Source organism: Halobellus sp. Atlit-38R (genome assembly GCF_003665925.1).
GTDB lineage: Archaea > Halobacteriota > Halobacteria > Halobacteriales > Haloferacaceae > Haloquadratum > Haloquadratum inordinatus.
Window position 1 is genome coordinate 111,837 of record NZ_QXIJ01000001.1, and the last position, 111,580, is coordinate 223,416.

Sequence of the window (111,580 nt, forward strand, 5' to 3'; positions counted from 1 at the left end):
TGTGCTCGAACTGGCCCATCCCTTCGGAGTTCATCCGGAAGTACGCCTGCACGGGCATCTCGACTGTCACGTCCTCGGGGACGTAGACGAACGAGCCGCCGGACCAGACGGCGCCGTGGAGCGCGGCGAACTTGTTGTCGCTCGGGGGGACGCACTTCGTCATGAAGTACTCGCGGACGATGTCGGGGTGCTCCTGCACCGCCTTGTCCATATTCATGAAGATGACGCCCTTCTCCTCCCAGCGCTCCTGCATATTCTGGTAGACGACTTCGGACTCGTACTGGGCGCCGACGCCCGAGAGCGCGTTCTTCTCGGCCTCGGGGATGCCGAGTTTGTCGAAGGTGTCTTTGATTTCGTCTGGGAGTTCCGTCCAGTCGTCGACGCCCGCGCGGACGTCGACGTCGGGTCGGATGTACGGGACGATCTCTGCGATGTCGACTTCCGAGAGGTCCGGCTGGCCGGGCCAGTCGGTCGGCATCGGCATCTTCTGGAACTGCTTCAGCGCGCGGAGGCGCCGGTTCAGCATCCACTCGGGTTCGTCTTTGTCCTCGGAGATGACGCGGACCGTCTCTTCGGTCAGGCCCTTCTCGGTCTGGAACGCCGAGGACTCCTCCTTCTTGAAGTCGAATCGAGCCTCGGTGTCCGTCTCTTTGAGGTGATCTTGTTCGGAGCTCATGATTGTGTTTGGTTGATTAGATCTCTGTCCGTATCAGGCTGTTCCGTATACCTCGTCGCGAACCCAGTCGTACCCCTTGTCTTCGAGTTCTTCGGCAAGCGACGCGTCGCCGCTCTTGACGACCTTCCCGTCCAGCATAATGTGGACGTGGTCGGGCTCGACGTACTCGAGGATGCGCTGGTAGTGCGTGATCTGGAGCACGCCCGTGCCCTGCTCGTCGCGGAGGGCGTTGATTCCCGCCGAGACGTCCTGCAGGCGGTCGATGTCCAGCCCGGAGTCGATCTCGTCGAGGACGGCGATCGACGGTTCGAGGATCGCGGCCTGCAGCACCTCGTTCTGTTTCTTCTCACCGCCGGAGAAGCCGGCGTTGAGATAGCGCTGCATAAACTTCTCGTCCATATCCAGCAGCTCCATCTTCTCTTTGAGGAGCTGCTGGAACTCGGCGACGCCGACCTCGCCCTCGTCGGCGGGACCTTCCATCGGGGAGGTCTCGTAGCCGGCGTCTTCTTCTTCGCCCGCTGCTTCTTCGGCTTCGTCTTCGTCCTCGAAGAGTTCCTCGCGTTCCTCGAGTTTGGCGTTCAGTGCGGTCCGAAGGAAGTTCGTCATCGTGACGCCCTCGATCTCTGCGGGGTACTGGAAGCCGAGGAAGATACCGAGCGCCGCGCGCTCGTTCGGCTCCAGCTCGAGAAGATCCCACGTCAGTTTGTCCTCGGGGACGTCCTCGTCGACGTCGTTCTCGTCGAGATGGAGGAGGATCTCGCCGTCGGTGACCTCGTAGGCGGGATGTCCGGCGATGACCTTCGCCGTCGTCGACTTCCCGGACCCGTTCGGACCCATCATCGCGTGGATCTCGCCGGATTTGACCTCCAGGTCAACGCCACGAAGAATCTGTTCGCCGCCTTCCTCCGCCACGTTCGCGTGGAGGTTCTTGATTTCGAGTGTAGCCATCGTTGTTTCGTTGCCTCGTGTCCCTAAAGTGGGGTCTGGCACCCATAATGGTTACGCATTCCCCAGTACACAGTTTATTGTGGGGAAAATATATTTGCGTTTTGCGAAACCGAATGTGGGTACGTGAGGTTCCTGCCGGTCGCGTTTGCTGACGTGCGTCAGACGAAACTGCCGAGTCCGGTCTGCTCCTGCCCGGATTTCACCTCGTCCCACGACATTCCGAGCGCTTCGATGATCCGTGCGATCGGTCCCTTCAGCGTCTTTTCGAGCATCACGTCCCAGTCGACCTCGAACTCTTCGGGGAGTTGGTCGTCGTACTCGATACAGATGACGTCGGGATCGCGTTTGAACTCACCGTAGAGGACGTCCCGCTGCGGATCGAACCCTTCCTCGTTTTCCATCCGTCGGAACCACGAGGGATGGACTTTCTCCAGGTAGATCCGCTTCGGTTTCGAGCCGCGCCCGAAGTTCGTCCCCAGGAACTCGTTCGCGTACTTCGCGCCGCGGACCTGCGCGGTCGCGGTGTCGTAAGCGTCCAGCCGCTTGCCGATCCCGCCGGGGATACCGATCTCGTCGACGGGGATCTCGCCCGACTCGAAGTCGCTGATGATCTCGTGGAGGTAGTCGGCGATCTCGTCGGTCTCCTCCCCGTGGACGATCATCTCGATGACGCGCTTTTGCACCTCTTTGGTGATCGGCGCGATGTCCGAGCGCTTGTACTCGAAGCCCGTGATGTCGATGTCGTCGACGTCCTTCCCTTCCTTCCAGACGATGTGTCCCGCGTAGCGCTTTTTCTTTCCTGCTTGGAAGAACCGCCGATAGAGCTTCTCGAACTCGATCTGGAAGCGGTGTTCCTCGGCGTCGAGTTCCCGCGCTGCGAACTCGTCGTAGGAGTCGTTGATGTACTCCTCCAACTCGAAGGACTGCTCTATGGCTTCCTCCTTACTGACGCCGCCGCCGAGTTCCAGCATCACCGAGTCGGTGTCGCCATAGATGACTTCCTTGCCGAGTTCGTTCGCGGCCTCCGCCGTGTGTTCGATCACGTCACGACCCGTCGCAGTGACGGCAGCGCCCATCTCCTTGTCGTAGAGGCGGAACCGATCCCAGCCCAGGACGCCGTACAGCGAGTTCATAATGACCTTGACAGCCGCCTGCTGGCGGTCGTACTGCTCGTAGGCCGGCGTGTCGGGGTCGTTCTCGTTCCGCAGGGCCTTCTTCTCCTCGCGCTCTGCGAGGAGGTCGTCGATCATCTCGCGGATGATCCCGTCCGGTTCGCGCCGGAAGTACGTCCCGTTGGGAGCCTGGAACGTGTCGCCGTCGTAGCTTTCGGGGTCGACCTTCGTCTCCGGCGACGCGTTGATCGTCACCATACACATCGGATAGAGGCTCTTCAGGTCGAGCACGGTGACGTTCTCTTTGACGCCGGTGATCGGATCGAAGACGGCCCCGCCCTCGTAGTCCTCGGCGTCGGCTTGACCCTTCGAAGGCAGGGCGAAGCGGCCGTGCGCCTCGTGGAGAATGTAGATGTCGACGGTGTCGCCCGGCGTCGTCGCGTCTTCGAGCTTACAACCGACGAACGTCCGCACCTCGTCCCAGAAGGCGATGACGTCCTGTTTGCGGTCGATCTCGACGCAGAGTTCGACGTCGCGAACGTTGTACTCCAGCAGCCGCTCGGGCTCTTGCTCCCAGAGGTCGCCGATGTCGCCCGCGTAGCGCTCTTTCCCCACGTCGAGTTCGAGCTCGCCCACGGCGTCGAGCCGGTAGGACTCGAGTTCCGTGAACTGCGTGCGCTTGTAGGCGTACAGGAGGTCGAAGACGACGCGGCCTTTCACGTTCGGGCCGCCCCAGCCGCTGCGCCAGACCTCGCCGATGCGGGAGAACCGCGCGGGGTCGAGGTCGTATTCCGAGGTCGGATCGATGACCTCCATTCGATCGAGGAGGTACGGCATATCGAAGTCCTCGAAGTTCCAGCCGGTCAGCACGTCCGGGTCCGTTTCCTCGATGTACGTGATAAACGCGTCGAGCATCGCGTCCTCGCGCTCGAAGGATCGAACGTCGATGTCGGTGTCCTCGCGCAGCGGTTCGTACGCGTCGAGGTCGTCAGGAGAGTCGACGCCAGCGGCGGCCTCCGGAGCGTCGTAGAGCCACGCGACGTACTCGTCGCGTTCGGAGTCGTGGCTGGTGAGACAGACGATCGGCTCTTCGCCGTCCTCGGGAAAGCCCGAACGGTCGTCGACCTCGATGTCGAAGGTGTTCACGCGCAGCGGCGCTTCGACCTCGACGGATTCGATCTCGTCGTGCGGAATCTGGATCGCATCTGCCTTCCCGTCACTATCGTCGCCATCGTCGCCGAGACGTCGCTCGGGAACCCGGATACCGCTCTTGACGTCCTTGTCGATGAGCAGGCGGTTCGGGAAGAGGATGTCCGCCTCGTAGTGTTCGAACTCGTCGCGGACCTGGCCGACGTCCCGCGGCGTCCGGGTGCAGATCTTCGTCAGTTCCTCACCCCGGATACTCTCGTAGCCCTCCTCCGTTCGCGTGATGACGTCCCTGTCGAGTTTGTCGTCGTCGAGCGTCTCGGCCGGCGCGTAGAAGTACGGCTCGAACCCGAGCACGCGGACGTGTTCGGTCTCGCCGTCGGGCGTCCGACCGAAGACGTGCAGGACGGGATACTCCCGACGGCCGCTGCCCTCGACGGAGTAGTTGACCTGCGTCACCATCAGTTCGACCGTGCCGTCGGCGTCGGGAAAGCGGATGTCCTCGGCGTCGACGACTTCCGAGACGTGCTGTGTGCCGTTGCCGGCGACGGCCACCGCCTCTGCGTCCGGCCGGGCGTCGTCGGCGGTGTCGTCGCCACCGCCCCCCCAGTCGTCCGTAAGCCCTGCCTGTTCCATAGGGGCGCTTTCGGCATTCCCGAGTAAAAGCTTCGGCATTGTGTCCGTCGCGTGTACCCGGATTCCGCCACTCACATTCGCCGACGCCTCGTCTCCTCGCCGACCGCCCCTCGACCGATCATCCTTCCGCCGACCGTCTCGGCGGCTCGTCGGTTTCTCCGCGATGGGTTCTGGATCGGACGCAAGACATATAGTGTGTTACATCATACCACAGGCTACGATGGTCGACCCTGCAGACTCCGAGCGGACGGATCGGTCGCCAGCCGCGCCAGCGCGCCTGGGCGAAGCGAACGGACTCAACGACGTCGAGTCCTACGAGGTCGACGGCGGGATCGTGTTTTACGATCCGCAGAATCCGCTCGCGTGGGTCGAAGCGGCCCGGACGGTGACGCTCGCCGAGAACTGTTAGCCCGCTCGCCGCTCTCTTTCGGCGGAACGAACTGTTTTTGCGGCGTCCGCCCCTCGACTCGACCGTGCCGACGGATTTCGACGAGTGGCTCGAAGAACCGGACGAGCCCAACCCCGAAGACCGGTGGGGAGACCCCGAGAACGACCTCGTCTCCGTCCCATCGGTCGAGACGTCGGGGGACGAAGATGCCGCCGGCATCGACGTCGACGGCGACCTCGCGAAGTTCTTCTGGGCCACGGTCATCTACGCCAACGTCGCGCTCGCAGGCGTCAGCCTCGGCTTGTTGCTCATCGCGTTCCGCAGTCAGTGGACCTGGGGCGGCGGGGCCGTCGTCGTCGGCCTCTTCGCACTCTACCGGACGTACGACCTCTATCGGACGTACCAAGAGCACGTCGCAGACAGCGACGAGGGCGCGGCCGACGCAGATGCTGACGGGGCGGCAAATACAGATGCTGACGGGGAGACAGATGCAGAATCTGGCGGGACGGCAAACGCGGACGCCGATACCGCGGGCGCCGGTCCGGACGAACACCAGTGATCGTGTCCGCCAGCGCAACTGATAAGCGCCGCTCGGGCCAGGTCACGACTATGCAGACCGTCCGCGACGACGCCGGTGATCGGTATCTCTTGATCAAGCGCTCGGCCGAATCGAGTCGCGTGCGCGATCCGGAGACCGGCGAGGAACGGTACCTCCCCAACGACGCGTTGACCGTCGAGGACGACGCGCCACTTTCGGTCGCCGCTCGCGCCGTCCCCGAGGCGGTCCGACGCGTCGCCACGGCCGCACACGACGACCGCTCGCTCGGACTGCTCGTCGAACTCGCCGATTGCGGCCCGCTCTCGGTGGTCGAACTACTCGATTCCTACGACCTCTGTGAGTCGGATCTTCACGGCCTCCTCGGTGAGTTCCGCGCGGCAGGGCTCCTCACCGAGACGACTGTCTACGGCGAGCGCGGCTACGACGCCACCGAGACGACGCGCCGTGCGGTTGCGACGCTCCGGGGCGCGGAAGACGACGGAAACACCGAGTGATCGACAGTAACTGACAGTAATCGGCGTCATCGACGCGCGGCTCCGCCCGTCGATTCTGAACAGCAGAAAGAAGTCCGGAGAGAGGCCGCCGAATCAGGCGAACGCGCGGCTCGCGTCGCCGTCGGCGCTCGCGTCGGCCTGGATCTTCTCCCAGGCTTCGACGAAGTCGGCCATCGTGATCTCCGTCCGGTCGTCGCGGATGGCGAACATCCCGGCCTCCGTGCAGATTGCTTTGATGTCGGCACCCGAGGCCTCGCCGGTCAGTTCGGCCAGCCGGTCGAAGTCGACGTCGTCGGCGACGTTCATATCGCGCGTGTGGATCTGGAAGATGATCGCGCGACCCTCCTGGCCGGGCTTGGGGACTTCGATGAGGCGGTCGAAGCGACCGGGGCGGAGGATCGCCTCGTCGAGCATATCGAAGCGGTTCGTCGCCGCGATGATGCGGATGTCACCGCGCTCGTCGAACCCGTCCATCTCAGAGAGCAGTTGCATCATCGTCCGCTGGACCTCGGCGTCGCCGGAGGTCTTCGAGTCCGTCCGCTTTGAGGCGATCGCGTCGATCTCGTCGATGAAGAGGACCGCCGGCTCGTTCTCGCGGGCCACCTCGAAGAGGTCGCGAACGAGCTTTGCGCCCTCGCCGATGAATTTGTGGACGAGTTCGGAGCCAGCCATCTTGATGAACGTCGCGTCGGTCTGGTTGGCGACGGCCTTCGCGAGCATCGTCTTGCCGGTGCCCGGCGGACCGTACAGTAGCACGCCCGAGGGCGGCTGGATGCCGACCTTCTCGAACATCTCGGGTGATTCCAGCGGCATCTCGACGGTCTCGCGCACCTCCTGCATCTGCTCTTCGAGGCCACCGATGTCCTGGTAGGTGACGTCCGGGCTGTGGTCGACCTGCATCACCCGGGCGCGGACGTCGGTCTCGTTATCGAGACGCTTGACGACCGAGAGCGAGTTGTTGACGGCGACGCGCGCGTCGGGTTCGAGGTCGTCGCGCATCTCGTCTGTCACCTCGGTGAGCGCCTCCTGGTTGTTGCCGTGCTGTTTGATCACGACGCCGTCGTCGGTGATCTCTTGGACGGTGGCGACGAAAAGCGGCGACTGCTTGAGCTTCTTGTTCTCGTGCGTGAGCCGCTCGAGCTTCTGCTGGTACTTGTTGTTCTCGGCGTTCGCGTCCAGCAGCTTGTCCCGCATCTCCTCGTTTTGGGACTCGAGAATATCGAGGCGCTCTCTGAGCGCCTGGATCTTCTCCTGCTGCGACGCCGCCTCCTCGTCGTAGGGGAGCTCGACGTCGTCCACAGTGTCAGTCATCACCCTCCGTAGGATGTGGCTTCATAAGAGACTTCGGGTGAGCGAACCCGTACCATAGTCGGATCCGCCGCGCTGTCTCTCCGGAGACTTCCAGCGGAACCCGAATACACAGGAAGACCCCGTATTCGCTCATTCGCCGGTAACGGAGGAGCTGATGCGTCGAATCGGGGCAGAACGAGCTGTGTCCCTCGGACGAGATAATTAACAAGATGCATATTTTGATACAGTAAATATTATCAGTCTACATTCCCCAGTGAGAGATACGAATGAGCACCACCGAGGCACTCGCCCCTGAAGAAGAGTCGACCGACCGCTGGGACCCGGTCCGCGAGATGCCGCCGAGTGCGAAACTCGTCGCCAAGGTCCTCGATTACAACGACACGCTTACCCAGAGCCAACTCGCCGAGGAGACGCTGCTCCCGCCGCGGACCGTTCGCTACGCGCTCTCGCGACTCGAAGACGCCGACGTCGTCGACTCGCGCTTCTCGTTCACCGACGCCCGCAAGCGGCTGTACACGCTGAACCTCTGAGCGGTCTCCGGAACTTCAAGTAGCAACGCGGCGCCACCGACGCCGTGTCAGAACCGTCGCCCGAGTCTGTCCGACGTTCGCTCCGTGCGCTCACAGAAGGGTCCGCGCCCGCCCGACTGTCGCCCGCTGCGCCCGACCCTGGTTGTGACGCCGAAGCCCCCGAAATCGGACGTGTCGATGCGGAAGCCGTGGTCGCCGACACCGAAGAGGCCGAGGACGTAATCTCCGACGCAGAGAGTGCAGTCTCGTGTGCGTGCGCGGGCGCGAGATTCGTCGCTGCCGGTCGGCTGTCGGCGCTCGACGCCGCGGTCCGGACGGCGACGCGGTGTGACGCAGCCGAATTAGCACGCCGCGGACGAACCGCGAGCGCGGCGCTGCGACGATTCGAGACCGCCCTGAGAGGCCACGGTGACAGTCCTCGATCCGCCGGCGACGCCTCCGACGCTGACTGTCCGCTGTCGTCCGACGGCGACCACTTTCACTCCGCTCGCGGAACCGTTTTAGGACGCAGCGGTCAAGATCCGGGCAGATGACACGGGTGATCCACACCGGCGACACCCACCTCGGGTACCAGCAGTACCACTCCTCGGCGCGGCGCGAGGACTTCCTCGACGCGTTCGAGCAGGTGATCGACGACGCCGTCGAGATGGGCGTCGACGCCGTCGTCCACGCCGGCGATCTGTTCCACGACCGCCGCCCGGAACTTCGGGACCTCCTCGGAACGATTCGCATTCTCAGGCGACTCGACGACGCCGAGATTCCGTTTCTCGCGGTCGTCGGGAATCACGAGTCCACGCGCGGCGGCCAGTGGCTCGACCTCTTCGAGAACCTGGGCTTGGCGGAGCGACTCGGAGTGGCCCCGAGAGTCGTCGAGGACACCGCCTTCTACGGTCTCGACCACGTGCCCGAGTCGCGGCGGGCGGAAATCGATTACGACTTCGAACCACACGACGCCGCCTCCGCCGCGCTCGTGAGCCACGGGCTGTTCACGCCCTTCGCCCACGCCAACTGGGACACCGAGACGGTCCTCGATCGCTCGAACGTCGACTTCGACGTGGTCCTCCTCGGCGACAACCACGCGCCGGGGACCGAGACCGTCGACGACACGTGGGTCACCTACTGCGGATCGACCGAGCGCGCGAGCGCCGCCGAGGAGGACGCGCGCGGGTACAACCTCGTGACGTTCGACGACGCGGTCGACATCCGGCGGCGCACGCTCGATACCCGCCCGTTCGTCTTCGTCAGCGTGGAGTTGGCCGCGGGCGAGGGACCGGGGCGCGTTCGCGAGCAACTCCGTCAGCGCGAGGTCGCAGACGCGGTCGTCGTCGTGGAGGTGACCGGCGACGGCGAGCCCGTGACGCCCGCGGCGATCGAGGAGTCTCTCACGGAGCGCGGCGCGCTCATCGCGCGCGTCACCGACCGTCGCGAGCACGAGACCGACGCGGAGATCGACGTCTCCTTCGCCGACCCCGACGCCGCCGTCGACGAGCGCGTTCGCGACCTGGGACTCTCGACAGCCGCGCTCGACGTCGACGGGACGATCCGCGCGAGCAAGACGCCGGACTCGAACGTCCGCGACGCGGTGAAATCCCGCGTCATAGACCTTCTGGAGGACGGAGCGGACGCCGCGTTCGCTGCCGCTCCGCGAGGGGACGACGAATCTGGTGCAGAGAGCTCCGGAAGGGACGATGCTGGGACGACCGAGTCCGGTGTAGACGGCGGTTCCGAGACGGATGACGCCGATGTTACCGGTCCAACAGACGGCGCTGCCGACGCCACCGACGCGACGGACGGCGTTGACGACGTCGCCGCCGCGGACGCCGCCGGATCCGCGACTGGCGACGCCGCCGACGAGGCCACTCCGCCCGCGCTCGACGATTCTAGCGGCGAGACCGCTAGCGACGAGACCGACGAAGAGGCGACAGACGACGACTCGGAGGAGACTGCGACGCCGAGCGACACTCAAGTCACGATGGAGGACTTCTAGATGCGCTTCGAACGGATCAGACTCCAGAACTTCAAGCCCTACGCCGACGCCGACCTCGACCTCCGCGACGGCGTGACGGTGATTCACGGCCTGAACGGCAGCGGCAAGTCCTCGCTGCTCGAGGCGTGCTTCTTCGCGCTCTACGGCGCGCGCGCCCTCGACGAGACGCTCGACGACATCGTGACCACGGGCGAGGACGAGGCCGAGGTCACACTCCAGTTCGTCCACGAGGGAGACACCTACCGGATCGAACGTCGCCTGCGACGCTCCGGCGAGCGGATGCAGACGGCGACGTGTACGCTCGAAGGCCCCGACGTCGCGGTCGATGGGGCCACCGACGTCCGGGGGTTCGTCACCGACCTTCTCCGGATGGACGCCGAGGCGTTCGTCAACTGCGCGTACGTCCGCCAGGGCGAGGTGAACAAACTCATCAACGCGACGCCGAGTCAGCGACAGGACACCATCGACGACCTGCTGCAACTCGGCAAACTGGAGGAGTACCGCGAGCGCGCCGGCCAGGCACGCCTCGGCGTCGAAGACGTCCTCTCGGAGAAGCGCGGCGCGCTCTCGAAACTCGACTCCCAGATCGAGGCCAAAGAGGACGCGGGGCTGCACGAACGCCTGAACAGCCTCGAAACCGAACTCTCGGACGTCGATTCGGAGACCGAACGTTTCGAGGAGAACAAATCGCGCGCCGAAGACACCTACGAGGAGGCGACAGAGGTGCTCTCGGCCTACGAGGAGACGAAGCAGAAACTCGACAGTCTCGACGCCGACATCGAGGAACTGCGCGGGACGATTCAGGACGACGAGGCGACGCGCGAGGAGTTGCGGGACGAGATCGTCGACGCGCGCGAGCGGATCGACGCGCTCGAAGACGACCTCGATGCGGCGCTCGCAGAGACGGACCTCGACGCGGCCAGTTCCGGGCACGTCGATGCGGACGCCATCGACGCGCGCCGCGAGACGCTCGACGACGAGGAAGCGGACGTCCGCGAGGAACTGCAGGCAGCGCGCCAGCGCCAGACGATGCTGTCGAATCAGGCCGAGAAGTTACGAGAGCGCGCCGACGAGCTCGAAACGCGCGCAGGGGAAGTACGCGAGCGTGCTACCGACGCGGAATCGACCGCCGAGGAGGCCGCAGAACGCGCGGAGGAGCGCACTGCGGAACTCTCGACAGTCGACGACGAGATCGAGTCACTCCAGGCCCGTTTCGCGGAGGCGCCGATCGACGTGGGCGAGGCGGCGGCCCACCGCGAATCGCTGCAGGAGGATCTGCAAGCGGTCCGTGACGACCTCGCAGACGCCCGAGCGGAACTGGACTCCGTCCGCGATCGCCTCGAGGAGGCGCAGGAACTCCAGGCGGCGGGGAAGTGTCCTGAGTGCGGTCAGCCCGTCGAAGGGTCGCCCCACGTCGACGCCATCGGAGAGTACGAAGCACAGATCCAGACGCTCGAAACCGAGGTCGAAACGTTGCAGCAGCGACGCGAAGCCCTCGACGCGAAACTCGATACGGCCGAGTCGCTCGCGGACGCCGAAACGCGATTAGAGAATCTGCGCGAGAAGCGCTCGTTGATCGAAGACAGCATCGCGGACGCCGAAACGACGGCCGAGGACCGCCGAGCGGCGGCGGAGTCGCTCCGCGAGGAGGCCGCCGAACTCGAATCGCAGGCGGCCGAAAAACGCGAAGCGGCCGAGGGCCAGGCCGACGCGGCGGCCGACGCCGCCGAGCGCGTCTCGACGCTGGAGGGCGACCTCGATGGGATTGAGGCCGCGCGCGAGCGGCTCGACCGCGTCGAAGCGTTGCGCGCACAGATCGACGAGGTCGAGTCCCGGATCGATCGCCGCCGCGAGAAGCGGGAGTCGATCGCGGATCGAAACGACGAGCGACGGGCGTATCTCCAGGAGAAGCGGGACCGACGCGAGGAACTCGCCGACGCGGTCGACGAGTCACGAATCGAGGAGGCACGGACGAACAAGGCCGACGCCGAGGAGTACCTGTCGGACGTCGAAGTGAAGCTGACGGAACTGCGCGAGCGCCGCGACGAACTGCAGAACAGCATCGGGAGCGTGAAAGGCGAACTGTCGCAACTCGAATCGCTCCGGGAGGATCGCGAACAGATCGCCACGCGGGTCGACGATCTGGAGTCGCTCCACGAGGAGATCTCGACGCTCGAATCGACCTACAGCGACCTCCGCGCGGAACTTCGGCGGCGGAACGTCGAGACGCTCGAACGGATGCTCAACGAGACGTTCGACCTCGTCTACGGCAACGACGCCTACTCGCGCATCCGGCTCGACGACGAGTACGAACTGACGGTCTTCCAGAAGGACGGCACCGCGCTCGAACCCGAACAGCTCTCCGGGGGCGAGCGCGCGCTGTTCAATCTCTCGCTGCGGTGTGCGATCTACCGGCTGCTCGCGGAGGGGATCGAGGGGTCGGCCCCGATGCCGCCGCTCATCCTCGACGAGCCGACCGTGTTTCTCGACTCCGGGCACGTCTCCCGGTTGGTCGATCTCGTCGAGGAGATGCGGAACCTCGGCGTGAAGCAGATCTTGATCGTGAGCCACGACGACGAACTCGTCGCGGCCGCCGACGATCTGGTGACCGTCGAGAAAGATCCGACGAGCAACCGCTCGTCGGTCGACCGCGTCGAGGACGCGTCGCTTGCGGCGGTCACGTCGAGCGCGGACGACTGATCGGTGATCCGGTTTCGGCGTTCGACTGCACCGCCGGCGCTCGACTGCACTGATCGGAGTTATCTCCGCGCGAGCGTCGTGGGAAGCCGAATCACTCAACACCCGCGGCGACGACGCTCGCGTATGGGCACGCCGCTTTCCGACCGCGAGGAACAGGCCGCGGAGGTTCTCGACCGTCTCTACGAGGAGTACCCCGACTCTACGATCTCGCTGAACTACTCGAATCGGCTGGAACTTCTCGTCGCGGTCGTCCTCTCGGCGCAGTGCACCGACGAACGCGTCAACGACGTCACCGAGGAACTGTTCCAGATGTACCAAACACCCGAGGACTACGCCGAGGCCGACGAGGAACGGCTCGCCGAGGACATCTACGGCATCACGTTCCACAACAACAAGGCGGGCTATCTGAAATCCATCGGCGAGACGCTTCGCGACGAGCACGGCGGCGAGGTGCCCGACACGATGGCCGAACTCACAGAGCTCTCCGGGGTCGGCCGCAAGACGGCGAACGTGGTCCTCCAGCACGGTCACGACGTCGTCGAGGGGATCGTCGTCGACACCCACGTCCAGCGGATCTCCCGGCGGCTCGGCATCGCCGAGGAGGAGTCGCCGACGAAGATCGAACAGGAACTGATGGAACTGGTCCCCGAGTCCGACTGGCAGCAGTTCACGCACCTGTTCATCAGCCACGGTCGCGCGGTCTGTACGGCGCGGAACCCCGACTGCGACAACTGTGTGCTCGAAGACGTCTGTCCGTCCTCGAAACTCGACGGCGACGTCGACCTCGCGTCGGGCGAATCCTGGGCCTAGGCGCCGGGCAGCATTTCACCCGAGGACGTAGCGGCCGACGTACTGATACAGCCCCAAGAGCCACGCGAGAAACCAGAAGAGCACGTAGCCGAAGACGCCGACGCGGAGGCGCCCCCGCCACGCGCTCATATCCGGGTGGAGCTCGTTCAGGTCGACGTCTTGCGCCGGGTCGTCATATAGGTCGGCGTCTCGCTTCACCTGGAGGATGCGAACGATTCCGGTCAACGCGAACGCCAAGAGCGCGTACGCCTGGAGGCCCAAGATCGCGTGGAGCACAGTCACGCCGCCCAGTTGGTCCAGGAGTCGCGGCAGCATCCACGTGACGACGGGGATCGTGTTGAGGACGAGCCCGGGAAAGATGAACTTCAGGTGATAGACGAGTACGTCCCAGCTCACGACCTCGGCGTCGATCATAATCCACGCACCGTAGAGGTAGAACGGGAGGCTCGAGGTGACCATCAGCGCGGCGGCTGTCGCGATGGTCGAATCGGATACCATCGGTCCGAGTATGGACTCCCCGTGGGTAAAGTGTCCGACTCGTCGTCGGTGCACGGCGCGCGGTGGTAGTGTCTCGCACCGGGCTGCCTGCGAGAACCGTTACCCTAAGGAGTCTGCCGCTCCTACAGACAGGAAATGACGGAGTCTTCCGAGGAGTCGTACGCGGCAGACAGCCGTTCGGGCTCGGCCGCCGCCGAAGACTCGTCGGCCGCGCCGGACCCTGCAGCGGAAGCCGACGCGGCCGGCCAGTCGAGCACCGAGTCCGACGACCTCGAGGCGCTCCGAAAAGAGGTCGAAGAGACCTACGACTTCGACAACTTCGGCCCCGCGGATATGGCCGAGATGAGTCTCGAAGAGTGGGAAGCGGCGTTCGACCCCGACACGTGGATCGTCGGCGAAGAACTGCTCGACCGGGTCGAACAGGAACTGAAAGCCCGCGTCGCGATCCGTGAGATCTTTGCCATCGTCGAACGCGTCGAGGACCGCGTCGTCGCCTACTCCGACGAGGGCTACGCCATCGTCTACGCCGACGGGAGCGTCGAGGGCGAAGGCACCGTCCTCCGCGACGTCAAACCGACCGTCGCGCTCTGCTCGATGGAAGACTACGAGCTGATGGAGGCGCCCGAGGACGCGTCGCTCCCAGAGCCCACGGACGTCGTCGAAGGGAGCGGCGAGTTCGGAAACCTGATGCTACAGATCGTCGCGGGCGCGCAGATGCTAGTCGGGTTCGGACTCCTCGTCGCGTGGCTCGCGCTGCCGTCGCTCTCGACGGTCGTCGCCCCTATCGCCGCCATCGGATTTCTCGTGATCGGATTCTTCCTGTTTCTGGTGGTCGCGAACGCCCGGCTCTCGGATCGCTTCCGAACGGAGGAGTTCCGCAATCGCCTCCGCGCGCTCGACGCCGCTGGCGACGAGCGACTGGAGGAACTGTTGCACGACGAGGAGCCAGAGCGGGCGCGCAGTACCGACGAAGACGGAGCCGGGGCGGACGAAACCGGCGATAACGACGGGGAGAAAGCCCGGGATTTCGCCGGCTCGGCGGATTCAGACGACCGCGAAGACGGGGGTCCCACGGTCGAGACTCGGGGCGATCAGCAGTCCGTAGACGCCGGTACAGCCGACGAGGCTCGCGAATCGTAGCGTCTGCACTGAGGGGGGAGTCGGTGGGTTTAAGCGCATTCCATCCTCACCTTCGGCTTGTATGAAGAGGCGGGACTTTCTGCGAGCAGCGAGCGTCCCTGCTGCTGCCACGACGGCCTCTGCTACCGCCGGCCTCGGTGCCGCCCAGGAGACGACGGAGACGTCGGGCGGAACAGCGACCGGCACAGCAACCGGGACCAGTACTGGAACTGGGACGGCCACGGGGACTGCGAGCGGCTCAGGTGGAGGCGGCGGAAGCGGCGAGACCGTAACGGTAACTGTCGGCCCCGGCGGCTCGCTGGTGTTCGAGCCCGGGACGAGCGAACCGCTCCAGATCGCACCCGGGACGACTGTCGAGTTCGTCTGGGACTCCGACAACCACAACATCATCGTCGAGAGCCAGCCCGACGGCGCGAACTGGCAAGGACACGAGCCCCTCGAAAACACTGGCTTCACCTACACGCACACGTTCGACACGCTCGGCACGTACGAGTACTACTGTGAACCGCACCGAACGGCCGGGATGGTCGCCACGATCGAAGTCGTCGAGAACCCCAACGCGGGCGGCGGCGGTGGCGGCGAGAAGGAACTGCACGAGCTCGGCGTCCCGATCCACGCGCACTGGGTCGGTGCCGCCACGATACTCGGGATCCTCGTGACCGTGATCTTCACGTTCTACATCCTGAAATACGGTGAATCGGCCCACACGGGCACCGGGAGGAACTGACGATGTCATCCAGTGGGAGCACCTACGGCGACATCCACCGGTACGAGCCGGCCCGTGAGAGCACCGCAGCGGCGATCGCCATCGTCCTGCTCACGATCATCGAGGTCGTGTTCGTGTTCCTGTTCACGTATGGCCTCATCTCCGGATGGGGGCTGACCGACACTGGGAATATGTATCTCGGCGCCGTGTTGGCCGTCATCTTCATCGACCTGGCGTTCATACTTGCGATGTATCGCAAGGAGTTCCTGCCGGACGTCGTGATCGTCAAGAAACGACGTCGCAAGTGGGAGGACCTCTACATCCGCGAGGAAGACGTCGATGGCACGCCGTTCGCTGACGGCGCGTGGGATCACGTCAAACGCGCGGTTTACCCGTACTACAAGCGATAACAATGAGTCTCGAAAAGAAAGACGACTACGATCACAAAGGCTGGATGAAAGAGAAGGATCTGACTCCGATCGAGTCGACCTTCCTCACGACGCTCATCTGGCTGGACAAGCGGCTCCGCATCGTCGACTACCTGGAGCTCTTAGAGACCCTCTATTACCGGGTCAACCTCCAGATGCCGAAGAGTCACACCGAACAGTACAACCTCGACAACAAGTTCTGGTACTGGTACCCGCTGTACACGCTGGGGCTGTTCTCGACGTTAGCATACGTCGTCGCGGCCATCTCCGGCGCGCTCTTGGGGTTCTACTACAGCCCCTCCGCGGCCGCCGGGACCGAGGCCGCCGGGACCGTCGCCTACGAGAGTATCGCGTTCATTATGCGCGATCTCCAGTTCGGATTTATGCTCCGCTCGATCCACCGGTGGGCGGCGCAGGTGATGGTCGCAGCGGTGTTCCTGCATATGCTCCGCGTGTACTTCACCGGCGCGTACAAGGAACCCCGTGAGCTGAACTGGCTCATCGGCATCGTGCTGATCAGCCTGACGATGGTCTTCGGGTACACCGGCTACCTGCTCCCGTGGGACCAGCTCGCCTACTGGGCGGGACAGATCGGCGTCGAGATGGCGCTGTCGATCCCGCTCGTCGGCGAGTGGGCCGCACAGCTCCTCTTCGGCGGCTTCTCGTTGAGCCAAGCGACGCTACAGCGGATGTACATCCTCCACGTGTTCCTGCTCCCGTTCGTGGTGACGACTCTCATCGCGATCCACATCGGCATCGTCTGGGTGCAGGGCATCGCCGAACCCCACTAAACCAATGACCGACGAAGACACCAACACCGACGACGTTCGCACCGACGGCAGCGGCATCGTCGCGCCGGACGACGAGACGCCGACGTGGCGCGAGCGCAAAGAGCGCACGGAGGGCCTCTCGCGGCTCACCTACGAGTACTTCGAGCGCGCCCGCCGCGAAGACCAAGACCTGCGACAGGAGTCCGACTACGTCGAGCGCGACGTGCTCGCGTTCCCGACGTGGCCCCACGAGATCATCCGGAACCTCGCCATCGCGAGCTTCTTCGTGGGAATGCTGCTGTTCCTGTCTGCGACGCTGCCGCCGCACATCGGGTCGCCGGCGAATCCGTCCAGTACGCCCGCGATCATCCTGCCGGACTGGTATCTCTACTGGTCGTTCGGCCTCCTCAAGCTCGGTCCCCTGAACCCCGAGCTCTCGATCTTGGGCGGACAGAAACTGATGGCCGACCGGACGTACGGCGTCCTCGCGAACCTGGTCGTCGTCGGCATCGTCGCCATCGTCCCCTTCCTCAACAAGGGGAGCGCGCGCCGTCCCGTCGAGCAGCCCTTCTGGGCCGCCGTCGGCGTCGGCGGCGTCATCTTCGCGTTCACCATCAGCGTGTACTCCGCGAAGAACCTGATTCCGATGAACGTCGATCTGCTGTTCGATCTGACGTTCCTCCTGCCGATCGTCGGCGGGTTCGTCACGTGGGCGGTGCTGAAGACGATGCGCGAGGGGTACATGTACGACCTCAACCGCCGCTACTACCGGCTCCGCCCCCCGAAATAGCGGGCTCTGCGCGCCCGCCAAACGGCGCTCACCGTTCGGACTCTTGTTTCGTTTTTCTGTCGGACCACTCGTCTCTGGGCATCACTACGATCGCACACGGAAAGGCACATTTCGCTTCCCGCCGTAGTCCCGGTAATGACTGATGGAGACGCGACCGGTGCGAGCGCGGCCGAGGGGCCGGACGCGGCGTCGACCGGGAGCGGCAACCGTGAGGGCGGGCGCGGACGCGACGTCGTCGTCCCGATGCCGCTTTACAAGGTCGTGACTGTGTTCTCGACGCTCATCGCCGTCGTGAGTGTCGTGTTCGGATTTATGCTCCTCGACGCGGCGACGCTGAACGTGAGTTTTCTGGGGAACTTCGTCCGGAGCGTCCTCGCGTTCGTCGGGCTTCAGATCGCCGACGGCATCCTGAGTACGGTCTTCGCCGCCGTCGGCCTCGCGATCATCGCATTTGGCGCGGGAGTGTACATCATCGGGACGCGGTTCCGCGCCCGCGGAATGGGAAAGTATCAAGAGGACTCCGGCGAAGATTCGAACAACAATGGCTGACGAGTTCATCAAGGGGCTGGGCATCTTCACCGGCGCAGGGCTCGCGTGGATGGTCCTCGCGGGATGGTACCGAACCTCGAGCTTCGAGAGCAGTCAGCAACTGGTGGAACCGGTGTCGCTCAGCGACTCCGCGACGATGTTCGACACCCTCGGCGTGCTGCTGATGGACGTGTTCTTCTGGTTCGCAATCATCGGCGCTCTCACCTTCTGGGTGGGCATTCCGGCCGTCCGACAGGCCCGCGAAGCACTCGAAGAGCGCGTCCAGTAAACCAGTCGCGCTGCGATCCGGCGCGCGAGCGCCGACGTTTTGGGTCACGATCGGCCCGACGACAGACTACTATCCCGCGATAGGTCACGCCATCCTCGCGTCGGATTGGAAAAACTCTAATGAGTCCTGTACCCAAGGTCGGGTATGCAACCGCTACAGTTCCTCGTCCCGATCGACGCGCTGGAGGGGGTCGCACCCATCCTCCCAGTCGTCCTCGTCGGCCTGGTGCTCCTGAATTTCCTCACTCGCGCGATTCAGCACCGGAAGCACCACACGCAGGCTGACTCGGGCGACGGCGACGCGGAGATCAGCCGGTGGCTGCCGCACACCGCGACCACGCTGGCGCTGGTGCTGGTCTCGTTCCTCTTTATGGTCGTCGAGCCGCACGGCGGAATGGTGATGTCCGCGCTCGCACTCTCGGTGTTCGTCTCGGACTTCTTCGAGTACGAGGCCCGCCGGGTGGAGGCGCGCTCGAAGAGCAAGGAACTCGGACGTCCCACGACGGCCATCGGCTCTGCGGTGTTCGCGCTGCTGTACGCGAGCTATCAGGGCTTTTTCTACCTCATCGAACCGCTCTGGAACTCGATCATCTGAGTCGGGTCGTCCGTTTCGACGTCGTCGACGACCACCCGGAAAAGCCGCTCTCGTAGACGGCACTGACGTGCTTTTTTGAGTTCGCTTCCCCCTCGCCGTCCTACCCGTCACCGAGCGTTTGCGGACGAACGAGCGATATCTCCCGGCCGATGCTGACGTCGATCGGCGTGTAGGCTGGAACCGAACGCACGGATTCGTCGTCGAGAAGCAGCGAGACGGCCGCCTCGTCTCGTTCGACCGAGAACGATACCGGTGGGCGAAGCACCCACGAGTCGGCGTGCATCGCGTACGGTGAGATCGGAACAGTAATCAGCCCCGTTTCGGGCGCGAGCAGGGATCCACCGGCGTCGCGGGCGTAGCCCGCGCTGCCGAGCGGCGTGGCGATCACGACGCCGTCGGAGCGGACCGTATCCAGCCAGCCGTCGGGCGATCCCACGGCGTACTCGGAGATGCGCGCCGGTTCCGAGGTTAGCAGCGTCACGTCGGCAATGGCCGTCCCCGCCGCCTCGCCGTCGACCGCAACGTCCAGAATCGGATGTGATACAGTCTCGTATGTCCCGCGCAGGAAGGCCTCCGCGGCGACGTCGACGTTTCCGACCGGCACGTCGTACCGATCCGCGCCGACGTCGATCGGGAAGACGGGACAGTCGAGCGGACAGTCGGCGAGCGCGAGAAGGGCCGTCTCGCCGACGGCGAACACCGAATCCGCGTCGTCGGTGATCCGGCAGTCTCCTGCGGTCGGGTCCGCTCGCTCGGTTAGAATCCCCTCGGTGCCGGCGAGTGCCTCGACGACTGCGTCACCGGTCGAGCCGGGTTCGCTCACGACGACGGCCGTCTCGCTCACGGACCCGCCCCCGTCCGGTCTGGTTTCGTCGACTCCGGCTCGACTCCAAGCATACGCGCCGGTAAACCGCTGGGGAAAAAAGACCCAGCGGTTCGCTGCGGCGAGCGACGCTCCGGCGCTCCGGAGCGGGGGTCGGGCGTCGCGCCGCCGCTCGGTGGACGCATCACTCGCCGATTGCCTCGCGGATAGCGTCGAGGGACTCCTCGGGGAACTCGACGTGCGGGAGGAGTTTCGCGTCGTCGACGACGACGAGTCGCGTGTCGGTCGCTGCCGCCAACTCCCGGCCGCGCTTCAGCGGAGTGATGTCCGCCTCGCGCCCCCACAGGAGCGTCACGGGAGCGTCGACGCCCGCGAGCGTCTGTTCGAGGTCGAACTCGGCGTTGAGAAAGCCACTGACGAACGACGCGGGCGCGTAGCGGGCGTTCGGCTGGTGGGCTGTCCGCCACTCGTAGTCCATCCACGCATCGCTCACGCGATCCATATCGTAGTAGCCGTGATCCGCGTTGAAATACCGGATCGAGGGCTTCGACGTGAGAAGGTTGAACAGCGCCTCACCGACGACCGGCGCGCGGAGGAGTTCCCGCGCGGGGAGGTTGCGGTCGGGGCCGCCGCGTTCGGTGGGGCAGATGAGAACGACCGAGGCGAGATCTAGATCGTCTGCGACAGCCGTGAGATACGCCCCCGTCAGCGAGGAGGCGACGACCGCCGGGTTCTCGAAGGCGGCGACGAAGTCGCGGACAAACTCCTCGTAGAGCGTCGCGGAGTATCGAAGCGGCGGGCGCTCGGAGGTTCCGAACCCGGGCAGGTCGGGGGCGATCACGTGGTAGTCGGCCGCGAGTTCGTCGAATATCTCGCGGAACTCGCCGTTCGAACCAGCGGCGTTAACGCCGTGCAGTAAGACGAGGTCCGGATCGTCCGTGTCGCCCGCTTCGGCGTACCGGACGTCGATTCCGTTCCACTCGAACGTGCGGTGGTCACCGCCGAGTGCTGGCTCCAGCGGCGGGGCGCGCTGTCTCAGTGCGGCGTTTGCGAGGGCGACGGCTCCCGTCCCGGCGACGAGTGCGCCGGCGACCGATCTGAGCTTCATACCACAACGCACGACCGCGAGGGTAATCAGGCTGCTGGGGCAGCTGGTCCGCTTTGCTCGCTGTGCTGTTCACTCCGACGTTCTCGGTTCGTCGCGCTCGCGTCTCGCTTCGACGCAGTCGCGAAGCGGCCCGACGATCGACGCCGCGACGGCGTAGGGATCTGTCTCGCGTTCGTAGACGCGCTTTGCGAGCGCCCCGACGCCGCCGTGACGGCGGAGTTCCTCGTCGAGCAGTTCGTTCGCGTCGCTCCGCATCAGCCGACGGATCTCGTCCGCGTACCGGGCTCGGGCTTTCGTCTCTCGTTCGCCGGAGTCGCGGAGATGGTCGGCGTGGGCATCGAACGCGTCGATGAGTTCGTCGATGCCGTCGCCCGTCGTCGCGACAGTCTCGACGACCGGCGGTTCCCACACGTCGTCTGTGTCGTCGTCGAACGCGTCATTTTGGGTGTCGTCGGCCGTGTCTGCCCGTTCGTCCGTGGCGGTGTCCGTATGCCCGTCCGCGGCGCCCGCGTCCGCGCGCTCGTCGGCGTCCGCGTCGGCTCCAGCGGGTCCGGCGACTCCGTGGTGTCCGATCTCAGACGGTGGCCGTCCTTCGGTCGCGTCGCCCGCGGCGTCTCGCCGGTGGATCATCTCTTTTAGCTCCGCGACAGTCCGCTCGACGCCATCCATATCGGCCTTGTTGACGACGAAGACGTCGCCGATTTCGAGAATCCCGGCCTTCAGCATCTGGACGTCGTCGCCGCTGCCCGGTTGCACGAGCACGGCGACGGTGTCGGCCGTTCGGACGATGTCGACCTCACTCTGTCCGGCGCCGACGGTTTCGACGACGACGACGTCCTTCCCGAAGGCGTCGAGCGCCTTCACCGCGTCCGTCGTCGCGGTCGCGAGGCCGCCAAGCCGCCCGCGAGCGCTCATCGAGCGGAAGAACACGTCCATATCGCCGGCGGTCGACGCCATCCGGATGCGGTCCCCGAGGACCGAGCCCCCGGAGTACGGCGAGGAGGGGTCGACGGCGACGACGCCGACGGTGTCACCGCGTCGCCGGTAAGCCTCCGCCAGTTTGTCCACGAGCGTCGACTTCCCCGCGCCCGGGCTCCCGGTAATCCCGACGATGGCGGCCTCGCCGGTGTGTGGGTGCAACCGAGCGACGAGGTCGCGGTGGCCCGGGGCCTGATCCTCGATCAGGGTAATGACGCGCGCTAGCGCGCGGTGTTCGCCCGCGAGGAGCGACTCGACGAGGCGCTCGTTGCGTGCGGCCGTCCCCGGGTCGATGTCCTCGGGTCGGGTGGTCGTGTCGCGTCGGTCGGCGTCCGTTCCCTCCATCAGTCGCGTTGGGGAGCGTGCTCCCGGACGAAGTCGATCGTCTCTTGCATCGGTGTCCCCGGGCCGAAAATCGCCGCGACGCCCATCTCTCGAAGGCCCTCACGGTCTTCTTCGGGGATGATTCCTCCGACGATCAAGAGCGTGTCCGCGAAGGCGTTGTACTCCTCGAGGCCCTCGATTACTTTCGGGACGAGCGTGTTGTGTGCACCAGAGAGTATCGAGATTCCGAGCACGTCGACGTCCTCCTGGACGGCCGCCTGGACGATCTCCTCGGGAGCACGATGGAGCCCCGAGTAGACGACCTCGAAGCCGGCGTCTCTGAACGCACGGGCGATGACGTGTGCGCCCCGATCGTGGCCGTCGAGTCCCACCTTCGCGATCAGACACCGGATCGGCTGCTGTGTTTGTCCTCGCTCCGCGTCGGCGCTCATACTCGACCCTTCGAAGGCCGACCGTTTGGTTCTACCGCCGGTCGAACATCAGCTGACGCCGCCGGCGTCGCACCCCCGTCTGCTGATTGTGGTTATCGGATGTTCGCGCCGAGCCTCGCCGAACGGTCTGCCGCGATCGCTGCACCGTTACGACACTCACTATGAGCCGTCACTATGGACCTAACATCGGTATCTCGCCGTCGGCACCGACGTAGATCCCGTAGGAACACTCGTTTGTCCCCGGCGGAGACACGGGAATGACGCTGAGTGAAAACGTCCGGGGTGCCCCGTCCTCGACCGATCGCTCGACGGTGTCCGTGGTGACGTCTCCCGTCCTGAGAGCCGTCTGATACTGCTCGAACTCCGTATCGCTCTGGACGGCATTCAAGAGCGACTTGCCCGTTTCGGGTTCGCCGAACTGGCTGGCGTACGCGCAGTTCACCTCTTCGATTTGGACGACGCCGTCGCGACACTTGACGTAGATCGCCGGCACCGGGAGATCGCCGAAGAATGCGTGGAGTCGGTCCCGTTCCGTCCGGAGGGTCACTTCGCGCTCGATCCGTTCCAGCGCCTCCCGCGTGTAGCCCGCGAGGATCTCGACGAACTCTTTGTCTCGCTCGTCGAACGCCCCACACTCTTTCGACGCCATCTGGATGACCCCCTGTGTCCCGATCGGCACGCTCAGTACGGCGTGCAACCCGTCGTGTTCCGGAATGGCGTCGGGATCCGTCTGCATATCGTCGACGATTTCGGATTCGCCCGCGGCCAGCGTTCGCCCCGCGATGCCGTCCTCGATATTGCTCGGACTCGCTTCGGGTTCTGGAAGTACCGAGGCGCGCGGGACCAACCGGTCTCCCTCGGTGAGAAAGACGATCGAGTGATCGAACGCCAGCGCCTCGACCGCGGCTTCGATCGTTCGGTCGAGGACCGCCTCGATGGTCTCACACGCGGTGATATCTTCGGCATAGAGGCTCAGCGCCGTCAGTCGTGCATTCGACTCGCGAAGTTCGCTCTTGGATCGGTCCGACCAGACCTCGCCGCGCACGCGTTCGATTAGCTCCCCGTGATTCTCGTCAGTAAGAGCGCCGTCGACGACGCTGACGACTGGTGGATCGTAGACGACCGTGGGAATCGATTTGCCCGCGGCGAGTTTCCGAATTAGCGGTGGGTCAGCCCCGAGAATGACCACACAGTCGAGTGTCGGTCCGAGTTCCTCGACGTACTCGACAGCGGTCGCTGAACACCGTGACACGACGTCCGCTGGAAGCCGCCGATCCAGTTCTGCGATTACTTCTTCAGGGTTACAGTCGCAGTCGGCGTCGTAACCGTCCTCTTTGCCACCGTCCGCGTTGGGGGATCCCGTCGAGTCAGGGCGACCCGTGGACGGTCCAGTGGCGTCCGTTCTGCCATCAGAGCCAACCGGGCTAGCGCCCGTTTCTGACTTCGTGTCTCCCCCACCTCGATAGAACGTGTCTTCGTCGTCCGACCTGTCAGCACCGGGGCGACGATCGGTGTCTGATCCGCCGGCTGCCCCTCGGTCGTCCTCACTGACGGCGGAAGAAACGACGACGAGAACGCGCCCCCCAGCATGTTCTCTCGTCATACTGCGGGACTCGCCCGTCAGCCCATTAAGACGTTCGGTCTGTTGACTATTTTCTCGGATCAATCGACCGGGTCTAAGACACACAAAAGTGACTTCGACTCATCTAACGCGATTTTGAATCGGATCCAGAATCCGATCAGTATTCGTGTTCAAGCGTGTACACTGGTCGCTGAGTTTCTCATACGGATTGTCGTAACGGTGCAGCGATCACGCCAGACCGTTCGGCGAGCACCGATTCGGACTTTCGATACTCACTATCAGTGCACGTACTCGTTCAGGAACTCGACGATCGCGCCGTACGCGTCGATGCGGTTCTCCAGTTTCGTGATGCCGTGCCCCTCGTCCTCGAAGACGAGTTCGCGGACCGGGACGTGGTCGCTCGCGGCCTCGACGATCTGGTGGGCTTCCGAGACGGGCACCCGCGGGTCGTTCTCGCCGTGCAGTACGAACAGCGGCGCGCGGATGTCTTCGATAGTGTTGAGCGGCGAGATGGATTCGAGGAACTCCCGATCGTCTTCGAGGGATCCGTACTCGGCTTCGCGGAGCTTGCGCCGCCACTCACCGGTGTTTTCGAGGAACGTGACGAAGTTCGCGATGCCGACGATGTCGACGCCGGCGGCCCACAGGTCGGGATACTCCGTCATCGCGGCGAGGACCATAAATCCGCCGTAGGATCCGCCCATCGCGACGATTCGATCGGGATCGACTGCGGGGTGATCGTGGAGCCACTCCACGGCGGCTTCGACGTCGGCCACCGAGTCCATCCGGTCTTCGACGTCGTCGAGGTGACCGTAGGCCTTCCCGTAGCCCGCCGACCCGCGGACGTTCGGCTCGAAGACCGCATAGCCGTTCGCGAGGAAGTACTGCGTGACCGCGCTGAAGGAGGGTCGGCGCTGGGACTCGGGGCCGCCGTGGATGTCGACGATCACCGGTGTCTCGCCCGCGCCGGTGTCGGTCTCCGGCAGCGTGAAGAACGCCGGGATCTCCCGTCCGTCGAACGTCGGGTAGTGCACCAGTTCGGGCTCGACGAAGGAGTCCCGCGGGATGCCGGCGGTCGCCGCGCGCGTCCAGCGGTCGGTCGCTCCGGTCTCGGCGTCGACGACGTAGACGTTCGCGGGATCGCTGCGCCGCGTGACGGTGATCGCGAACCGATCGCCGGTCGAATCGAACGCGACGCCGCCCGCGACGCCCTGCGGGAGATCCGGCGTCGTCGGATCGGCAATCGTCGTCGGCCCCGCGAGTTCGCCGACTGTCAGTTCAGTGTAGCCGTCGACGTTCGTCGAGTAGACGATGCGCCCGGACTCGTCGTCGATCGCGACCCCGTCGATCTCCCAGTCGGTGTCCGCGGCGACGAGCGAGAACGCGCCGCTGTCGACGTCGACGCACCACAGATCGAGCGTGTCGCTGTCGCGGTCGGAGACGAGATAGACGCGTTCGCCGTCGGGCCCCCACTCGGCGCTCTGGAACCGGACGGTCCCGTCGTGAGGGGTCAGATGCGTCAACTCGCCGGTTTCGACGTCGAGCACGGAGACGTCCTGATCGAAGTTCGAGTACGCCTCCGAGACGATGAGCCGTGCGTCGTCCGGGGACCATCCGCCGACCGTCAGCCAGCCGTCGCCCTCGGCGAGGAGTTCGGCCTCGTCTCCGTCGGCGTCGCGGTCCTGCACGTAGACGTCGAACACCGACTCGTCGCGCCGGTTCGAGGCGAACGCGAAGCGCTCGCCGTCGTGGCTCCACCCGCCCCAGCGGTGCTTCGCGTCGGGGTGGGCCGTCAGGTTCGTGCTCTCGCCCGTGGGGAGATCGTACCGGAACAACTGCTGGCGCTCGTTGCCGCCCTCGTCCATCCCGAAGACGAACTCCTCGCGCTCGGGCGAGAACGACGCGAACGTTACCCGTTCGTCGAAGAAGGTCCGCTGCTCGGGCCAACCGCCGGGCGCTGCGACTGTCCACACCTGCGGGACGCCGGTCGTGTCCATCAGGAACGCGACGTGCTCGTCGTCGGGGGCCACCGACGCGCCGTAGGCGCTCCGAACGTTGAGATAGCGCTCGATGTCGTGGGGCATACGTCCCGATTCCGCTGCAGAAGACGAAAGCGTTCGGGTGGTGTCCCCGTGCCCCGAGCGGGCTATCGATCCACGTCTGCGAAGTCGTCGAGACTGGTCCGCTCGTCTGCGATCCAGCCCCGCGCCTTCGCGTAGGCAGTCGGGTTGTTCGGGACGCCCTCGGTGTTCAAAAGCGTCTCCGGGAATAGCTCGTAGGCGATGCCGACGAGTTGGTACTCCAGTTCGGCGAGATACGGGTAGGTGTCCGGATACGGGCCTTCGCTGCGGTCCCACGCGCGGACCCAGAAGTACACTGGGCGACGGAGGCGATGCGTCCCCGACTCGAAGAGCCGCCGTGCCCACGTCCGATACTTCTCCGTCGGAGCGTCGTGATTCGAGGCGTCGACGTCCTCACAGGCGTCGAGAACGGCCGCGCTCAGATCGCCGATGTGATACGCGTTCCCGTAGCCCCAACGCGCGAACTTCCCGCCCGTCTCGGAGACGTTCCGGAGGTTCGCGCTCAGTCCGTCGTCGGAGCGGCGGTACATTCCGGTCTTCCCGATGTAGTACGGACTCACCTGCGACTCCTCGATAGTGTACATCAGGTACACGAGACCGTCGTACTCGCCGCGGCGCGTCTCGTGGTCTTCTACGACGGTTTCGACGGCCTGCTTAAGCCGGGCGTTCATCGCCTCACTCCGCCGGAGCACGGGGCGACGCTTTCGTCGGCCGTACTCGGTTAGCTCGACCGCCAGGCCCGCGTCGTCGGTCGTCGCAAAGAGCGGCGTGGGGGTCGTCGCTGTCGACGTAGCGGTCGAGCCACGACTCCCAGAGCGTCCGTTTGGTCTCGCGCACGAACCGACCGGCTGCTGCTTAGATCATCCCTTCGGCTTTCAGCCCCTCGATGACGTCGTCGACGAGCGATTCGGCGTCGTCGTAGGGGAAGTCCTGATGCGAGCCGAGCTTCGCTGCCATCTCCATCGCGGTGAGCGTGACGTCGCCGGCCTCGAACTTCGTCCCCGGCCCATCCGGGAGCGCGGGGACGAGGTCCATCTGGCTGGTGATCGGGTAGTCGGCGCCACTGAACGCGTCCATAAACTGCTTTCGGAGTTCCGCCTCAACGTCTGCCATAGCCGAGACGTGCCACACAATCCGCAAAAGCGTTCCGGAACCACCACAAATCGGTTGAGAGTTTACCCACGGCCCGTAGCTTCTTGTCCTCCGGCTAGAAACTGCCGGACAATGTCGACCGGTGACTACGGCGTCGAGATGACTGACAGCGAGATTGCGACGTTTCTCACCCGGCGCGGACACGGCGTTCTCTCTTTCGGCGGCGACGTTCCCTACGGCCTCCCGATCTCCTTCGGCTACGACGTCATCGAGAACCGGTGCATCTTCCAGCTCGTCTTCCACGAGGGGAGCGAAAAGCAAGCCCGACTCGAGGAGTCGCCGACCGTCTCGCTCGTCACCTACGAGTGGACGGACCCCAGCGACTGGCGCAGCGTCCTCATCACGGGGACGCTCCACGCGATCGACGAGGACACGCCGGAAGCGATCGAGGCGTCGGAAATCTTCGCCGAGTACGCGTCGGTCGCGGGGCTGAGCGTGTTCGAGCAGGAGGCGCCCGCACTCCACCCCGAGTGGTACGAACTCGAAATCGAAGCGATGAACGGTCGACACTCGCCGCCGCTGGAGTGATCGGTCGCGTCGACGGCGTCGGTGCGGTCGAGATCCCGCCGGTTGGGTCCCGCCGGGTTCGGTTGCATCCCACCAGGTTCCGTGGCCACAGCAGCCTCGCTTCGAGGGACACCACCCCCGTTTCGACACACCGGCCCGCTCTCTCGACGAGACAAACCAAAGTATTCACTACAGCCGACTTCTAACGCCCGGGTATGACTGACGGCAACGCGGAGATGTCCCGTCGCGCCTTCCTCACGACCGCGGCCGGTACCGCCGCGGCCGCCGGTGCTGCCGGAACCGCCGCAGCACAGGAGGGCGGCGGTGGCGGCACGAAGACGGTTATGGTCGGCCCCGGCGGCTCGCTGGTGTTCGAGCCCGGGACGAACGAACCGCTCCAGATCACCCCCGGAACGACTGTCGAGTTCGTCTGGGACTCCGACAACCACAACATCGTCGTCGACAGCCAGCCCGAGGGCGCGAACTGGGAGGGCCACGAGCCGATCGAGAACACGGGATTCACCTACTCGCACACCTTCGAGACGCTCGGAGCCTACGAGTACTACTGCGTGCCTCACCAGAGCGCGGGAATGGTCGGAACCATCGAGGTCGTCGAGTCTATCTCGACGCCTGCATCCTCGAACGTCCCGACGGTTCCGGACTCCGCGAAGACGCTCGGCGTCGCGACGACGTTCGCGATGGTCGCGACACTCGGTCTCGCCTTCTTCTTCCTGAAGTACGGCGGCGACTACGAGATCGAAGACGAGTAATCGTCTTCGGCGGCCCCAGACCGTCGCAGCGCGCGGCCGTTTCGCTGGCCTGATAGCTGTTCGCTCGTCTCCAACCCGAACCGCCGCACTACCGCTCTCCGCGTGGCTCTCTACCTGCCCGCTCTCTCCGGTATCGCGCGCTTCAAAAGAACCCGTAGTCGTCGCGCTCGGTCTCGTAGCTCTGCTCGTAGGACTGCAATACGTCGGCGTGGTCGAAGTCGGCGAACGCCTCGTTGATCGACGCCCGCTCGTGGCCCGCGGCGGCGACGACCTCGTCGGCCAGTTCCTGCGGGTTGGTCACGCGGACGCCGCGCTCGCAGTTTTCGACTAGTTCGTGGGCGCTCGACCGGGCCTGATACTCCACGATGCCGACACAACCGGCGGCGAGCGCCCAGAGCAGTCCGCGCGGGAACGGCTCGACGGTTGCCGTCTGGGCGAACACGTGTGCGCCCTTCAGGATCGGGACGAACTCGGCGGGCGGGAGGTCACCCAGGAACTCCACGCGATCGTCGATCCGGAGTTCCGCGGCGGTCTGCTCTGCCGCGTCGCGTTCGGGTCCGTCACCGATAATGGCCGCACGCCAGTCCCGGTCGCGGAGTTCCGCGAGCGCGAGGAGGAACGACTCGACGTTCGCGTGTTCGTCCAAGTGGCGGGCGTACACGAGGTCCGCTCGGTTGTCGACGTCTGACTCGCGAACCAGGTCGACGTCGATGGATTCGGGAACGACCGTGACCGCGTCTTCGGGCGCGCCGTGCTCGCGAACGTCCGTCTTGACCATCCGCGACGGCGTCAGGAGGTGGTTCGCGCTCGTCGCCGCCTTGCCGAGCATCCGGGCCGAGTCGTCTCCGCGGGCGGCCCACCAGTCGACGACGACCGGGACCCGGAGAACGCGTGCAGCGGTCTTCGCGGCGACGACCTGCGACGGGGGGCTGTTCGTCGCGTGGATCACGTCCGGATCGGCCCGCCGGAGCGCAAAGGGGAGTTTCGAGGCGAAGGTGCGGGCCGAGGTCGTCTCGCTGACGGCGACGTACTCGACGTCGTTCTGCTCGAAGGCGTCTAGCTCGCCGTCCCACCACTGCGAACAGAGGAAGACGACGTCGTGACCGCGCGCCGCGAGGTGTTCGGCGACCCGTCGCGTTCGCCTCGTCGCGCCGTCGGACCGGCGCTGTTCGGGATACAACGAGACGAACGCGACGCGCATACCCGTGGATTTCGTCGGGGCGATAAAAATCCTCGACATTCGGCGGTCGGGGCCGGGACCCGACGAGTCGACGATCAGACGAAGATCAGGGCCGCGGCGGCGGCTTCGATGTACTCCCAACTGTAGACGTGGTTCAGCAAGAGGTACGTGACGACGCCGAGCGCGAGCGAGAGCAGCCACGCGCCCGCGGCGACCCGGCCGACGCGACGGTGCGGCGTCTCGGTGCGGAGTTCTGTCGGCGAGTGGGTCAGACCGAGCACGAGCGCGTACAGCACTACCGGCACCGAAATGATGGAGAGGATGATGTGGATCGCGAGCATCGCCAGGTAGGGGTAGTACGCGAACGCCGGCCCGACGAACTCCTTCGTGCCGCCGCCGCCGATCTTCGTGAGGTACATTACGAGGAACACGAGGATCAGGACGAACGAGGTCACCATCGCGGTCGCGTGCTTTTTCACCTCGTCGCGGCGGATCCACCGCCAGCCGGCGGCGATCACGACGACGTTTATCGCGTTCACGAGAGCGATCGCGTCCGAGAGCCGGTTCACCGCGCGCAGCGATAGTTCGGGGAAGACGCTCCCCGGGACGAGTCCGAGAAAGGTGCCGATGACGGCAGCGTATCCGACGACCGAGAGCACGGCAGTGACGGCCAACGGGTGCCGCCTCGCCGCGTTGTCGGCGCTCGAAGTTGCCATACCGTGGGGTGAGGACTCTGCCGTATTCCGTCTTCGGATCGAGGGCCGGTCGTGGACGCCGTGCGTGGGATGAGCGCGAGGATGGGGGCGCTCAGATGACGCCGGTGAACGTCGCGGCCTCGCGCGCGGCGGCCTCGCTGACGCCGTCGCCGAGGATCGTGTAGCGGTCGCGGATCGTGTGCGCAGTCGTCACCGCTTCCAAGAACGTCGCGTCGTCGATGCCGAGTTCGCCGGCGGTGGTCGGCGCGCCAACATCGTCGAGGGCGTCGCGGATGTCGGCCCACTCGCCGCGTTCGCCCGAGTGGAGGTACTCGGTGACGACGGCGGCGACGCCGACCTGGTGACCGTGGAGCGCACGACCGGGGACGAGTCGGTCGAGTTGGTGTGAAATGAGGTGCTCTGCGCCCGAGGCGGGCCGGGAGGATCCGGCGATCGACATCGCCACGCCCGAGGAGACGAGCGCTTTCGCGACCAGCCACGCCGACTCCTCGAACCCGGGTTTGATCGCGTCGGAGGACTCGACGAGCATCTCCGCGGTCATCTGTGAGAGCGCACCCGCGTACTCGCTGTACTCGACGTTCTTCAGCCGGTGTGCGAGCTTCCAGTCTTTCACCGCCGTGTAGTTCGAGACGATGTCTGCACAGCCGGCCGTCGTGAGTTCCCAGGGCGCTTCCGCGAGGATCTCCGTGTCGGCGACGACGGCGAGCGGCGGGTCGGCCGCGACCGAGTGCCGGGTGTCACCTTCCGGGATTGACGAGCGTCCGGAGACGATCCCGTCGTGGCTCGCCGCAGTCGGGACGGAGACGAACCCGCAGTCGAGCCGATCGGACGCCATCTTCGCGGTGTCGATCGGCTTGCCGCCGCCGAGGCCGACGAGATAGCCCGCGTCGGCCGCCTCGGCAGCGTCGATGACGTGCTCGACGGCCTCGAAGCTGGCCGTATCGACCGTGACGGTCGCCGGATCGTCGAACTGGGCGCGGACGCGGTCGCCGACCAGACTGTCCGGCGTCGAACTCGTCACGACCAGCGGGCGGCCCGAGAGATAGAGTTCCGCCAGCGCGTCTGAGAGGTCGTCGAGGACGCCGTGACCGACGAGGACGTTTCGCGGAAGTTTGATCCACGTCGTCTTCTCGAACATACGTACCGTACCTGGCGGGGCCGTTAGAATATACTGGTTCGTAGAGCAGTTACTGGTTCGTGGAGTAGTTGCGTTTATATCGCCTCCATCGCGGCGGCGACGCCACGCCTGACCGCTCCGGCGACCCCGCTCACTCGGATCTCGACCGTCTCGACACCGAGCAGTTCGGAGAGTAGCCCCGGTCGAGCTCCGGCGCCAGAAACCGCCACGGTCCGGTCGCGGACACGGAACTCGACGGTGAGGTCACTCCGAGAAAGCAGTTCGCTGAGCCGCTTCTCAGACCCGCCGGGAAGCCGTCGGAACGCCTGCACGGCACCGAATAGTGAGGGGAACATCACGAACACTCGTTCGCCGATCGATCGCACGTCCGCCCGCGTCCCAGCGACCTCGATTGTCAGATCTGCGTCCACCGAAAGCGGCGTGAACCGCTCGTCTACGTGGGAATCACTCACGCTCTCTGGTCGTGATTCGGACGGTGCCGTCGACGCGCCACGTGGCGTGCTCTGCGTCCGGCCCCGTCCCGCTGGGCACTTCGACCGACATATCCTCGAATTCGTACGTGATCTCGGCGCCCCGTCCAGTCAGTCGGTCGTAGAGGCCGATGGCGAGTTCTGGCCACGTCGTCGTTTCGTCAACGCGCTCTTCGGGCGGCTGTGACATAATAGATGATTCTGTTTCTGAGTATACATACCTTATGCCCGATCTGGACCGAATGCGATAGTGGCGGTCGCACGTCTTCCCTCATCCGACTGCACGCGCCTCGCGCCCGTTCACGACAGCGCGGCGATGCTCTGCGCTAAGAACAGGACGCCGAACCCGGCGAGGACGACGGCGCTGACGCCGGCGACGATCGGGGCGAAGGCCTCGACGCGGCGCTCCGCGCTGACGAGCGCGGCCGGGAAGCCGGTGACCCACACGACGATTCCGCCGAAGAAGCCCGCGACCAGTGCCGGCGACCCGGTGTTGACGACCAGGATGCCGGCGAGCGAGGAGCCGACGTACGGCGTCTGTGCGAGCACGTCGAGCGTGCCCGGCTGGAGCAGCCCGACCCCGATCGTGAGCCAAAAGAGGATCTGATAGGGGTTGGTGAGCGCGAGGACGAACGCCTTGCGGAACCCGGTCCCGATGCGCGGGTCGGAGTCGTCCGTGGCGCCGCCGCCGGCCCGGAACGACGATTGGATGTCGCTGGCTGCGCCGTAGGCGAAGTACAGCATCAGGACGCCGCCGACGCCGACCATCCCCGCGCGAAGGAGCGGGAACTGCTCGACGAACGCGACGACGCCGAGCGCCGCGAGGACGAAGAAGATCGCGTCGGCGCTCATCGCGCCGAGACCCGCTTTGAAGCCGGCGAGCCAGCCCCGCACGACGCTCTCCTCGGCGATAATTGCGTTCATCGGTCCGGGCGGCGCAGCGAGGGCAACCCCGAAGACGATACCGGCCGAGAGGGTTGCAACGAGACTCGTCATCGTCCCATCTCACGAGTGGTATCGAGAAAAAAGATCCGAAGGCGCGGCCGTCGTCGCGTCCGACCGCAGTGCATCGAGTGCGACAGGCCAGTCACACGGGTCCGCCCAGTTACACGAGCCCGGTCGCGGCGGCGGTCACCGTCCCGATGAACGTCTCCCAGACGGAGAAGCCGGTGACGATCGAGAGGACCGTATCCAGCCCGAAGAAGGCGAACAGGATCGCGGAGCCGAAGTGGGCCTTGCGCATATTGAACTTGTGCGCGAACGTGTGGAACAGATACGCGTTCGCGAGGCTGATCGGAATGATCGCGAGCATCTCGCCGGCCCAGATCGCCGAGGTCGCGCCGTACTGGACGGCCAGCCCGATCGTTATCAACTGCGTCTTGTCGCCGAACTCGCCGGTGACCATCATCACGAAGATGGGGAGGAACCCGCCGAAGGAACCGGCGTACCGATCGAGCGGGCGCGGGAGATCGAGGTCTGCCAACTCTGCGAAGCCCCCATCGGTGACGCTCGTCCCGTCGAGGTCGGAGCCGCCGGCGGCCTCCGGAGCCGAACGGTACAGGAGGACCGCGAACGTCAAAAACAGCGCCGCCGTCACTGCATCGAGGACGACCGGCGGCAGGGCTGACTGAAGTGCCCGCCCGAAGAGGATCTCGATTGCGGTCCAGCCGGCGAACGCCGACCCTGCGGCGGCCACGACGATCCGCGGGTCGTACCGGGTCGAGAGCCCCGCGATGATGAACTGCACCTTCTCTCCGGGGAGGACGGCCAACTGAGCGACGAACGCGACGATCAGGATTTCGAGGTAGGTACTCACGCGTCGCTCACCTCAGCTGAACCGCCGGCTGGCGCCGCATCGGTCGCAGGACGAACGTAGATCGCTTCGGCCACTGATTCTGGGAGGCTCTGTTCGGCGTCCGATCCGGTTCGGACCGTGACCATTCCGAAGGGGGCGACGTCGACAACTTCGAGCGTCGTCCCGGGTGTGATCCCCGCGTCAGCAAGATATTCGAGTTCGTCGCGGTCGCGGTCGCTGACGCGCGAGACGACGACGCGGTCGTCGACCTCGTGGGCCGTCAGGGGCGTCGCCTCGTCGTCTTCGAGCGGGGCGAGATCAGCGGACGGAATCGGATCGCCGTGCGGGTCGACGACGGGATCGTCGAGCGCCTCCGCGACGCGGCGCTCGAACTCTTCGCTGATGTGGTGTTCCAGCGCGTCGGCCTCGTCGTGGACCTCGCTCCAGGAGTAATCAAGATGCTCTGCGAGGTACGCTTCGAGGAGGCGGTGATGGCGGAGAATCTCCAGTGCGACCGTCTCTCCTTCGGGGGTGAGTTCGGCTCCTTTGTACTTCTCGCGCGTCACGAGCCCACGGTCTTCGAGATTCCCGAGCATACTCGTCACCGTCGCCGGGGTCTTCTCGAGGGCGTCTGCGACCGCAGAGGTGGAGACGGGCGGCCCGGATCGAGCCTGAATCTGGTAGATCGTTTTGAGATAGTCTTCCATCACGTCGCTCAACATACGACATTTTAGACTAGTCAAAATTAATAATCTGTCGGTCCAAACGATGCTGCGTGACCGTTCTAACTCAGATTCCTTTTCCCATCAAATGGCTCCGGAGCACGTCTGCGGTCTTGGTTCCGGATTCCGTGTTGACGACGACGACGTGGTCGTCGGGGCCGAACACGCCATCGGCAGCGAGTTCGCCGGCCGCCGCGACCGCGACTCCGCCGGCGGCACCGACCTCTAATCCTGCCTTCTGAGCGGCCACGACAGCGCTTTCGAGGCTGTTCTCGTCGTCGACGGCCACGAATCCGCCGCCGGTCTCCGCGACGGCGTCGAGCGCCGGCTCCGCACAGTTCGGCTCGGGAATCTCCAGTTCGCCGACGATGGTGTCCGGCGACTCCCAGGGTTCGATCGTGTCGGCACCGCGATCGTGCGCGGCGACGAGCGGCGCACAGCCGGCGGGCTGGGCCGCGTACACCGGCGGCACGTCGTCGGTCATCCCGACCTCGCGGAGTTCGCGGAAGCCCTTCACGACGCCCGCGACGACCTCACCCGTCCCCGCCGGAAGGACGACGGCGTCCGGAAGCGTCCAGTCTAACGACTCCGCGATCTCGAAGGCGACCGTCTTGATACCGTCGTGTCGGTGCGGATTGTCGAACTCCTGCAGCGTGTACCACTCCGACTGCAACTGTTCGTGGAGTGCGGCCTCCGCGTCGGGGTAGCGACCGCCCGCGACTCGCATCTCCCCGCCGTGGACGTTCACCATCGCCTTGTTCGAGAACGGCGCGCGGGAGGGGACGAACGCGTACGAGCGGATGTCGGCCATTCCGGCGTAGGACGCCGCCGACTGCCCCGCGTTCCCCGGCGTCGCGAGCGCAACGAGGTCCGCGTCGGCTTCGCGCGCCGCCGTCACCGCCGGCGCCAGCCCCCGGTCGAGAACCGTTCCGGTCGGGTTGCGGCTCTCGTCTTTGATCGAGAGTTCGCCGAGACCGACTTCCCCGGCCAGCGTCGGCGCGGCGACGAGCGGCGTGCCGCCCTCGTCGGCCGTGACGGGCGATTCGAACGCGAGCAGGTCGCTGTAGCGCCACATCGACCGCGGTGCGTCCGCGAGCGCCTCGTCAGACCACTCGACGGCGTCGTAGTCGTACGCGGCTTCGAGCCGTGCGCCGGCGTCGCTCTCGCCCGTCGCAGTCGCGTCGTAGCGCTCGTCGGTCGCCGTACAGACTAGGCCGCAGAACGCCTCGCTCGTTTGCATACCTGGAGTTACGATCCGACGAACAAATCCCTATTCACTTCTCTCCGGGACTCACTCGCAGTCTCTTTGTGTCCCGCGATCGAACCGACGCGTATGAACGGAGCTTCCGTCGTCGTCGCCGGCGCAGGGCTGGCCGGGCTCGTCGCCGCCCGTCGACTCGCCGCCGCAGGCGCAGATGTGACAGTGCTGGAGCGCCGATCGACCGTCGGTGGCCGCGTCCGGACGGAGACGAGAGACGGATTCACGCTCGACCGCGGATTTCAGGTGCTCTTCACCGCGTATCCGGCCGTCCGGCGGGAACTCGATCTGGCGGCGCTCGACCTCCGGTACTTCACGCCCGGCGCAGTCATCGCCCGGCCCGGATCACGCTCCGTCCTCTCGGACCCGCTGCGCGACCTTCGATCCGCGCCGGCGTCGATCCGCAACGACGAGGTGACGTTCACCGACAAGGTTCGGACGCTGTTCCTTCGGCAGCACGTCGACACGCGGACGGAGTCCGAGATCTTCAGGAGCGCCGACCGATCGATCCGCTCGTACCTCCGCGAGTGGGGGTTTTCGGACGACTACGTCGACAACTTCGTCGCTCCCTTCTATGGCGGAATTACGCTCGATCGGTCCCTGTCGACCTCGAAACGCGTCTTCGAGTACACGTTCAAGGCGCTCTCGGACGGCCGCATCGCCGTTCCGGCCGCCGGAATGGCCGCGATTCCGGAGCAGTTGGCAGCGCGAGCGCGAAGCACGGGCGCGTCGATCCGTCTCTCAGAACGCGTCGAATCGGTGACGGACCACGGCGACGGCGTCACCGTCGAGACCGACGCCGAAACGATCGACGCCGACGCACTCGTCGTCGCGACCGACCCCAAGGAAGCGAACCGCCTCACGGACGTCGCGGAGATCCCGACTGACGCTCGCGGGTGCGTGACTCAGCACTACCGGCTTCCGGAGGACGTCGCGCCGACGACGCGGCGCAAGCTCCTGCTCAATGCCGGCGATCCGTCGCCGAATACGGTCGTGCCGATGTCCGAGGTCGCGCCGGAGTATGCACCCGACGACGAGGCGCTGCTCAACGCCACGTTCCTCGGCGACGCCGCGCTCGACCGCGACGCCGGAGCCCTCGCCGACGAGACGCGCCTGACTCTGGAATCGTGGTACCCCGACCGCGACTTCGCGGACCTCGACCCCGTCCGCACCCACCGGATCGAGTTCGCGCAGTTCGATCAACCGCCGGGCGTACACGAGACGCTCCCGGATCACCGCGCGCCGGGCGGTCGGACGTATCTGGCCGGTGACTACACCGCATGGTCCTCCATTCAGGGCGCGATGCGAAGTGGTCGCGAAGTGGCCAGAGCGGTCGAGTGGGACTTCTGACTCCCGATCCGTGAGGGGCGCCGTACAGCCTCAGAGCAGTCGCCGAAACGACGCGAGCGGCGGAAACGTGAGGGCTTCCTCGCTCCCGTCGTCGTAGAGGATCGGTCGGACGTCGCCGAGGTTGCGGACGAGTGGTGACTGGAGGTCGGATCCGCGGGCATCGTTGATCTCGACGCCCGCAGCGAGTCGCGAGAACGCGGGCAGCATCAACACGTCCGCGCCCTCGTAGGCTGCCGGCGCGTCGAGAAAACACGGTTGCCGCTGCCCTTCGATGTCGATCGCCGGGTGGTCGTGTCCGATCACGTACTGCTCGGCGTCGGGCGATGGCTCCTCGTGACCGTGACAGACTACGGTTCGCGGGTCCGCTGCGACGACGTAGGCGTCACGGGCGTCGTCGCGGACGGCGTCCAACATCGGGTCGTGATTCCCGCGAACGAACACGGGATCGCTTCCAGCCTCGCGGCACGCCGCTGCGAGTTCGGCGACCGTCTCACGACTCCGCTCCGAGACCGTCTCGAACCGGTGGAGCACGTCGCCGGCGAACACCACAGTTGTCGGCTCTGTGCGGGCAAGCAGCGCGCCGAGTCGGTCGAGCAGGTCGCGACGCTCACCGAGCGGAAACGCGACGTCTGACGCTTCGTTCCGCCCGACGTGGAGGTCGGCGACGATGAGCGCGTCCGCGGTCGGCAGGAAGACGCTCCGCGGGAGAAACTGGAAGCCGTCCACGGTCGATGTACGGACGCGGCGGTGATATCGGTGACGCCAGTGGGAGCACGCACCGACGATGGCAGTGAGAGCACGCGTCGATGGCGATAGCGTGACTACGGAGCCGTGCTCGGCGGCTTGGGCGCCCCGCTCGTCGGGTTCCGGTGGGATTTTTCTCGGCGGCCTGCAAGGACGCCAGTATGAGCGGAGCCCTCGAAGACAAGCGGACTGCGACGCGGTTTCGCATCCTCGTCGAAATCGCGGACCGGCAACCGGCGGTGAGCCAGGGCGAGATCGCCGAGGCCGTCGGCGTGACGAGCCAGGCCGTCAGCGAGTACATCCGAGAACTCGTCGACGACGGCTACGTCGAGAAGGAGGCGCGGTCGCGGTACCGCGTGACGAAAGAGGGCGTCGACTGGCTGTTCCAGGAGGCCAAAGGGCTCCAGCGATTCGCCGAGCACGTCACCGACGACGTGCTCGAAAGCGTCCAGGAGGATGCCGCCATCGCCACGGCGACGATCGAGACCGGCGACACGGTGACGCTGTCGCTCCGCGACGGACTGCTGCACGCCTCGCCGGGCGATTCCGGTCCCGCGACCGGCGTCGCGACGACGAGCGCCGACCCCGGCGAGGACGTGAGCGTCACTGGCTTCGAGGGCGTCATCGAGATCGAGCCGGGCGAAGTCACCGTCGTTCAGGTTCCGTCGGCGCGCTCCGGCGGCAGCCGAGCGGTGTCGCCGGACGAACTGGCGGAGATCTGCGCCGATGCGGCCGTCGTCGTCGCGGCCGGGGTCGAAGCGGTCGTCGCGCTTCGAGCCGCCGAGGTCGACGTCGAAACGTCGTTCGCTGCCGGCGAAGTCGCCGCAGCAGCGGCCGCCCGCGGTGTCGACAGCGTCGTCGTGGCTACGGCGGACAACGTGGGGCGCGTGACGGACGCACTTCGAGACAGCGACGTCCTGTACGAGGTAACCGAAGCCGGACGTGACGAGGCGACGCCGGCGGCCGACGAGCCGAACGGGGCGAGCGACAGCGACGGGGCGGACTGATAGGGGTCATCGTCACTGTTCGGAGATTCTCGCCGACCGTCCGGCGAGAAATCTATGCGGACGTACGATAACCCCTATAACACCGAGCGACGCCTCTCGATGCAGGCGAACAGGTGGCACGGGACTGCCCGTCTCCGAATCACACGGCTCGGTGTACCACGCAACCGCGGAACGCGCCGTGGCGAGGGCTACATTACGCGCGGTCTGGCCGCGGCTCCGTATATAAAACCTCGCGGCAGACCGGGCCTTCGGCGGCACTGGGACTGTCTCTTCGTGAGACAGTAGTTTACTCGCTCGCGTGTTCTCGTGCCGTGGCGTACGCTTCTTGGAGTTGCTTGAACTCCGCCTGTGAGCCGCCGTGATCCGGATGGACGGACTTCACGCGGTCGCGGTAGGCGGTCCTGACGGCCTCGGGACTGGCACCTCGAGAGAGGTCCAGGTAGTCGAACGCCTCCGAGACCGGATCCGCTCTGGCGTTCGAGCGAGGGCCGTGGGTGAACGTGGGGACGTCGAACGGGAGTCGACGGCCGAGGGCGTGGACCGGCATCTCGTGCTCACAGAGGACCGTGTAGGTCCCTGCGCGTTCGAGTCTGAAGTACGCCTGCGCGTCGAAGGTGATCGCGACGTCCCGGCGCGGCAAGTAGAACTCGATCGTTTCGCCGCGGACGACGTGGTCCTCGGCGAACGGCTCGGAAATCTCGCGGAGATACTCGCGAATCTCCACGCGTCGGCGTGTCGAGCCATCGATTCGGTGGCTGGCGGGCGCCGGCTCGTCCGGAAAGAGGCGTCCGCCTACGACGAACACGCCCGCGGCGACGACGGAGGCGATACCGCCCCCGAGGAGGCCGAAGACGAGCCACGGCGGCAACAACGAGACCCACTCCGGAAGCACGTATAGACACAGGGCGCCGTGCCTAAAGAATTTCTCGCCCGGAGTCGTAGTCCAGAGCCGAAGAGCGAGCGCGCCACGCATCCTCACCTATTATATATTAAAAATTCGCTTCCGAGTACGTTTTATTCGGCGTCTCACGCTTCGGAAAGTACTTTAGTGATATCTGCGGACTTGCACACGCTAATGGCTGTAGCTTGGCTGGACGACGTGCGATCCGCCGACATCGAGAGCGTCGGCGGAAAGGCGGCTTCGCTGGGCGAACTCACCGGGGCAGGGCTGCCTGTTCCCTCGGGGTTCGTCGTGACCGCCGGGACATACCGTGAATTCATCGAGGACGCAGGCATCGACGAGGAGCTGTTTTCGGCTGTCGACGTCGATCACGAAGACACCGAGGCGCTTCGTGAGGCGCACGAACGCGCTCACGAACTTATTATGAACACCCCCGTCCCCGACGACGTTCGGGAGGGAATCCTCGCTGCGTACCAAGACCTCGGCGACGGCGAACGCTTCGTCGCCGTCCGCTCGTCTGCAACCGCCGAGGACCTGCCGGACGCGTCTTTCGCCGGCCAACAGGAGACCTTCCTGAACGTCCAGGAGGACGCACTGGTCGAGCGTGTCAAGGAGTGCTGGGCGTCGCTGTTCTCCCAGCGAGCGATCTACTACCGGAACCGACAGGGCTTCCCGCACGACCAGGTCGACATCGCCGTCGTCGTACAGGAGATGGTCGACGCCGAGAAGTCCGGCGTGCTGTTCACGTCGCACCCCTCGACGGGCGAGCCGCAGATCATCATCGAGGCCGCGTGGGGACTCGGCGAAGCGGTCGTCTCCGGGTCTGTCTCGCCGGACAACTACGTCATCGACCGGGACACTGCCGAAGTCGAGACCATCACCGTCGCCGACAAGAAGATGATGATGGTCAAAGACGAGGAGACCGGCGAGACCATCGAGACGGAGGTCCCCGACGAAAAGCGGAGCGCACGCGTGCTCTCCGACGAGGAGATCGAAGAACTCGTTGCGCTCGGTGAGCGCGTCGAGGACCACTACGGGACGCCGCAGGACGTCGAGTGGGCGATCCACGAGGGCGAGGTGTACATGCTCCAGTCGCGGCCGATCACGACCATCTCCGACGACGAGGAATCCGCCGAGGCGGCCGCCGGCGCGAACGGCGGACAGGTCCAGGCAGGCGACACCTCCCAGTCCGGCGACGTCCTCTTCCGCGGACTCGGATCGAGCCCCGGCATCGCCTCCGGCGAGGCCCGGATCGTCACGAAACTCGACCACCTCGACCAGGTCGGCGAGGGCGACATCATCGTGACCGAGATGACGATGCCTGATATGGTGCCCGCGATGAAGCGCGCGTCGGGTATCGTCACCGACGAGGGCGGGATGACCTCCCACGCTGCGATCGTCTCGCGCGAACTCGGGGTCCCCGCAGTCGTCGGTGCCGGTTCGGCCACCCGGCAACTGGAAGACGGCCAGCCGATCACGATCGACGGCGACAAGGGCACAGTTAGTGAGGGAGCCGAACCCAAGCAAGAGACGCCCGAACCGATCGAGGAGGCGCGCCCGAAGACGCCCGTGAAGCCGATGACGGCGACCGAAGTGAAGGTCAACGTTTCGATCCCCGAAGCTGCAGAGCGCGCCGCCGCGACGGGTGCCGACGGGGTCGGACTCCTCCGCATCGAGCATATGGTGCTCTCGCTCGGCAAGACACCCACGAAGTACATCGCCGACAATGGCGAACGGGCGTACGTCGACGAACTCGTCGACGGCATCCGGACCGCCGCGGAGGCATTCTATCCGCGTCCCGTCCGCGTGCGCACGCTCGACGCGCCGACCGACGAGTTCCGCCAGCTGGAGGGCGGCGACGACGAGCCACACGAGCACAACCCGATGCTCGGATACCGCGGCATCCGCCGCTCGCTCGACAACCCGGATCTGTTCAAGCACGAGCTGGAGGCGTTCCGGCGGATCTTCGAGATGGGCTACGACAACGTCGAGGTGATGTTCCCGCTCGTCAACGACGCAGAGGACGTATTCCGTGCGCGGAATCTGATGGAACAGGCCGGCATCGACCCCACGAAGCGCGAGTGGGGTGTGATGATCGAGACGCCGGCGGCCGCGCTCGAAGTCGAGTCGATGGCCGAAACCGGTATGGACTTCGTCTCCTTCGGGACGAACGACCTCACGCAGTACACGCTCGCAGTCGACCGCAACAACGAGCGCGTCGCCGACCGCTTCGACGAACTCCATCCGGCAGTTCTGAAGCTCATCGGCGACACCATCGAAACGTGCCGGGACCTCGACGTCCGCACGAGTATCTGCGGGCAGGCCGGCTCGAAGCCGCAGATGGTCCAGTTCCTCGTCGAGAAGGGCGTCTCGTCGGTCTCGGCGAACATCGACGCCGTTCGCGATGTCCAGCACGAGGTCAAGCGGGTCGAACAGCGCCTCCTGCTCGATTCCGTTCGCTGATCTCCGGTGCGCCCTGGTCTGATCACTAAACGGAACCACTAAACGCGGCCGGGAAGTAAGAGGCGCTATGCAGCGGGCGGCCCCGCAGGAGTTCGACCGCGTGCTCTCGTCGATGTGCACGGAGCCACATCCCGCCGCGCGGGACGCGGCGGAGCGATTTCTCGCGACGAACCCGGGGGATCCGGCGACGTACGCCGAAGTCGCCGACCTCGAATCGCGCGCGGTGGCCGGACTCGGGCGGCTCGCCGGCCTCGACGACGCAGCTACAGCCCCTTCGTCGTCACGAACGGGTGCCGGCCGGCCAGCGGCCGACGCCCCGTATGGATACATCACGAGCGGCGGGACCGAGGCGAACATCCAGGCGGTCCGCTCCGCTCGGAACCGTCGGGACGTCGAGCACCCGAACGTCGTCGTCCCCGAGAGCGCGCACTTTTCGTTTCCCAAGGCTGCCGACGTCCTCGACGTGGAACTCCGTTCGGTCCCGACGAACGACGCCCACCGCGTCGACCTCGAAGGCGTGCGGGCCGCCGTCGACGACCAGACGGTGTTAGTGCTCGGCGTCGCCGGAACCACTGAGTACGGCCGTGTCGACCCGATTCCGGAACTCACCAGGATCGCTCACGACGCCGGCGCGTACTGTCACGTCGACGCCGCGTGGGGTGGCTTTCTGCTCCCCTTCACCGACTACGAGTGGAGCTTCGCGCACGCGCCGATCGACTCGCTGACGATCGACCCTCACAAGTGCGGGCGTGCGGTCATCCCCGCCGGCGGCCTCCTGTTCCGCGAGCGCGCAGGCCTGGACGCGCTCGCGGTGGACACGCCGTATCTGGAGTCGACCTCGCAGGCGTCGCTCACGGGAACGCGGAGCGGGGCCGGCGTCGCGGGCGCGGTCGCCGCGATGGACGCGCTGTGGCCCGACGGCTACCGCCGCGAGTACGAGCGCGCCGACCGCCTCGCGCGGTGGCTGGCGACCGAACTCCGAGAGCGCGGCTACGACGTCGCCGACGTGGCGCTCCCGATCGTCGTCGCCGACGTCGACGCCCCGACGTTCGAGCGGATCCGTGACCGCGGCTGGCGGCTCTCCCGCACCGGCTCGGGGCTGACTCGGATCGTCGTGATGCCACACGTCACCCGCGACGTGCTCCACGGTTTCCTCTCGGACCTCGACGAGATCCGGTAGCCGCCCTCGCGTCCACGGCGCCAACTTCGCCCGGAAACTCAAGACTTACGACCCCGTGCGTCTCACTCTCCGGTAACGTGTCCCTCCCTGTCACGGCAGTACCGCTCGACCTCGTCGTCGATACGGCCAGCACTGTCGGGCTCGCGCTCGCGAGTGATCTGTTGCCCGAGTTCGGCTGGCTCTCGGCGGCGGTCGAGACGGCGACCGGATGGCCCGGGCTGGGCATCATCTTCGTCTACTCGTTCCTCATCGCGTTCGCGCTGCCCGGTGTGAGCGAGATCGTTCTGCTCGCACCGCTGAATCTCGGCCTCTCGGAGACGGGACGACTCGCGGTCATCACGCTCGTGACCGGCGTCGGAAAGGCCGCGGGCAGCGTCTTCGCGTTCCACATCGGTCAGGAGGTCAAGGAGGCGGGACCGGTCATCCGGTTCCTGCGGCGGTCCCGGTTCGACGTGATCGAGTGGTCAGAGCGCCGCACCGTCGACATCGCACAGAAGTGGGGATACGCCGGTCTCGCGGTCGCGCTCTCGATCCCGTTCTTCCCGGACACCCTCTCGATCTACGCGTTCGCCGTGCTCGAAGAGGACTACGTGAAGTTCGCGGCCGCGACGTTCGTCGGAAGCGTCGGTCGCCTCGTCGTCACCGTCGTCGGCGTCGGCACCGTGCTGTCGATCGTCTAGTTGGGGTCGACTTCGTCACTGAGAGGCGGCCCACCGGCGACTCCGAATCAGCGGGATTTTGGTGCCGCCGCTGAGAGTACCCCCTATGAGCCACGAGGACTTCCCCACCGAGAACCCGGCGGTGGTGACCTGCGGGCTGCCGTACGCCAACGGCGACCTGCACATCGGCCACCTCCGAACGTACGTCGGCGGCGACATCTACAGTCGCGCGCTGAAGCGACTCGGCCAGCAGACCGCGTTCGTCTGCGGGTCGGATATGCACGGCACCCCGGTCGCCGTCAACGCCGCCCAGGAGGGCGTCACGCCCGAGGAGTTCGCGCTCCGACACCACGAACAGTACGAGGAGACCTTCCCGAAGTTCGACGTCGAGTTCGACAACTACGGGCACACGGACGACGCGACGAACACGGAGACGACCCAGGAGATCGTCCGGACCCTCGAAGCGGAGGGCTACGTCTACGAGAAGGAGATCCCGGTCGCCTACGACCCCGACGCCGACCAGTGGCTCCCCGACCGCTTCGTCGAGGGAACCTGCCCGTACTGCGGCGAACACGCCCGCGGCGACGAGTGCGACGAGGGGTGCGGTCGCCACCTCGAACCCGGCGAGATCGAAGATCCCGTCTCGACGATCACGGGCAACTCAGCGGAGTACCGGAACCGAGAGCACAAATTCTTCGCCGTCTCCGATCTCCAAGACTATCTCGGCGAGTTCATCGACCGCCTGGAAGGCACCTCGAACGCGCAGAATCAGCCCCGCGAGTGGATCGAGGGCGAACTCCAGGACTGGTGTATCACCCGCGATATGGAGTGGGGCGTCGACTACCCCGGCGAGGAGGACCTCGTCCTCTACGTCTGGGTCGACGCGCCGATCGAGTACATCTCCTCGACGAAGCAGTACACCGAACGCGTCGGCCCCGACGTCTTCGACTGGGAGGAAGCCTGGCGCGAGGACGGCGACATCGTCCACATCATCGGCCGCGACATCATCCAGCACCACACGGTGTTCTGGCCGGCGATGCTCCACGCCTCGGGCTACGTCGAACCCCGCGCCGTGATGGCCTCCGGGTTCATCACGCTGGAGGGCAAGGGCTTCTCCACCTCGCGAAACCGCGCGGTCTGGGCCGACGAGTACCTCGAGGAGGGCTTCCGTCCCGACCTCCTGCGCTACTACCTCGCGACCAACGGCGGCTTCCAGCAGGACGTCGACTTCTCGTGGGCGCGCTTCCGCGAGCGCGTGAACAACGAACTCGTCGGCACGGTCGGCAACTTCGCGTACCGCTCGCTGCTCTTCGCCGCCCGCGAGTTCGGCGGCACCCCCGACGTCGACCTCTCGGAGTCGGTCCGTGAGCGCATCGAGACCGCGATGGCCGAGTTCGAGGCCGGCGTCAACGAGTACTCGGTCCGCGAGGTCGGCGACGCCGCCGTCCGTCTCGCGCAGTTCGGTAACGAGTACATCCAGCGGAACGAACCCTGGAAGCTCGACGACGACGATCCCGAGAAGGCGCAGGTCATCCGCGACTGCGTCCAGATCGCGAAGGCCGTCGCCGTGCTCTTCGAGCCGGTCACGCCCGAGGCGGCCGAGAACCTCTGGGACGACCTCAACGAGGAGGGCGACGTCCACACCGTCGGCATCGACGCCGCACTCGACGCCCCGGCCGCGGCGTTCGACGAACCGACGGAACTGTTCGAGAAGATCCCCGAGGAGCGCGTCGAGGAACTGAACGAGAAGCTCGAAGCACGGGTCGACGCCGCAACCGAAGACAGCGAGGCCGACGCGGACGACGAGGCCGACGCAGGTACCGGCGACGGCGACAGCGACGAGCCGAGCGAGGAAGCGGCGGCCGACCTCGAACCGGTCGCCGACGAGCGGATCAGCTTCGAGGACTTCCAGGACCTCGACATCCGAATCGGCGAGATCGTCGCCGCCGAGGGCGTCGAGGGCGCAGACAAACTCGCGAAGCTGACGGTCGACATCGGCGTCGAAGAGCGCCAGATCGTCGCCGGGATCAAACAGCTCCACGACCTGGATTCGCTCCCTGGCACGAAGATCGTCGTCGTCGCCAACCTCGAAAAGGCCGAACTGTTCGGCGTCGAATCAAACGGGATGCTGCTCGCGGCGGGCGATCAGGCCGACCTCCTGACCACCCACGGCGACGCCGTCCCCGGAACGAAAGTCCAGTAGACGCCTCGTTCTGCCGGCCGCCCCATCGTCGGTCTTTTTAACTCACTCCCGAGTAGGGAGTTCTATGAGAAAGGCGAAAATCGTCTGCACGCTCGGCCCGGCGTCGGACGACGAATCCACGATTCGGGGCCTCGCCGAGGCGGGAATGAGCGTCGCGCGGCTCAACGCGAGCCACGGGACGCCGGACCACCGCCGGAAGGTCATCGAACGCATTCGATCCGTGGACGACGTGACCGAGAGTCCGCTTGCCGCGATGGTCGACCTCCAGGGCCCCGAGGTCAGGACCGCGCCGCTCGAAGACCCGATCACGCTGGCGGCCGACACGGAGGTCCGGTTCGTCGCGGGCGAGGAGGCGACGCCCGAAACGATCGGGCTCTCGTACTCGATCACGGCCGCCGAGCCGGGCGATACAGTGCTCCTCGACGACGGCCGGATCGAGGCCACGGTCGTCCGCGTCGACGACGACGGCGTCGTCGCGCGCGTCGACTCCGGCGGCGAGCTCGGGGGGCGGAAGGGCGTCAACCTCCCGGGCGTCGACCTCGACATCGACCTCATCACCGAAGGCGACCGCGCGGAACTGGCCGTCGCCGCCGAGACCGAGGCCGACTTCGTCGCCGCTTCCTTCGTCCGCTCTGCGGAAGACGTCTACACCATCAGCGACGCGCTCGACGAACTCGGCGCGGACATCCCCGTCGTCGCGAAGATCGAGCGCGCGGGGGCCGTCGAGAACCTCGACGAGATCATCGACGCCGCCTACGGCGTGATGGTCGCCCGCGGCGACCTCGGCGTCGAGATGCCGCTCGAAGACGTCCCGATCATCCAAAAGCGGATCATCCGAAAGTGCCACGCCGCCGGGACGCCCGTCATCACGGCGACCGAGATGCTCGATTCGATGGTGCACGCCCGCCGACCCACTCGGGCGGAGGCCTCCGACGTCGCGAACGCGGTCCTCGACGGCACCGACGCGGTGATGCTCTCGGGCGAGACCGCGATCGGCGACGACCCGGTACGCGTCGTCGAGACGATGGACCGGATCGTCCGGCAGGTCGAAGCCAGCGACGAGTACGCCGAGGGGCGCGAACAGCGGATCCCGACGCCCGACGAGGACTCCCGCACCGAGGCGCTCGCCCGTTCGGCGCGGTATCTCGCCCGCGACGTCGGCGCGAGCGCCATCGTCGCCGCTTCCGAGTCCGGCTACACCGCGCGGAAGACGGCGAAGTTCCGGCCGGCAGTCCCGGTAGTCGCGACGACTCCGACGGACCGCGTCCGCCGGCAACTCGCCCTCTCGTGGGGTGTCATCCCGGTCTACTCGGCGTACCGCGACGGCATCGACGCGATGATGGAAGACGCCGTCGACGCCGCGCTCGACGCCAGCGTCGCGAAATCCGGCGACACGCTCGTCGTCCTCTCGGGGATGATGACCGAACTGGAGGGCACGAACACGACGAATATGCTGAAACTCCACGTCGCCGCCGAGGCCGTCGCGACGGGCCGGAAGGTCGTCGGAGGCCGCGTCGCCGGACCGCTCGCAGTCACCGAGGACGGCGACCTCTCGTCGGTCCCCGACGGAGCGATCCTGGCACTGCCGGCGACCTTCGACGGCGAGTTCGACGGCGAGGCCGCCAAACTCGGCGGCATCGTCGACGCGCGTCCCGGGATGACGGGCTATCCGGCGCTCGTCGCTCGCGAACTCGACATCCCGATGATATCGGGCGCGCCCCTGCCGACGTCGCTGTCGTCCGGGACGACTTTGACGCTGCACGCCGAACGCGGCATCGTCTACGAGGGCGACGTCATCAGACATCGCACGCGAGACGCCGAGATCCGATAGGCGTCCGAGGCGGCAAGTCTTTTCCTGTGGCAGTCGTACTACTCGTAATGAGTAATCCGGACACTGGTCCCGACCGGGAGCTCGACGAGACCCGAACTGACCAGGACGCTGCGCCGCCTGCGACCGACGTCGATGCCGACGGACTCGGCGACGGACGGCTCTCGCTCCGTGCGCCGATCGAACCCGGCGATCCCGACGCGGAGAACGCGCTGTTCGTGGTTGCCGGCGCGCTCGGTACGGTCGCGCTCCTCGCGTCAGCGATCGTCCCGGGCGTACTCTGAGCGGCTCGCCGCCACTCGATTTCGGCCTCCGTGCTGCACGTCCGTTATCAGTTCTGATCCTGTGACCGCAGCGTTTTATGCGAGTTGGTCGGTAGCGTAGGGAGACGACCGTATCGCCGATGTCTCACGCCCATCCCTACCTCGCTCTCGCTATCGCCCTCTCCCTCCTCGTCGGCGGTGCGACGCCCGTTTCGGGGTTCGCCACTGCGTCGACGGCGCCGGGAGTGGCCCACAGCGCCGGGACCGAGACGATCGGCGAGGACAGCCACAGCGGTTCTCCGCACGCACTCGCAGCCGCCGATCGCGCGCCGCAACAGACCGACGACGCCTCGGCGTCGTTCCCCGGCGGCAACGTGACCGTCACCCGCGGCGACGAGGTGACGTTCTCGGTCTCACACTCCGACCCCGCGAACGTGACGATCGGCGGTCCGGAGTACGGCTTTCACCTCACCGTCGCGCTCGGCGGCAGCGGCACGTCCGAAGTAACTCTCGACACACGCCAGACGACTGCCGCCGATCCAGCCGTCTTCGTCGAAGGCGGGTCGGCGACGCTGCACTCCGCACCGCTCGACGACCCGATCGAGCCCGAAGATTACCTGCTCCGCGTCTCTATCGACGGCGTCGAGCGCGACATCGGGACGCTCACCGTCGACCCACGGGGCGAGACGACAGCGGAATCGTACCGCGCGCCGGCGGAATTCGAGCCCTCGGAGTACGTCGACGGGGGCGAAGACGGAGACGCCAACGTCGGACCCCTGGAGACGACGATGAGCGCCGGAACCGACCTCGCACGCGGCGATTACGCCGTCGTTCGCTTCGAGGAGAGCGGGCTGGAGACGGCGCTGAACACGAGCGACCTCACCGGTGCCGCGGCGGCTAACGGGCTCAAAGTGAACTTCACGCAGACGACGCCCGGGCCGAACCAGGAGCCACGGGAGTACGTCGCGACGGCCTCGGCGAACGTCTCCGTGCTACCGAGTCTCGCGAACGACGAGATCTACGTGCTCTGGGACACGAGCGAGGTGCCGATCGGGAATCTGGAGAAGCGCAATCGCTACCGCGCGGCCCTGACGCTGACCGACGAGAGCGGCCTCGCCGACTCGCCGACGACGATCGCGTCGACGCCGTTCCACCTCAGTTCGCAGTCGGTGTCGCTGTCGCCGGACAACGACTCGGTGCATTACCCCTGGGAGAACAGTTCGTTCGCCGTCTCCGGGACGACGAACCGCGCGCCGAACACGACGCTGGAAGTCCGCCTCCGATCCCCGGATCCGAACGCGTTCCTGCAGTTGCGCGATGCCACCGTCGGCCCCGACGGCGACTTCGAGGCGTCGTTCGACCTCTCGTCGGTCTCTCGGGGGACGAACGCGACGCTTTGGGTCCGAAATCACTTCTTGCAGACCGCACAGGACGTCTACCTTGTCGCGCCGGACCCGAGCGTCCGCATCGAAGACCAGACGGCGAACGGAACGACGCTACGGATCGCGAGCGCCGAAGTCCCCGCGGGCGGTTTCGTTCGCTTGGAAGACGCCGACGGGTCGTCTGTCGGACGGAGCGACTACCTCGCGCCCGGCGAGCACACGAACGTGACAGCGGAGTTGGGGACGCCGCTGTTCGAGGCCCAGCAGATCCGCGCCGAACTGGTCCGCGCGGGCGAGGAACAGTCCTACGACCCCGACGCGGCGGCCTACACCGCGAACGACGCCGTCGTCAACGACACGGCGCGGATCGAGTTCCCGCCGGCACCGACTGAGACGAGCACACCGACGCAGACCGCGACGGCGACGGCGACGTCCACGGCGACGCCGTACCCCGTCGTCACGCGGACGCCGCTGGCGCCCGCTGGTGCCTCGCAGTCGAGTCTCCCGCTGTCGCCGGGCGTCGCGGTCGCCGCGCTGCTCGGCGCCGGTGCACTGCTCGCACGCCGAGGTGGGTCGTCGTGATCCCCGAACTGGAGCCCGAGGATTTCGTCGCGTTCCTCGCGGACCTCTGGCGCGAGCGGGGCTGGGAGATCTCCGTCAAAGAGCGCGCCGACGAGACGCGGTTCGTGATCGGCGAGCGGGGCGACGGCAAGCGCGGCGTCATTTACGCCTTCCCGACGACGACGGCGACGGTCACCGAACGGCACCTCAAGCAGTTCGTCGCCTTCTGTCGGAAACGCAGCATCGACGTGGCCGTCGTCGCGACGCAGGGCGCGTTCGCGGACGGCGCCAAGAAGGTGGCCGCCCAGCGCAGCGTCCACCTCCTCGACCGCGCGACGCTCGCCGAGACAGTCGAGGAGGGCGGCTTCGAGGACGTCCTGAAGCAGTACACCGAGACGAGCGGCCTCGAAGCGGTCGTCGAGCGGCTCCAGGCCCTCGGCGTGCCGATTCCCGCGTCCGTCGTCGACAGCGTCCCCGACTTCGGTGAGTCGCTCGCGGCGATCCGCGCGAAACTCGACCGCGGCGACGGGGACGACAGCGACGACGCGGATGCGTCGGGGGCGCAGGCCGATTCTGCTCCCGATTCGAGCGGCGACCCCGAGGCCGACGCCGGAGTCACGGACCGGATCCGCGCGCTCTCCTCGCGTTCTCTGCCGGCGACTGTCATCCCGATCGTCCTCGTCGTCGCGTTCGTGCTCGGGGCTGCGCTGGGGCCGGCGCTCGGCCTCGGGGGTCCCTTCGCCTCCGGCGGCGACGACGGCCTCGACGTCTCGGCGGTCTCGACGGCGAGTGCGAACGCGACGGCGGACGTGCGCTGGAATGCGAAGACGGCGCAGGCGCTGACGGTGAACGGGACCACCTACGACGCCCCCGACGAACAGACGTTCCTCCTAGTTCGGATGAACGTCACCAACCGGGCCGACAGTCCGACGCAGTTCGCACAGTCGAAGTTGGCCGTCGAGGTCGCGGGCGAGCGCTACGCGCATCAACCGCTCGACGGCGTGACCGGCTTCCCCTCCGCTGGACTGTTCGAACCTGGGGAGTCGCGGGAGGTGTGGACGGTCTTCAGCGTTCCCGCCGACGGAGAGAGCGCGACGCTCTTGATGACCGGGCAACTGGACGTCCGCTTCACCCGCGATACCACGATCACGCCCGAGGCGACCGTCCCAGAGCGCGAATAGCGCCTCCGACGGCCGTCCCGACGGTGTCGCACGCGCGATCACGCCACCGTTGGCCGATCGACCGATGCCGCACGCTCGGTCACGCCACGCAGTTGGTCGATCGACCGATGCCGCACGCTCCCGTCGCCCGGTTTCCCAACGTGTGCATCGATGCCTCGTGACAACGCTTAATCGTGCGCCAGACTTAACGCTCGTATGCTCGAATCAGCGCTCTCGGTCGCCCTGCAGCTCTCGATCCCGCCGGAGACGCTGCCGCTGTTGCTGGTCACCGCCGGACTCGGTGTCAGCTTCCTCGAAGCCTTCGCGCCGGGCGCGCACTTCATCGTCCTCGGCATCGCCCTCCTCGCGGCCGGACTCGTCGGGCTGGTCCTCGGGCCGCTGGCCTCACCGATCGTCCTCGGCGTCCTCGTCCTCGTCTTCGGGTCGCTTGCGCTCTACGGCTACCGCGAGTTCGACATCTACGGCGGCAAAGGCACCGAACAGACGAGCGATTCGGCGAGCCTCCGCGGCCGGACCGGCCGCGTCACGGAACGCGTGACCCCGACCGACGGCGAGGTCAAACTCGACGACGGCGGCTTCAACCCCTTCTACGCCGCGCGATCGGTGGACGGCGAACTCCCCGTCGGGACGGAAGTCGTCGTCGTCGATCCCGGCGGCGGGAACGTCGTCACCGTCGAGTCGCTCTCGTCAGGCTACGACGAGATCGACCGCCAACTCGATCAGGGTCGGGCGTCGCGGTCGGACGACGTCGAGAGAGCAGACAGCGAGGGCGATACCGAGATGGAGACCGAGCGCGCCTGACCGCGGCTGCGACGACGCCGGGACGCGACGGCAGCAAGACGTAACGATACTGAAACACGACGACACGGAGACGGCGGCCGAACCGGTCTCACCGACGTACCGCGATTCTGTGCGCACTCGCGTCGCCGAATTTCTCAGTCCCACTGGGCCAACGCTTATCAGACCCACACACTAAGTCCGCGTATGGTACTTGGTCCCGTTCCATTACAGACAGGTCTCGGTATCCCGACGATCGGGATACTCGTGCTCCTCCTCGCGATCGTCATCGTCTACCAGATGGTCGAGATCGTCGACGCCTACGAGAAGAAGGCGCTGACGGTGTTCGGTGAGTACAGAAAGCTCCTCCAGCCCGGCATCAACTTCATCCCGCCGTTCGTCTCGCGGACGTATCCGTTCGATATGCGGACGCAGACGCTCGACGTGCCTCGACAGGAGGCGATCACCCGCGACAACTCGCCGGTGACCGCCGACGCCGTCGTCTACATCAAGGTGATGGACGCGAAGAAGGCGTTCCTGGAGGTCGACGACTACAAGCGCGCCGTCTCGAACCTCGCACAGACGACGCTGCGGGCCGTCATCGGTGACATGGAGCTCGACGACACGCTCAACAAGCGTCAGGAGATCAACGGCCGAATCCGCCGCGAACTCGACGAGCCGACCGACGAGTGGGGCGTGCGCGTCGAGAGCGTCGAGGTCCGCGAGGTCAACCCCTCCCAGGACGTCCAGCAGGCGATGGAGCAGCAGACGTCCGCCGAGCGCCGTCGCCGTGCGATGATCCTGGAAGCGCAGGGTGAGCGCCGCTCTGCGGTCGAGCAGGCCGAGGGTGAGAAGCAGTCGAACATCATCCGCGCCCAGGGTGAAAAGCAGAGTCAGATCCTGGAAGCACAGGGTGACGCCATCTCGACGGTCCTCCGCGCGAAGTCCGCCGAATCGATGGGCGAACGCGCGATCATCGAGAAGGGTATGGAGAGCTTAGAGACGATCGGGCAGGGCGAGTCGACGACGTTCGTCCTCCCGCAGGAACTCACGAGCCTCCTCGGCCGCTACGGCCGGCAGTTGACCGACTCCGACGTCCAAGAGCAGGCCGGCCTCGACAGCCTCGACTTCGACGCGGAGACGCGCGAACTCCTCGGCCTCGACGACATCGAGGAGATCCTCGGGCAGATCGATCAGGCCACCGAGATGGACGTCGAAGAACTCGAACAGGAGGCCGAAGCGATCAAGCGCGGCGCGGGCACCGACATCCGGAGCGCCGACGCGGTCATCGACGAGGCCGACGCCGCAGACGAGGCCGCGATCAAAGATCCCGAAGACGTCGTCGCCGACGCACAAGCCGCGACCGACACGGAAGCCCCGACAGAACAGAGCGACGAAGCCGCGGATGACGACGACCGCGCCGTCGAGAAAGAGCGGGAGTAGGACCGCGTTACCGACGCGTTCCGGCGACGTTACCCGCGTTCGCGTTTTTTCGTCCGATTTCGCTGAGACGAGCGAAGCGCTTTTCTCCGTGTCGAGTCGTACTAGTGGTAGATTCGAATGCCGAACCACGACATCGACGAGGAGAAGCGGGCGACGCTCCGGCGTTTCGCCGCGCTGGGGGCGGCGTCGCCGCTCGCTGGACTCGGTGCCAGTGGCGAGGCCGAAGCCGCGTCCGACTCGACGAGCGACGCCCGCGACGCCATCGTCGGCTACGTGGCGTCGACGCCGGGTGCGCACTTCTCGAAGATCCGCGACGACCTCAGTCTGGGGACGGGCGAGACCCAGCACCACCTCCGGCAACTCGTCGACGACGGCGTTCTCGTGTTCCGCCGCGACGGCGATTACAAGCGGTTCTTCCACGCAGACCGGTTCTCCGAGTTCGAACAGGTCGCGCTCGGGTACCTCCGTCGACGCACGCCGCGCGGAATGCTCGTTGCCCTCCTCCGCGACCCGGACACGAGCGGCGCAGCGATCGCAGAGCACCTCGACGTGTCGCGAGCGACCGTGAGCGGGTACGCTCGTAAACTCGACGACGCCGGGCTGCTCTCGCGCGACGGCGCGTACGCCGTCGAACGGCCGGAGACGCTCCTCACTCTCGTCGTCAGATACGCCGACTCGCTCGGACCCGAGGCCGCCGCCCTGGCCGACGAGGCCGACTCGCTGATCCGATACGAGCCGCGGGACGGCGCAGACGACTGACTCCGTCGTTCCGATTGATCCCGTTCTTCGCGACGCACCTGTGGCAGGCTACTGGGTCACTTTCCAGGTCGTCCCCGAGGAGTAGCCCCACTTCTCGATGGTGAGGCCGACGTCGCCGTCGAGGATGGCACGCATATTGGCTCCGACTTCCTTCGCCGAGAGACCGAGATCCTCCGCGATCAACCGCGACTTGAAGTACGTCTGCGTGTCGGCGTTCGCGCGGAGGTACTGGAGAATCTGCCGCTGTTTGTCGCTGAGGTTCGGTGCGGTCGTCGTGGAGGCGGTCGCGCTCATACTCCTACACACGGTGTATCTCCCTATGAGGGGTTTGGTACGTGCGGTTAACACGCCGCAGTAATGCGGTCTTTCGCGATTGGGGCCGCGTTTCCACGTGCTATTCTCGGCTTCGGGGTACGGTCGCCTAACGGGGCAGACCACCCGCGCCGAGGCAGAAAGTTCATACGCGCCGCCCGGCCAGAAAGCACCAATGGGTCCCTCCGACGGTGCCGCCCGCGGCCCGCCCGCCGACCGCGCCAGCGACGGCGCGGCCCCCTCCATCGCTGTGAGCGTCGTGCTCCCCGCGTACAACGAAGCCAGCACCATCGAGTCGACTGTGGAGACGACGCTCGGGACGCTCGGCGACTTCCTCGAACCGGGGACCTTCGAGGTCATCGTCGCCGAGGACGGCTGCGACGACCGGACGCCCGAGATCGCAGACCGTCTGGCGGCCGCTGACGACCGCGTCAGGCACTTCCACAGCGACGAGCGGCTCGGGCGCGGTGGCGCGCTCGAACACGCCTTCGAGGCCGCACACGGCGATGTGCTGGTCTACTTCGATACCGACCTAGCGACCGATATGCGCCATCTCGAAGAGCTCGTAGAGCGCGTCCGCTCCGGCGAGGCCGACGTCGCGACCGGTTCGCGCTGGATGCCCGAGAACGTCGCTGACAGACCGGCAAAGCGCGGCGTCCCCAGCCGCGTGTACAACGGCCTGGTGCGTACGTTCCTCCGCTCTGACCTCCGAGATCACCAGTGCGGCTTCAAGGCGTTCAGCCGCGAGGCGCTCGAGACGCTCGCAGAGGAGGTCGAAGACGACCACTGGTTCTGGGACACCGAGATGCTCGTCCGGGCGCAGCGAGCGGGCTACGAGGTGACTGAGTTCCCCGTCGACTGGACGCCGAAGGGCGACACGAAAGTCGATCTCGTCCGCGACGTCCTCGGAATGGGCAGTCAGATTCTGCGGACGTGGTGGCAGTTGTCGGTTCGTCCGCGCCTCTCCCAGCGGGTCGGGCTCGCGGCCGGTGCGGTACTGGCCGTCCTCGCGCTCGTGTTGATGACGCAGTACCTCGACTTCGGGACGGTGCTCGCGGAGATGCGCGACGCCGATCCCGCGCTGGTCGGCGCGGCCGCGCTCGTCTACGTCCTCTCGTGGCCGCTCCGCGGGTTCCGTTACCAGGATATTCTCACCGAGTTGGGATATCGCGAGCAGTTGAGCTTCTTGACGGGCGCGGTGTTTATCAGCCAGACCGGAAACCTGGTCTTTCCCGCACGTGCCGGAGACCTGATCCGCGCGTACGTCGTCAAGGCCCGTCGCGGCATTCCGTACCCCTCGGGCTTCGCGTCGCTGGCGGCCGAGCGGGTCTTCGATCTGCTCACCATCGCGTCGATGGCCGGCGTCGTTCTGCTCGGCTACACGGCGACGGGGCAGACAGCGGAGTTAGCCCGAACCGTCGTCGGCGCGGAGGGCGCGGGCCGCGTGGCCGTCGTCGTCGCGATGGGCGTCGGACTCGTCGCCATCGCCGCCGTGATCGGCATCGCGCTGTCGGCCCGGAGCGACCGCGACGTCGTCACCGCGCTCGTCTACCGCGTGAGTACGGACTCGTACGCCGACTTCGTCGCCGGCGTCATCGGGCGCTTCGTCGGCGATCTCCAGACCGTCGCCGGCACGCGGCGCGGGTTCGCCCGCGTCGGCGCGACGAGCGTCCTCGTCTGGACGCTCGACGTCGTCACGGCGCTTTTGGTCCTCGCGGCGTTCTCTCCCGGGCTGCCGGCCGTGGAACTGATCGCGGTGAGTTTCTTCGCCGTCAGCGTCGGAAACCTCGCGAAGGTGCTTCCGCTGTCTCCCGGCGGCGTCGGTCTCTACGAGGGCGCGTTCACGCTGCTCGTCGTCGGCCTGACTCCGCTCGGAGCCGAGCTCGCGCTGGGCGCGGCCGTGCTTGACCACGCCGTCAAGAACATCGTCACCGTGATCGGCGGCTACGCCTCGATGCTCGGTCTCAACGTCTCGCTGACGACGGCGGTCGAGGAGACGCGCGACGTACGCGAAGCGCGCGAGGAAGCGCCGGAACTGGACTGAGACTCTTAGTAGAGGCCGCTCAGGAACGGCGCGGCGGCAGCCGCGACGGCATCTTCCAGCGCGTCGGTGCGCGTCAGTTGTCCGGCGGTGAACGCGCCCGCTGCGCCCTGGTTCTTCGCGACGTCCGACTCACCGAGCACGTCGTCCATCACCGGCCCCAACTCCTCGCCGTCGTGGATGCGAGTCGCGATCGACTCCGGGAGGAGGAGGCTCGGCCCGGAGCCGACGCCCCAGCGGTCGCCGTCGGTGACGGCCGCCCACATCACGAGGTACGTGTCGGTCGCGGGTGCCTCGGCGTCGACGATCGCGTTGGCGGTCGCGTTGGCGTCGTCGACAACGCGGCCGTCACCGAAGGACGCGACACCGCCTTCGATACCGACGCCGAGACGGGCCTCCTCGGGATCGTCCACTTCGTCTCGAACTGTTTCGAGCACCGCTTCGGCTCTGTTCTGCGCTCCCGCTCGCGTCTCGTCGTGCCCGATCGGTTGCTCGGAGACGCCCGATGGGACTGCTTCGGCGACGACGGTCGCGCCGGGGAACACGCGGGCCGTCGCGTCGCGCTTCACCGGGTTGCCGCTACCGACTGCGACGTACATACCCCCCAGTGAACGATCGCCGGCGATACGTGTGTCGCTTCTGTGCGATTCGGAGTACCCACTCCAGCTATTCGCCGTGGAAGAGTGCAGCGAGCGTCTCGACGCCGTCGAGGAGCCGCGGACTCGGCTGATTCAGGAGGTCGTCGTCGAGCACGTGGACGGACGCGTCGAGGTCCCACCCGCGGTCGGCGAGGATGTCGGGGTCGGCCCGGTCGCCGTGGCCGCAGTGATGGACGATCACGTGCGCCGGAGCCGCCGCTTCGACCTGCTCGCGTGTCACCTCGCGGGAGCGCTTGCCGGGGTCACAGAAGGGGTAGCTGCCCCCGGCCGCCTCGACGACCTCCGGGACCCAGTTGCCGGCCGCCATCGGCGGCTCGCCCCACTCCTCGCAGTAGACGACCGGTCGTGCGTCGTCGTCGCCTTGCTCGCTGTCGCTTCGCTCCGGAACGCGGTCCCGCACCGCATCGATCCGGCGACGGGCCTCGTCGGACAGCCGTTCGCCCGCTTCGGGACGACCGACGGCACGGCCGAGCGTCGCGAAGGAGTCGACGACGGCGTCCAGTCGGTCGGGCTCGACGTGACAGACGTCGTAGCCGCGCGCTGTGAGTTCGTCGCGAACGTCCGCTTGCAACGCGTCGGCGGTGCAGACCAGATCGGGATCGAGGTCGGCCAGCCGATCGTAGTCGGGATTCAGCCACCCGCCGACGGCCGTGCGGTCCAGCGGGCAGTGCGTCGTCACGCCGACGAGGAGGTCCTCGCCACCCATCGCCGCCACCGTCGCCGTGGCGCTCGGCGCGAGCGAGACGACGCGCTCGACGTCGCCGGCCGAGCCGGCCCCCCCGGCTGCGTCGTCGCCGCGAGAAGAGTACATAGTCGTCGTCGACGGGGAACAATCAAGTGCGTTGTGGACGGGACTGGGCCGCGTTTTGGGTGAGCCGTGCCGGCAGTACCGACTATATAAATCATAACGGTCTATTTCGACAGACCACGCGATTCGAGGCTGTGCACTGGATTCGGGCGAGCGATTCCGAACTGCTTTTATATTCTCCGTCGGTGGAATGGGTACGGACCGCTCCGGGCCTCTCTTACCCCGTGTCTGTGGCACGGAGCATTCGTCGCTATACCGATGAGCGAGAAGAGTACGTACACTCGCGTGAACGCGAGAACGAGAGACGAATCGCGAACGAACGACGGCCGAGACGGCGACTCGGCCGGCCAGCGGTGGGTACGACCCGGCCAGGAAGAAGAAGAAGAGACCGAAGAAGAATCCACCGAGGAAGAGCTCTCCTGTCCGGAGTGTGGCGGCAACGTCGTCGTCGACGACGAACACGGCGAGACCGTCTGTGACGACTGTGGTCTGGTCATCACCGAGGATTCGGTCGACCGCGGCCCCGAGTGGCGCGCGTTCGACGCCAAGGAGAAAGACCAGAAGTCCCGCGTCGGCGCGCCGACGACGAACACGATGCACGACAAGGGGCTCTCGACGAACATCGACTGGCGCGACCGCGACGCCTACGGCAACTCGCTGTCGTCGAACCAGCGCCAGAAGATGCAGCGCCTCCGCAAGTGGAACGAGCGCTTCCGGACGCGCGACTCGAAAGAGCGCAACCTCAAACAGGCGCTCGGCGAGATCGACCGGATGGCCTCTGCGCTCGGCCTCCCCGAGAACGTCCGAGAGACCGCCTCTGTCATCTACCGCCGCGCGCTCGACGAGGATCTGCTCCCCGGCCGCTCCATCGAGGGCGTCGCCACCTCGTGTGTCTACGCTGCGGCGCGGATGGCGGGCGTCCCCCGCTCGCTCGACGAGATCGCGGAGGTCTCCCGCGTCCCCAAGAGCGAGGTCGCGCGAACCTACCGCTACATCGCCCGCGAACTGTCGCTGGAAGTCAAGCCCGCCGACCCCGAGCAGTACGTCCCCCGATTCGCCTCGGAGCTGGGCCTCTCGGACGAGGCGAAACTCCGCGCACGCCAGCTGCTGAAGAACGCCAAAGAGAAGGGCGTCCACTCCGGAAAGTCGCCGGTCGGCCTCGCGGCCGCCGCCGTCTACGCCGCCGCCCTGCTCACCAACGAGAAGACGACGCAGGCCGCCGTGAGCGACGTTGCGGACATCTCCGAGGTCACGATCCGCAACCGATACCACGAACTGCTCGAAGCCGAAGAGAGCATCGGCCTCGCGTAAGCCGGATCTCGGTATCGCCGTCGGCGCGGCGATTTCGTCGGCACACCTCATTTTCTGGCCACCTCTTCTCCGCCAGACAGCCGTCGGCCCCCCGCGAGACAGTCGTCGCTCACCTGCGTGACAGCGAGAGACATTCCCGTGAGTTTAAGAACGCCCACGGCGTCGGCCACGGATATGACTCGAACGCGACGCCGTGCGATGATCGCGACGCTCGTCGCCGTCCTCGGTGCCAGCGTCGGCGTCGCCGGGGCCGGACATCTCTACCTCCGCGAGTGGCGACGGGGCGCAGCGTGGTTTTCGTTCGTCATCGGGGCGGCACTCGTGCTTCTCTCGGTGTTCGTCGATCCGACGACGGTCAGTCTCACCGATCCCGCGTCCGTCGCGGCGATGCAGCCGTCGTCGCTGCCGACAATCGTCACCGCGCCGCTGTTTGCGCTCCTGCTGCTCAGTGCGCTCGACGCCTACCGTCTCGCGACCCGCGGACCGACGTCGACCGACGCGCCGCAGTGTCCGAACTGCGGCGGCGAGATCGACCCGGAAATCTCGTTCTGTCCGTGGTGTACGGTCGAGTTCGAGAACTACCCGGTCGAGGACGGAGACGTCGGCGACCGACGAACGGAAAACTGAACGCCGCCGCGCTACAGAGCGTTTGCAAGTCTTCACGCACCCAATCGCACCAGTCGTGCGATCGGGGCTGTAATCAGTTGCAAACGCTACTACAGACGCCTACTTCTCGATGATGCTCTCTTCGACGGCTTCGCCGAAGTGTCGCGCGGTCTGCTCGTAGAAAAGCAGGACGTCGTCTCCGGCTTCCAGGTCCGTGACGGCCGTGCGTCCCTCGCGGGTGTGGACCTTGATCGTCTCGGCGTTCTGCAGCAGCGTCTCCACGCGGTCGCCGTCGATCTCGGCCTCGATGCGGAACATCGGGCGCTTCTCGATCTTCACGCGGCCGACGACGGCCTCGCGCGTCTTGCCGTCGGCGTCGACGACTTGCACCTCGTCGCCGCTCTTGAGTTCCGAGAGGTACTTCGTGCCGCCGTCTGGCGTCCGGACGTAGGCGTGGACCGCGCCGGCGTTGACGCGGAACGGCCGGGACGCGACGTACGGCGATTCGGCGGTCTCGGCGTGGACGAAGAACAGTCCGCGGCCCATACTGCCGACGAGCATCCCCTCGTCGTGTTCCATCAGATTGCCCGTATCGACGCAGACGCGGTCGGCCATCCCGGTCCGTTCGACGGCCGTGACGGTGGCCCACTGGAGGTCGAGCGTCTCGCGCTCGGCCTCGTCGCGCACCTCGACCGTCTGGCGGATCTCGTCGGGATCGTCGGAGTCGAGAAGTACGCCGTCGGCCCCGAGTTCGAGCGTCTCGAAGGCCGTCTTGGCCTCTTCGGCGGTCGTGACACCGGCGATCAGGTCGGTCTCCTCGCCGATCCGCGCGATGAGGTTCTCCAGCGGGATGATCGTCCAGTCCTCGCCGACGACGATGGTGTAGTCAGCGTCTTTGGCTGCCTCCTCGGCGAAGCTCTCGTAGTCCTTCGAGAGGATCCGGACGTAGGAGCCCTGCGCTCGGTTGTCTTCGCGGCGGAGCGTCGTGAGATCGGCCGACCCGGAGAAGTCGCCGGGGAGGTCGACGGTGCCGTCGCCCTCGCCGTTCTTGCCGACGATGTACGCGTCGGCCTCGCTCGCGGCGTCGATGCTCGCGGCGTCCTCGTCACCCTCCTCGACGTCGTCGATGAGCGTCGTATCCGAGTCCGTCCGGAACGCCGCCACGGAGACGTCGCCGAGCGAGCGGACGCGCTCGACGTCGTCCTCGTCGACGAGTACCCAGTCGACCCCGGCTTCGAGCCCTGCCGTGATCCGTCGTTTGCGTGTCTCCCAGTCGCCGACGCTGTCGTCGGCCTTGAGCCAGACGCTTCGTGTCATCGTTGTCGGCTCAACTCGGTCGGTGCGCTTGAACGTGGCGACTCTGCGGAGGATTGCCGCAGTGCGGTTTCCGCGCCGCGCGTCAGCGTTCGTCAGTCCCGTGCTCGACGGCCGAGACCGGGCGCGGTTCGTCCGGGTCGCCGTCCGGATCTCGGAGCCGGCGGTGATACCAGACGACGTCGTGCCACTCGCCCAGTTTGAAACCGGCAGCGGGGAACTGTCCGACGCGCTCGAAGCCGTGCCGTTCGTGAAAGCGCTCGCTCTCGGGGTTCGGCATTCCCAGCGCGGCGTACGCCGAGCAGTACCCCTGCCGGCGGAGCGTGTCGAGCAGGCGGTCGTACAGTCGCGTTCCCACGCCGGATCGATGTGTCTCGGGATCGACGTAGATCGACGTCTCGACGGTCCAGCGGTACGCCGCACGCTCGCGGAGTTGGCTGGCGTAGGCGTAGCCGACGATCTCGTGGTCGCGCCCCACCGCGTCGCTGACGGCGACGTACCACGGATACTCGTCGACCGCGCGCTTCGCGCGGATCTTCTCGGCGAGTTCGGCCGTTGTCGGCACGTCGGTTCGGAACGTCGCCGGGGAGTCGCGGACGAACGGCGCGTAGATGTCGCGGACGGCGGCGGCGTCTTCCGGGCGCGCGGAACGGAGCGTCACGACAGCGTCCGAGGAGTCTGACGAGTCCGCACGACTGCCCGTTCCGTCGGCGTGTGAGTTCGGTCCGGCGTCCTCGCTCATACATCTCGAACCGACCCGCGAGCTAACCTCTCTTGCGGTTGCGGCGCGCCAGCGCATCGCGGCCGCCCCTCGGGTTCGTCCGAGAAGGTGAGCGTTTTACCGCTCGGCCGTCTTTGCACTCGTATGACTGACCCGGCCGACCTCTCCGTGACGCTCGTCGACGGCTACGTCGACGAGCCGGCGCACTTCGGCGTGCCGCCGTACATCTCGACGTATCCGCGGTTCACGGCCGGTGCGATCGTCGACGCCGGCGTCCCCGAGGCGAACGTCACGTACCACACGATCGACGAACTCCGCGAGGACCGGGCGAAGTGGGCCGACGTCGCCGACGCCGACCTGTTCGTCTACCTCGGCGGGATGACCGTCCCCGGCAAGTACGTCGGCGGGACGCCCGCCGAACCCGACGAAGTGCGCGAACTCGCCTGGGCCGCGGAGGGCGTCTCCGTGATGGGCGGGCCGATCCGCTTCGGCGTCGGGGAGGAGAACGCCGGCGCACAGGAGATGCAGCGGCAGGACCTCGACTACGACTTCCTCGCGATGGGCGACGTCGAGGCCGCGGCGTACGACCTCGTCGACAGCGGACTGGAGGGCTTCGAGAACCGCTACCGCGACAACGACGAACTGGACCGCTGGGCGGCGCAGGGCGCGTTCGTCGTCGAACAGCATCCGAACCACCCCGAGTACCTCATCGCCGAACTGGAGACCTCGCGCGGGTGCGCCTACCGATGTTCGTTCTGCACGGAGCCGATGTACGGCAACCCCGCGTTCCGGACGCCCGAGTCGGTCGTCCGCGAGGTCGAGAACCTCTACGAGCGGGGCGTGCGACACCTCCGGCTCGGCCGACAGGCCGACATCCTCGCGTACGGCGGCGACGGCGAAGCACCCAATCCGGACGCCCTGCGCCGGCTCTACGGCGGGATCCGGGAGGTCGCGCCCGACCTCGGGACGCTTCACCTCGACAATATGAACCCGATCACGGTGGTGAAGTGGCCCGAGAAAGCCAGAGAGGGCATTCGGATCATCGCCGAACACAACACGCCCGGCGACACCGCGGCCTTCGGACTTGAATCGGCAGATCCCGTAGTACAGGAGCAAAATCAGCTCAACGTCACCGCCGACGAGTGCTTCCGGGCGATCGAGATCGTCAACGAGGAGGCGGGCTGGCGTCCCGGCGACGACCCCGCCGACGCGCCGACGCACGGCGACGGCGCCGCGAACCGCCTCCCGAAACTCCTGCCCGGGATCAACCTCCTGCACGGGCTGAAAGGCGAACGCGCGGAGACCTTCGAGCACAACAAACAGTTCCTCCAGCGCGTCTACGACGCGGGGCTGATGGTCCGGCGGATCAACATCCGGCAGGTGATGGCCTTCGAGGGCACCGAGATGGCCAACGAAGGAGCCGACATCGCGAAGGAACACAAAAAGCGGTTCAAACAGTACAAACGCGACATCCGCGAGGAGATCGACCGGCCGATGCTGCGACGGCTCGCACCGATCGGAACCGTGCTGCCGGACGTCCACCTCGAATATCACCAGGACGGTCGGACGTTCGGCCGGCAGCTCGGGACGTATCCGCTCTTGGTCGGCATCCCGGGCGAGCGCGACCTCGGGGCGACGATCGACGTCGCGGTCGTCGACCACGGCTATCGGTCGGTGACCGGCGTACCGTACCCGCTGGACCCCAACGCGGCCACGATGGACGAACTCACGGCGATTCCTGGCATCGGCGACCGGACAGCGGGCGATATCGTCATCAATCGCCCGTACGACTCTGCGGCGGCCGTGCCGAGTCCAGAAATCGACTTCTCGACGTTCACCGGGAGCTACCCGACTGACGAACGACCGAGCGCGGACTGACGATAGGATTAGATCTCTTCTTCGATCACTTCGCCGACGGCGAAGTTCGATTTCACTTCGGTGACCTCGATCTTCACTCGGTCGCCCACCTCCGTGTCGGGGACGATGATCACGTAGCCGCGTTCGACGCGGGCGATGCCGTCGCCTTGCTTGCCGATGTCCTCGATCTCGACGTAGCGCAGTTCGCCGGGTTCGACCGGCGGCTGTGGCTCCGAGGACGGTCGTTCGGACTCGGACGGTTCCGAGGAAGACTCGACGGCTCGAGAGATGAGAGCGACGCGGTAGGCCTCACCGGGTTCTATCGACCCGGTTTCGACCTCGCGCTTCGGTACTTCGACGACGTAGCGGTCCTCTTCGGCGCGAACGTCCGCGTTGAACAGACACAGGAGTTTATCTGAGATTTCCACCGTGTAGACCTCCGGTGGTACCTCTCGGCGAATCGTTAAAGTAGTACCGCCGGTCACGCCACCGCGGCGGGTCGATTTCCCCACGATTGCTGGGTTTTCTCCGCGCTCATCCGAAGTCCCCGAGCGTCCGCTGGAGTCCGGCCGCCATCGTCGATTTTCGCCGGAGCGTCGACAGCGACACGGGGAGGTGCTTCGTGACGCCACGGACTGCGTCGCCGAACGTTTCGGCGGTGCCGTGTTCGTCCTCGAACGCGTCCCGGACGGTCTCGCGAACCTGCCAGACGCCGACCGGCCCCCAGTAGTCGTCGGAGACGTGCCGGAGGACGAGCGCTTTCGCCTGCCGGCCACGGTCTTCGAGGTGTTCGAGGACGGCCAGCCGTGCGGCGTGATACGCGCCGGCGGTCTCGTCGACGTAGCCTGTGCGACCCTCCGAGCCCTCGCTGTCCGCGGCGAGGTACATCCCGGCTTCGGGGTCGGGATTCCAGACGCTCCCGGGTGCTTTCAACTCGACGAGTTCGTACTCCCACTTGCCCGGTGCGAGGATCACCCAGAAGGCGTTTCCGAGGAACTCGTTGCGGTGGACTTCGACGGCGTCGATCCCAGGATTCGTCCGGATCCGCCCTCTGAGGTACTGGCCGACGGTGTCGTCGACGGCGGTGATCGACCAGCGCGTGGGCACGAGTCGCCGCTGGTCGGTCTGTCCGAGCGCGCCCGCAGAGAGAATCGTGTTGATGTCGTAGACGTCGAAGCCGCGGCGATAGAGGTAGTTCATCGCGCCCTCGGCGTTCCAGTCGTCGTCTTCGAGCGTCTTCTCGACGGGACGCGGCACGTGGGGGTTCTCCGCCAACTCCGCAGAGCGGGCCCGAGCGCGCGGTCCGACCGGCGTGGCGACGTCTTCGACGCCGACGTCTAAGTCGACGTCCGGGCGTTCGTCGAGGCCGATCTCGACCGTCACGGGACGGTCGGCGATCGCCACTTCGCGCTGGGTGCCGAGAAAGCCGTTCCACGAGTCCGCGACGTTCGTCACCGTCTGTGAGCGATTGGAGTTGAGAAGTGACGTGCGCCGCGCGAAGACGTCGGAGATCGAGACGCCTTCGTCGTACCACGCCCCGGAGGTCTCGAACTGCTCGGCGTTTTCGTCGTGACCGACGGGCGAGAGAAGGCCCGTCGAGACGCGCGGATAGTTGGAGGTGCCGACGAAGATCGACGGCGAGACGCCGCCGTACAGCGAGTCGCCCTGAACAGTCTCCTCGAAGCGATCCTGAAACGTCTCCAGGTGGTCGAGGATGTCGTAGGACTTCTCCTCGGCGAGTCGCCGACGCTCCGCGCGCTCGTTCCGCTCGACGTCGACGTACTCGTCCAGATTCATCGTGTGGGTGTGCGGCGGGGACGGATATGAACCTTCGGCGTCTCGCCGACTGACCCGCGGCTCGGTGCGTGGGTTTATGTACGAACGAGCGGCCAGCGGTCGTGTGACGTGATGTCCATCCCGCGCCGGGCAGCGGTCGTTCGGCACTGCAGCGTGCCGACTGTTCGCTATCGCACCGCTTCTGGCGACACGGCACAGCTGACGTGGCGCTCCGTGGGGAGGGCGCTCCCGGATGTGCCGCGACGTGAGAGCGTCTCTCGGATGTGCCGCGACGCGAGGTCGACGTTTCTCTCCGAGACGGTCGTCTCCCTGTGGCTGGAGGAGGTACGTTCGGATGTCGAGGGCCGAGTCGCCCGCGATCGCGACAGCGGCGACTCGGCGGACGAGTGACCGACAGTACGAAACGGTGAGTGGGGAGTTCGGCGCCCTCCGAGACTCGCGACCGACGCCGGCGTGGCTCTAACTGTGGATGCCCATCGCTTCGATCTGCTCTTGGTAGCGATTCCGGATGGTGACTTCCGTCACCTGCGCGACGTCGGCGACCTCGCGCTGGGTCTTCTTCTCGTTGCAGAGCAGCGACGCCGCGTAGATCGCCGCGGCCGCGAAGCCCGTCGGCGACTTCCCGGAGAGCAATCCCTTCTCTGCGGTCGTCTCGATGATCTCGTCGGCCTTCGATTGGACCTCCTTCGAGAGATCGAGTTCCGAACAGAACCGTGGGACGTACTTCTTCGGATCGACCGGCTTCATCTCCAGGCCGAGCTCCTGGGAGATGTAGCGATACGTCCGGCCGATCTCCTTTCGATCGACGCGCGAGACCTCAGAAATCTCCTCTAAGGACCGGGGGATTCCCTCCTTGCGGCACGCCGCATAGAGGGCTGAGGTGGCGACGCCTTCGATGGAGCGGCCGCGGATGAGGTCCTCGTTGAGCGCGCGTCGATAGATGACCGACGCGACCTCCCGTACCGATCGTGGTACGCCCAGCGCCGACGCCATCCGGTCGATCTCCGAGAGCGCGAACTGGAGGTTGCGCTCGCCCGCGTCCTTCGTCCGGATGCGCTCTTGCCACTTGCGCAATCGGTGCATCTGTGAGCGCTTGCGCGAGGAGATCGAGCGCCCGTAGGCGTCTTTGTCCTTCCAGTCGATCGTCGTCGTCAGCCCCTTGTCGTGCATCGTCTGTGTCGTGGGCGCGCCCACGCGGGACTTCTCCTGGCGCTCTGAGTGGTTGAACGCCCGCCACTCCGGTCCGGGATCGATCTGCTCTTCCTCGACGACGATACCCGTCGGTTCGTGGATGAGTTCTCCATCACCCGTACGGACGAGGTCTTCCTCGTCCATATCTTCGAAGTCGATGTCGTCTTCCGCTCCGTCCGCCTCGTCTTCACGCTCGCCCTGCCATCGCGTCCTCTCGACGTCCTGTTCCCGCTGGCGGGTGGGCCGTGTCATCGCATTTTTATATTCGCTATCTCGATACAGTTAAACCCTCGGCTGGTTCGGGGTGCTCCGTCGCACGAGTCGTACGGTCGGCGGCGGCGACGACGTGTGCGGATTCGATCCGCGGGCTGACGACGCCCTCGGAGAGCGAGGAGAGACCGAACGGTTCTTTCCCGCGCTCTGACTCTCTCCGGTATGCCGAGTGTGGAGTGCGATCCCGACGTCGCCCGCGATCGACTCGAAGCCGCGGGCGTCGAAGTTCGAGCGGGTAACACCGACTACGAGCGGTGGCGTGCCGAACGCGGCGGGGCGACCGCCGTCGCCTACGACGACAAGGTGGTCGTACAGGGATCGCAGCCGACAGATCTGCTCGCGGTCCTCCGGTCGGACGGCGGCGGACGCGCGCACGTGTACTTCGACGGCGCGAGCCGCGGCAACCCCGGCCCCGCGGCGATCGGCTGGGTCATCGTCACGAGCGACGGGATCGTCGACGAGGGGAGCGAACGCATCGGCGAGACGACGAACAACCGCGCGGAGTACGAGGCGCTCGCACGCGCACTGGAAGTCGCTCGCGACTATGGCTTCGACGAGGTCGACGTTCGCGGAGACTCCCAGCTGATCGTCCGCCAGGTGAAAGGCGAGTACGACACGAACAACCCGGAACTGCGGGAGCGACGGGTCCGCGTGCTCGAACTGCTCGATGCGTTCGATCGGTGGTCGCTCGAACACGTACCGAGAGCGGTAAACGGACGCGCCGACTCACTAGCGAACGAGGCGCTCGACGATGGCTGAAGACCACAGTGAGACGTTCGATCGACGGGAGCGCGAGGCGGCAGACGTCCCAGAGCCGGCCGACGGACGCCGGCCGACCGGAAGTGACGATGCGGCTGACGATCCCGAGATACCCGAAGACGTGATAGACGAAGCCGAGCGGCTGACGCGGCTGGAAAGCGAGGCCGCCGCCGCCGACGCCGCGGAGGCGTACCAGGAGCGTCGCGACGAACTCGTCGACGAGCACGACTTCACCGCACGCATCCGCGAGGAGGACGACACGCTCGTGCTCTACCCCGAGGAGTGGGTCGACGACGGTACGGTCCAGTTCGATCGCATCGAGGATACCGACCGCGCGGTGGAGGTGTCGCTGTCGGGCCCCGACCACGGCGCGGAGTGGGAACATATCGAAGACGAGAACCAGGCGATCGTCGACGCGATCGAGAACGAGTACGGTCCCGCCCACGCCGGCAACGTCCGCGCGTTTGCGGACTTTATGGGAAACCACTACCTCAAGACGGTCGCGGACGCCACGCCCGAGGAGCGCGAGGAGTTCCTCACGGAGTACTACCCGCGCAACGCGTGGCCATCGAAAGAACAGGAATCCATCGTCGTCGATAGCGTCGAGCTCGTTGCCGAGGTGGTCGACGACGGAGTGCCCGGAGCCTGAACTATCGTAGCAGTTGCACGTCCTCACTCACTCGATCGCACGACAGCGTGTGATCGGGTGCGCAGTCAGTTGCAACTGCTATACGGTGTCCGGTCTATCGGTACGCTTCGACGAGGTCGGTGAGTTCTGCGGCGCGTTCGTCGCCGGTGACGAACTTCGCGAACATCCAGTCGAACTGATCGAGGAGCGCGTCGTGGCCCTGTTCGGTAAGCTCGTACTGGTTCGTCCGCTTGTCGAGTTCGCTCTTTTCGACGAGTCCCATCTCGACGAGGTCGTCGAGGTTGGGGTAGAGCCGGCCGTGGTTCACTTCGGTGCCGTAGTACGTCTCGAGTTCGCGTTTGATCGCGAGGCCGTACATCGGCTCCTCGGCGAGGATGACGAGGATATTCTGCTGGAATGCCGTAAGGTCGCGTACCACACGTTCCGTGTCAGTAACTGTTTGTGCCTCTGACATACCAGTTGAAATGGGTCCGGGATATTTAACGCTTCTCAACTAATCTTCACATTAAAACCAAATCGGCCTCTAGCCGGTTCTTGGCGGTCACAATCGGGCGATCTGTGTTTCTTCCCCCACCGATATCGGTCCGGAAATGTCTAGTGATGGGCCCATCTGGGTATTCTTGGACGAATCTTCCCCGATCATCAAATCGGTCGCATATACCGCGTTACACGCTGACACGTGTGGTGCTACCGGTTGCGTACCGACGATGCGAAAGGACTTTTTGCTCGTTCGGAGACAGCACAGGTATGACGAACCTCTGGGAAGACATCGAGACCGGTCCGGACGCGCCGGACGTCGTCTACGCCGTCGTCGAGTGTCTAAAGGGCGAACGGAACAAATACGAGTACGACAAGGACGTTCCCGGCGTCGTCCTCGACCGCGTGCTCCACTCGAACGTTCACTACCCCTCGGACTACGGGTTCCTCCCGCAGACGTACTACGACGACGAGGACCCCTTCGACATCCTCGTGCTCGTCGAGGATCAGACGTTCCCCGGGTGCATCATCGAGGCCCGCCCGGTCGCGCTGATGCGGATGGACGACGACGGCGAGAAAGACGACAAGGTGATCGCCGTCCCCGACGAGGATCCGCGCTACGACAACGTACAGGACGTCGAGGACCTCACCGACCAGCAGAAAGCCGAGATTGCCGAGTTCTTCGAGACCTACAAGAACCTCGAAGAGGGCAAACAGACGGAGACGCTCGGCTGGGAAGACGCCGCCGCCGCGAAGGACGCCGTCGAGCACGCGATGGATCTCTACGAAGAGAACTTCGCGTAAGCGACCCCGTTCCGTTTTTCGCGCCGTAACGCCCTTATTAGCAGCGGTTCACGCTACCCGGATACCTCCCAGTAATGGTCGCTGTGCGCCCCGATGCGTTATGCGTATGGGTAATCTTTTGCCCGTAGGGGCTGAAGTACTATCTGTGATGGCTGCCAAGAACCCGCGCCTCGGCGTCGCCCACCCGACGGTCGTTCCCACCAACCACCGGCAGGAGCGCGACGCAGACGAGGCTCCGACCAACGAGAGCGGAGCGGAAGAGACGACCGAGAACGCGGCGTAACGACGCCTTCTTCGAGCCACGTTCGACGCCCGGATCGCTGCGCCGACGAGCGGCCGTGACCGCGAAACGCCGAACGTCTTGGGTGAAAAATACAAGACTGCTCAGTTCGTAGTCTCAGTATGGAGCAAAACGTCGGCCGAATGGATCGACGCGCACGCATCGCTGCAGGAGCGACGCTACTCGGTGCGGCCCTCACGACGCGCGGCCCGGTCCGGCGGGCGGCCGCGCTCGGCGCTGGCGGGACGATGCTCGCGACGGGTGCGACGGGGTACTGTCCGGCCTACGACGTCGCCGGCGTCGACACCCGGGAGAACGACGCCAGCCCCGACGGGTCGGGTGGGGGCCGTCCGGACGGATCGGATCACACCGACGGGGCCGTAGAGATCGACGTCGAGGCCGCCTGAGCCCTTCCCGAGTTCGGGTCGTCCGCGACGTTCCCGGAGCGGCGAGCGGCCCCTCGCCGAACGGTGCCCCGCGCAATCGTCGCAAGACGCCGGTGGACGCGGCCGGCCCGTTCGCCAGCCTCGCACCGCACGCGACTCCACCGAGGGGAACCGCTTTTACTTGCGCCGCGACTACGGTGAGTGATGGCTACCTGCGACGAGTGCGGGAAGCACGAGAACCTGCCGTACCAGTGTCGACGGTGCGGGAACACGTTCTGTGCTGAACACCGACTCCCGGAGAACCACGACTGCCCGGGTCTCAGCGACTGGAACGACCCCTCGGGCGTCTTCGACAGCGGGTTCGACGACTCAGTCCAGAACCGCGGCAGTACGTCCCGGTCGAGTGGCTTCGCCGACCGACTGCTCGGCACTGGCGGCCCGCTCGGGTACTTCCGTGGAAATATGAGCTACGTCTTCCTCGGCGTGATGTGGATCACGTTCGCGCTGCAGTACTTCATCTTCCCCTTCCTGCTCGGCGCGTCCCCGCGGAGTTCGCTCTGGCAGGCCGCGTTCGTGCTCTCGCCCGGGCACATCGAGTACGTCTGGACGTGGCTCACCTCGATCTTCGCCCACGGCGGCTTCACGCACATCGCCTTCAACAGCATCGCGCTGTACTTCTTCGGCCCGGTCGTCGAGCGCTATCTCTCCACGAAGCGCTTCGCCGCGCTCTTCTTCGGGGCCGGCATCATCGCCGGGCTCGCGCAGGTCTTCTCGACGCTGCTGACGGTCGGCCCCTTCGGCGCGGGCGTCGTCGGCGCGTCCGGGGCGATTATGGGCGTACTCGGCGTGCTCACCGTCCTGAACCCGAACCTGAAGGTGTATCTCTACTTCATCATCCCGATGCCGCTGTGGGTGCTCACGTTCGGCTTCGCCGCGTTCAGCATCGTCGCCGGCTTCGGTGCCGCCGGCAGCGGCCTCGTCGGCGGCAACGTCGCCCACCTGGCACACCTCGCCGGCCTGCTCGTCGGGCTCGCCTACGGCGTCCGCGTGAAGGACCGGGTCGGCGTCCCGAACTCCCTGCAGTTCGGTCGCGGCGGCGGCGGAATGGGCGGTCCCGGCGGCCCCGGCGGTCCGGGCCGACGCCCCTGAACCGATGCGGCCGGTTCGTCCTGAGTTCGTCCCCGACCCCGCGTTGACGCGCGCGGAGATGGAGTCGCTGCAACTCGACGTCGCCGCGGCGGCGACGTGGGAGGATGCGTTCGATTTCGATCCAACAGCCCTGTCGCTGCGGGCCGACCACACCCTCGATGCAGCGGCCGCTCCCGACGACCGTCCGCTCGTCGCCGGGGTCGATCAGGCGTTCCTCGACGACCACGCCGTGAGCGTCGTGGTCGTCCGCCGGGGGGAGACGGTCGTCGAGCGCGCGCACGCCGTGACCGACCTGGCGATCCCCTACATTCCTGGATTACTCGCCTTCCGGGAGGGTGGGCCGATTCTCGCCGCATTCGCGGAGCTGGCGTGTGACCCCGACCTCGTCGTCTTCGACGGCAGCGGCCGCATCCACTACCGACAGGCGGGACTGGCGACGCACCTCGGCGTGTTGCTCGACCGCCCGAGCGTCGGCGTCGCGAAGGGCCTGCTCTGTGGCACTCCCGACGACGACGTCGACGGCCGCCCGGAGGGGTGGCGGACGCCGATCCGGGCCGACGCGGACGTCGAGAACGCAGCACGCGGAGAGCAGATCGGCCACGCGTTCCAGTCCCGGCAGTACGCGTCGCGGCCGATCATCAATCCGCTGTACGTCAGTCCGGGACATCGCGTGGGCGTCGGGACAGCGACCGACCTCGTCGAGCGGCTCTGCGACGGCTACAAACTCCCCGAGCCGACCCGGCTGGCGGACGCCTACGCCGACGAAGTGAAAGCGGAGTACACATAGCGTGTGTCGCGTCGGGTATCGCGGCGAGCTCGCTGTGCTCTCTCTGACCCCTCAAACACTCCTTTGATCCTCCACAAGGCCCTTTCTACCCGGTGCCGTGCTCCCACGTGATGGACCTCACACGAGCCGCCTCCGTGGTGGTCGCCGTCGCACTGCTCTCCGCCGGCTGTCTCGGCGTCCCGAACGGCGACGCTCCCTCGACCTCGACGTCGCCGCCGGAGTCGACGCCGGCCGGAACGGCTCACGCCTCGGAGCAGCCGGATCCGAACAAGGAGGTGCGACTGGAGAACGCCTGGAACCGGAGCGTCGAGATCCACGTGCGCGTCGTCCGCGAGACGACCAACGAGACGGTTCACGAGGCGACCTACACTCTCGAACCGGGCGCAGAACGCGACGTCTACAACCTTTCGGCGGCTGAGCCGACGGGGATCGAACCGTTCCGTATCGTCGCGACCGCGCGTAACACGACAGAGAGCGTCACGATCGAGACGAGCGCGTGCTACGGGAACGCCTACGTGGAGATCACAGACGAGGGGGAACTCTATCCCTACTACGCCATCTGCTGACCGCGGACCGATGTCGGTACCGAGCGTGCGCCCAGCGCTGACGTACCAGCCCGTTCGGCGACTCGAAAACACTTATTCGTACGCTCGCACTCCCAACGCGTATGAGCGAAATCGTTGTCAGCCTCCCCGACGGCTCTGAACTCTCTGTTTCGGAGGACGCGACGGTCGAGGACGTCGCCTACGAGATCGGACCCGGACTCGGCCGCGACACCGTCGCGGGCGTCGTCGACGGGGAACTCGTCGACAAGGCGGCACCCGTCCACGACGGTGCCGAGATAGTCATCGTCACCGACCAGAGCGACGAGTATCTCCGCGTGCTGCGCCACTCGGCCGCGCACGTCTTCGCCCAGGCGCTCCAGCGGCTCCACCCCGAAGCGAAACTCGCCATCGGGCCGCCGACCGACGAGGGCTTCTACTACGACGTCGCGAACGTCGACCTCGATCAGGACGACCTCGAAGCGATCGAAGCCGAGATGGAGGCCATCATCGAAGAGGACCTCCCGATCGAGCGTGAACTCCGGCCGCGCGAGGAGGCACTCGACACCTACGACGACAACCCATACAAACAGGAGATTCTCCAGGACGAGGCCGCCGGCGAGGATCCCATCTCCTTCTACGTCCAGGGTGACTTCGAGGACCTCTGTAAGGGTCCCCACGTCGAGTCCACGGGTGAGATCGGTGCAGTGACGCTTCTCAACATCTCGTCGGCGTACTGGCGCGGCGACGAGGACAACGACACGCTGACGCGCGTCTACGGGACGGCCTTCGAGTCCGAATCCGACCTCGAAGACTACCTCACCCTTCGCGAAGAGGCCCAAGAGCGCGACCACCGAAAGCTCGGACAGGAACTCGATCTGTTCTCCATCCCGGAGGTCACGGGTCCCGGCCTGCCGCTGTATCACCCCAACGGGAAGAAGATCCTCGACGAACTCGCCGACTACGCCCGCTCGCTCAACCTCGACGCCGGCTACGACCCCGTCGAGACGCCCCATCTGTTCCGGACGGAACTGTGGAAGAAGTCGGGCCACTACGACAACTACGTCGACGATATGTTCCTGATGGACGTCAACGACGAGGAATACGGCCTGAAGCCGATGAACTGCCCGGGCCACGCGACCATCTTCGACCAGAAGTCCTGGTCCTACCGCGACCTCCCGGTCCGCTACTTCGAGGACGGCAAAGTCTACCGGAAAGAGCAGCGCGGGGAGCTCTCGGGGCTCTCGCGCGTCTGGTCGTTCACCATCGACGACGGCCACCTGTTCTGCCGTCCCGAACAGATCGAAGGAGAGGTCAATCAGGTGATGGATGCCATCTACGAGGTGCTCGACACCTTCGACCTCGACGCCCACGTCGCGCTCGCGACCCGCCCGGAGAAGTCCGTCGGCGGCGACGAGATCTGGGAGCAAGCGGAGTCACAGCTCCGTTCGGTGCTCGAAAACCAGGGCATCGACTACGACCTCGAACCCGGCGACGGTGCCTTCTATGGGCCAAAAATCGACTTCGCCTTCGAGGACGCGCTCGGGCGAAAGTGGGACGGTCCGACCGTCCAACTCGACTTCAATATGCCCGAGCGCTTCGAGCTCTCCTACACGGGCGAGGACAACGAAGAGCACCGTCCGGTGATGATCCATCGCGCGCTGTATGGCTCCTACGAGCGCTTCTTTATGGTGCTCATCGAGCACTTCGACGGCAAGTTCCCGTTCTGGCTCGCGCCCGAGCAGGTCCGCATCCTCCCGATCAGCGACGACCAGCTCGGGTACGCCCACCGCGTGAAGAACGAGTTGGGCGACTTCCGAGTCTCGGTCGAGGACCGCTCGTGGACGCTCGGCCGCAAGATCCGCGAAGCACAGGAGGACCGCGTGCCGTATATGATCGTCGTCGGCGACGACGAGGAGGAGAACGGGACGATTTCGGTGCGCGACCGGAAAGAGCAGGAGCGACAGGACGTCGAGGTCGAGACGTTCCGCGCGCACCTCGAATCCGAGTACGACGAAAAGCGGATCGAGCCCGACTTCGTCGAGGAGTAACGCGGTCTCTCGGACCTCTCACATCCTGCGGACGCGCGAGCGGGCGGCTTGTTGCGAGTACTTCGATGGAGAGACGAGTCAGTCGTCTCGTCAGTCGGCGTCGTGACCGTAGCCCGTCGCGGGTGAGGACTGGTTCTCACAGATGGCTCGACCAGGGGAGAGGTCACACACGCGAATACGCGCCCGCCGCAGGCGCCGATAGATTCGGTACTCCAGACTCGACCAGTGAACGACCTGCCGCCGCGGGAACACCCGGCTTCGGGCGACCCGCTGTCGGGGGACCAGCACGCCGCCGAACTGCTCGCGGACGAGTTCGTGCTGGACGAGGACGAACCCAGTGAAGATGCCGAGGAAGCCGAGGACAGTCGTCTGGCTCACCGTCTGCCCGAGCAGGAGCCAGCCGCCGAGCGCGGCGACGATCGGCTGGAAGTAGCCGACGAGGTTGCTCTCGGCGGGGCCGACCCGCTCGTGGAGCGCGAAGTAGACGAGAAAGCCGATCACACCGGAGGCAACGGTCAGATACGCGAGTGACGCGAGCGCTGTCGTCGTCCACTCGACGGTCGCGACGGCTTCGCCGCGCGCGAGCGATCCGGCGAAGAGCACGCCGGCCCCGAGGAGCATCGCCCAGCCCTGCATCGAGACGTCTGCGAGCGTCGTCCGAAGCGGAGTCGAGAGCACAGAGCCGAGCGCGAACGTCGCGGCACCGACGAGCAGGAGGCCGACACCGAGGATGTCCGACGCGAACAGGTTCGACGGGTCGAGGTCGGCGACGATGGCGACGCCGAGGAGCCCGACGACGAAGCCGCCGGCGGAGACCGCGTCGAGTGAGTCGTCGAGGAGCATCGCAGCGAAGACCGCTGTCAGGACCGGTGAGAGACTCACGACGACGGCGGCAACGGGGCCGGGGACGGACAGTTGTCCGACGTAGAGCAGTGCGTGGTAGCCACCGACGAGGAAGGTGCCGACGACGGCGACGTTCAGCCACTCGGTGCGACCGCGCGGTCGGAGGCGGTCCGTCGTGACCGCGGCGTAGCCGAGGACGAGGACGCCAGCCAGCGCGTAGCGGACGGCCGCGAAGAACAGCGGCGGGACGTGGGCGAGTCCGGCCTCGATGGCGACGAAAGAGAGCCCCCAGACGGTCGCAAGTGTGACGAACAGCACCACCTCAGGTGGTAGAAATCGGGAACGAATTCCATATCTCATAGAGATATCTTCACTCAGGCCTGGAGCTGTTTATACTTATCTACAAAATAGAGTAATACAATCGTTTTAGATTCTATAATATTAGGAATATAGGGAGATATTACGCAACGACACCGTGTTACTTCGAATCACGGCAGGTCACAGATGAGGTCACGGTTCTCTCTCGGGAACGGCACGCTCGGATCGGCGCTGGAATTCGGGTAGCGTTCAAGTGCTTCGACCGCCTACCTCCGCGTAGACAGTGCAGGTGAATCACCCCGAGACCGCCGCTGCTGCGGTGAAACGATGAGCGAAGACAGCCCCGTCGTCGTCGCGAAACGGGTCGACGGCGGCGACACTGCCGACTTGAGCGAGATCACGGACCTGGCTCGCGCGGCCGGCTACGACGTCGTCGGCCAACTCTCGCAGTCGCGCGAGGAGGACGCCGCCTACCACTTCGGCGAGGGGAAAGTCGAGGAACTCGCCGCGCTCGTCCGCGAGACGAACGCCCAGGCGGTCATCGTCGACAACCGCTTGGGGCCGTACCAGACGTACAACATCGGCGGGAAGCTTCCGGAGGGCGTCGAAGTGATCGACCGCTTCACGCTCATCCTCGAGATTTTCGGCCAGCGGGCCAACACCCGCAAGGCGCAGTTGCAAGTCGAACTCGCGGAACTGCGCTACGAACTCCCGCGCGCGGAGGCGAAAGCGTCGCTGGCAAAGCGCGACGAGCGCCCCGGATTTATGGGCCTCGGCGAGTACGACGAGAGCCGCGAGCAGGACATCAAAGCGCAGATCTCCCGTATCAAGCAGGAACTCGACGCCATCGCCGACAAAGAGGAGACGCGTCGCGAACAGCGCCGGGAGTCCGGCTTCGATCTCGTCGCGCTCGCTGGCTACACGAACGCCGGCAAGTCGACGCTGATGCGCCGGCTCGCGGACGACCTCGACGTGGGCGAGAACGAGGGGCTCCACCCGGATCTCGACCCGACTGCGGAATCGGAAGACCGCCTGTTCACGACGCTCGGCACGACGACGCGCCGGGCCGACACGGGGACGAGAGACGTTCTCTTGACCGACACCGTCGGGTTCATCTCGAATCTTCCGCACTGGCTCGTCGAGTCCTTCGAGTCGACGCTGGATTCGGTCTACCGCGCCGACCTCGTGTTGCTCGTCGTCGACGCCTCCGAATCGATCGAGGAGATGCGCGAGAAGCTCATCACCAGTCACGACACGCTCTACGAGCGGAACGAAGCGCCCATCGTCACGGTCCTCAACAAGATCGACCGCGTCGACGACGACGAACTCGCGGAGAAGCGCGCGGCGCTCGACGCCCTCGCGCCGAATCCGGTCGTCGTCTCGGGACTCACCGGCGAGAACATCGACGAACTGACCGCCAGAATTGAAGCGGAACTGCCCGAGTGGCGCGAGGAGCGACTGCTCTTGCCGATGTCGGACGATGCGATGAGCCTCGTCTCGTGGCTCTACGACCACGGCCACGTCGAGCGCGAGGAGTACACCGGCGAGGAGGTCCTCGTCGAGTTCTCCGCGCGCCCCGCCATCGTCGAGAAAGCGCGATCGAAAGCGGCAGACGTCCGCGTTCCAGCCTCCAACGCGGAACCCGAATCCGCCGAGTCCGAAGCGAGCGTCGACGGGCGGTAGGATCTGGGGGCCACTGGGCTCGATGTCCGAATCGACGACGCGGTTCGACTAGGCGTCGTCGACCCGCTGCTTCTCTTTGGTCAGGACTTCGACGTCGGTGATTCGCGTGTCGGGATACTGACCGTCGGCCGTCTTCTCGGCGGCTTTGACCATATCCCAGACGACGTTCAGCCCGGTCGTGACGCCTTCGAGAGCTTCCATCTCACAGCCGGTCTTCCCGGTCGTCTCGACGGTCACGGTGAGCGTCACGTGGTCGTCCCGGACGTCGAAGTCGGTGTCGACGTTCGTGATCGGGATCTGATGGCACATCGGGATCGTCTCCCAGGTGTGTTTCACCGCCTGGACCGCGCCGATGCGCGCGGTCGCGAGCACGTCGCCCTTGCCGATCTCGTCGTCGCGGATCGCGCCGATCGTCGACTCGGTGAGGTGAATCGTTCCGGCCGCGACGGCTCTCCGTTGTGTATCGGGCTTCGCGCCGACGTCGACCATCTGGACGTCGCCCGTCTCGTCGACGTGTGTGAGCTCCGCGTCGCTCCCGTCAGATCGAGCGTCACCGTCGTCCCCCCGGTCGGCCTCGCGCTCTGCGTCGGTCATTCGTCTCCCTCCCGAAGCGCCGCGGGCAGTCGATCGATCAGATCCGTCGCCAGGAGGCCGTACCCGTTCTCGTCGACGGCTGCGTCGCCGGCGCGTCCGTTCCCGTAGGCGGCGACGGCGGCCGCCTCCAGTGGTGTGAGCACGCAGGCCAGTGCGCCGGTCGCACCCGCGAGAACGTCGCCGGTACCGCCGACGGTCATCCCCGGGTTCCCGGTGCGGTTGACGCGCGTCTCGTCGCCGTCGGTGACCACGTCGTAGGCACCCTTCACGAGCAGCACGTGACCGACGTCTTCGGCGAACCCCGCGACCAGTTCCGCGCGCGCCCGCCAGTCAGTGTCGGTCTCGCCGCCCATCGCCTGCAACTCGCCCTGGTGGGGCGTGCAGATCAGGGTCGCCTCGGTGTCGACCGTCGGGACGACTTGGAGCGCGTCGGCGTCGACGACGGCGGTGCCGTCGTAGCGTTCGAGCAGGTCGCGGACGGCCGCGAGCGTCTCCTCGTGGCTCCCGAGACCGGGACCGAAGACGGCGACGTCGTGCTCGGCCGCGAGCGTCAGAATTTCGCCCACGTGTGCCGGCTCCAGGTGGTCACCGTCGTAGGGACGGAGGATGAGGTTCTCGCTGTAACCCTGGATCTCGCGCGCGACCGACGCGGGGCAGGCGACGCGGACGAGGTCCGCGCCGGCTCGGAGTGCCGCCTGTGCGGCGAGTGCGGGCGCGCCGGTGTACGGACCGCCGCCGACGACCAGTACCTCGCCGAAGTCGCCCTTGTGGCTCTGGGCTGGACGCCCGAGCTGCTGGAGGTCGCCCGGTCCGGTGAACAGTTCCGCTGCCGACGGGATCCCGATGTCTTCGATTGTGACGTCGGCGTCGAGCGACGTCAGTCCCGGCTTCTCGTCGTGGAACGTCACCACGTGGTCGGCGTCGACGGCGACGCCCGCGGCTTCGCCGGTGTCGGCGTCGACCCCGGAGGGGACATCGACCGAGAGGACCGTCGCGCCGAGGCGGTTGATCTGCCGGGCGGCCGTCGCCGCGGGTTCGCGCAGCGCCCCCGTCACGCCCGTGCCGAGCATCGCGTCGACGATCACGTCCGGGTCGCCGAGATCGAAATCGAGGTCGACGGAATCTGTGACCGTCCGCGCGTCGTACTCCGCGGCACGCAGGGCCTCCCAGTTTTCCCGGGCCAGATCGGTGGTGATCGTCTCCGGCCGACCGAGGAGGTGGACGGTGACGTCGTAGGCGTCGAGAAAGCGGGCGGCGACGAGTGCGTCGCCGCCGTTGTTCCCGCGGCCGGCCACGATCGCGACCGCGTCTTCGGGGTCAGCCAGGCGGCGTACCGTACGGGCGACGGCGTTGCCGCTCGACTCCATCAACTGCTTCCGCGGGACGCCGAGCGCCTCGGCGTTGCGATCCACCGCGGCCATTCGCTCGCTCGTTATCATACTCCGCAGTTCGGTCCGACCCGTCCTAAAATGCGAGGGATGCCGTAGCGCGCCCGACGCTGGCCTCGGTACTGGCCGTCCCCGGCGAAGCGTGACCGCTCCGGTCACGCGTGACGTGATGTGTGTCGGATATCCGAAACGTTTAGGCAGACGTACGTGGAATACAGTGGTATGTCGGGGCTCCTGCCGTCAGAGACAGAGACTCGTCCTCCTGATGGGGACGATGGCACCCTCCGCGTGCTTCCGCTCGACGACGACGACGCCGCCCAACTCATAAACTGTCTCGCATCCGACACTGCCCGCTCGACACTTGCGGCTCTCCAAGAGAACCCTGCCACCGCCTCCGAACTCGCAGACGACGTCGAAACCTCGCTGCAGAACGTTCGGCACCACCTCGACAATCTCCGCGACGCAGAGCTCGTCCGCGTCGTCGAAACCCGCTACTCCGTAAAAGGACGCGAGATGAAGGTGTACGCGCCGGCCCGCGACTCGTTGGTCGTCTGCGTCGGCGACTCGGCAGACATCGATCACACGTTCGAATAGCTACGGGGGCGGCCGACAGCAGTCTCTGTCTCCGTCGCTCGCCGTTTCGTCTCGGCCGAGCGTTCAAATACCGAGCCGCGGCCACTCACCGACACCAATATGAGCGCGGCGCAGCCACTGCAGCACGTGAGTTGGCAGGCGGTCTTCGGCCACGACGACCCGTATTCCGAGCAAGCCGACGGCATCGACGCCGCCGTCGAAGTCGCCGAGGAGAACGGTTTTCTCGTCGTCGAAGGGGCGTGCGGAACAGGAAAGACGATGCTCGCGCTTACGGCGGGCATCGACCGCGTCCGCGACCCCGAGTCGGACTACGAGCGCGTGCTCGTCCTGACGAGCGTCAAGCAGCAACTGCGCCAGTTCGAGGCCGACCTCGAAACGATCAACGGGAACCTCCCCGACGAGTGGTCGCCCGTGTCGGGACTGACGCTCGTCGGGAAGGCCGACGTCTGCCCGTACAGCCGCGAAGGCGTCGCTGGCGTCGACGACGAGACGGTCTACGATCGGTGTGAGGGCCTCCGCGAACGAACACGAAACCTCGTCGGTGACGGCGGCGAGACCTCGACGGGGACACTCGTTTCGGAGGCCCGCCAGACGCAGACCGGGCTGCTCGACTCCGGATCGACGCAGGGACCGGAGTACCTCTCGACCGCCGGCGAACCGACGCCGTATCTCCCCGAGACCGCCGAGTACGGCGACACGGAGTACTGTCCGTTCTACGCGACGTTCCTCGACGACGTCCCCGAAGACGGCGATCCGATCGAGGCGGTCCCGTTCGATCTGACTGACCGCGGACACATCGACACCGAGGAACTCGTTCGCCTGAGCGCGGGCTACGGCACCTGTCCCCACTCGGTGATGGGCGCGGTCCTCCCGCACGCGGAAGTCGTCCTCGGTAACTACTACCACGCGTTCGACCCCACGACGGTCGGCTCGTTCACGGGCGCGCTCGTCGACGAGGAGACCTTCGTCGTCTGCGACGAGGCGCATATGCTCGAACCGCGCGTTCGCGATCTGGTGAGCGACGGCGTCGCCGAATCGACGCTTCGCGACGCCGAGAACGAACTGACGCGGGTGATCCAGCCAATCGAGTTCGAGGACGCGGGAAAATCAAGTGCAGATGGCGACGCCGGAAGCGCCGACGCCGACCTCGTCCGCGGCGAACTCGCCGACGCGGACGTGACTCTCCGCGAAGTGCGCGAGACCCGCGAGTTCGTCTCGGATCTCCGCTCGGAGATCGACCGCCGCGTGAACGCCCACCTGGACCGGACGCTGCCGGACTGGCGCGCGGACCTCACGCGCCTCGACGACGACGAGATCCCGCTCCGCGACCCCGAAGATCCCGGCGTCGACGAACTCACGGAGTGGGCCGACGACGCCGGCTACGACGAAGCGACCTGGCTCCGCGCGGAGTCGGTCGGCGCCATCGTCGCTCGCATCCTGAACGAGGCCGAAGACGACGACGTCCGGCGGGCCGCCCCCGCCGTCGGGCGAACGCTCGCGAACTGGACTCGGACCGACCACGTCGCGTACTTCAGAGAACTCGAACTCGAACGCACCTGGGACGAGACCGCCCGCCAGAACACCTGGCGACGCGCCTACAACGCCCGCATCTCGCTGCACAACTGCGTCCCCGGCGAGGCGATTGCAGAGCGGCTCGGCGAGTTCGGCGGCGGCGTCCTGATGTCGGCGACGCTCGAACCGATGGCTGTCTTTCGGGAAGTAACAGGGCTGGACGCGCTCGCGGACGACGGCCGGCCGATCGAGGAACGGACCTACGGGCTCTCGTTCCCCGCGGCGAACCGCGCGTCCTTCGCCGTCGACGTGCCGAAGTTCACCCACGAGAACCGCGGCCCGCGAGGCGAACTGAACCCGACCCGACGCGCCCACGTCGATGCCGTCTGTGAGATCGCGCGCTCACCGGGGAACGTCCTCGTCGGGATGCCGAACTACGCAGAGGCCGCGTGGATGGCCGAGGCCCTCTCGGAGCGACTCGACCGCCCGGTGCTCCTCGACGAAGCGTCCGACGACGACGCGACCGAGGCCCTCAAGACGGAGTTCTTCGGCGGGGACTCGAAAGTCCTCGTCACGAGCCTCCGCGGGACGCTCACCGAGGGCGTCGACTACCGGGGCGACCGCCTCGCCGCGGCGGTCGTCTGCGGCGTGCCGATCATCGATACGTCGAGTCCGCGGACCCGGGCGGTGAAGACGGCGTACGACCGTCGGTTCGGGTCCACGGGCAAAGGGGGCCGGAGCGGATTCGAGACGGCGCTCACCGTACCGGCCGTGCGAAAAGCGCGGCAAGCGATCGGACGCGTCATTCGCGGGCCCGACGAGGTCGGGATCCGTGCGCTCGTGGACGCCCGCTACGCCCGCGAGTCCTGGGACAGCGTCCGGGAGTACCTCCCCGAGACCGAACGCGAGGAGTTCGGTCCGGTCAGTCCGGATATGCTCGGCTACGGCGTCGACCGGTTCTGGTCGTCGCTCGAAGGGGACTGAGAGAGAAGTCGCTATTCGTCGTAGGCGGCCTTACACTCGTCAGAACAGAAGTGTCGCTCTTGCACCTGGCCGTCCTCGATCCACGTAACGACGCGGTGGGTCGGCGACTGCACGATCTTCTCTCCGCAGGTCGCACACGCGGGTGCGTTAGATTCGTCGATGTCCTCTCCGAGATCGGAGGTCGGGTCTACCATCTCTTCGAGTGCTTGGCACTCGGGCACACTTGACTCCGTGTTACCCGGCGGAACTTGCCTGCCAACAGTAGTGGTTTAGTACGTCCGTAGCGATACTCCGAGTGTGGACTGAGATGTCCGACTTGCCCGGCGATCCCGAAAACCGCGCTCCAGAGCCGAGAGCCGAACGCACCGACGATGCGTCGCATCGACTGTTCGAACTCCGAAGTGTCGTCGTCCGCTACGAGGAACGGCCGGACCGCTGTACGATCTACCCGCGTCGGGAGAGTTGCTGTGAACACGTCGACGCCTGGCTGTCCGCCGATGCGGACGCGTTCGTCCCCCTAGAAGAGATGCGGTAGTGGCGCCGCGTGGCGTCCGTCTCCTTCCCGGTTGGCGTCTCCCGCCGCGCGCCGCGCTTGCCGGGTACGAACGGCTGGCCTGTCTCGCGCGCTCACACGTTGATGTCTTCGAACTCCTCGTTGACGATAAACCGACCCTGTGGCGTGAGATCGACCGGTGGCTCCTCGTCAGTGATGAGGTCGTCTTCGTGGAGTGACTCCAGTCGGGCTTCGAGTTCGGCGTCGCCGATGTCGAGTAACGATGCGAGATCGATGTCTTCGGCGGTCGAGTACAGCCCAACGAGCACTTCCAGTTCTGTCTCGGCCACCTCGACGTCGCGGACGTCGCTCTTGATCCAGTGGTAGATCAGCCGCAGGTAGCGGCCGAGGATGTTCATCTTCCGTCTCGACCGCATCGAGATCTCGGAGGTGACCGTCTGGCCGTTCTCGACGTGTTGCACTGAGAGGACGAGGATGGAATCGCCGTCGTCGGCCGTCTGCTCTATCACCTCGAAGAAGACGACCGACGCGAGGTCGATCGAGAACGGCCCGTCTTCATCGGATTGGACGTCGCTGCCGGGGAACGACACCGACTCGTAATCGAGATTGAGCCCAGTCTTTCGCTTCGGCGTATCCATCACGCGACCACCGATCTTTGCCGGGTGCTTCACGAGCGCCGTCGATCCGTTGAGCGTCGCCCGGAAGAGCAAGAGCGAGAACTTCTCGATCGTCTCTCGGTCGCCGCCAATGACGGTCGTCCGTCGATAGTCGCCGTCGACGTACCCGACCATCACGGTGTAATCGAAGAACTCCTCGACTTCGGGCGGCACCTGCCCGACTGCGATGTCGAATATCGAGGTGATCGGAATCATCGTCTTCGTGTCCGAGGTCGCGAGGACGAGCCGTCGCTCGCTCATCAGCACGCGACCTTTCACCGGATCGAACGCGGCGTCGCCGCCGGCGACGAAGTTCGCGACGAAGTCGACGATGATCGACTCGCCGCTCTGTGCCTTACGAGATTTCGACTTTGAGCCCGACTTCGACTTCGAGCCCGACTTCGACTTCGAGTCCGAGCCGCTGCCGGATTCCTCCCGATACGCTTCGAGGAGTTCCGAGCGTTGTTCGGCTGCTTCGCCGTGTTCAGAGTGTGACTCGGAGGCGTCGCGATCGCCGCCATCACGGTCGGAACCTGTGGCCGTCATACGCTGATCAGCCCTCCAGCGAGCCACGAGGTCAGCACCGCGCTGCCACTGCCGATCCAGACGAGAACGACGAAGTGGAGGTAGGCGTTCACCTTGTGCCCGCCGTCGACCATCCGGATCATCAGCGCCGAGAGGACGCCGTTGAACAGGATAATGAGCGACAGCAGGTACTCGATCACCGGGATGTCGTAGACGCCCGCGTAGATGATCTTCCCGAACTCGAACTGCGCGAGGTTCAGATCCGAGGAGAACGTCGCGAGGATCTCGACGACTTCCAGGCCGATGAAGAACGCGAACGCCGCGGAGGCGGTGATCCCGTAGAGAACGCCGATGAGCGTCACGGTCGCCTGGTCGCGCTGCTGACGGAGCTTGATCACTTCGTTCATATTCTGTGAGATGAGTTCGCCGAGCTGTTTCGGTGTTCCACCCATCTGTCGCCCGACGAGGTACATCTCCGAGAACTTCTGGATGAGGTACGAACTTGTCTCCGCGGTGAAGAAGAACCACGAGCGATCCGGTGCGACGCGCATATTCAATCGCGTGTAGAGCCGATCGATCTCTCGGGAGAGCACGCCGAAGTCCTTCTCGCGGAGCGTTTCCAACACCGCGCGCGTGGTCGATTGCTTCGCGCTCTCGGAGGCGCCGAGCGCCCGGATGAATCCCGGGAATTCGTTATCGCGTTCCTTGACGCTGTTCTCGTGGTGCCGAGCAACGAGCCCCGGAATCGCGAGCGGCGTCAAGGGTGCCGCCATCATCACTGGAATCGGAATATCGAGCATCACGTACTGGATCGATTGTCCGATCGACGTCCACCCGGCGACGCCGAGTCCCAGAATACCAATGAACACGAGACTTAGCGCGACCGATCCGTAAAGTGCGATGTCGATTTGCCGGTCCATCTTCGTGCGGTACTCGTCCTGCTGATACCACAGTGGGTCGTGCGGCGATATCGTCCTGATGACGAAGTAGAACCCCAACTGGACGAAGACGAACAGCACGATAACGGCCGCGATGGTCATCGTCGCGTCGGTGCCGGTGAGAATCGGCAAGACGATCGCGTTGATGATGGCGAACGTCATCGAGAGAATCATCGAGAGATAGAGGTCCTTCATCACTTCTAGGTTGCCGAGCGCACCCTCGTAGACCGTGACGTACTTTTCGATCATCGTCTGCTGCTCGCCGAGCAGGAAGTCATCGAGGCTTTGGCCGGCGTTCAGCGAGTACGCCAATCGGTCGAGGAAATCACCGAGTTCCTTCGAGGGAACGGCACGTGCACGCCGACGCAGCGCGTCATCGAGCGACTGATTCCACGTGTCGACCAGCTCCGTGATCCGCCGCATTTCGACTGCGAGCTCGCCGTACTCTTCTTCTTTCCCAAGCTGCCGGAAGACCGCAACACGGTCGATATTCGTCGTCGAAAGCACCGTCAGGTGCGTGATGACGAGGTGCAGTTGGTTCTCCAGGCCGCGTCGCTGCTGTTCGACGAGCAAGCGGGGATAGAGAGCGCCCGCAACCAGCATTAGCGCGCCGAGGAGGAAGATCGGGATCCGGACCAGGATCGGCAGCGGGAGGAAGACGGCCCCGGCGACGCCGAGGACGAACAGGAGTACCGTCGGCGCCAGGACTGTGAGCGCGTACTTCCGATTTTCCATCGGCATCCGCTCGTAGGAGTCGAGGATCGACGACGCGAACTCCTGGAGTTGCTTCCGCTGTGCACTCCACCCTGGATCGACGTCGGGGTTCGTCTCACTCATCGATTATCCTCCCTGCCGGTCATCGGCGGCGCTCCGGTTCGGCCGTCGATCAGTTTCACTCATCATTCAACCCTCGTCATATCGAACGGGATACCTTCCGTACCGTCCCGCTGGAAGTCCTCGATGAACTCGTTCACCTCGTGATAGCCGACGATGTTCTCTTGGATTGCCCGTCGGATGAGTTCCGAGCGGAACTCGATGTCCTCGTAGATCTTTCGGGTGTCGTCGTACCCGAGCAGCGTCGCGATCTTCTCTTCCATAATGAAGGAGTTGTTCCGACCCTGGAACACGATCTCGTCTTCGACGGGGTCCCAGTAGAACGCCTCCCGGGTGACGACACCGCCCATCTCTTTCGAGTACCCCTCGATCTCCTGGACCGACGTGACGCGACGGAGCGTGTCGTTGCCCCGCTTGACGCGGTTCTGGAACAGCGCGATGTCACAGTTCGACATAAACGTCTCGGGGACGTTGATCGGATCCCCGGTGAACCGCTGGATCATCGAGACGATGTCGGACGCGTGGAACGTCAGCATCACCGGGTGGCCGGTCTGGGCGGCCTGGAACGCCATCCGCCCCTCCTCGCCACGAACCTCCCCGACGATGATGTAGTCGGGGCGCGAACGCAGCGCGGCCGCGACGAGGTCGAACATATCGACCTCAGAATCCGCGCCGCGTCCCTCGCGGGTGAGGAGCTGCTGCCACGTGTCGTGCGGCGGGAGCACCTCGGCGGTGTCCTCTGCGGTGTAGATCTTCGAGTCCCGCGGGATGAACGACGTGACAGCGTTGAGCGTCGTGGTCTTTCCGGACGCCGTCTCGCCGACGACGAACACCGTCCGCTCGTTCTCCAGGGCGATCCAGAGGTACGCGGCCAGTTCCGGCGACAGCGTCCCCCACTTCGCGATCTGAAACACCGACAGTGGGACGTCGTCGCCCTGACGGATCGTGAGCGAGGAACCCTTCAGCGAGACGTCGTCGGAGTAGATGATGTTGATACGCGATCCGTCCGGGAGCGTCGAGTCCACGATCGGGTGCGCGTCCGAGACCGGGTCGCCGATCCGTTCACCCATATTCCGGAGCCAGTTGTCGTACTGCTCTTCGGAGTCGAATTCGACGGTCGTCTCCAGCAGTCCGAACTCGCCGTGATCGACGTCGACCTGGCGTGGCCCAATGACGTGAATGTCCTCGTTGGCCGGGTCGCGCATAATCGGCTCCAGCGGTCCGAGGCCGACGATGTCGCGGACGAGTCGGTACTGGACCTTCTCGTACGTCTCTTCGGACACTTCCAGCGCCCCGAGTTCGAGTCGCTGGATGATTTCCGCTAACCGCCCGTTGCGTTCGTCTTCGAGGACGACGATCTCTTCGAGCAGTTCTCGAATCCGATCTTCGTACTCGGTCTCCTCGGCAGGTGCCGGCTTCGTCACCGACCGTTCGAGGAGTTTGTCTTTCACCTGCCCGAAGAGGTCGCGTTCGTCGTCGTCCAGTTCCGGCTCGATCGTGTAGTACTTCGTCGTCTCCCCGAAGTTCCCGTACACCTGACAGTAGATCGGGCCGCCCACGTGGTAGATGATGTTCGGCCGCCGCGACTCGTATCCGTCTGGCTCCTCGACGAGCATCGGGAACTCGCCGGTGATCTGCCGAAACCGCTTGAGGTGCTCGCGGAGGTGGCCCCACCGCTGGGCGTGCCGCCGCAGTTCGTTGTCGATCTTCGCTGAGCCGTGTTCGGTGGCCATTATGCGACACTCCTCGACTCGATGACGATCCCGATCCCCGAGCGGACCGAGAAGCCGACGCGGTCGCCGACCTGCTGGCCCATCCCGGCGAATCGCTTCACGAAGATGTTTCGCCGGACGTCGTTCCCGACCTCGACCATCTCTAATTCGAGATAGACGTCCGCGATCGATCGGAAGGGACCGATCGCCTCGTCGTCGACCGTCGAGGGGTCGACCGTGAGAACGATCGTCTTGCCCTTGGTGGTCAGATCACGGAAGAACGAGATGATTTCCAGCGCCGCCTGCCGCTCCTCATTTTGCCGGACGAGCGCCTCGAACTTGGGATCGTTCCGGAGGATGGCGTCGAATGTATCGACGATGATGACGTCGCCGTCCCACATCGTGTCCGCCTCCATCATTCGCTTGAGGAGTTGCTTCCGCTCGTCGTCCCCGCCGCTGCCGGTCAGCGTCCCCGACGCGTCGATCTCGGCGGGGATGAAGAGAATCTCCTCGTCGAGCAGGGGCTTGACGACGTCGTACGTCAACGAGTGCATCTGGTCGAGAAAGCCTCGGACACCTAGTTCTGTCGAGACAAGCGTCGTCACAATGTCTTCCTGCGTAAACCCATAGGTGAGTCGCTGGGAGAGGACGCTCTTTCCGGCCCCGTAATCGCCTTCGATGAGGACGATCGAGCCCTTCGGAATGCCGCCGCCGAGTTCCTTCTCGAGGCGGTCGTGGTCTTTGAGTCCAAGCGAGAACTGATTCGATCCCATAGTTAGTAGTTGAAGCGGAAGTTCTCTTCGTCGCCGTCGACGGTCAGCGTGACGTCGTGATCGCCGCTACCTTCGGCCAGGTCGATATTCTGTATCGTGACGTTGACGACACCGTGAGGCGTCCACTCTCCGTTGTTGCCGTCGACGACATTGACATTGACGTCCGCGCGATATTGCGCGTCGACGATGACGTCGAACGTCTGTCCAGTCGCTGGTAACGTTCGTTGTCCCGTGTTCTTGACGTACAGACTTATGCTGTTTGAGCTGTTGTCGTAAACGTTACTGTCGGAACTGCTGATAATTTCGATGTCGGTCCGGATGTTCTCTGCGACGTCTGCGCCCCGATCGTCGAGCGCCCCGCTGATTCCGGTGACCGTGTCGATGAGGACACCCGCGACTCCTGCTGCGATGACGATGCTCGCGATGAACAGGATCAGACTCGGAACGGAGACGTCGGCCATTCAGTTCACCACCTCGACCGTCGTGTTACTCGCCGCGATGCCGTTTTCGGCGACGACTTTGACGTGGTCGGGTTCCTGATTCATTGTCGTCGTTAGCACGAGCGTCTGGTCGGCTGCCCATACGTCCGTCGTATCGTCGCTCTCGACACTCTTTTGCGTTTGTCCCAGATTAATGTGCTCGTTATCGACGAGGAGACTCGTTCCATTGACCGATAGCGTCGTCGTCCCCACATTCTCGACAGTCACCTCAAGCGTTGGGTCAGTATCGTTGTAATACACGACCCGCGTCACGTCGATCGCCGTATTCCGGCGTTCGAGTAGATCTTCCTGATTGTCGTCACGCGCTTCCGAGATCTGCTCTGCGCTGCCCGCGGCTGCGGTGTAGAGCGTCCCGGAGGCGATCAGGACGCCGAGAAAGATGACTGCAGTCGAGCCGCTAACGCCGAATCCCACGGGAACCCCCTCCGAGCGCCGACAGTTCTTCGAGGAGTCGCGCTTCGTCGACGTCGCCGGCGAGCCGACTGATGTACGTCAGGCTCTCGCGGTGGTGTTCCACGCGCAGGTCCCGCGGCTGCTCCGTCGTCCCCGCGGTGGCGGCGTTGCGAACGTGTTCGCTCATCGTCCGCTCGACGTCGCGGGTGATCCAGCCCTGCGAGCGGTACTGTCGGAGCGCTCGCGCGGCACCGATCGCCCCGCCGACGTCGACGAGGAAGCGCGTCCATTCTAGGACGACGGATTCGGCCGTGTACCGGGCCGGAAGTTCGGCGAGATACACGTCGGGATCGTGGGCCGGTTCGGAATCCGCCGTCGGCGACTGCGCAGTGGTTGTGGCCGGGTCCGGGCTGGCGCCTGGCTCTGATGACGTCTCCTTGGAGCCACTCTCGGCTGGGTCGGCAGCATCGTTCGCCGGTTCAGACGTTTCGTCGGCCTCGAAAAGCGTCTCGTCGGGTTCGACCTCTTCAGCCTGGTCGAGTGCCTCCTCGTCGCCAATATCCTCCGCCGCTTCCTCGAAGTGGTCTCCATCGAGCGCCTCGTCGAGCGCATCCTGTGCGGCGGCCGTCTCGTCGTCGAGGGCGTCGGACTCGGATTCGTCTTCCGTGTCGTCCTCGACGTCGTCCCAGCCGTCATTCTCCTCGTATTCGGCTTTCAGGTCGTCGAAGCTGGATCCGCCAGCCGCTTCGTCGCCGGCTTCCGCGTCCTCACCATCATCGAGTGCCTCACTGGGGTCTTCGCGCTCTTCCTCGGCGAGTTCGTCCTCTGCTGCGAGTTCGGCTTCGTCCTGTTCGGCGTCGAGGTCGCCGAAGTCCTCGTCGAAGAAGTCCTCGGCGTCCGCGTTCGCGACATCCGAATCGAGATTTTCCTCTTTCTCTTCTTCCATCTCGAAGAGGCCGAACGCACCGTCGCCTTCCAGCCCGCCCATCTCGCGAGCGTCGTCGACGAACGGGTTGATTCCCCGTGTCACCATCTCGTAGATGTCGAGCAGCTTTCGGATGGTTTCGTCGAGTTCTTCGACGGTCTCGCCGATCTGTTTGTTCTCCTCGCGAACGGTGTTCATACTCGACGAGACCGAACTGACCTCGTTTTCCAGCTCGGAGATTCGGTCTTCCATCTCCGCGATGGTGTCGGCGTCGATGTCGGGTCCTCCGAGGTCGTCGCCGTCGTCGAACCCGCCCATATCGTCACCGAAGTCGTCCATCTCGTCGTCGAGGCCACCCATTCCGCCCCCGTCGAGATCGTCCATCTCGCCGTCGAGGTCGTCGAAGTCCTCGTCGAACCCGAGCCCATCCGTGGCGACGGTATCGGAATCTTCACCCTCGTCACCGTCCATCCAGTCCATCACGCCCATCCGCACCGCCTCCTATGGAAACGACCGCAACGACCGGTCGTCACCCGGCTCGACCGCTGTGGCGCACCACTGCGCCCCACGAACCGTACCGAACGGGTGGTCCGACCGGTCCGGTCGTCCGGTCTCGGTGGAACAGGTAACATTGGTACATATGTCCAGTCATCGGTACAAGAAGGTTCGCTCCAAATTATCGCTCGTGATAGAACCGGAATACGTTTGTAGCGGCAGATGATCGACCTGTACTACGATCCGACGGACTCGTTCGGGGTGCGAAGAATTATCCGCATCCGGGACGGATTCTATAGCTACCTTTCAAGGACGTGACCACACGTATGCCAGAACTCGTCAAAACCGGGATCGAGGGACTCGACTCCATACTCAACGGGGGAATCGTCAAGAACGCGGCGGTACTTGTCAGTGGCAACCCTGGGACTGGCAAGAGCATTCTCGGCCTCCAGTACCTCTACAACGGCGTTGATATGTACGACGAGGGCGGGATCTATCTCACATTCGAGGAATCAGAGGACGACATCAGCCAGGCGGCAGAATCGATCGGCTTCGAGAAGTGGGACGAGTTCGTCGACGCCGGCCGAATCAAAATCTACGACAAACGAACACTCCTTCGTAGTGGCGACTTCTCTTCGACGCTCGATACGATTCTCGACGATCTGCAGGATACGCAGTACGACCGGCTCGTCCTCGACTCGCTGACGATGTTCCAGCTCTTCTTCGAGAGCGAACAAGAGAAGCGCCAGTATCTGCTCAAGTTCATCGACATTCTGAAAGACAGCGGATTAACGTCGATTCTGACGATGGAGCAGTCGGCGGTGTTCCCTGATACCGAAATCGGCCTCGAGAATTTCTTGACGGATGGGAATATCTATCTGATCCAATCGCCCGCCGGATCGACGTCGAATCGGTATATCTGGGTCGCGAAGATGCGTAAGCAGGCGATCAAAAATTCGATGTTCCCGTTAGAGATCGACGAGGGTGGGATCAAAATCTACGAGCAGGCGGCTGGCTTCTCGATGGTCGGGGATTCGCCGCCGTGGTTCGGTGAAGAAGAGGGCAACCTGGAATAGACCTGCTGGTCGCTACTTTGTTCTCTCTTCTGTGAAGTTTGTCACAGATTCGGTAGCTATCGCTGGACGGTCTATTCTCTTCTTCGGTCACTCGAAATAATGAAAAAGTCCGTTACTGCTGCGGGAATGCGCGAGGTTTAGAGCTCGACCGGATCGCCGTCGTTCTTCCCTGCAAGTTGTTGGGGCATCGTCAACATAACCTGCGTCGTTCCACCGGTTCGGCTCGTGATCTCTAGGGTGACCTGTTCTCCAGTGTCCAGGCCATTATCTGTATTTTCGAGTGCGTCAGTGTTGATAACCACCGTGTAACGGTCAGACGGACTATTCAGTACTCCGAAGGACCCATCGTCGTCGGTAATCTCCGAGAGGCCAAATTGGGTACCAGTTCCCACTCCTTTATTGGCGGTATTGTTTGACAGAGTTTTTACATTTTCCTTGCTCAAGTACTTGATCGACGTCTCGTTCATATCCACTGCTCCGGATCCGGCAGCGAGGCGGACCGTCATATTGATTTGATCGATGACATTATTGGTGCCATCGACCACTCCGTGGGTATTCACAACCTCAACACGGTTAGTAACCTTATTGACGCTTTCTTGGCCAGCGTCCTCCGCGGTTGCCTGGAGGAATCCGGCCGTGTTCACGAGGACGCCAGCTGCGATCGCAGCGACGAGAACCATCGCGATGAACACGATGAGCGTACCGATACCGACCTGACCACGTTCGTCTTCGTTGAATATGTTGAACATTCTAATCACCTAGAGGGGAACCGGATTGTTGTCGTTAGCACCGGCGAGTTGCTGCGGCATCGTCAGGATGACCTGCGTCGTTCCTCCGCTTCGGGTCGTTAGGTCTAATTTGACCGTGTCACCCGTGGAGGTTCCGTTAACGTCGGTTCCCTCAACGACGGACGTATTGATACGGACCTCGAACCGGTCAGCCTGACTATTGAGGACGGGATACGAGGTATCATCGTCGTCAAGCGGTTCCGATACGAACTCGTTATTCGTCAAGTTCGGATCGGCGACGCCAGTTGACGTATTGTTGTGGACCAACGTTCTGGCGGTCGAACCGCTCAGATACTTGATCGTCGTCGAGTTTATGTCGACGCTCCCTGAGCCTGCGGCCATCCGCACTGTCAGATTTAGGGTATCGATTGTCGTGGAGCCCCCCGATTGGTTCACCATCCCGTGGGTGCTCACGACGTCGACTCTATTCGTCACCTTGTTTACACTCTCTTGGCCTGCATCCTCCGCGGTCGCTTGGAGGAAGCCGGCCGTGTTCACGAGGACGCCCGCCGCAATCGCTGCGACCAGCACCATCGCAATGAACACGATGAGCGTACCGATACCGACCTGACCACGGTCGGCGTCGTTGTCTTCGAACATATGTATGTTGTCTCCAGTCTGGCCCCCTCGCCTCCCCGCCGGAGGTGAGGACCGTCAAATCAAGCAATCAGCGGTCTGCACATAATGGTATGGACCCAGATATCAAAGATGATATTGGGTCTTGAAGCCGAATTTCGGTAGTTTCAGGCCGCATACGAAAACTTCTGTCTCAAGATTGGAAGGATCAAGAGTGAGACTCTCTACCTCCGAGTCCGACAGCGATCCGCAATAATGAGTCAGCGAACTAGCAAAATTACGGCTGCGATTCGGACTTCGTGCTCCGGTTGTGAGCGTTGGGGCCTACGCTGGCCCCGACTCGCTACACGCCGCCAGCCAGCTTACTCCTGAGAAATCTTCCGCCAGACGTCGTCGAGTTTGTTCTTCACTTCGGGGCGCTCAGTCACCTGCACGTTGAGTTCGTTCTCGTCGAAACTGATGACGATCTCGTCGACGTCGCGTCGATAGACGTTGGTCCGGCGGTGTTCGTCCGAAAGGACGCGGTCGTGTAGTTCGAGCAGCCCGGCACCCGTGAGTTCCTCGATGCGGCGATAACACGTCGCGATCGGGATGTCGAGCATTTCACTGAATTCCTGTGCGGAGTGAGCTTCGTCGGCAGCACGTAAGATGTCCGGGTTGTACTCGTTTCCGAGCGCTGCGAGCGTCCTGTCGGACTCCATAGATAGCGCCACGTTCTAACCGGACTTACCTGAATGTGACGGTCCGCGCGATTTCGAATTCGATACTGAATATCGGATTTGAGGACCGCCCGTCTCGTGGCTGTCGACTGACTTTCGCCTGCGATGGGCTTATTATCGCGCCGACGGCACCACCTGGTATGGCTCCCGACCCTCCGAGGGACGCGCGGCGACCCGTGCGCGACGAGGAGGGCGTCGTCAGACCCGACGAACTCGACTACACCGCCTCCGAACGGGTCGCAGAGATCTCAGACGGTCGATACGTGGTCGCGACCGACAACGACAATTCGCCGTCAGTGGATGAGAACGACGGTGAAGACGCGTCTACGGACCTCGGAGCGCTCGCCCGCCAGCAGATGGCTCGGTACCTCTCCGAGCAGAATTCGGAGTACGGGTTCGCGCTCACCGCGGCATTCGAAGGCGAGGTCGACCACCACGAGTACTTCTCGGACGACGTCGTCGACGCCTTCGGCGAGCTAGCGTCGTGGTACGTCGAACAGATCGACACCACAGCCTCCGAAAAGCGAGCGCTCGGCATTCTCCTTCTCGCCTCCGAGACGCGCGTTTCGTATCCGAAGAAGGCGCTCGCGTCGATCCTCCAAGAGCACGACCTCACGCTCGATGACTCGATCGGAGACCTCGTCGGTTCACTCCCCGAAGACGGCCTTCAGATCCCGCCGGACGAAGAGTGAGCGTGGCAAGAGCCGTATCAGCGCTGATAATGGGGACGATGCGTTTATACAGCGTTTCTCGGAAGTGAAGATATGGCACGCACCGTACTGGTTGTGGACGATTCGGCGTTTATGCGGAATCTGCTGAAGCAGTTGCTCGAAGACGATCACGAGGTCGTCGGAGAGGCCGAAAACGGGGTCGAGGCGGTCGAACTGTACCGTGAACTCGATCCCGACGTGGTCACGATGGACGTCGTGATGCCGATCCGAAACGGCATCGAGGCGACGTCGGAGATCAAATCGATCGACCCCGACTCGTCGGTGATCATGTGCACGTCCGTCGGACAGGAGGAGAAAATGCGCGAAGCCGTCGAGGCCGGCGCGGACGGCTACATCACGAAGCCCTTCCAGAAGCCGAACGTGCTCCAGGCCATCGACGACGTGGTGGGCGTCGAAGCATGAACCTCGACGTCCAGTCGCTTCGGACGTTCAGTCGTCTCGCCCACTCGGGGGCGGAAGAAGCGGCCGGATCGCTCACGACGCTGACTGGCTTCGACGCCCGCGTGGCCGTCACAAAAGTCGAAATGGCGACGCGAGCGGACGTCGAGCGCGAGTTTCGAGAGCGCGACCTCGTCACCGTCCACATCGGGTTTTCGGGGGCGATCGAGGGCCAGACAGTTCTCGCGTTCGACCGCGACCGTGCCATCTCGCTGGTCGACGCACTCGTCCCCGGCGCTTCCGAGAACCCCGACAGCGAACTGGCGACGAGCGGTCTGAAAGAGCTCGGAAACATTATGCTCGGGGGGTTCATCGACGGCTGGGCGGACTTCCTCGGCGACGGCATCGACATCACGACGCCGACGTACGTCGAGTTGGACGCCGGCCAGTCGCTGCAGGACGTCGTCGACGACTCCGAGTTCGACACCGACGGCCAATTCGGCGCGGAAGTCCACGAAGACGTCGACTTCGGTGCCGACATCGACTCCAATCACGTGCTCGCGTTCCGGAACCACCTCGAAACGGTCGACGAGGAGGCGGGCTTTTACATCTATATGCTGCCGACGCAGGACTCGGTCGAGACGATCGTCGACGCTGCGGGCGACGCCGACGACGCGATCCCCGTCGAGACGTTCACCTCGTTCTCCCAGATGATCTCCGAAGGCGCGGGACAAGCCTCGGAGGACCTGACGGCGATGACCGGGATCGACACCAACGTCGACGTGAGTCGGCTGAGCTTCGTTCCGGTCGAGGGGGTGCCGATGGAACTCACAGACGAGGCCAGACGGGGTGTCGTCCTCGAGTTCTCGGGCACGCCATCGGGATACATCGCGATTCTGTTCGACCCGGAATCGGCCGAAAGCGTCGCCGACGCGTTGATGCCCGGGATGGACGCGGACCCAGAGATGCGAAAGAGCGCGCTGCAAGAGATCGGCAACATCGTCACGTCCGGATTCCTCGACGGCTGGGCCAACTCCTTGGAGACGACGATCGAAATCTCGCCGCCGACCTACGTCGACGACATCGCCTCGGCGATCGTGGACCCGCTGGTGACCGAACTCGCGCGGACGCAAGATTATGCGTTCCTCATCGATTCGGCGATCGCCACGCCGGACGAGACGTTCACCTGCGACATCTACGCGCTCCCCGACGAACGAGAGCTGCGCGCAGCCTTCGACCAGCTCGCGCCCGAAGCGAACTGACAGCCGGCGAATGACCGTGTCACGACCACGTGCGCCGAAATGACCACCTCAGCTGACGAACGTGCCTTCGGCGCTGCTTCGTCACGCCCCGAACGAACCAATGAAAGTATACTCGAGTGACCGATCGACCGACCGATCGTCGTCCAAGCGAATCAAAGTCGGCGTCGCCGACTACGCTGTCGCCGAAGCGGGATCGACGCTCGTGACGAGCGGGCTCGGCTCCTGTGTCGGGATCGCGCTGGCTGACGTCGACGCCGGCGTCGCTGGCCTCGCGCACGCGATGTTACCATATGCTAGCGACGATCAGGACGGCGACAGCGGGGCAAGCGATGCGACCGGAGACGGGCCCACAGACGACCGGCCAGCCGGGGCCAAGTACGTCAACACCGCTATCCCGGGGCTCCTGCATTCGATGGAGGAGACGGGTGCTGACCGCTCACGTATCGAAGCACGTCTCGCCGGGGGGAGTGCGATGTTCGAGTTCAGTTCCGGAGACGGCGGCGTCGGTGAGCGCAACGTCGCCGCCGCGAAAACAACGCTCGAAACGTACGACGTTCCCCTCGTCGCGACAGATGTGGGTGGCGACTACGGCCGTTCGTTGTCGTTCGATGCCACGACTGGCGAGCTCTCCATCCGGCGGGCACACGGCGAAAATCACGTCATCTGATAGAGATTATCGTACGTCCTCATAGATTTCTCGCCGGACGGTACGGCGAGAATCTCCGAACAGTGACGATGATCCCTATGACTCGTCGGGTCGCAGTCTCCCAGTACGTACTGGTTCGTCACACATAGTCGCAGTATCTCCGCTGATAATTTCAGGGGCACGTTTATGCACGCGCCTGCAGACCGTCGAGGTACGACCGACGCGGCGATTTCGCCGCGGGACGAGAGACAGGCAATGACCATCGATCCCGACGATTACGACCTCCGAGAACTCAGACGAATCGCGGACGAACGGCGGGGTGCGCGCCGTTCGGAGGACGAACAGCCCACCGAGGAATCGGGCCACGACGACGACCGAATGCCATCGGAGCGACGCCGCCGCAGTCTCGCGGACCGGCGTCGATCGGGGAAGCGCCGGAGTGACGGCCGGTCGAGTCGCGACGATCGGGCGAATCGCGACGACCGGCGACAGAGCGAACGCATCTCCGACCGCGCAGCGCGTGACCGTAACGACGAGCGACGACTGAATGGCCGGGCTCAGAGCCGCCGAGACCGCGATACCGACCGTCGCGGGGCGCGGGAAAACGACCACCGCCGGCGCGACGAGGAACCGAACGCTGGCAGTCGTGACCGCACGGGTGCTCGACGGCGCGACGCCACCGAGCAGACGGACGACCGAGACGCGGACGACGAGCGCGGCGAGGTCTCTGTGCGTCCGCGCGAGGACGTCACGCCACCGCGACGTGGCGACTCGGATCACGCGGAGGGTCACGACGAGGTCGTCCTCGCGGATCAGATCGCTCGCGACCTCGGCTTCGGCGTCGGCGCGCAGGATCGGTCGCGTCGCGAGCGCGATCCCGACCGTCGCCGCGACGACCGGCGGCGCTCGGACTCGCGCTCACGAGTCGCCGCGGAACCCGAGTTCGGTGCCGACGACGTCGGACGGTTTCAGTTCGACACCGAGATCCGCGAACGGCCCCGGGGGCGGGCTGGCGAGGCTCTCCGCCAGAACCAACTCGAACAACTCCTCGTCCACGAGACCGCCGCGGCAGAAGGGCTCTCGAAGCCCTATCTCGGCTCGCTCCCCGACGCGTACGCCGCGGAGCGACTCGTCTTCGACTGGCTCGAGTTCCTCGTCCTCAAAGGCGGCTTCAAGCGGACGATGGACGCGCTCCGGTACTACCACACCGTGGAGTGGCTGACCGAAGACGTCGAATCCGAACTGCAAGACTACCTGGTCGGGTTCTCCGGTGAGGTCACCAACACGACCGAATACGACGTCGACGACCATCATCTGAGCCTGGTCTACATCGCACGACTGGCGTCGATGACGTAGCGCCGTATTCTGTCGCGGCTCGTGTCAGCCCATATACCAACAGTACTTTCTACTCGTTCTGTTTCCACTTGCCTATGGCAGACAGTGAAGACGCCTCCTTCGACGAGGCTGGGGCAGCCGAATCGGGACCGACGCCGGTCGGCGTCAAACTCGGAAGCACGCGGACCGTCCTCCAGTACGTCCGCGACGACGAAGTGGAGACGATCCGGACGCTGACGTGTCTCGCGACGTACGAGGACGCGCTCACCGGTGAAGAGCGCGTGCTCTTCGGCGAACAGGCCGCACAGGAGTACCCCGACGAGGTGCAGTATATGCTCCGCTCGGGACTTCCAGAAGACGAAGACCGCGCCGAACTCGCCTCGAAGTTCTTCGCCGAAGTCGTCGCATCCGAGGGAGTCGACGCCGACAGCGCCGTCGTCTACGCGATCCCGACGATCGACAACGAACCGGGGCTGGCGAACCTCAACAGTGTCATCGAGGAGAGCCCCGTCGGCGACGCCTTGGTCCGAAGTTTCCCCGAGTCGCTCTGCGGAGCGATCCCGGCCTTCGGCGAGGACCTCCGCGCTATCGACGAGGTGTTCGTCGCCGTGAATATGGGGTCGACGAACCTCGAAGCCTCCGCGTACCGCCACGGCGAACAGCTCTCGCCGTTCGTCTCCGGAGCCGTCACCGGTAACGAGGTCGACCGGCGGATCGCCAACGCCGTCGAGGAGGAGACCCAGGGCCGCGTCAACGTCGATCTGACGACCGCCCGCGAGTACAAAGAGGAGCACGGTGACTTCGAGGAGTTCGAGCCGTTCACGGATGTCATCCAACAGCCCGGCGGTGGCGCCCACGAGTTTACCATCGAGCGCTCAGTGATGGAACCGCTGGACGACTACGTCGACGACGCCGTCGATGAGGTCGCGAACAACTTCCTCGCGCAGTTGGCGAACGACCATATGAAGCCGTACCAGCTCGCGCTCTCGAAGCCGATCGTTCTCACCGGTGGGATGGCCTGCATCCCCGGCATCGTCGACGTCTTCGAGGAGCGTCTTTCGGCTGAACTCGATCGCGACGTCGAATGTATCTCTGCCGACCGCCCCGATCTCGCCCCGGCCGAAGGCGCGCGCCGGATCGCCGAGCGGTTGATCGAGTAACGGCGTCGCCGTCCGGACGCTCCCACACATTCTCACGCGGTGGCAGCCATCCAAAACGTCTAATTGTCACTCCGAGTACGACAACGTATGTACGACCGTATTCTTGTCCCGACCGACGGCAGCGACTGTGCCGACCTCGCAGTCGAGCACGCGATCAACCTCGCCGACCAGTACGACGCCGAGTTGCACGTCCTCTCGGTCGTCGATGCCAGAGACGTAAGCCACAGCGCGCCGGCCATCAGCCCGCAACAGGTGGAACAAACACTCCGCGAGCGAGCGGAATCAGTGGTCTCCGACGTCGCCGACCGTGCGAAGGACGCCGGTGTCGCCGATGTCGTCACCGCAATCGAACCCGGCGTACCCGACGACGTCGTCGTCGACTACGCATCCGAGAACGACTGCGACCTCATCGTGATGGGGACGCACGGCCGCACCGGCCTCGAACGCTACCTGCTTGGCAGCGTGACCGAGCGAACTGTTCGTCGCTCCGACGTCCCCGTGTTGACCGTCCGCTCACACGAGGAAGAAGCGGAAGAGGAATAACGGAGAGCAAACTACCCGCGCGTCGCGTCCGACCGCGCCGGCTCCGACCACGCCGCGCTCCCGACGCGTGAGCACGTCCAGCAGACCACTGTGCGCTACTGATACGCCCGACCGGACCGCCGTCCGCTCACGATATGTCCGGCGGGGTGTCCGCCGCGTGACGCGAAGGCGACTTTATATACGCCCGGAGACCGACTGGAAGCATATGGAACTCCGGCGCCTCCTTCGCGGGCGTATCGAGTGGTCTCGACTGGAGGCCGTCGCCCGCGAAATCCGCGATCGCTACGATCGTGAGGAGGTCCACGTGCGGTTTCTCGACGCCGACAACTGGCTCTCGACGCCGATGGTCGTCGACGACCAGTGGTTCGTAAAGGTCATCTCGCGGCAGAACTCGATCGTCCACGCGCTCTTTACCACCGGGCGAAATCTGGGTGCCTTCTCGTCGGGTACCGAGGGGTTCTTCGAGCACTTCGCGACGCCGGTCGAGATGGCACAACACGAACTCGAAGCGACGCGGCGGATGCGTGACATCGGCCTCAACGCGCCCGAACCGGTCGAGGCCTTCGAGGTCGACGGCCTCGGCGTGCTCGTCTTGGAGTACCTCCCCGACTTCCGGACGCTCGACGAACTGGACGAGAAAGCAGAGGCCGACCTCGCCCCGACGCTGTTCGAGGCGTTGCACACGATGCACGAACACGAACTTCTCCACGGCGACCTCCGCGCGGAGAACGTCCTCATCCGCGACGGAGAGATCTACTTCATCGACGCGACGAACGTCAGCGAGGAGGGCGCGCGGGACGCGAAGGCCTACGACATCGCCTGCGCACTCGGCGCGCTCGAACCGCTGATCGGGGCGAAACGCGCGGTCGACGCCGCGCTCGAAGCGTTTTCGACGGACGAACTGCTCGATGCCGCGCGCTTTCTCGACTTCGTCAACATCCGTCCGGATCACGACTTCGACGCCGCGGTCCTGAAAGGCGAGATCGAAAAGCGCGCCTCCGCGCCGTAGCGAGGCTCCGGGAGGCGGTGCTCCGAGCGAGGTCACGGCTCAGGAGCCTCGAGGCTCGACCGACAGATGCGGACGTGAAGCGGTGAGAAGCGAAGCCGTAGGTAGTGAAGCGGTGGAAGGTGGAACGGTGGGTGAGAGCGAGGGGGTGAGCGGATGCGAAGGCGGAGGCGGGAGTGGAGCGAACAGCTACCCCCTCTCCGGGAAGAGGGAGCGCTGGACGCGGTGGGCCGCAGCGGACCCCGAACACTGCGGCGGCGTGCGGCGGATCTGTGCCGACTGCGACGAGAAAAGCGTCGTTCGTCGGCGAAAGAGCGTAGCAGCGGGACGTGAATAAACCCACCGGCTCCGGGGCGACTCTCCTGTAGTCCGTCGATCTCAGGATTCGGATTCGACGGCGCGGCTGAGCGCGCGTTCGAGGTTCTCTAACTCCTCGTCGAGGTTCCGCTTGAAGAACCGTTCGACGCCCGGCACGCGGCCATCGACGACGAACTCGTTCACGAGTCGCGTGTGGCCGTCGGTGGGCTCGACGGTGTGTTCGCCCGTGACGCGCAGCACCGAGGACTTCCCGACAAACTTGACGTATCGCGGCGGGTCGCGCTCGACGTCTTCGGTCTCGACGCGGGCGGTCGACTTCACGAGTGGAATCGGCAGCCGAACGTGCCACGTCGCTGCGCCGGTCCCCTCGTCGACTTCGTAGCGCTCGACGACGCTGATCGCGTCGGCTCGCTTGGAGGGGTCAGCGATGAAGTCCCACACGGCCTCGGGCGGGGCGTCGAACTCGAACACCCGCCGGACACGAACCGTCATACCGTCACGTAGGGTGGAGAGACAAAAAAGGCCCTGAAATGCGCGTTCGCGCGGACGGCGACGGGCCGTGCCGGGCAGTGTTCAGCTACGGGTGACGCGCCAGGTCGTCGAGCGGGCTCGACCCCACTTTTCGATCTCGACGTCGTCGGACTTCTCCGCGAGCCGCGGCAGTCGAACCCCGACCTGCTTGGCCGAGAGCCCGATGGCGTCGGCGATGTTCTTCGCCCGGAAATACCGCTCGCCGGCGGACACGCTCTCGCGGAGGTACGAGACGATCCGTTTTTCCTCTTCGGTGAAGTCACTCATTTGACTCCGTGTACGGACGGTTCGGTCTTAACGGTTTCTCGTCAGCGGGCTATCGTAGCGTCCGGAAGTCACCCGAACAGGTGCGTCGCAGACACCGCGAGCGAGGCGGCGATCGTGGCGACAGCGAAGCCCACTGCGGCGACGAGTTGGTCGCCGGTCAGTCCCGCGGCGAACATCCCGACGACTCCGAGAATCGCGACGATCGAAAAGAGGACGGTCAAGCCGATTCCCTTGTCAGAACTGGCGGATGCGGTCTCCATACCCGAACGTTTCCCGGTCTCGACTTAGTTCATACGAATTGGGAGGCGGCGTCGCATACTCACCGGTCGGCTTCGACTACCCAATCGTCACGTGTTCGGACTCCTCGTTCAGCGCGAGGTTCGCTGAGATCTCCGCGTTCCGCATCGCGTACTGGGCCGTCTGCTGGAGGCTGACGAGGACCTCCCGGATCTGGAGTAGTTCCTCGTTGTCCATCTCGGGGAGGTCGTCGAGTATCTCCTGTTCGCGGTCTCGAAGCTGACGGAACAGGGTGCGGCACTCGACGGTCTTGTCGTAGTCGCGTTCGACGACTGACTGCACCGCCGTTCGCGTGAGTTCGTCGACCTGATCGGTGAACTCGCGGATCCGCCGCATCGTCTTCGAGTCGACGTCGAGCGTGTGGCCCTCGGCGTCCATCGCGATGTTGGCGATGTCCTCGGCGTTGTCCGCAGTCAGTTCGAGGTTCTTCGCCACCGAGCGATAGCCGATCAGGGGGAAGCCCGATTCCAGTCCGACGGCCCGCGCGAGGTTCGGGTTCTGGTAGGCCGTGAAGATGAGACGTAGCAGGAGGACGAAGATCTTGTTCGCCTGTCGCTCGCGGTTTAACGCGCGCTGGGCGAGGTCCGTGTTGCCGTGTGCCAGCGCCTTGACCGCCTCACCGCGCATCGTGCTGCCGGTGTTTTCGAGGCGTTCGAGCAGATTGTCGAGCGTGAAGTCTTCGGGATCGACCGAACAGCGGATCGCGATGCGGTCCGGCGTCTCCTCGATGACGCCTAGACCCATCAGCTGGGTCTCCGCCTTGTAGACGGCGTTGATGTGTTCGGAGTCGAGCGCGCCGTCACTCTTTTCGATGTGGATCACCCGCCGCCCGAGCACGTACTGCGCGACGATTGCCCGTTCGAGCGAGTCGGCGTCGAGATTGTCCGCCCGAATCGTCGCCGAGGAATCTTCCTGACTCGCAGACTCCGGCAGTACCGTCAGCGTTCCTTTCCCACCCATCCGCAGAGAAACCTCATCACCCTTGTCGACGTTGTGTTCTTTCGCCCACTCCGCCGGTAACGTCATCGCCAGCGTGGAGGGACCGAGCCGCTGAACCTTACGCGTCTCCATACCATACCCTGGTCTCCAGCGGCCTTAATCTTCACTATATGCCACTTATATAGATATGTATCCGTTAGGATGCATTAGAACAAGACGCGAATCGGACCGTTTGGCCGTGGGACCGTCCGCTCTATGCGATCCGCATCATCCGCCGTTCGACACGTCCGACCCGGACCTTCGTCCACCCGCGGAGTTCCTCGTCGAGCTCCGGGTCGTCGGTGTCGACGCGGAGTTCGCCGATCGTATCCAGTTTCGCGCGCGAGGCCACGATCTCGACGTCGCACTGTCGGATCACGTCGGGTGAGAGCTGTGGGTTGCCTCGGCCGAAGACGAACCCTTGGCCGCCGATCGGCGAGACGACGACGACGTTTTCGCCGTCGGGGTCGAGCGCAGCCAGGATCTCCGATTCGGTCGCGTCGAGGGCGAGCACTTCGCCGTCCCGCCAGACGTCGACGCCCAGCGGCGAGCCCTGGAAGCCGAGTGCCTCTTTGATCGCGCCGACGGTGCTCCCCGGGCCCAGCACGAACGTCTTCTCGCTGGCTTCGATGTCGTCGGCGACGCCCGCCACGAGCGCTTCGACGTTGCCACCGCCGAGCTGTTTCGACGATTGGAGTTCCTCGGCGACGGGGACGTACGGCACCGCGCGGAGTTCGGGATGCACCTCGCCCTCGCGGTACTCGTCTTCGTCGATGTCCATCACCTCGCGGCGCTCGGTCCGCTCGAACGTCCGCACGACGTGTGCGGCGTCTTCGGGCGAGACGGCGAACACAGAGGAGTACACCTTCACGCCGGCGGGGACGCCCAGAATCGGCGTGTCAGTCCCTTCGACGGCGTCGGCGACGTCCGCGGCGGTCCCGTCACCGCCGACGAAGAGGACGAGATCCACGTCGGCGTCGAGGAAGGCCGCCACGGCCCGAGCCGTGTCGTCGGCACCGGTTTCCGTATCTGCAGGCGAGCCCAGGACTTCCGGCTCGAAGCCGGCCGCACGGGCGACGTCGGCTCCCATCTCGTCGCCCCACGTGAGCAGTTCGACGTCGTCGCCTCCCTGTTCGCGGAGCGCGACGAGCGCCCGACGGGCGCGGTCTGGAGCCCGAGGCTCGGCCCCCAACCGACGCGCTTCTTCGACTTTGCCGTCGGTACCCTTGAGACCGACGCGACCGCCCATTCCCGCGATGGGGTTGACGACGAAACCGAGACGCATACGCGAACCGAACGGCGTTGCGAGCAAAAGTCCGCCGGTGCTCGGACGTGGCTGGCGAGGGGACGAGCCGGATTACTGAACGTTTAAGAAGTGCGCCTCGGAACTGAGGCGTATGCTCCCACTCGAAGTCACTGGCGAACCCTTCCCGATCGCGGAGACCGGCGCGGTCATTCTCCTGTTGAGCGTCGCGATGGTTGTCGGCTGGCTCTACTACCTCTATCGGTAGCGTTCGCGCCGACGCCTACGCCTGTTCTCGATCCACTGCTCCGTCGACGAGTTCGACGCGCTCGCTGAGCCAGTGGCGTGCTTCGTCGGCGACGGCTTCGTCCGTCGCGGTGAGTTTCACACGGACCGAGTCGCCAGGGTAGCTCCCGACAGTGACGTCGAAGCGTTCTCGGATCGCCTCGAATCGGTCGATCAGTTCACTCTCGGGTTCGTCGACGTCGACGACCGTCGTGTAGGTCGCCTCGCCGGAGAACTCGTCGGCGACGGCCTCGAACATCGCTTTCATCTCGGTGGGCACGCCCGGGAAGACGTAGATGCCCTCGACGACCGCGCCGGGCGCGACGCCCGCCTCGTTCGGCAGCATTCGCGCTCCCGCTGGCAGGTCGGTGGTCCCGTCGACGAGGTCCTCGGCGGCGTACCCGCCGTGCTCGGTCAGCCACTCGTGGGCGGCCTCGTGCGGTTCGACGCTGCGTCCGACCGCGGCGGCGACGCCGTCGACTGTCACGTCGTCGTGCGTGGGACCGAGGCCGCCGGTGACGATGACGGCATCGTACTCGGCGCGGTACTCGTTGACGACGCGTGCGATGTCGGCGACGACGTCCGGAACGGTCGTGATACGCCCGACGTCGACACCGCGGCCGTTCAACTGTTCGCACAGCCACGCGGCGTTCGTGTTTACTGTGTCACCGGAGAGAATCTCGTCTCCGACGGTGACGATTGCGACTTGCATACCCGTGATATGCCTGAGATGGACAAAAGCGACTCGGCAGCGGGCCGTCGGTCTCAGCGCATTCCCGGCGGCGGCCCGTCGTCGAACTCGTCGTCGTCGGTCTCGACGTCGACGCCCATCTCCATCCGTCGTCGTCGCAAGCGCTCGATCTGTCGCCGGTAGTAGAGCAGCCCGCCGATGCCGATGCCGCCGACCAAGGCGACGATCCCGCCGAAGACGTACAAGTCACGCTGGAGGTAGTACTGCACCGAGATGGTCTCGACCGTCACCGCTTCCTGCCAGACGATGTGGACGCGGCTGCTGTCGTCGATGGTCGCGTCGTAATTGCCGGGCGAGACTTTCCCGAAGACGGGGAAGTCGATCCGGCGGTCCGGCGGCAACACCACCTCGTAGGTGCCCTCTACGTAGGTGGGCAGCGTGAACCGCTTCGGCGTTCCGCTGCTGGTGTACGCGAGCTTACCGCCGCTAGCCGGTGCGTCTTCCGGCAGTGAGACGATCATTTCGTCCCGCGTGCGGCGGATCTCCCCGCCGTTTTCGCGGATCTCTGTGCCGTTCACGACGGTTCCGTTCGGATAGCGATAGCGTACCGATTGGACGGATAGCGGATTCGTTCCGCCGAAGCCGTCGCGTCTGAACAGTTCGATAGTCGAACTGTTCGTTTCCATCACGGCCCGGAACTGGGTGTTTGCCTGCACCGTGACGTGCACTGTCCGGTTCGTCTCCCACTCGTAGGCGGCGGCCGGTTCGCTGTCGAGTCGTTCGGCGGGCACTGGTCCGGTTCCGAAGCCGAGACAGCCGCTCATCACTGCGAGCAAGGCGAGACTGCCGGCCGCGAGGAGGAGTCGACGGTTCATATGGTGCGAAAGTGGGTCATAGCGTTCGGAGAGGAGTCGACCTCACGTCAGAACGCACTTCAGCTCCGACGGGAGGTACGAGCCGATGCTGGCGAGCAGCCCTGGCGGGTCGGTGCTCTCGGGGCAGACGATGCTCTGTTCGAGGAGTCCGAGGCGCTCGACAGTAACGATGTCGGCCGCGTGGCCGGCGCGGTTGACCGTCGCGCGGACTTCGCCGCGCGTCGCGCTGTTGACGTTTACTCGTCCGCTGCCGTCCTCGCGGGTCCAGTCGTACAGCCGGTCGCGCTCGGCGTCCGCGAGCCGTGGCGTCTCGCCGTAGACGAACCGCAGCGGCGTGTGCTGGACGACGCCGAAGCGATCCCGGATCTGCGAAGGCGACCCGGTTCCAAGGCCGAGTTCCGCGGCCGGAATCCGGACGCTGTTTCCGTTGCCGACGTCGAGCACCCAGCCGTCCTCGTCCCACGATTCGAGCGTCCCGACGTACGTCTCGCCGTCCTCGTGGTCGGGAGCGATCTCGCCCCACGACTCGGCGAGGAGGTTGGCGGCGACAGTCGCGTCCTCGCCGTCGAGGTCGACGTCGAGGAAGTCGTCTTCGCGCACGTCGACCGTCCACTCGACCGATAGCTCGCCGATCTCGTTGCCGACGAGCGAATTGAAACTGTCGAGGGCCCGCTCGCGGGCGTCGCCATCGACGTAGCATTTGGTTGCGAGCGCGACCATCAGTCGTCTCGACCTACGTCGACGTTGAGTTCGTCGCGAAGCTCCTCGATCCGTCGCTCCATCGAGTCGACCATCTCGTCGTTCTCCATCGGTTCCAGCGGTGCGCCGGTCTCGGGGCACTGAAAGCCCTGCTCCATCGCCTCGGAGAACTCGAAGCGGATCCCCGCCGGTTCCGAGAGGTAGAACTCGTGGGTCCGCTCGTACTCCAGGCGTTCTTCGAGCGCGTCGAGAAGGCGGTGCATCTCCTCTTGGAGGTTCTCCGGGATGTTCTCGTAGTGGAACGTCCAGAGGTAGGTGAGCCACCCGGAGTCCTCGTCGCGGACCCGGCGATAGGACGCCAGATCGTTCTCATAGAGGATGAAGAGCGCCCGTCGAACGTCGTTGAGCTCGAGGCCCAGTTCCTCGGCGAGTTCCTCGTCGGTTACCTCGCCGTCAGGCGGGGCCGCGGCCACCGGCATCCCCGTCGGTCCCACCAGTTCGTGGAGGTATTTCTGGATGACAGGGTCGTTCAGCAGCTCCTCAAAAGCCATTGTACACAGTTGCGCCGCTCAGTCGTTTTAAAGTTGCGGAAGCCGGGACGTTCGTCTACACCGGAATATTTCGATGCGGCCACTACTTAGAATTATGGTAACATCCCACAAACCATTCAAAATGATTTATTATTATCTAACCCGTAGGTATAATTCCCGCGAGAAGGCGGGGACACACTGGACGACTCGCTTCAGATCATCCGTACGTGGGTGAGACGGCGCGAGCTAGGAGCCACAACCGAAGAGTCCGTCACAAGACGACGAGGTTTCGGTTCCGAAGGAGGACCGCACCGCCCCGAACGCTCGACCGCCCGGGCGGCCGAGGGAGAAGGCCAACTATCGGAGTACGCGTAAGCGGACTTCGTGAAATTCGGCGACGGCACGTCGACAATGCCGGTGGGAACCCGGCTAACGCTCCGGCAAGGCCGGTGAGATTCCGGATAAAGTCGGCGTGTCGAAGCTAGATGGCCGTGTGGGTCGGGGAAAACGTCTCCCGTCCAGGTCTACACCGCCGTTCTCGCGTATTTCTCTCCGGCCTCGTCGTATCCCGCTTAGCGAGCCGTCGACCACCGATCGCTCACGGCCCGTCGTCGAGTTCCTCGGCGTCGACGACGCGCTTGCCGCGTTCCTGCGGGAGCACCCGCCGGTCTGCGTCGGGCCACTCCTGTTCGAGTTCGCGACCCTCGAAGAGTCGGTCGAGGAAGACGGCCAGCCCCGCGACTTCCGAGTGCGGCTGGTTGGTGACGCCGACGTTCCAGTCGGCGTGTTCGTACACCTCGAAGGGGACCTTCTCGCCACCGACGACGATCAGGAGTGGCGCTTCCCGGTGCGCCGCTCGGATGTCGCCTTCGACGTCCTGGACGCGCTCGCCGTACATCGTGAGGTGGACGACGTGCCCGTCCCACTCGCGGATCGTCGCGTCCAGTTGATCCGTCAGTTCGACGTCGAAGGGGCCGCCGAACCGCCCGGTGATGTCCTGGACGGTCTCCTCCGACTGGCCGGCGTTGCCGGGGAAGATCACTCGGTCCGCGCCGAGCGCTCGCGCCGTGAGGCCGACGTGCGTCGTCATCCGGTCGTCTCGACCGGGCCTGTGGCCGTAGCGGAGCACGGCCACTTCGGATTCGTCTTGCATAGCCGAATCGAGACGGTGCGGGCGCTAAGGCGCTTCGGATAGCGTACGCGCTCGTCGACGCCATACGATCGTCGGCGTCCGCCGCCCCACAAAGGAGAACGCACTTACCGCTGTCTGCTGCACCACGAGTATGGACCTCTCCGAGAAGCGAATCGTCGTCACCGGCGGCGCAGGCCTCGTCGGCTCGCACCTCGCGCGCCGACTCCGCGACGACAACGACGTCGTCGTCGCCGACGACCTCTCGAAAGGCACGCGAGACCGCGTCCCCGCGGGCGTCGAGTTCGCCGAGGCGGATATGACCTCCCCAGACGACGTCGCGGACGTCATCACCGCCGACGTCGACCTCGTCTTCCACCTGGCAGCCTACACGGACACGAACTTCGCCGACCCGCGGAAGCTCTTCGAGGAGAACACCGAGATGACGTACAACGTCCTCGAACGGATGGACGAAGTCGGCGTCTCGGACATCGCGTTCACCTCGTCGTCGACCGTGTACGGCGAAGCGCCGCGGCCGACGCCCGAGGACTTCGCACCCCTCGAACCGATCAGCGTCTACGGCGCGTCGAAACTCGCCGACGAGGGACTGCTCTCGACGTACGCTCACGCGAAAGACTTCACGGTGTGGTGCTTCCGCTTCGCGAACATCGTCGGGCCGCATCAACGCGGCAACGTCGTTCCCGACTTCATCGAGAAACTGCTTGCGGACCCCGACACGCTCGAAATCCTCGGCGACGGCCGCCAGGAGAAATCGTACCTCCACGTCACCGAGTGCGTCGACGCCATCTGCCACGTCGTCGAGCACGCCGACGCCGCGATGAACACCTACAATCTGGGGACGCGGACGACGACCTCCGTGAACCGCATCGCCGACATCGTCGCCGACGTGATGGATCTCGACCCCGACTACGCCTACACCGGCGGCGACCGCGGCTGGGAGGGCGACGTCCCGCGGATGCGGCTCTCCGTCGAGAAGCTCTCGGGACTCGGCTGGGAAGCCGACGCCTCCAGCGACGACGCCGTCCGCCGCGCCGCCGAAGAACTCTACGAGGAACTGCGCGCCGAGACCGAGGCGTAGCGAGCGCGCCGGAGAGCGGCGACCCGGCGACTCACAGCGCTCCCAACCTGGAACGGCACCGCTTTCACCCCGCATCGATTACGTCGGCCCGTGCAGTTCGTCGGCTACGACACGGACCAGCCAGGACTCTTCGTGAGCCACGCGACCGGCGCGGACGCCAACGCCCCCCACGACGTCGAATTCATCTCGCTCGGTTCCGGCACCGAACTCGCGTACACCCTCGACGAGCGCCACTGCGCTGGCGCCGTCACCGACGAGGGCCACGTCCCCTGTTCGAATCCGACGGCACCGTACTGCCCGCAGCACCGCTCGACGTGGGTCTGTGCGAAGTGCACCGGGACGTGCCTGAAAGACGAGATGGACTGCGTCGAGGAACACGCGATCTACCTCGCGGCCTTCGCGCCGGACGTGTTCAAAGTCGGCGTGACGAAGGCGTGGCGACTGGAGACGCGACTCCGCGAGCAGGGCGCAGATCGCGGCGCGCTCCTCCAGACGGTCCCGGACGGTCGGATCGCGAGAGAGCGCGAGGCCGAGATCGCCGCCGAAATCCCGGATCGGATCCGCGTGCCGACGAAGCGCGCGGGACTCCACCGCGACGTCGACGACGACGCCTGGGACGCGCTGCTCGCGGCGTACGACGTCGACGCAGCCGACCGCTTCGACTTC

Annotated in this window: 117 protein-coding genes (2 of these 117 only partly in view); 60 read left to right on the plus strand and 57 right to left on the minus strand. The window is 65.4% G+C overall.

The window, feature by feature from the left end; genetic code table 11:
* The 3 genes from sufB to D3D02_RS00580 all read right to left on the minus strand — a co-directional run.
* Positions 1-676, minus strand: the beginning of a protein-coding gene (sufB, locus tag D3D02_RS00570; RefSeq protein WP_121568047.1) for a Fe-S cluster assembly protein SufB. It extends 755 nt beyond the left edge of the window; 676 of the gene's 1,431 nt are visible here — the first part of the coding sequence; it begins with the start codon at positions 674-676; the stop codon falls past the left edge of the window.
* A 33-nt stretch (positions 677-709) separates the two neighbouring features.
* Entirely contained in the window at positions 710-1,624 is a 915-nt protein-coding gene (locus D3D02_RS00575) for an ABC transporter ATP-binding protein (protein WP_121568048.1), read from the minus strand.
* Between the two features lie 158 nt (positions 1,625-1,782).
* Complete coding sequence (locus D3D02_RS00580; RefSeq protein WP_121568049.1) at positions 1,783-4,518, minus strand: DNA-directed DNA polymerase; 2,736 nt, start codon at positions 4,516-4,518, stop codon at positions 1,783-1,785.
* A 220-nt stretch (positions 4,519-4,738) separates the two neighbouring features.
* Between D3D02_RS00580 and D3D02_RS00585 the strand changes: the two genes are divergently transcribed.
* From D3D02_RS00585 to D3D02_RS00595, 3 genes are all read left to right on the plus strand, one after another.
* Positions 4,739-4,927: a hypothetical protein gene (locus D3D02_RS00585; protein WP_121568050.1), complete on the plus strand. Its 189-nt coding sequence runs from the start codon at positions 4,739-4,741 to the stop codon at positions 4,925-4,927.
* Positions 4,928-4,991: 64 nt separating this feature from the next.
* A complete protein-coding gene (locus tag D3D02_RS00590; RefSeq protein WP_199522957.1) occupies positions 4,992-5,465 on the plus strand; it encodes a hypothetical protein in 474 nt (157 codons plus the stop codon).
* Between the two features lie 50 nt (positions 5,466-5,515).
* The gene (locus D3D02_RS00595) at positions 5,516-5,959 is read left to right on the plus strand and encodes a hypothetical protein (protein ID WP_121568051.1); all 444 of its coding nucleotides are present in this window, start codon (positions 5,516-5,518) and stop codon (positions 5,957-5,959) included.
* 93 nt (positions 5,960-6,052) lie between these two features.
* On the opposite strand, the gene D3D02_RS00600 is transcribed toward D3D02_RS00595, so the two are convergent.
* Positions 6,053-7,270, minus strand: coding sequence for a proteasome-activating nucleotidase (locus D3D02_RS00600; protein ID WP_121568052.1), 1,218 nt, complete (start codon positions 7,268-7,270; stop codon positions 6,053-6,055).
* Positions 7,271-7,536: 266 nt separating this feature from the next.
* On the opposite strand from D3D02_RS00600, the gene D3D02_RS00605 reads away from it, so the two are divergent.
* The 5 genes from D3D02_RS00605 (at position 7,537) to nth (ending at position 13,297) form a co-directional block, all read left to right on the plus strand.
* Positions 7,537-7,800 (plus strand): helix-turn-helix domain-containing protein, encoded by a 264-nt coding sequence (locus D3D02_RS00605; protein ID WP_121568053.1) that lies wholly within the window; start codon positions 7,537-7,539, stop codon positions 7,798-7,800.
* A gap of 44 nt (positions 7,801-7,844) precedes the next feature.
* The gene (locus D3D02_RS00610) at positions 7,845-8,333 is read left to right on the plus strand and encodes a hypothetical protein (RefSeq protein ID WP_121568054.1); all 489 of its coding nucleotides are present in this window, start codon (positions 7,845-7,847) and stop codon (positions 8,331-8,333) included.
* Complete coding sequence (gene mre11, locus D3D02_RS00615; protein WP_121568055.1) at positions 8,330-9,787, plus strand: DNA double-strand break repair protein Mre11; 1,458 nt, start codon at positions 8,330-8,332, stop codon at positions 9,785-9,787. The genes D3D02_RS00610 and mre11 overlap by 4 nt, the downstream gene beginning before the upstream one ends.
* Positions 9,788-12,487 carry a DNA double-strand break repair ATPase Rad50 gene (rad50, locus tag D3D02_RS00620; protein ID WP_121568056.1) on the plus strand — a complete coding sequence of 900 codons (2,700 nt, stop codon included), beginning with the start codon at positions 9,788-9,790 and terminating at the stop codon, positions 12,485-12,487.
* 123 nt (positions 12,488-12,610) lie between these two features.
* Entirely contained in the window at positions 12,611-13,297 is a 687-nt protein-coding gene (gene nth / locus D3D02_RS00625; RefSeq protein WP_121568057.1) for an endonuclease III, read from the plus strand.
* 15 nt (positions 13,298-13,312) lie between these two features.
* On the opposite strand, the gene D3D02_RS00630 is transcribed toward nth, so the two are convergent.
* Positions 13,313-13,795, minus strand: a complete 483-nt coding sequence (locus tag D3D02_RS00630; RefSeq protein WP_121568058.1) for a hypothetical protein — start codon at positions 13,793-13,795, stop codon at positions 13,313-13,315.
* A 135-nt stretch (positions 13,796-13,930) separates the two neighbouring features.
* Here D3D02_RS00630 and D3D02_RS00635 point away from each other — a divergent pair, with 135 nt between their 5' ends.
* The 8 genes from D3D02_RS00635 (at position 13,931) to D3D02_RS00670 (ending at position 19,040) form a co-directional block, all read left to right on the plus strand.
* Positions 13,931-14,935: a DUF898 domain-containing protein gene (locus D3D02_RS00635; protein ID WP_233560552.1), complete on the plus strand. Its 1,005-nt coding sequence runs from the start codon at positions 13,931-13,933 to the stop codon at positions 14,933-14,935.
* A gap of 61 nt (positions 14,936-14,996) precedes the next feature.
* The gene (locus D3D02_RS00640; protein ID WP_121568059.1) at positions 14,997-15,662 is read left to right on the plus strand and encodes a plastocyanin/azurin family copper-binding protein; all 666 of its coding nucleotides are present in this window, start codon (positions 14,997-14,999) and stop codon (positions 15,660-15,662) included.
* A gap of 2 nt (positions 15,663-15,664) precedes the next feature.
* Complete coding sequence (locus D3D02_RS00645) at positions 15,665-16,051, plus strand: hypothetical protein (RefSeq protein ID WP_121568060.1); 387 nt, start codon at positions 15,665-15,667, stop codon at positions 16,049-16,051.
* 2 nt (positions 16,052-16,053) lie between these two features.
* Positions 16,054-16,860, plus strand: coding sequence for a cytochrome bc complex cytochrome b subunit (locus tag D3D02_RS00650; protein ID WP_121568061.1), 807 nt, complete (start codon positions 16,054-16,056; stop codon positions 16,858-16,860).
* A gap of 4 nt (positions 16,861-16,864) precedes the next feature.
* Entirely contained in the window at positions 16,865-17,629 is a 765-nt protein-coding gene (locus tag D3D02_RS00655) for a cytochrome bc complex cytochrome b subunit (protein WP_121568062.1), read from the plus strand.
* Positions 17,630-17,764: 135 nt separating this feature from the next.
* Positions 17,765-18,178, plus strand: coding sequence for a hypothetical protein (locus D3D02_RS00660; RefSeq protein WP_121568063.1), 414 nt, complete (start codon positions 17,765-17,767; stop codon positions 18,176-18,178).
* Positions 18,171-18,446 carry a hypothetical protein gene (locus tag D3D02_RS00665; RefSeq protein ID WP_121568064.1) on the plus strand — a complete coding sequence of 92 codons (276 nt, stop codon included), beginning with the start codon at positions 18,171-18,173 and terminating at the stop codon, positions 18,444-18,446. Before D3D02_RS00660 ends, D3D02_RS00665 begins: the two co-directional genes overlap by 8 nt.
* 144 nt (positions 18,447-18,590) lie before the next feature.
* On the plus strand, positions 18,591-19,040 hold the full coding sequence (locus D3D02_RS00670; protein ID WP_121568065.1) for a hypothetical protein: 450 nt from the start codon (positions 18,591-18,593) through the stop codon (positions 19,038-19,040).
* A 100-nt stretch (positions 19,041-19,140) separates the two neighbouring features.
* Here the strand turns inward: D3D02_RS00670 and D3D02_RS00675 are convergent, their stop codons facing one another.
* The 8 genes from D3D02_RS00675 to D3D02_RS00710 form a co-directional block, all read right to left on the minus strand.
* Positions 19,141-19,884 (minus strand): NAD(+)/NADH kinase, encoded by a 744-nt coding sequence (locus tag D3D02_RS00675; protein ID WP_121568066.1) that lies wholly within the window; start codon positions 19,882-19,884, stop codon positions 19,141-19,143.
* 163 nt (positions 19,885-20,047) lie between these two features.
* A complete protein-coding gene (locus tag D3D02_RS00680; RefSeq protein WP_121568067.1) occupies positions 20,048-20,971 on the minus strand; it encodes an alpha/beta fold hydrolase in 924 nt (307 codons plus the stop codon).
* A gap of 69 nt (positions 20,972-21,040) precedes the next feature.
* Positions 21,041-22,294, minus strand: a complete 1,254-nt coding sequence (gene meaB / locus D3D02_RS00685) for a methylmalonyl Co-A mutase-associated GTPase MeaB (protein ID WP_121568068.1) — start codon at positions 22,292-22,294, stop codon at positions 21,041-21,043.
* On the minus strand, positions 22,294-22,725 hold the full coding sequence (locus D3D02_RS00690; RefSeq protein WP_121568069.1) for a cobalamin B12-binding domain-containing protein: 432 nt from the start codon (positions 22,723-22,725) through the stop codon (positions 22,294-22,296). The genes meaB and D3D02_RS00690 overlap by 1 nt, the downstream gene beginning before the upstream one ends.
* Positions 22,726-22,897: 172 nt before the next feature.
* Positions 22,898-24,328, minus strand: a complete 1,431-nt coding sequence (locus tag D3D02_RS00695; RefSeq protein ID WP_121568070.1) for a GAF domain-containing protein — start codon at positions 24,326-24,328, stop codon at positions 22,898-22,900.
* A 257-nt stretch (positions 24,329-24,585) separates the two neighbouring features.
* Positions 24,586-26,391, minus strand: a complete 1,806-nt coding sequence (locus D3D02_RS00700; protein ID WP_121568071.1) for a S9 family peptidase — start codon at positions 26,389-26,391, stop codon at positions 24,586-24,588.
* Positions 26,392-26,453: 62 nt separating this feature from the next.
* Complete coding sequence (locus D3D02_RS00705) at positions 26,454-27,059, minus strand: hypothetical protein (RefSeq protein WP_233560553.1); 606 nt, start codon at positions 27,057-27,059, stop codon at positions 26,454-26,456.
* A gap of 184 nt (positions 27,060-27,243) precedes the next feature.
* A complete protein-coding gene (locus D3D02_RS00710) occupies positions 27,244-27,501 on the minus strand; it encodes an MTH865 family protein (RefSeq protein ID WP_121568072.1) in 258 nt (85 codons plus the stop codon).
* A gap of 111 nt (positions 27,502-27,612) precedes the next feature.
* Between D3D02_RS00710 and D3D02_RS00715 the strand changes: the two genes are divergently transcribed.
* Together D3D02_RS00715 and D3D02_RS00720 are read left to right on the plus strand one after the other, a co-directional pair.
* A complete protein-coding gene (locus D3D02_RS00715) occupies positions 27,613-28,068 on the plus strand; it encodes a pyridoxamine 5'-phosphate oxidase family protein (protein ID WP_121568073.1) in 456 nt (151 codons plus the stop codon).
* A 194-nt stretch (positions 28,069-28,262) separates the two neighbouring features.
* Positions 28,263-28,817, plus strand: a complete 555-nt coding sequence (locus D3D02_RS00720; protein ID WP_121568074.1) for a plastocyanin/azurin family copper-binding protein — start codon at positions 28,263-28,265, stop codon at positions 28,815-28,817.
* A 142-nt stretch (positions 28,818-28,959) separates the two neighbouring features.
* Here D3D02_RS00720 and D3D02_RS00725 read toward each other — a convergent pair whose 3' ends face one another.
* The 9 genes from D3D02_RS00725 to D3D02_RS00765 form a co-directional block, all read right to left on the minus strand.
* Positions 28,960-30,018, minus strand: coding sequence for a glycosyltransferase (locus tag D3D02_RS00725; protein ID WP_121568075.1), 1,059 nt, complete (start codon positions 30,016-30,018; stop codon positions 28,960-28,962).
* Positions 30,019-30,092: 74 nt separating this feature from the next.
* Positions 30,093-30,713 carry a DUF420 domain-containing protein gene (locus D3D02_RS00730; RefSeq protein WP_121568076.1) on the minus strand — a complete coding sequence of 207 codons (621 nt, stop codon included), beginning with the start codon at positions 30,711-30,713 and terminating at the stop codon, positions 30,093-30,095.
* A gap of 91 nt (positions 30,714-30,804) precedes the next feature.
* Positions 30,805-31,851, minus strand: coding sequence for an NAD(P)-dependent glycerol-1-phosphate dehydrogenase (locus tag D3D02_RS00735; RefSeq protein WP_121568077.1), 1,047 nt, complete (start codon positions 31,849-31,851; stop codon positions 30,805-30,807).
* Positions 31,852-31,925: 74 nt separating this feature from the next.
* Positions 31,926-32,303: a hypothetical protein gene (locus tag D3D02_RS00740; RefSeq protein WP_121568078.1), complete on the minus strand. Its 378-nt coding sequence runs from the start codon at positions 32,301-32,303 to the stop codon at positions 31,926-31,928.
* Entirely contained in the window at positions 32,296-32,511 is a 216-nt protein-coding gene (locus tag D3D02_RS00745) for a hypothetical protein (protein ID WP_121568079.1), read from the minus strand. The genes D3D02_RS00740 and D3D02_RS00745 overlap by 8 nt, the downstream gene beginning before the upstream one ends.
* A 110-nt stretch (positions 32,512-32,621) precedes the next feature.
* Complete coding sequence (locus D3D02_RS00750; protein ID WP_121568080.1) at positions 32,622-33,317, minus strand: LysE family translocator; 696 nt, start codon at positions 33,315-33,317, stop codon at positions 32,622-32,624.
* A 109-nt stretch (positions 33,318-33,426) separates the two neighbouring features.
* A complete protein-coding gene (locus tag D3D02_RS00755) occupies positions 33,427-34,137 on the minus strand; it encodes a TMEM165/GDT1 family protein (RefSeq protein ID WP_121568081.1) in 711 nt (236 codons plus the stop codon).
* Positions 34,134-34,838, minus strand: coding sequence for a metal-dependent transcriptional regulator (locus D3D02_RS00760; protein ID WP_121568082.1), 705 nt, complete (start codon positions 34,836-34,838; stop codon positions 34,134-34,136). The genes D3D02_RS00755 and D3D02_RS00760 overlap by 4 nt, the downstream gene beginning before the upstream one ends.
* Before the next feature lie 67 nt (positions 34,839-34,905).
* Positions 34,906-36,078 (minus strand): pyridoxal-phosphate dependent enzyme, encoded by a 1,173-nt coding sequence (locus D3D02_RS00765; RefSeq protein WP_121568083.1) that lies wholly within the window; start codon positions 36,076-36,078, stop codon positions 34,906-34,908.
* 93 nt (positions 36,079-36,171) lie between these two features.
* Here D3D02_RS00765 and D3D02_RS00770 point away from each other — a divergent pair, with 93 nt between their 5' ends.
* The gene (locus D3D02_RS00770; RefSeq protein ID WP_121568084.1) at positions 36,172-37,446 is read left to right on the plus strand and encodes an NAD(P)/FAD-dependent oxidoreductase; all 1,275 of its coding nucleotides are present in this window, start codon (positions 36,172-36,174) and stop codon (positions 37,444-37,446) included.
* Positions 37,447-37,476: 30 nt separating this feature from the next.
* Here D3D02_RS00770 and D3D02_RS00775 read toward each other — a convergent pair whose 3' ends face one another.
* Positions 37,477-38,172 carry a metallophosphoesterase gene (locus D3D02_RS00775; protein ID WP_121568085.1) on the minus strand — a complete coding sequence of 232 codons (696 nt, stop codon included), beginning with the start codon at positions 38,170-38,172 and terminating at the stop codon, positions 37,477-37,479.
* A 179-nt stretch (positions 38,173-38,351) separates the two neighbouring features.
* Between D3D02_RS00775 and D3D02_RS00780 the strand changes: the two genes are divergently transcribed.
* On the plus strand, positions 38,352-39,197 hold the full coding sequence (locus tag D3D02_RS00780) for a MarR family transcriptional regulator (RefSeq protein ID WP_121568086.1): 846 nt from the start codon (positions 38,352-38,354) through the stop codon (positions 39,195-39,197).
* A gap of 286 nt (positions 39,198-39,483) precedes the next feature.
* On the opposite strand, the gene D3D02_RS00785 is transcribed toward D3D02_RS00780, so the two are convergent.
* Positions 39,484-40,089, minus strand: a complete 606-nt coding sequence (locus tag D3D02_RS00785) for a J domain-containing protein (protein ID WP_121568087.1) — start codon at positions 40,087-40,089, stop codon at positions 39,484-39,486.
* A gap of 183 nt (positions 40,090-40,272) precedes the next feature.
* Between D3D02_RS00785 and ppsA the strand changes: the two genes are divergently transcribed.
* The 11 genes from ppsA to D3D02_RS00840 all read left to right on the plus strand — a co-directional run bounded on the left by ppsA (position 40,273) and on the right by D3D02_RS00840 (position 54,797).
* Positions 40,273-42,561, plus strand: a complete 2,289-nt coding sequence (ppsA, locus tag D3D02_RS00790; RefSeq protein ID WP_121568088.1) for a phosphoenolpyruvate synthase — start codon at positions 40,273-40,275, stop codon at positions 42,559-42,561.
* A gap of 67 nt (positions 42,562-42,628) precedes the next feature.
* Positions 42,629-43,741 (plus strand): tyrosine decarboxylase MfnA, encoded by a 1,113-nt coding sequence (mfnA, locus tag D3D02_RS00795; protein ID WP_121568089.1) that lies wholly within the window; start codon positions 42,629-42,631, stop codon positions 43,739-43,741.
* A gap of 158 nt (positions 43,742-43,899) precedes the next feature.
* Positions 43,900-44,421 carry a YqaA family protein gene (locus D3D02_RS00800; protein ID WP_121568421.1) on the plus strand — a complete coding sequence of 174 codons (522 nt, stop codon included), beginning with the start codon at positions 43,900-43,902 and terminating at the stop codon, positions 44,419-44,421.
* 85 nt (positions 44,422-44,506) lie between these two features.
* Positions 44,507-46,603, plus strand: a complete 2,097-nt coding sequence (gene metG / locus D3D02_RS00805) for a methionine--tRNA ligase (RefSeq protein WP_121568090.1) — start codon at positions 44,507-44,509, stop codon at positions 46,601-46,603.
* Positions 46,604-46,667: 64 nt separating this feature from the next.
* A complete protein-coding gene (gene pyk / locus D3D02_RS00810) occupies positions 46,668-48,434 on the plus strand; it encodes a pyruvate kinase (protein WP_121568091.1) in 1,767 nt (588 codons plus the stop codon).
* 47 nt (positions 48,435-48,481) lie between these two features.
* Positions 48,482-48,715, plus strand: a complete 234-nt coding sequence (locus tag D3D02_RS00815; protein WP_121568092.1) for a hypothetical protein — start codon at positions 48,482-48,484, stop codon at positions 48,713-48,715.
* Positions 48,716-48,834: 119 nt separating this feature from the next.
* On the plus strand, positions 48,835-50,658 hold the full coding sequence (locus tag D3D02_RS00820; RefSeq protein ID WP_121568093.1) for a BGTF surface domain-containing protein: 1,824 nt from the start codon (positions 48,835-48,837) through the stop codon (positions 50,656-50,658).
* Entirely contained in the window at positions 50,655-51,818 is a 1,164-nt protein-coding gene (locus D3D02_RS00825) for a restriction endonuclease (RefSeq protein ID WP_121568094.1), read from the plus strand. The genes D3D02_RS00820 and D3D02_RS00825 overlap by 4 nt, the downstream gene beginning before the upstream one ends.
* Positions 51,819-52,013: 195 nt before the next feature.
* Positions 52,014-52,619 (plus strand): NfeD family protein, encoded by a 606-nt coding sequence (locus D3D02_RS00830; RefSeq protein ID WP_121568095.1) that lies wholly within the window; start codon positions 52,014-52,016, stop codon positions 52,617-52,619.
* 183 nt (positions 52,620-52,802) lie between these two features.
* Positions 52,803-54,038, plus strand: a complete 1,236-nt coding sequence (locus D3D02_RS00835; protein ID WP_121568096.1) for an SPFH domain-containing protein — start codon at positions 52,803-52,805, stop codon at positions 54,036-54,038.
* A gap of 117 nt (positions 54,039-54,155) precedes the next feature.
* Entirely contained in the window at positions 54,156-54,797 is a 642-nt protein-coding gene (locus D3D02_RS00840) for a winged helix-turn-helix transcriptional regulator (protein WP_121568097.1), read from the plus strand.
* A 48-nt stretch (positions 54,798-54,845) separates the two neighbouring features.
* Here the strand turns inward: D3D02_RS00840 and D3D02_RS00845 are convergent, their stop codons facing one another.
* The gene (locus D3D02_RS00845) at positions 54,846-55,091 is read right to left on the minus strand and encodes a hypothetical protein (RefSeq protein ID WP_121568098.1); all 246 of its coding nucleotides are present in this window, start codon (positions 55,089-55,091) and stop codon (positions 54,846-54,848) included.
* 193 nt (positions 55,092-55,284) lie between these two features.
* Here D3D02_RS00845 and D3D02_RS00850 point away from each other — a divergent pair, with 193 nt between their 5' ends.
* Complete coding sequence (locus D3D02_RS00850; protein ID WP_121568099.1) at positions 55,285-57,153, plus strand: flippase-like domain-containing protein; 1,869 nt, start codon at positions 55,285-55,287, stop codon at positions 57,151-57,153.
* Positions 57,154-57,158: 5 nt separating this feature from the next.
* Here D3D02_RS00850 and D3D02_RS00855 read toward each other — a convergent pair whose 3' ends face one another.
* Together D3D02_RS00855 and D3D02_RS00860 are read right to left on the minus strand one after the other, a co-directional pair.
* Positions 57,159-57,749 carry a DUF84 family protein gene (locus D3D02_RS00855; RefSeq protein WP_121568100.1) on the minus strand — a complete coding sequence of 197 codons (591 nt, stop codon included), beginning with the start codon at positions 57,747-57,749 and terminating at the stop codon, positions 57,159-57,161.
* A gap of 67 nt (positions 57,750-57,816) precedes the next feature.
* A complete protein-coding gene (locus D3D02_RS00860) occupies positions 57,817-58,620 on the minus strand; it encodes a helical backbone metal receptor (protein WP_121568101.1) in 804 nt (267 codons plus the stop codon).
* A gap of 255 nt (positions 58,621-58,875) precedes the next feature.
* Here D3D02_RS00860 and D3D02_RS00865 point away from each other — a divergent pair, with 255 nt between their 5' ends.
* Both D3D02_RS00865 and D3D02_RS00870 read left to right on the plus strand, forming a co-directional pair.
* Entirely contained in the window at positions 58,876-59,928 is a 1,053-nt protein-coding gene (locus D3D02_RS00865; RefSeq protein WP_199722982.1) for a transcription initiation factor IIB family protein, read from the plus strand.
* A gap of 174 nt (positions 59,929-60,102) precedes the next feature.
* On the plus strand, positions 60,103-60,555 hold the full coding sequence (locus tag D3D02_RS00870; RefSeq protein WP_121568102.1) for a zinc ribbon domain-containing protein: 453 nt from the start codon (positions 60,103-60,105) through the stop codon (positions 60,553-60,555).
* A 99-nt stretch (positions 60,556-60,654) separates the two neighbouring features.
* Here the strand turns inward: D3D02_RS00870 and D3D02_RS00875 are convergent, their stop codons facing one another.
* Positions 60,655-61,851 (minus strand): 3-dehydroquinate synthase II, encoded by a 1,197-nt coding sequence (locus tag D3D02_RS00875; RefSeq protein ID WP_121568103.1) that lies wholly within the window; start codon positions 61,849-61,851, stop codon positions 60,655-60,657.
* 82 nt (positions 61,852-61,933) lie between these two features.
* A complete protein-coding gene (locus D3D02_RS00880; RefSeq protein WP_121568104.1) occupies positions 61,934-62,590 on the minus strand; it encodes a GNAT family N-acetyltransferase in 657 nt (218 codons plus the stop codon).
* A 123-nt stretch (positions 62,591-62,713) separates the two neighbouring features.
* On the opposite strand from D3D02_RS00880, the gene D3D02_RS00885 reads away from it, so the two are divergent.
* Positions 62,714-64,447, plus strand: a complete 1,734-nt coding sequence (locus D3D02_RS00885) for a radical SAM protein (RefSeq protein WP_121568105.1) — start codon at positions 62,714-62,716, stop codon at positions 64,445-64,447.
* Between the two features lie 8 nt (positions 64,448-64,455).
* On the opposite strand, the gene D3D02_RS00890 is transcribed toward D3D02_RS00885, so the two are convergent.
* Together D3D02_RS00890 and nreA are read right to left on the minus strand one after the other, a co-directional pair.
* The gene (locus tag D3D02_RS00890) at positions 64,456-64,854 is read right to left on the minus strand and encodes a TRAM domain-containing protein (RefSeq protein WP_121568106.1); all 399 of its coding nucleotides are present in this window, start codon (positions 64,852-64,854) and stop codon (positions 64,456-64,458) included.
* Between the two features lie 106 nt (positions 64,855-64,960).
* Positions 64,961-66,223, minus strand: coding sequence for a DNA repair protein NreA (nreA, locus tag D3D02_RS00895; protein ID WP_121568107.1), 1,263 nt, complete (start codon positions 66,221-66,223; stop codon positions 64,961-64,963).
* Positions 66,224-66,457: 234 nt separating this feature from the next.
* Between nreA and D3D02_RS20550 the strand changes: the two genes are divergently transcribed.
* A complete protein-coding gene (locus D3D02_RS20550; RefSeq protein WP_158599308.1) occupies positions 66,458-66,613 on the plus strand; it encodes a hypothetical protein in 156 nt (51 codons plus the stop codon).
* A gap of 69 nt (positions 66,614-66,682) precedes the next feature.
* On the opposite strand, the gene D3D02_RS00900 is transcribed toward D3D02_RS20550, so the two are convergent.
* Entirely contained in the window at positions 66,683-67,558 is an 876-nt protein-coding gene (locus tag D3D02_RS00900) for a transcription initiation factor IIB family protein (protein ID WP_394337702.1), read from the minus strand.
* A 291-nt stretch (positions 67,559-67,849) separates the two neighbouring features.
* Between D3D02_RS00900 and rnhA the strand changes: the two genes are divergently transcribed.
* Complete coding sequence (gene rnhA / locus D3D02_RS00905; RefSeq protein WP_121568109.1) at positions 67,850-68,446, plus strand: ribonuclease HI; 597 nt, start codon at positions 67,850-67,852, stop codon at positions 68,444-68,446.
* Positions 68,439-69,095, plus strand: a complete 657-nt coding sequence (locus D3D02_RS00910; protein ID WP_121568110.1) for a rnhA operon protein — start codon at positions 68,439-68,441, stop codon at positions 69,093-69,095. Before rnhA ends, D3D02_RS00910 begins: the two co-directional genes overlap by 8 nt.
* 94 nt (positions 69,096-69,189) lie before the next feature.
* On the opposite strand, the gene D3D02_RS00915 is transcribed toward D3D02_RS00910, so the two are convergent.
* Positions 69,190-69,549, minus strand: coding sequence for a PadR family transcriptional regulator (locus tag D3D02_RS00915; RefSeq protein ID WP_121568111.1), 360 nt, complete (start codon positions 69,547-69,549; stop codon positions 69,190-69,192).
* A 293-nt stretch (positions 69,550-69,842) separates the two neighbouring features.
* Between D3D02_RS00915 and D3D02_RS00920 the strand changes: the two genes are divergently transcribed.
* The 7 genes from D3D02_RS00920 (at position 69,843) to thrS (ending at position 75,571) form a co-directional block, all read left to right on the plus strand.
* Positions 69,843-70,376 carry an inorganic diphosphatase gene (locus D3D02_RS00920; protein WP_121568112.1) on the plus strand — a complete coding sequence of 178 codons (534 nt, stop codon included), beginning with the start codon at positions 69,843-69,845 and terminating at the stop codon, positions 70,374-70,376.
* A gap of 148 nt (positions 70,377-70,524) precedes the next feature.
* Positions 70,525-70,659 carry a hypothetical protein gene (locus D3D02_RS21440; RefSeq protein ID WP_255410138.1) on the plus strand — a complete coding sequence of 45 codons (135 nt, stop codon included), beginning with the start codon at positions 70,525-70,527 and terminating at the stop codon, positions 70,657-70,659.
* A 119-nt stretch (positions 70,660-70,778) separates the two neighbouring features.
* The gene (locus tag D3D02_RS00925) at positions 70,779-71,063 is read left to right on the plus strand and encodes a DUF2892 domain-containing protein (protein WP_121568113.1); all 285 of its coding nucleotides are present in this window, start codon (positions 70,779-70,781) and stop codon (positions 71,061-71,063) included.
* A gap of 183 nt (positions 71,064-71,246) precedes the next feature.
* Complete coding sequence (locus D3D02_RS00930) at positions 71,247-72,191, plus strand: rhomboid family intramembrane serine protease (RefSeq protein ID WP_121568114.1); 945 nt, start codon at positions 71,247-71,249, stop codon at positions 72,189-72,191.
* Positions 72,192-72,195: 4 nt separating this feature from the next.
* Positions 72,196-72,978: an endonuclease V gene (locus D3D02_RS00935; RefSeq protein WP_121568115.1), complete on the plus strand. Its 783-nt coding sequence runs from the start codon at positions 72,196-72,198 to the stop codon at positions 72,976-72,978.
* A 110-nt stretch (positions 72,979-73,088) separates the two neighbouring features.
* On the plus strand, positions 73,089-73,544 hold the full coding sequence (locus D3D02_RS00940; protein ID WP_121568116.1) for a hypothetical protein: 456 nt from the start codon (positions 73,089-73,091) through the stop codon (positions 73,542-73,544).
* 101 nt (positions 73,545-73,645) lie between these two features.
* The gene (gene thrS / locus D3D02_RS00945) at positions 73,646-75,571 is read left to right on the plus strand and encodes a threonine--tRNA ligase (protein ID WP_121568117.1); all 1,926 of its coding nucleotides are present in this window, start codon (positions 73,646-73,648) and stop codon (positions 75,569-75,571) included.
* Positions 75,572-75,661: 90 nt separating this feature from the next.
* Here the strand turns inward: thrS and D3D02_RS00950 are convergent, their stop codons facing one another.
* Positions 75,662-76,732 carry an EamA family transporter gene (locus tag D3D02_RS00950; RefSeq protein WP_342764599.1) on the minus strand — a complete coding sequence of 357 codons (1,071 nt, stop codon included), beginning with the start codon at positions 76,730-76,732 and terminating at the stop codon, positions 75,662-75,664.
* A 327-nt stretch (positions 76,733-77,059) separates the two neighbouring features.
* Between D3D02_RS00950 and hflX the strand changes: the two genes are divergently transcribed.
* On the plus strand, positions 77,060-78,415 hold the full coding sequence (gene hflX, locus D3D02_RS00955) for a GTPase HflX (RefSeq protein ID WP_121568119.1): 1,356 nt from the start codon (positions 77,060-77,062) through the stop codon (positions 78,413-78,415).
* Positions 78,416-78,463: 48 nt separating this feature from the next.
* Here the strand turns inward: hflX and moaC are convergent, their stop codons facing one another.
* Entirely contained in the window at positions 78,464-79,009 is a 546-nt protein-coding gene (gene moaC, locus D3D02_RS00960; protein ID WP_121568120.1) for a cyclic pyranopterin monophosphate synthase MoaC, read from the minus strand.
* Complete coding sequence (locus D3D02_RS00965) at positions 79,006-80,448, minus strand: NAD(P)H-hydrate dehydratase (protein WP_121568121.1); 1,443 nt, start codon at positions 80,446-80,448, stop codon at positions 79,006-79,008. The genes moaC and D3D02_RS00965 overlap by 4 nt, the downstream gene beginning before the upstream one ends.
* A 171-nt stretch (positions 80,449-80,619) precedes the next feature.
* Here D3D02_RS00965 and D3D02_RS00970 point away from each other — a divergent pair, with 171 nt between their 5' ends.
* Positions 80,620-80,991: a winged helix-turn-helix domain-containing protein gene (locus tag D3D02_RS00970; RefSeq protein ID WP_121568122.1), complete on the plus strand. Its 372-nt coding sequence runs from the start codon at positions 80,620-80,622 to the stop codon at positions 80,989-80,991.
* A 99-nt stretch (positions 80,992-81,090) separates the two neighbouring features.
* Positions 81,091-83,487, plus strand: a complete 2,397-nt coding sequence (locus D3D02_RS00975) for an ATP-dependent DNA helicase (RefSeq protein ID WP_121568123.1) — start codon at positions 81,091-81,093, stop codon at positions 83,485-83,487.
* Between the two features lie 11 nt (positions 83,488-83,498).
* On the opposite strand, the gene D3D02_RS00980 is transcribed toward D3D02_RS00975, so the two are convergent.
* Positions 83,499-83,681 (minus strand): hypothetical protein, encoded by a 183-nt coding sequence (locus D3D02_RS00980; protein WP_121568124.1) that lies wholly within the window; start codon positions 83,679-83,681, stop codon positions 83,499-83,501.
* A gap of 113 nt (positions 83,682-83,794) precedes the next feature.
* On the opposite strand from D3D02_RS00980, the gene D3D02_RS00985 reads away from it, so the two are divergent.
* Positions 83,795-84,022, plus strand: coding sequence for a hypothetical protein (locus D3D02_RS00985; RefSeq protein ID WP_121568125.1), 228 nt, complete (start codon positions 83,795-83,797; stop codon positions 84,020-84,022).
* Between the two features lie 92 nt (positions 84,023-84,114).
* Here the strand turns inward: D3D02_RS00985 and D3D02_RS00990 are convergent, their stop codons facing one another.
* The 7 genes from D3D02_RS00990 to D3D02_RS01020 all read right to left on the minus strand — a co-directional run bounded on the left by D3D02_RS00990 (position 84,115) and on the right by D3D02_RS01020 (position 91,746).
* Entirely contained in the window at positions 84,115-85,203 is a 1,089-nt protein-coding gene (locus tag D3D02_RS00990) for a CheF family chemotaxis protein (protein ID WP_121568126.1), read from the minus strand.
* Positions 85,200-86,861: an archaellar assembly protein FlaJ gene (gene flaJ, locus D3D02_RS00995; RefSeq protein WP_394337703.1), complete on the minus strand. Its 1,662-nt coding sequence runs from the start codon at positions 86,859-86,861 to the stop codon at positions 85,200-85,202. The genes D3D02_RS00990 and flaJ overlap by 4 nt, the downstream gene beginning before the upstream one ends.
* A 158-nt stretch (positions 86,862-87,019) precedes the next feature.
* Positions 87,020-88,687 carry a type II/IV secretion system ATPase subunit gene (locus tag D3D02_RS01000; protein ID WP_121568128.1) on the minus strand — a complete coding sequence of 556 codons (1,668 nt, stop codon included), beginning with the start codon at positions 88,685-88,687 and terminating at the stop codon, positions 87,020-87,022.
* Positions 88,687-89,439, minus strand: coding sequence for an ATPase domain-containing protein (locus D3D02_RS01005; RefSeq protein ID WP_121568129.1), 753 nt, complete (start codon positions 89,437-89,439; stop codon positions 88,687-88,689). The genes D3D02_RS01000 and D3D02_RS01005 overlap by 1 nt, the downstream gene beginning before the upstream one ends.
* 2 nt (positions 89,440-89,441) lie before the next feature.
* Positions 89,442-89,900, minus strand: coding sequence for a flagellar protein G (locus D3D02_RS01010; protein ID WP_115821783.1), 459 nt, complete (start codon positions 89,898-89,900; stop codon positions 89,442-89,444).
* A complete protein-coding gene (locus tag D3D02_RS01015) occupies positions 89,901-90,353 on the minus strand; it encodes a fla cluster protein FlaF (protein WP_121568130.1) in 453 nt (150 codons plus the stop codon).
* Positions 90,337-91,746, minus strand: a complete 1,410-nt coding sequence (locus D3D02_RS01020; RefSeq protein ID WP_121568131.1) for a flagella accessory protein C — start codon at positions 91,744-91,746, stop codon at positions 90,337-90,339. Before D3D02_RS01020 ends, D3D02_RS01015 begins: the two co-directional genes overlap by 17 nt.
* Positions 91,747-92,078: 332 nt before the next feature.
* Here D3D02_RS01020 and D3D02_RS01025 point away from each other — a divergent pair, with 332 nt between their 5' ends.
* On the plus strand, positions 92,079-92,828 hold the full coding sequence (locus D3D02_RS01025) for an ATPase domain-containing protein (RefSeq protein WP_121568132.1): 750 nt from the start codon (positions 92,079-92,081) through the stop codon (positions 92,826-92,828).
* Positions 92,829-92,965: 137 nt separating this feature from the next.
* Here D3D02_RS01025 and D3D02_RS01030 read toward each other — a convergent pair whose 3' ends face one another.
* From D3D02_RS01030 to D3D02_RS01040, 3 genes are all read right to left on the minus strand, one after another.
* On the minus strand, positions 92,966-93,577 hold the full coding sequence (locus D3D02_RS01030) for an archaellin/type IV pilin N-terminal domain-containing protein (RefSeq protein ID WP_121568133.1): 612 nt from the start codon (positions 93,575-93,577) through the stop codon (positions 92,966-92,968).
* Between the two features lie 9 nt (positions 93,578-93,586).
* Positions 93,587-94,216, minus strand: coding sequence for an archaellin/type IV pilin N-terminal domain-containing protein (locus D3D02_RS01035; RefSeq protein ID WP_121568134.1), 630 nt, complete (start codon positions 94,214-94,216; stop codon positions 93,587-93,589).
* 338 nt (positions 94,217-94,554) lie between these two features.
* Complete coding sequence (locus tag D3D02_RS01040; protein ID WP_121568135.1) at positions 94,555-94,893, minus strand: helix-turn-helix domain-containing protein; 339 nt, start codon at positions 94,891-94,893, stop codon at positions 94,555-94,557.
* A gap of 158 nt (positions 94,894-95,051) precedes the next feature.
* Between D3D02_RS01040 and D3D02_RS01045 the strand changes: the two genes are divergently transcribed.
* The 8 genes from D3D02_RS01045 (at position 95,052) to D3D02_RS01080 (ending at position 101,975) form a co-directional block, all read left to right on the plus strand.
* Positions 95,052-95,603 (plus strand): hypothetical protein, encoded by a 552-nt coding sequence (locus D3D02_RS01045; protein ID WP_121568136.1) that lies wholly within the window; start codon positions 95,052-95,054, stop codon positions 95,601-95,603.
* Positions 95,604-95,675: 72 nt separating this feature from the next.
* Positions 95,676-96,044: a chemotaxis protein CheY gene (gene cheY / locus D3D02_RS01050; protein WP_121568137.1), complete on the plus strand. Its 369-nt coding sequence runs from the start codon at positions 95,676-95,678 to the stop codon at positions 96,042-96,044.
* A complete protein-coding gene (locus tag D3D02_RS01055) occupies positions 96,041-97,282 on the plus strand; it encodes a chemotaxis protein CheC (protein ID WP_121568138.1) in 1,242 nt (413 codons plus the stop codon). The genes cheY and D3D02_RS01055 overlap by 4 nt, the downstream gene beginning before the upstream one ends.
* Positions 97,283-97,382: 100 nt before the next feature.
* Entirely contained in the window at positions 97,383-97,949 is a 567-nt protein-coding gene (locus tag D3D02_RS01060; protein WP_121568139.1) for a chemotaxis protein CheD, read from the plus strand.
* Positions 97,950-98,744: 795 nt separating this feature from the next.
* Positions 98,745-99,284 (plus strand): FlaD/FlaE family flagellar protein, encoded by a 540-nt coding sequence (locus D3D02_RS21125; RefSeq protein WP_233560564.1) that lies wholly within the window; start codon positions 98,745-98,747, stop codon positions 99,282-99,284.
* Between the two features lie 74 nt (positions 99,285-99,358).
* Positions 99,359-100,423: a cell division protein FtsA gene (locus D3D02_RS01070; RefSeq protein WP_121568141.1), complete on the plus strand. Its 1,065-nt coding sequence runs from the start codon at positions 99,359-99,361 to the stop codon at positions 100,421-100,423.
* Between the two features lie 87 nt (positions 100,424-100,510).
* The gene (locus D3D02_RS01075; protein WP_121568142.1) at positions 100,511-100,966 is read left to right on the plus strand and encodes a universal stress protein; all 456 of its coding nucleotides are present in this window, start codon (positions 100,511-100,513) and stop codon (positions 100,964-100,966) included.
* Positions 100,967-101,171: 205 nt separating this feature from the next.
* Positions 101,172-101,975: an RIO1 family regulatory kinase/ATPase gene (locus D3D02_RS01080; RefSeq protein ID WP_121568143.1), complete on the plus strand. Its 804-nt coding sequence runs from the start codon at positions 101,172-101,174 to the stop codon at positions 101,973-101,975.
* 375 nt (positions 101,976-102,350) lie between these two features.
* Here the strand turns inward: D3D02_RS01080 and D3D02_RS01085 are convergent, their stop codons facing one another.
* The 10 genes from D3D02_RS01085 to D3D02_RS01130 all read right to left on the minus strand — a co-directional run bounded on the left by D3D02_RS01085 (position 102,351) and on the right by D3D02_RS01130 (position 109,839).
* Entirely contained in the window at positions 102,351-102,782 is a 432-nt protein-coding gene (locus D3D02_RS01085) for an SRPBCC family protein (protein WP_121568144.1), read from the minus strand.
* A gap of 81 nt (positions 102,783-102,863) precedes the next feature.
* Positions 102,864-103,088 carry a hypothetical protein gene (locus tag D3D02_RS01090; protein ID WP_121568145.1) on the minus strand — a complete coding sequence of 75 codons (225 nt, stop codon included), beginning with the start codon at positions 103,086-103,088 and terminating at the stop codon, positions 102,864-102,866.
* Between the two features lie 68 nt (positions 103,089-103,156).
* Positions 103,157-103,348, minus strand: coding sequence for a hypothetical protein (locus D3D02_RS01095; RefSeq protein ID WP_121568146.1), 192 nt, complete (start codon positions 103,346-103,348; stop codon positions 103,157-103,159).
* 76 nt (positions 103,349-103,424) lie between these two features.
* Complete coding sequence (locus D3D02_RS01100) at positions 103,425-104,456, minus strand: phosphate uptake regulator PhoU (protein ID WP_121568147.1); 1,032 nt, start codon at positions 104,454-104,456, stop codon at positions 103,425-103,427.
* A 121-nt stretch (positions 104,457-104,577) separates the two neighbouring features.
* Positions 104,578-105,648 (minus strand): ATP-NAD kinase family protein, encoded by a 1,071-nt coding sequence (locus D3D02_RS01105; RefSeq protein ID WP_121568148.1) that lies wholly within the window; start codon positions 105,646-105,648, stop codon positions 104,578-104,580.
* Between the two features lie 241 nt (positions 105,649-105,889).
* Complete coding sequence (locus D3D02_RS01110; protein ID WP_121568149.1) at positions 105,890-106,603, minus strand: molybdopterin-binding protein; 714 nt, start codon at positions 106,601-106,603, stop codon at positions 105,890-105,892.
* A gap of 53 nt (positions 106,604-106,656) precedes the next feature.
* The gene (locus D3D02_RS01115; RefSeq protein WP_121568150.1) at positions 106,657-107,457 is read right to left on the minus strand and encodes a DUF5803 family protein; all 801 of its coding nucleotides are present in this window, start codon (positions 107,455-107,457) and stop codon (positions 106,657-106,659) included.
* Positions 107,458-107,499: 42 nt separating this feature from the next.
* Positions 107,500-108,177: a DUF2110 family protein gene (locus D3D02_RS01120; protein WP_121568151.1), complete on the minus strand. Its 678-nt coding sequence runs from the start codon at positions 108,175-108,177 to the stop codon at positions 107,500-107,502.
* Positions 108,177-108,707 carry a transcription factor gene (locus tag D3D02_RS01125; protein WP_121568152.1) on the minus strand — a complete coding sequence of 177 codons (531 nt, stop codon included), beginning with the start codon at positions 108,705-108,707 and terminating at the stop codon, positions 108,177-108,179. The genes D3D02_RS01120 and D3D02_RS01125 overlap by 1 nt, the downstream gene beginning before the upstream one ends.
* A gap of 577 nt (positions 108,708-109,284) precedes the next feature.
* Positions 109,285-109,839, minus strand: coding sequence for a tRNA (cytidine(56)-2'-O)-methyltransferase (locus D3D02_RS01130; protein ID WP_121568153.1), 555 nt, complete (start codon positions 109,837-109,839; stop codon positions 109,285-109,287).
* 130 nt (positions 109,840-109,969) lie between these two features.
* Between D3D02_RS01130 and D3D02_RS01135 the strand changes: the two genes are divergently transcribed.
* Positions 109,970-110,914: an NAD-dependent epimerase/dehydratase family protein gene (locus D3D02_RS01135; protein WP_121568154.1), complete on the plus strand. Its 945-nt coding sequence runs from the start codon at positions 109,970-109,972 to the stop codon at positions 110,912-110,914.
* A 90-nt stretch (positions 110,915-111,004) separates the two neighbouring features.
* Positions 111,005-111,580, plus strand: partial view of a DUF2797 domain-containing protein gene (locus D3D02_RS01140; RefSeq protein ID WP_121568155.1) — the 5' portion only. It continues 201 nt past the right edge of the window; the window shows 576 of its 777 coding nt (coding positions 1-576); it begins with the start codon at positions 111,005-111,007; the stop codon falls past the right edge of the window.

Coding starts and splice junctions, on each gene's coding strand:
- D3D02_RS00575 (WP_121568048.1), bottom strand. CDS start 1,624: ATGGCTACACTCGAAATCAAGAACCTCCACGCGAACGTGGCGGAGGAA.
- D3D02_RS00580 (WP_121568049.1), bottom strand. CDS start 4,518: ATGGAACAGGCAGGGCTTACGGACGACTGGGGGGGCGGTGGCGACGAC.
- D3D02_RS00585 (WP_121568050.1), top strand. CDS start 4,739: ATGGTCGACCCTGCAGACTCCGAGCGGACGGATCGGTCGCCAGCCGCG.
- D3D02_RS00595 (WP_121568051.1), top strand. CDS start 5,516: ATGCAGACCGTCCGCGACGACGCCGGTGATCGGTATCTCTTGATCAAG.
- D3D02_RS00600 (WP_121568052.1), bottom strand. CDS start 7,270: ATGACTGACACTGTGGACGACGTCGAGCTCCCCTACGACGAGGAGGCG.
- D3D02_RS00605 (WP_121568053.1), top strand. CDS start 7,537: ATGAGCACCACCGAGGCACTCGCCCCTGAAGAAGAGTCGACCGACCGC.
- mre11 (WP_121568055.1), top strand. CDS start 8,330: ATGACACGGGTGATCCACACCGGCGACACCCACCTCGGGTACCAGCAG.
- rad50 (WP_121568056.1), top strand. CDS start 9,788: ATGCGCTTCGAACGGATCAGACTCCAGAACTTCAAGCCCTACGCCGAC.
- nth (WP_121568057.1), top strand. CDS start 12,611: ATGGGCACGCCGCTTTCCGACCGCGAGGAACAGGCCGCGGAGGTTCTC.
- D3D02_RS00630 (WP_121568058.1), bottom strand. CDS start 13,795: ATGGTATCCGATTCGACCATCGCGACAGCCGCCGCGCTGATGGTCACC.
- D3D02_RS00635 (WP_233560552.1), top strand. CDS start 13,931: ATGACGGAGTCTTCCGAGGAGTCGTACGCGGCAGACAGCCGTTCGGGC.
- D3D02_RS00640 (WP_121568059.1), top strand. CDS start 14,997: ATGAAGAGGCGGGACTTTCTGCGAGCAGCGAGCGTCCCTGCTGCTGCC.
- D3D02_RS00645 (WP_121568060.1), top strand. CDS start 15,665: ATGTCATCCAGTGGGAGCACCTACGGCGACATCCACCGGTACGAGCCG.
- D3D02_RS00650 (WP_121568061.1), top strand. CDS start 16,054: ATGAGTCTCGAAAAGAAAGACGACTACGATCACAAAGGCTGGATGAAA.
- D3D02_RS00655 (WP_121568062.1), top strand. CDS start 16,865: ATGACCGACGAAGACACCAACACCGACGACGTTCGCACCGACGGCAGC.
- D3D02_RS00660 (WP_121568063.1), top strand. CDS start 17,765: ATGACTGATGGAGACGCGACCGGTGCGAGCGCGGCCGAGGGGCCGGAC.
- D3D02_RS00665 (WP_121568064.1), top strand. CDS start 18,171: ATGGCTGACGAGTTCATCAAGGGGCTGGGCATCTTCACCGGCGCAGGG.
- D3D02_RS00670 (WP_121568065.1), top strand. CDS start 18,591: ATGCAACCGCTACAGTTCCTCGTCCCGATCGACGCGCTGGAGGGGGTC.
- D3D02_RS00680 (WP_121568067.1), bottom strand. CDS start 20,971: ATGAAGCTCAGATCGGTCGCCGGCGCACTCGTCGCCGGGACGGGAGCC.
- meaB (WP_121568068.1), bottom strand. CDS start 22,294: ATGGAGGGAACGGACGCCGACCGACGCGACACGACCACCCGACCCGAG.
- D3D02_RS00690 (WP_121568069.1), bottom strand. CDS start 22,725: ATGAGCGCCGACGCGGAGCGAGGACAAACACAGCAGCCGATCCGGTGT.
- D3D02_RS00695 (WP_121568070.1), bottom strand. CDS start 24,328: ATGACGAGAGAACATGCTGGGGGGCGCGTTCTCGTCGTCGTTTCTTCC.
- D3D02_RS00700 (WP_121568071.1), bottom strand. CDS start 26,391: ATGCCCCACGACATCGAGCGCTATCTCAACGTTCGGAGCGCCTACGGC.
- D3D02_RS00705 (WP_233560553.1), bottom strand. CDS start 27,059: ATGAACGCCCGGCTTAAGCAGGCCGTCGAAACCGTCGTAGAAGACCAC.
- D3D02_RS00710 (WP_121568072.1), bottom strand. CDS start 27,501: ATGGCAGACGTTGAGGCGGAACTCCGAAAGCAGTTTATGGACGCGTTC.
- D3D02_RS00715 (WP_121568073.1), top strand. CDS start 27,613: ATGTCGACCGGTGACTACGGCGTCGAGATGACTGACAGCGAGATTGCG.
- D3D02_RS00720 (WP_121568074.1), top strand. CDS start 28,263: ATGACTGACGGCAACGCGGAGATGTCCCGTCGCGCCTTCCTCACGACC.
- D3D02_RS00725 (WP_121568075.1), bottom strand. CDS start 30,018: ATGCGCGTCGCGTTCGTCTCGTTGTATCCCGAACAGCGCCGGTCCGAC.
- D3D02_RS00730 (WP_121568076.1), bottom strand. CDS start 30,713: ATGGCAACTTCGAGCGCCGACAACGCGGCGAGGCGGCACCCGTTGGCC.
- D3D02_RS00735 (WP_121568077.1), bottom strand. CDS start 31,851: ATGTTCGAGAAGACGACGTGGATCAAACTTCCGCGAAACGTCCTCGTC.
- D3D02_RS00745 (WP_121568079.1), bottom strand. CDS start 32,511: ATGTCACAGCCGCCCGAAGAGCGCGTTGACGAAACGACGACGTGGCCA.
- D3D02_RS00750 (WP_121568080.1), bottom strand. CDS start 33,317: ATGACGAGTCTCGTTGCAACCCTCTCGGCCGGTATCGTCTTCGGGGTT.
- D3D02_RS00760 (WP_121568082.1), bottom strand. CDS start 34,838: ATGTTGAGCGACGTGATGGAAGACTATCTCAAAACGATCTACCAGATT.
- D3D02_RS00765 (WP_121568083.1), bottom strand. CDS start 36,078: ATGCAAACGAGCGAGGCGTTCTGCGGCCTAGTCTGTACGGCGACCGAC.
- D3D02_RS00770 (WP_121568084.1), top strand. CDS start 36,172: ATGAACGGAGCTTCCGTCGTCGTCGCCGGCGCAGGGCTGGCCGGGCTC.
- D3D02_RS00780 (WP_121568086.1), top strand. CDS start 38,352: ATGAGCGGAGCCCTCGAAGACAAGCGGACTGCGACGCGGTTTCGCATC.
- ppsA (WP_121568088.1), top strand. CDS start 40,273: ATGGCTGTAGCTTGGCTGGACGACGTGCGATCCGCCGACATCGAGAGC.
- mfnA (WP_121568089.1), top strand. CDS start 42,629: ATGCAGCGGGCGGCCCCGCAGGAGTTCGACCGCGTGCTCTCGTCGATG.
- metG (WP_121568090.1), top strand. CDS start 44,507: ATGAGCCACGAGGACTTCCCCACCGAGAACCCGGCGGTGGTGACCTGC.
- pyk (WP_121568091.1), top strand. CDS start 46,668: ATGAGAAAGGCGAAAATCGTCTGCACGCTCGGCCCGGCGTCGGACGAC.
- D3D02_RS00815 (WP_121568092.1), top strand. CDS start 48,482: ATGAGTAATCCGGACACTGGTCCCGACCGGGAGCTCGACGAGACCCGA.
- D3D02_RS00820 (WP_121568093.1), top strand. CDS start 48,835: ATGTCTCACGCCCATCCCTACCTCGCTCTCGCTATCGCCCTCTCCCTC.
- D3D02_RS00830 (WP_121568095.1), top strand. CDS start 52,014: ATGCTCGAATCAGCGCTCTCGGTCGCCCTGCAGCTCTCGATCCCGCCG.
- D3D02_RS00835 (WP_121568096.1), top strand. CDS start 52,803: ATGGTACTTGGTCCCGTTCCATTACAGACAGGTCTCGGTATCCCGACG.
- D3D02_RS00840 (WP_121568097.1), top strand. CDS start 54,156: ATGCCGAACCACGACATCGACGAGGAGAAGCGGGCGACGCTCCGGCGT.
- D3D02_RS00845 (WP_121568098.1), bottom strand. CDS start 55,091: ATGAGCGCGACCGCCTCCACGACGACCGCACCGAACCTCAGCGACAAA.
- D3D02_RS00850 (WP_121568099.1), top strand. CDS start 55,285: ATGGGTCCCTCCGACGGTGCCGCCCGCGGCCCGCCCGCCGACCGCGCC.
- D3D02_RS00855 (WP_121568100.1), bottom strand. CDS start 57,749: ATGTACGTCGCAGTCGGTAGCGGCAACCCGGTGAAGCGCGACGCGACG.
- D3D02_RS00860 (WP_121568101.1), bottom strand. CDS start 58,620: ATGTACTCTTCTCGCGGCGACGACGCAGCCGGGGGGGCCGGCTCGGCC.
- D3D02_RS00865 (WP_199722982.1), top strand. CDS start 58,876: ATGAGCGAGAAGAGTACGTACACTCGCGTGAACGCGAGAACGAGAGAC.
- D3D02_RS00870 (WP_121568102.1), top strand. CDS start 60,103: ATGACTCGAACGCGACGCCGTGCGATGATCGCGACGCTCGTCGCCGTC.
- D3D02_RS00875 (WP_121568103.1), bottom strand. CDS start 61,851: ATGACACGAAGCGTCTGGCTCAAGGCCGACGACAGCGTCGGCGACTGG.
- D3D02_RS00880 (WP_121568104.1), bottom strand. CDS start 62,590: ATGAGCGAGGACGCCGGACCGAACTCACACGCCGACGGAACGGGCAGT.
- D3D02_RS00885 (WP_121568105.1), top strand. CDS start 62,714: ATGACTGACCCGGCCGACCTCTCCGTGACGCTCGTCGACGGCTACGTC.
- nreA (WP_121568107.1), bottom strand. CDS start 66,223: ATGAATCTGGACGAGTACGTCGACGTCGAGCGGAACGAGCGCGCGGAG.
- D3D02_RS00900 (WP_394337702.1), bottom strand. CDS start 67,558: ATGGACGAGGAAGACCTCGTCCGTACGGGTGATGGAGAACTCATCCAC.
- rnhA (WP_121568109.1), top strand. CDS start 67,850: ATGCCGAGTGTGGAGTGCGATCCCGACGTCGCCCGCGATCGACTCGAA.
- D3D02_RS00910 (WP_121568110.1), top strand. CDS start 68,439: ATGGCTGAAGACCACAGTGAGACGTTCGATCGACGGGAGCGCGAGGCG.
- D3D02_RS00915 (WP_121568111.1), bottom strand. CDS start 69,549: ATGTCAGAGGCACAAACAGTTACTGACACGGAACGTGTGGTACGCGAC.
- D3D02_RS00920 (WP_121568112.1), top strand. CDS start 69,843: ATGACGAACCTCTGGGAAGACATCGAGACCGGTCCGGACGCGCCGGAC.
- D3D02_RS21440 (WP_255410138.1), top strand. CDS start 70,525: ATGGCTGCCAAGAACCCGCGCCTCGGCGTCGCCCACCCGACGGTCGTT.
- D3D02_RS00925 (WP_121568113.1), top strand. CDS start 70,779: ATGGAGCAAAACGTCGGCCGAATGGATCGACGCGCACGCATCGCTGCA.
- D3D02_RS00930 (WP_121568114.1), top strand. CDS start 71,247: ATGGCTACCTGCGACGAGTGCGGGAAGCACGAGAACCTGCCGTACCAG.
- D3D02_RS00935 (WP_121568115.1), top strand. CDS start 72,196: ATGCGGCCGGTTCGTCCTGAGTTCGTCCCCGACCCCGCGTTGACGCGC.
- D3D02_RS00940 (WP_121568116.1), top strand. CDS start 73,089: ATGGACCTCACACGAGCCGCCTCCGTGGTGGTCGCCGTCGCACTGCTC.
- thrS (WP_121568117.1), top strand. CDS start 73,646: ATGAGCGAAATCGTTGTCAGCCTCCCCGACGGCTCTGAACTCTCTGTT.
- hflX (WP_121568119.1), top strand. CDS start 77,060: ATGAGCGAAGACAGCCCCGTCGTCGTCGCGAAACGGGTCGACGGCGGC.
- moaC (WP_121568120.1), bottom strand. CDS start 79,009: ATGACCGACGCAGAGCGCGAGGCCGACCGGGGGGACGACGGTGACGCT.
- D3D02_RS00965 (WP_121568121.1), bottom strand. CDS start 80,448: ATGATAACGAGCGAGCGAATGGCCGCGGTGGATCGCAACGCCGAGGCG.
- D3D02_RS00970 (WP_121568122.1), top strand. CDS start 80,620: ATGTCGGGGCTCCTGCCGTCAGAGACAGAGACTCGTCCTCCTGATGGG.
- D3D02_RS00975 (WP_121568123.1), top strand. CDS start 81,091: ATGAGCGCGGCGCAGCCACTGCAGCACGTGAGTTGGCAGGCGGTCTTC.
- D3D02_RS00980 (WP_121568124.1), bottom strand. CDS start 83,681: ATGGTAGACCCGACCTCCGATCTCGGAGAGGACATCGACGAATCTAAC.
- D3D02_RS00985 (WP_121568125.1), top strand. CDS start 83,795: ATGTCCGACTTGCCCGGCGATCCCGAAAACCGCGCTCCAGAGCCGAGA.
- D3D02_RS00990 (WP_121568126.1), bottom strand. CDS start 85,203: ATGACGGCCACAGGTTCCGACCGTGATGGCGGCGATCGCGACGCCTCC.
- flaJ (WP_394337703.1), bottom strand. CDS start 86,861: ATGCCGATGGAAAATCGGAAGTACGCGCTCACAGTCCTGGCGCCGACG.
- D3D02_RS01000 (WP_121568128.1), bottom strand. CDS start 88,687: ATGGCCACCGAACACGGCTCAGCGAAGATCGACAACGAACTGCGGCGG.
- D3D02_RS01005 (WP_121568129.1), bottom strand. CDS start 89,439: ATGGGATCGAATCAGTTCTCGCTTGGACTCAAAGACCACGACCGCCTC.
- D3D02_RS01010 (WP_115821783.1), bottom strand. CDS start 89,900: ATGGCCGACGTCTCCGTTCCGAGTCTGATCCTGTTCATCGCGAGCATC.
- D3D02_RS01020 (WP_121568131.1), bottom strand. CDS start 91,746: ATGGGCGTGATGGACTGGATGGACGGTGACGAGGGTGAAGATTCCGAT.
- D3D02_RS01025 (WP_121568132.1), top strand. CDS start 92,079: ATGCCAGAACTCGTCAAAACCGGGATCGAGGGACTCGACTCCATACTC.
- D3D02_RS01030 (WP_121568133.1), bottom strand. CDS start 93,577: ATGTTCAACATATTCAACGAAGACGAACGTGGTCAGGTCGGTATCGGT.
- D3D02_RS01035 (WP_121568134.1), bottom strand. CDS start 94,216: ATGTTCGAAGACAACGACGCCGACCGTGGTCAGGTCGGTATCGGTACG.
- D3D02_RS01040 (WP_121568135.1), bottom strand. CDS start 94,893: ATGGAGTCCGACAGGACGCTCGCAGCGCTCGGAAACGAGTACAACCCG.
- D3D02_RS01045 (WP_121568136.1), top strand. CDS start 95,052: ATGGCTCCCGACCCTCCGAGGGACGCGCGGCGACCCGTGCGCGACGAG.
- cheY (WP_121568137.1), top strand. CDS start 95,676: ATGGCACGCACCGTACTGGTTGTGGACGATTCGGCGTTTATGCGGAAT.
- D3D02_RS01055 (WP_121568138.1), top strand. CDS start 96,041: ATGAACCTCGACGTCCAGTCGCTTCGGACGTTCAGTCGTCTCGCCCAC.
- D3D02_RS01060 (WP_121568139.1), top strand. CDS start 97,383: ATGAAAGTATACTCGAGTGACCGATCGACCGACCGATCGTCGTCCAAG.
- D3D02_RS01070 (WP_121568141.1), top strand. CDS start 99,359: ATGGCAGACAGTGAAGACGCCTCCTTCGACGAGGCTGGGGCAGCCGAA.
- D3D02_RS01075 (WP_121568142.1), top strand. CDS start 100,511: ATGTACGACCGTATTCTTGTCCCGACCGACGGCAGCGACTGTGCCGAC.
- D3D02_RS01080 (WP_121568143.1), top strand. CDS start 101,172: ATGGAACTCCGGCGCCTCCTTCGCGGGCGTATCGAGTGGTCTCGACTG.
- D3D02_RS01085 (WP_121568144.1), bottom strand. CDS start 102,782: ATGACGGTTCGTGTCCGGCGGGTGTTCGAGTTCGACGCCCCGCCCGAG.
- D3D02_RS01090 (WP_121568145.1), bottom strand. CDS start 103,088: ATGAGTGACTTCACCGAAGAGGAAAAACGGATCGTCTCGTACCTCCGC.
- D3D02_RS01095 (WP_121568146.1), bottom strand. CDS start 103,348: ATGGAGACCGCATCCGCCAGTTCTGACAAGGGAATCGGCTTGACCGTC.
- D3D02_RS01100 (WP_121568147.1), bottom strand. CDS start 104,456: ATGGAGACGCGTAAGGTTCAGCGGCTCGGTCCCTCCACGCTGGCGATG.
- D3D02_RS01105 (WP_121568148.1), bottom strand. CDS start 105,648: ATGCGTCTCGGTTTCGTCGTCAACCCCATCGCGGGAATGGGCGGTCGC.
- D3D02_RS01110 (WP_121568149.1), bottom strand. CDS start 106,603: ATGCAAGTCGCAATCGTCACCGTCGGAGACGAGATTCTCTCCGGTGAC.
- D3D02_RS01115 (WP_121568150.1), bottom strand. CDS start 107,457: ATGAACCGTCGACTCCTCCTCGCGGCCGGCAGTCTCGCCTTGCTCGCA.
- D3D02_RS01120 (WP_121568151.1), bottom strand. CDS start 108,177: ATGGTCGCGCTCGCAACCAAATGCTACGTCGATGGCGACGCCCGCGAG.
- D3D02_RS01125 (WP_121568152.1), bottom strand. CDS start 108,707: ATGGCTTTTGAGGAGCTGCTGAACGACCCTGTCATCCAGAAATACCTC.
- D3D02_RS01130 (WP_121568153.1), bottom strand. CDS start 109,839: ATGCAAGACGAATCCGAAGTGGCCGTGCTCCGCTACGGCCACAGGCCC.
- D3D02_RS01135 (WP_121568154.1), top strand. CDS start 109,970: ATGGACCTCTCCGAGAAGCGAATCGTCGTCACCGGCGGCGCAGGCCTC.